This is a genomic window from Acidovorax sp. FG42, from assembly GCF_057809195.1.
This window is the reverse complement of the sequence record NZ_JBMDJM010000019.1, coordinates 1-113,529: the sequence shown is the minus strand read 5'-3', so window position 1 is coordinate 113,529 and position 113,529 is coordinate 1. Positions and strand designations below refer to the sequence as shown.

General features: G+C 65.4%; 99 protein-coding genes and 1 other RNA gene (1 of these 100 only partly in view). 58 read left to right on the top strand and 42 right to left on the bottom strand.

Features of this window, described 5'->3' with window-relative positions; translation table 11 throughout:
- Positions 1 to 461, top strand: the 3' portion of a protein-coding gene (locus ACODSM_RS18555; RefSeq protein WP_488806489.1) for a helix-turn-helix transcriptional regulator. The gene continues 289 nt to the left of window position 1, outside the view; only the last 461 of its 750 coding nucleotides appear in the window; its start codon lies beyond the left edge, outside the window; its stop codon occupies positions 459 to 461.
- Between the two features lie 6 nt (positions 462 to 467).
- Here the strand turns inward: ACODSM_RS18555 and ACODSM_RS18550 are convergent, their stop codons facing one another.
- The 3 genes from ACODSM_RS18550 to ACODSM_RS18540 form a co-directional block, all read right to left on the bottom strand.
- Entirely contained in the window at positions 468 to 1,985 is a 1,518-nt protein-coding gene (locus ACODSM_RS18550) for an NAD(P)H-hydrate dehydratase (RefSeq protein WP_488806488.1), read from the bottom strand.
- A gap of 84 nt (positions 1,986 to 2,069) precedes the next feature.
- Positions 2,070 to 3,302: an FAD-dependent oxidoreductase gene (locus tag ACODSM_RS18545; RefSeq protein ID WP_488806487.1), complete on the bottom strand. Its 1,233-nt coding sequence runs from the start codon at positions 3,300 to 3,302 to the stop codon at positions 2,070 to 2,072.
- 52 nt (positions 3,303 to 3,354) lie between these two features.
- Positions 3,355 to 4,710 (bottom strand): amidase, encoded by a 1,356-nt coding sequence (locus ACODSM_RS18540; RefSeq protein WP_488806486.1) that lies wholly within the window; start codon positions 4,708 to 4,710, stop codon positions 3,355 to 3,357.
- Between the two features lie 187 nt (positions 4,711 to 4,897).
- Here ACODSM_RS18540 and rpsB point away from each other — a divergent pair, with 187 nt between their 5' ends.
- From rpsB to ACODSM_RS18440, 20 genes are all read left to right on the top strand, one after another.
- A complete protein-coding gene (gene rpsB / locus ACODSM_RS18535) occupies positions 4,898 to 5,650 on the top strand; it encodes a 30S ribosomal protein S2 (protein ID WP_488806485.1) in 753 nt (250 codons plus the stop codon).
- A gap of 106 nt (positions 5,651 to 5,756) precedes the next feature.
- Positions 5,757 to 6,683 (top strand): translation elongation factor Ts, encoded by a 927-nt coding sequence (tsf, locus tag ACODSM_RS18530; protein WP_015013552.1) that lies wholly within the window; start codon positions 5,757 to 5,759, stop codon positions 6,681 to 6,683.
- Positions 6,684 to 6,742: 59 nt separating this feature from the next.
- A complete protein-coding gene (gene pyrH / locus ACODSM_RS18525) occupies positions 6,743 to 7,465 on the top strand; it encodes a UMP kinase (protein WP_015013553.1) in 723 nt (240 codons plus the stop codon).
- Between the two features lie 49 nt (positions 7,466 to 7,514).
- The gene (frr, locus tag ACODSM_RS18520) at positions 7,515 to 8,075 is read left to right on the top strand and encodes a ribosome recycling factor (RefSeq protein ID WP_015013554.1); all 561 of its coding nucleotides are present in this window, start codon (positions 7,515 to 7,517) and stop codon (positions 8,073 to 8,075) included.
- A 23-nt stretch (positions 8,076 to 8,098) separates the two neighbouring features.
- Entirely contained in the window at positions 8,099 to 8,830 is a 732-nt protein-coding gene (gene uppS / locus ACODSM_RS18515) for a polyprenyl diphosphate synthase (protein WP_488806484.1), read from the top strand.
- 27 nt (positions 8,831 to 8,857) lie between these two features.
- Positions 8,858 to 9,712, top strand: coding sequence for a phosphatidate cytidylyltransferase (locus tag ACODSM_RS18510; protein WP_488806483.1), 855 nt, complete (start codon positions 8,858 to 8,860; stop codon positions 9,710 to 9,712).
- Positions 9,709 to 10,890 carry a 1-deoxy-D-xylulose-5-phosphate reductoisomerase gene (gene ispC, locus ACODSM_RS18505; protein WP_488806482.1) on the top strand — a complete coding sequence of 394 codons (1,182 nt, stop codon included), beginning with the start codon at positions 9,709 to 9,711 and terminating at the stop codon, positions 10,888 to 10,890. Before ACODSM_RS18510 ends, ispC begins: the two co-directional genes overlap by 4 nt.
- A gap of 29 nt (positions 10,891 to 10,919) precedes the next feature.
- Positions 10,920 to 12,284 carry an RIP metalloprotease RseP gene (gene rseP, locus ACODSM_RS18500; protein ID WP_488806481.1) on the top strand — a complete coding sequence of 455 codons (1,365 nt, stop codon included), beginning with the start codon at positions 10,920 to 10,922 and terminating at the stop codon, positions 12,282 to 12,284.
- 45 nt (positions 12,285 to 12,329) lie between these two features.
- Entirely contained in the window at positions 12,330 to 14,627 is a 2,298-nt protein-coding gene (gene bamA, locus ACODSM_RS18495) for an outer membrane protein assembly factor BamA (RefSeq protein ID WP_015013559.1), read from the top strand.
- Positions 14,627 to 15,148: an OmpH/Skp family outer membrane protein gene (locus tag ACODSM_RS18490; RefSeq protein ID WP_015013560.1), complete on the top strand. Its 522-nt coding sequence runs from the start codon at positions 14,627 to 14,629 to the stop codon at positions 15,146 to 15,148. The genes bamA and ACODSM_RS18490 overlap by 1 nt, the downstream gene beginning before the upstream one ends.
- Positions 15,149 to 15,172: 24 nt before the next feature.
- Positions 15,173 to 16,156, top strand: a complete 984-nt coding sequence (gene lpxD, locus ACODSM_RS18485) for a UDP-3-O-(3-hydroxymyristoyl)glucosamine N-acyltransferase (protein WP_488806480.1) — start codon at positions 15,173 to 15,175, stop codon at positions 16,154 to 16,156.
- Between the two features lie 16 nt (positions 16,157 to 16,172).
- Positions 16,173 to 16,613 carry a 3-hydroxyacyl-ACP dehydratase FabZ gene (gene fabZ, locus ACODSM_RS18480; RefSeq protein ID WP_015013562.1) on the top strand — a complete coding sequence of 147 codons (441 nt, stop codon included), beginning with the start codon at positions 16,173 to 16,175 and terminating at the stop codon, positions 16,611 to 16,613.
- Between the two features lie 21 nt (positions 16,614 to 16,634).
- On the top strand, positions 16,635 to 17,423 hold the full coding sequence (lpxA, locus tag ACODSM_RS18475; RefSeq protein ID WP_488806479.1) for an acyl-ACP--UDP-N-acetylglucosamine O-acyltransferase: 789 nt from the start codon (positions 16,635 to 16,637) through the stop codon (positions 17,421 to 17,423).
- Between the two features lie 9 nt (positions 17,424 to 17,432).
- Positions 17,433 to 18,596 (top strand): lipid-A-disaccharide synthase, encoded by a 1,164-nt coding sequence (gene lpxB, locus ACODSM_RS18470; protein ID WP_488806478.1) that lies wholly within the window; start codon positions 17,433 to 17,435, stop codon positions 18,594 to 18,596.
- The gene (gene rnhB / locus ACODSM_RS18465) at positions 18,562 to 19,194 is read left to right on the top strand and encodes a ribonuclease HII (RefSeq protein WP_295943471.1); all 633 of its coding nucleotides are present in this window, start codon (positions 18,562 to 18,564) and stop codon (positions 19,192 to 19,194) included. The genes lpxB and rnhB overlap by 35 nt, the downstream gene beginning before the upstream one ends.
- Before the next feature lie 20 nt (positions 19,195 to 19,214).
- Entirely contained in the window at positions 19,215 to 19,988 is a 774-nt protein-coding gene (locus tag ACODSM_RS18460; protein ID WP_291445748.1) for a TrmH family RNA methyltransferase, read from the top strand.
- Positions 19,989 to 20,253: 265 nt separating this feature from the next.
- Entirely contained in the window at positions 20,254 to 21,417 is a 1,164-nt protein-coding gene (gene carA / locus ACODSM_RS18455) for a glutamine-hydrolyzing carbamoyl-phosphate synthase small subunit (RefSeq protein WP_056067215.1), read from the top strand.
- The gene (carB, locus tag ACODSM_RS18450) at positions 21,417 to 24,662 is read left to right on the top strand and encodes a carbamoyl-phosphate synthase large subunit (protein ID WP_488806477.1); all 3,246 of its coding nucleotides are present in this window, start codon (positions 21,417 to 21,419) and stop codon (positions 24,660 to 24,662) included. The genes carA and carB overlap by 1 nt, the downstream gene beginning before the upstream one ends.
- 201 nt (positions 24,663 to 24,863) lie before the next feature.
- Complete coding sequence (greA, locus tag ACODSM_RS18445) at positions 24,864 to 25,340, top strand: transcription elongation factor GreA (RefSeq protein ID WP_209820385.1); 477 nt, start codon at positions 24,864 to 24,866, stop codon at positions 25,338 to 25,340.
- 11 nt (positions 25,341 to 25,351) lie between these two features.
- Positions 25,352 to 25,798, top strand: coding sequence for a DUF4149 domain-containing protein (locus ACODSM_RS18440; protein WP_488806476.1), 447 nt, complete (start codon positions 25,352 to 25,354; stop codon positions 25,796 to 25,798).
- Between the two features lie 76 nt (positions 25,799 to 25,874).
- On the opposite strand, the gene ACODSM_RS18435 is transcribed toward ACODSM_RS18440, so the two are convergent.
- The gene (locus tag ACODSM_RS18435) at positions 25,875 to 26,660 is read right to left on the bottom strand and encodes a glycosyltransferase (RefSeq protein ID WP_209820387.1); all 786 of its coding nucleotides are present in this window, start codon (positions 26,658 to 26,660) and stop codon (positions 25,875 to 25,877) included.
- Positions 26,660 to 27,133 (bottom strand): YhbY family RNA-binding protein, encoded by a 474-nt coding sequence (locus tag ACODSM_RS18430; protein ID WP_015013572.1) that lies wholly within the window; start codon positions 27,131 to 27,133, stop codon positions 26,660 to 26,662. Before ACODSM_RS18430 ends, ACODSM_RS18435 begins: the two co-directional genes overlap by 1 nt.
- A gap of 106 nt (positions 27,134 to 27,239) precedes the next feature.
- Between ACODSM_RS18430 and ACODSM_RS18425 the strand changes: the two genes are divergently transcribed.
- The 4 genes from ACODSM_RS18425 (at position 27,240) to glmM (ending at position 32,376) form a co-directional block, all read left to right on the top strand.
- A complete protein-coding gene (locus tag ACODSM_RS18425) occupies positions 27,240 to 27,896 on the top strand; it encodes an RlmE family RNA methyltransferase (RefSeq protein ID WP_488806475.1) in 657 nt (218 codons plus the stop codon).
- A 180-nt stretch (positions 27,897 to 28,076) separates the two neighbouring features.
- The gene (ftsH, locus tag ACODSM_RS18420; protein WP_488806474.1) at positions 28,077 to 29,996 is read left to right on the top strand and encodes an ATP-dependent zinc metalloprotease FtsH; all 1,920 of its coding nucleotides are present in this window, start codon (positions 28,077 to 28,079) and stop codon (positions 29,994 to 29,996) included.
- Positions 29,997 to 30,120: 124 nt separating this feature from the next.
- Positions 30,121 to 30,951, top strand: a complete 831-nt coding sequence (gene folP, locus ACODSM_RS18415) for a dihydropteroate synthase (RefSeq protein WP_488806473.1) — start codon at positions 30,121 to 30,123, stop codon at positions 30,949 to 30,951.
- Positions 30,952 to 31,041: 90 nt separating this feature from the next.
- Positions 31,042 to 32,376 (top strand): phosphoglucosamine mutase, encoded by a 1,335-nt coding sequence (glmM, locus tag ACODSM_RS18410; protein ID WP_488806472.1) that lies wholly within the window; start codon positions 31,042 to 31,044, stop codon positions 32,374 to 32,376.
- A 52-nt stretch (positions 32,377 to 32,428) separates the two neighbouring features.
- Here the strand turns inward: glmM and ACODSM_RS18405 are convergent, their stop codons facing one another.
- Entirely contained in the window at positions 32,429 to 34,660 is a 2,232-nt protein-coding gene (locus tag ACODSM_RS18405) for a sensor domain-containing protein (protein ID WP_488806471.1), read from the bottom strand.
- 199 nt (positions 34,661 to 34,859) lie between these two features.
- Positions 34,860 to 37,811, bottom strand: a complete 2,952-nt coding sequence (locus tag ACODSM_RS18400) for a bifunctional diguanylate cyclase/phosphodiesterase (RefSeq protein ID WP_488806470.1) — start codon at positions 37,809 to 37,811, stop codon at positions 34,860 to 34,862.
- A gap of 200 nt (positions 37,812 to 38,011) precedes the next feature.
- On the opposite strand from ACODSM_RS18400, the gene ACODSM_RS18395 reads away from it, so the two are divergent.
- Genes ACODSM_RS18395 through ACODSM_RS18375 form a run of 5 tightly spaced genes read left to right on the top strand, consistent with a single transcriptional unit; the run spans position 38,012 to position 43,508 of the window.
- Complete coding sequence (locus ACODSM_RS18395) at positions 38,012 to 38,851, top strand: GNAT family N-acetyltransferase (protein ID WP_488806469.1); 840 nt, start codon at positions 38,012 to 38,014, stop codon at positions 38,849 to 38,851.
- A gap of 3 nt (positions 38,852 to 38,854) precedes the next feature.
- Positions 38,855 to 39,724 carry a UDP-2,3-diacylglucosamine diphosphatase gene (locus tag ACODSM_RS18390; protein ID WP_422849264.1) on the top strand — a complete coding sequence of 290 codons (870 nt, stop codon included), beginning with the start codon at positions 38,855 to 38,857 and terminating at the stop codon, positions 39,722 to 39,724.
- Positions 39,721 to 40,812 (top strand): glycosyltransferase family 4 protein, encoded by a 1,092-nt coding sequence (locus ACODSM_RS18385; RefSeq protein WP_488806468.1) that lies wholly within the window; start codon positions 39,721 to 39,723, stop codon positions 40,810 to 40,812. Before ACODSM_RS18390 ends, ACODSM_RS18385 begins: the two co-directional genes overlap by 4 nt.
- 39 nt (positions 40,813 to 40,851) lie before the next feature.
- Positions 40,852 to 43,047: a polyphosphate kinase 1 gene (gene ppk1, locus ACODSM_RS18380; protein WP_488806467.1), complete on the top strand. Its 2,196-nt coding sequence runs from the start codon at positions 40,852 to 40,854 to the stop codon at positions 43,045 to 43,047.
- Positions 43,044 to 43,508: a SixA phosphatase family protein gene (locus tag ACODSM_RS18375; protein ID WP_295941430.1), complete on the top strand. Its 465-nt coding sequence runs from the start codon at positions 43,044 to 43,046 to the stop codon at positions 43,506 to 43,508. The genes ppk1 and ACODSM_RS18375 overlap by 4 nt, the downstream gene beginning before the upstream one ends.
- A gap of 63 nt (positions 43,509 to 43,571) precedes the next feature.
- Here the strand turns inward: ACODSM_RS18375 and ACODSM_RS18370 are convergent, their stop codons facing one another.
- Positions 43,572 to 44,099 (bottom strand): hypothetical protein, encoded by a 528-nt coding sequence (locus tag ACODSM_RS18370; protein ID WP_488806466.1) that lies wholly within the window; start codon positions 44,097 to 44,099, stop codon positions 43,572 to 43,574.
- A gap of 52 nt (positions 44,100 to 44,151) precedes the next feature.
- The gene (locus ACODSM_RS18365) at positions 44,152 to 45,630 is read right to left on the bottom strand and encodes a Ppx/GppA phosphatase family protein (protein WP_488806465.1); all 1,479 of its coding nucleotides are present in this window, start codon (positions 45,628 to 45,630) and stop codon (positions 44,152 to 44,154) included.
- A 263-nt stretch (positions 45,631 to 45,893) separates the two neighbouring features.
- Between ACODSM_RS18365 and pstS the strand changes: the two genes are divergently transcribed.
- From pstS to phoR, 7 genes are all read left to right on the top strand, one after another.
- The gene (gene pstS, locus ACODSM_RS18360; protein ID WP_488806464.1) at positions 45,894 to 46,916 is read left to right on the top strand and encodes a phosphate ABC transporter substrate-binding protein PstS; all 1,023 of its coding nucleotides are present in this window, start codon (positions 45,894 to 45,896) and stop codon (positions 46,914 to 46,916) included.
- Between the two features lie 80 nt (positions 46,917 to 46,996).
- Positions 46,997 to 48,016 carry a phosphate ABC transporter permease subunit PstC gene (gene pstC, locus ACODSM_RS18355; RefSeq protein WP_015013587.1) on the top strand — a complete coding sequence of 340 codons (1,020 nt, stop codon included), beginning with the start codon at positions 46,997 to 46,999 and terminating at the stop codon, positions 48,014 to 48,016.
- Between the two features lie 41 nt (positions 48,017 to 48,057).
- Complete coding sequence (pstA, locus tag ACODSM_RS18350) at positions 48,058 to 48,912, top strand: phosphate ABC transporter permease PstA (protein ID WP_015013588.1); 855 nt, start codon at positions 48,058 to 48,060, stop codon at positions 48,910 to 48,912.
- A gap of 67 nt (positions 48,913 to 48,979) precedes the next feature.
- A complete protein-coding gene (gene pstB / locus ACODSM_RS18345; RefSeq protein ID WP_015013589.1) occupies positions 48,980 to 49,762 on the top strand; it encodes a phosphate ABC transporter ATP-binding protein PstB in 783 nt (260 codons plus the stop codon).
- An 11-nt stretch (positions 49,763 to 49,773) separates the two neighbouring features.
- Positions 49,774 to 50,475, top strand: coding sequence for a phosphate signaling complex protein PhoU (gene phoU / locus ACODSM_RS18340; RefSeq protein ID WP_488806463.1), 702 nt, complete (start codon positions 49,774 to 49,776; stop codon positions 50,473 to 50,475).
- A 20-nt stretch (positions 50,476 to 50,495) separates the two neighbouring features.
- Entirely contained in the window at positions 50,496 to 51,203 is a 708-nt protein-coding gene (phoB, locus tag ACODSM_RS18335) for a phosphate regulon transcriptional regulator PhoB (RefSeq protein ID WP_015013590.1), read from the top strand.
- Positions 51,204 to 51,369: 166 nt separating this feature from the next.
- On the top strand, positions 51,370 to 52,713 hold the full coding sequence (gene phoR, locus ACODSM_RS18330) for a phosphate regulon sensor histidine kinase PhoR (RefSeq protein ID WP_015013591.1): 1,344 nt from the start codon (positions 51,370 to 51,372) through the stop codon (positions 52,711 to 52,713).
- On the opposite strand, the gene ACODSM_RS18325 is transcribed toward phoR, so the two are convergent.
- From ACODSM_RS18325 to trxA, 5 genes are all read right to left on the bottom strand, one after another.
- Positions 52,667 to 54,034, bottom strand: coding sequence for an MATE family efflux transporter (locus ACODSM_RS18325; RefSeq protein ID WP_488806462.1), 1,368 nt, complete (start codon positions 54,032 to 54,034; stop codon positions 52,667 to 52,669). The genes phoR and ACODSM_RS18325 overlap by 47 nt on opposite strands.
- Positions 54,034 to 55,734: a hypothetical protein gene (locus ACODSM_RS18320; RefSeq protein ID WP_488806461.1), complete on the bottom strand. Its 1,701-nt coding sequence runs from the start codon at positions 55,732 to 55,734 to the stop codon at positions 54,034 to 54,036. The genes ACODSM_RS18325 and ACODSM_RS18320 overlap by 1 nt, the downstream gene beginning before the upstream one ends.
- Positions 55,735 to 55,843: 109 nt before the next feature.
- Complete coding sequence (locus ACODSM_RS18315) at positions 55,844 to 56,098, bottom strand: type B 50S ribosomal protein L31 (RefSeq protein ID WP_015013594.1); 255 nt, start codon at positions 56,096 to 56,098, stop codon at positions 55,844 to 55,846.
- A 174-nt stretch (positions 56,099 to 56,272) separates the two neighbouring features.
- On the bottom strand, positions 56,273 to 57,535 hold the full coding sequence (gene rho / locus ACODSM_RS18310) for a transcription termination factor Rho (RefSeq protein WP_060987513.1): 1,263 nt from the start codon (positions 57,533 to 57,535) through the stop codon (positions 56,273 to 56,275).
- 277 nt (positions 57,536 to 57,812) lie between these two features.
- The gene (gene trxA, locus ACODSM_RS18305; RefSeq protein WP_295941403.1) at positions 57,813 to 58,145 is read right to left on the bottom strand and encodes a thioredoxin TrxA; all 333 of its coding nucleotides are present in this window, start codon (positions 58,143 to 58,145) and stop codon (positions 57,813 to 57,815) included.
- A 109-nt stretch (positions 58,146 to 58,254) separates the two neighbouring features.
- Between trxA and ACODSM_RS18300 the strand changes: the two genes are divergently transcribed.
- The 3 genes from ACODSM_RS18300 to ACODSM_RS18290 are packed head-to-tail and all read left to right on the top strand — an operon-like array spanning position 58,255 to position 65,800.
- Positions 58,255 to 60,852 (top strand): PD-(D/E)XK nuclease family protein, encoded by a 2,598-nt coding sequence (locus ACODSM_RS18300; RefSeq protein ID WP_488806460.1) that lies wholly within the window; start codon positions 58,255 to 58,257, stop codon positions 60,850 to 60,852.
- On the top strand, positions 60,849 to 64,376 hold the full coding sequence (locus ACODSM_RS18295) for a UvrD-helicase domain-containing protein (protein ID WP_488806459.1): 3,528 nt from the start codon (positions 60,849 to 60,851) through the stop codon (positions 64,374 to 64,376). The genes ACODSM_RS18300 and ACODSM_RS18295 overlap by 4 nt, the downstream gene beginning before the upstream one ends.
- Before the next feature lie 56 nt (positions 64,377 to 64,432).
- On the top strand, positions 64,433 to 65,800 hold the full coding sequence (locus ACODSM_RS18290) for a TIGR03862 family flavoprotein (RefSeq protein ID WP_488806458.1): 1,368 nt from the start codon (positions 64,433 to 64,435) through the stop codon (positions 65,798 to 65,800).
- A 115-nt stretch (positions 65,801 to 65,915) separates the two neighbouring features.
- Here the strand turns inward: ACODSM_RS18290 and ffs are convergent.
- Positions 65,916 to 66,012, bottom strand: an RNA gene (gene ffs / locus ACODSM_RS18285) — signal recognition particle sRNA small type.
- 102 nt (positions 66,013 to 66,114) lie between these two features.
- Here ffs and dnaX point away from each other — a divergent pair.
- The 6 genes from dnaX to ACODSM_RS18255 all read left to right on the top strand — a co-directional run bounded on the left by dnaX (position 66,115) and on the right by ACODSM_RS18255 (position 71,440).
- Entirely contained in the window at positions 66,115 to 68,121 is a 2,007-nt protein-coding gene (dnaX, locus tag ACODSM_RS18280) for a DNA polymerase III subunit gamma/tau (RefSeq protein WP_488806457.1), read from the top strand.
- Positions 68,122 to 68,190: 69 nt separating this feature from the next.
- The gene (locus tag ACODSM_RS18275; RefSeq protein ID WP_015013601.1) at positions 68,191 to 68,523 is read left to right on the top strand and encodes a YbaB/EbfC family nucleoid-associated protein; all 333 of its coding nucleotides are present in this window, start codon (positions 68,191 to 68,193) and stop codon (positions 68,521 to 68,523) included.
- A 242-nt stretch (positions 68,524 to 68,765) separates the two neighbouring features.
- A complete protein-coding gene (gene recR, locus ACODSM_RS18270) occupies positions 68,766 to 69,356 on the top strand; it encodes a recombination mediator RecR (RefSeq protein WP_209820408.1) in 591 nt (196 codons plus the stop codon).
- 126 nt (positions 69,357 to 69,482) lie between these two features.
- Complete coding sequence (locus ACODSM_RS18265; RefSeq protein WP_488806456.1) at positions 69,483 to 69,908, top strand: MAPEG family protein; 426 nt, start codon at positions 69,483 to 69,485, stop codon at positions 69,906 to 69,908.
- 154 nt (positions 69,909 to 70,062) lie between these two features.
- A complete protein-coding gene (locus ACODSM_RS18260) occupies positions 70,063 to 71,118 on the top strand; it encodes an ABC transporter substrate-binding protein (protein WP_488806455.1) in 1,056 nt (351 codons plus the stop codon).
- A 169-nt stretch (positions 71,119 to 71,287) separates the two neighbouring features.
- Positions 71,288 to 71,440, top strand: coding sequence for a DUF3096 domain-containing protein (locus tag ACODSM_RS18255; RefSeq protein ID WP_015013605.1), 153 nt, complete (start codon positions 71,288 to 71,290; stop codon positions 71,438 to 71,440).
- Between the two features lie 64 nt (positions 71,441 to 71,504).
- Here ACODSM_RS18255 and ACODSM_RS18250 read toward each other — a convergent pair whose 3' ends face one another.
- A complete protein-coding gene (locus tag ACODSM_RS18250; RefSeq protein WP_488806454.1) occupies positions 71,505 to 73,031 on the bottom strand; it encodes a transglycosylase SLT domain-containing protein in 1,527 nt (508 codons plus the stop codon).
- Complete coding sequence (gene gloB, locus ACODSM_RS18245; RefSeq protein ID WP_488806453.1) at positions 73,028 to 73,804, bottom strand: hydroxyacylglutathione hydrolase; 777 nt, start codon at positions 73,802 to 73,804, stop codon at positions 73,028 to 73,030. Before gloB ends, ACODSM_RS18250 begins: the two co-directional genes overlap by 4 nt.
- On the opposite strand from gloB, the gene ACODSM_RS18240 reads away from it, so the two are divergent.
- From ACODSM_RS18240 to ACODSM_RS18225, 4 genes are all read left to right on the top strand, one after another.
- Complete coding sequence (locus tag ACODSM_RS18240) at positions 73,803 to 74,657, top strand: class I SAM-dependent methyltransferase (RefSeq protein WP_488806452.1); 855 nt, start codon at positions 73,803 to 73,805, stop codon at positions 74,655 to 74,657. The genes gloB and ACODSM_RS18240 overlap by 2 nt on opposite strands.
- A 75-nt stretch (positions 74,658 to 74,732) precedes the next feature.
- A complete protein-coding gene (rnhA, locus tag ACODSM_RS18235; RefSeq protein WP_015013609.1) occupies positions 74,733 to 75,182 on the top strand; it encodes a ribonuclease HI in 450 nt (149 codons plus the stop codon).
- A 176-nt stretch (positions 75,183 to 75,358) separates the two neighbouring features.
- Positions 75,359 to 76,765, top strand: a complete 1,407-nt coding sequence (locus ACODSM_RS18230; protein WP_488806451.1) for an efflux RND transporter periplasmic adaptor subunit — start codon at positions 75,359 to 75,361, stop codon at positions 76,763 to 76,765.
- Positions 76,766 to 76,805: 40 nt separating this feature from the next.
- Positions 76,806 to 79,961 (top strand): efflux RND transporter permease subunit, encoded by a 3,156-nt coding sequence (locus ACODSM_RS18225; protein ID WP_488806450.1) that lies wholly within the window; start codon positions 76,806 to 76,808, stop codon positions 79,959 to 79,961.
- Between the two features lie 141 nt (positions 79,962 to 80,102).
- Here the strand turns inward: ACODSM_RS18225 and ACODSM_RS18220 are convergent, their stop codons facing one another.
- The 6 genes from ACODSM_RS18220 to ACODSM_RS18195 all read right to left on the bottom strand — a co-directional run bounded on the left by ACODSM_RS18220 (position 80,103) and on the right by ACODSM_RS18195 (position 84,907).
- A complete protein-coding gene (locus ACODSM_RS18220; RefSeq protein ID WP_488806449.1) occupies positions 80,103 to 80,429 on the bottom strand; it encodes a thioredoxin family protein in 327 nt (108 codons plus the stop codon).
- Positions 80,430 to 80,522: 93 nt separating this feature from the next.
- Positions 80,523 to 81,878 (bottom strand): molybdopterin molybdotransferase MoeA, encoded by a 1,356-nt coding sequence (gene moeA, locus ACODSM_RS18215; RefSeq protein WP_488806448.1) that lies wholly within the window; start codon positions 81,876 to 81,878, stop codon positions 80,523 to 80,525.
- Between the two features lie 19 nt (positions 81,879 to 81,897).
- On the bottom strand, positions 81,898 to 82,470 hold the full coding sequence (locus ACODSM_RS18210; RefSeq protein WP_488806447.1) for a GNAT family N-acetyltransferase: 573 nt from the start codon (positions 82,468 to 82,470) through the stop codon (positions 81,898 to 81,900).
- 16 nt (positions 82,471 to 82,486) lie between these two features.
- Positions 82,487 to 83,125 (bottom strand): molybdenum cofactor guanylyltransferase MobA, encoded by a 639-nt coding sequence (gene mobA, locus ACODSM_RS18205; RefSeq protein WP_291445673.1) that lies wholly within the window; start codon positions 83,123 to 83,125, stop codon positions 82,487 to 82,489.
- A gap of 178 nt (positions 83,126 to 83,303) precedes the next feature.
- Positions 83,304 to 84,440 (bottom strand): GTP 3',8-cyclase MoaA, encoded by a 1,137-nt coding sequence (gene moaA, locus ACODSM_RS18200; RefSeq protein WP_488806446.1) that lies wholly within the window; start codon positions 84,438 to 84,440, stop codon positions 83,304 to 83,306.
- 47 nt (positions 84,441 to 84,487) lie between these two features.
- The gene (locus tag ACODSM_RS18195; protein ID WP_488806445.1) at positions 84,488 to 84,907 is read right to left on the bottom strand and encodes a BLUF domain-containing protein; all 420 of its coding nucleotides are present in this window, start codon (positions 84,905 to 84,907) and stop codon (positions 84,488 to 84,490) included.
- Between the two features lie 190 nt (positions 84,908 to 85,097).
- Here ACODSM_RS18195 and ACODSM_RS18190 point away from each other — a divergent pair, with 190 nt between their 5' ends.
- Positions 85,098 to 85,961, top strand: a complete 864-nt coding sequence (locus ACODSM_RS18190) for a type IV pili methyl-accepting chemotaxis transducer N-terminal domain-containing protein (RefSeq protein ID WP_488806444.1) — start codon at positions 85,098 to 85,100, stop codon at positions 85,959 to 85,961.
- A 28-nt stretch (positions 85,962 to 85,989) separates the two neighbouring features.
- Here the strand turns inward: ACODSM_RS18190 and ACODSM_RS18185 are convergent, their stop codons facing one another.
- The 6 genes from ACODSM_RS18185 to ACODSM_RS18160 all read right to left on the bottom strand — a co-directional run bounded on the left by ACODSM_RS18185 (position 85,990) and on the right by ACODSM_RS18160 (position 91,778).
- Positions 85,990 to 86,673, bottom strand: coding sequence for a hypothetical protein (locus tag ACODSM_RS18185; protein WP_488806443.1), 684 nt, complete (start codon positions 86,671 to 86,673; stop codon positions 85,990 to 85,992).
- Complete coding sequence (locus tag ACODSM_RS18180) at positions 86,670 to 87,668, bottom strand: hypothetical protein (protein ID WP_488806442.1); 999 nt, start codon at positions 87,666 to 87,668, stop codon at positions 86,670 to 86,672. Before ACODSM_RS18180 ends, ACODSM_RS18185 begins: the two co-directional genes overlap by 4 nt.
- Before the next feature lie 332 nt (positions 87,669 to 88,000).
- Positions 88,001 to 88,762, bottom strand: a complete 762-nt coding sequence (locus ACODSM_RS18175) for an SDR family oxidoreductase (RefSeq protein ID WP_015013621.1) — start codon at positions 88,760 to 88,762, stop codon at positions 88,001 to 88,003.
- A 56-nt stretch (positions 88,763 to 88,818) separates the two neighbouring features.
- Positions 88,819 to 89,445 (bottom strand): DUF2889 domain-containing protein, encoded by a 627-nt coding sequence (locus ACODSM_RS18170; RefSeq protein ID WP_488806441.1) that lies wholly within the window; start codon positions 89,443 to 89,445, stop codon positions 88,819 to 88,821.
- A 91-nt stretch (positions 89,446 to 89,536) separates the two neighbouring features.
- Positions 89,537 to 90,970 carry an aldehyde dehydrogenase family protein gene (locus ACODSM_RS18165; protein WP_488806440.1) on the bottom strand — a complete coding sequence of 478 codons (1,434 nt, stop codon included), beginning with the start codon at positions 90,968 to 90,970 and terminating at the stop codon, positions 89,537 to 89,539.
- A 103-nt stretch (positions 90,971 to 91,073) separates the two neighbouring features.
- On the bottom strand, positions 91,074 to 91,778 hold the full coding sequence (locus ACODSM_RS18160) for a Crp/Fnr family transcriptional regulator (protein ID WP_488806439.1): 705 nt from the start codon (positions 91,776 to 91,778) through the stop codon (positions 91,074 to 91,076).
- A 116-nt stretch (positions 91,779 to 91,894) separates the two neighbouring features.
- Between ACODSM_RS18160 and ACODSM_RS18155 the strand changes: the two genes are divergently transcribed.
- On the top strand, positions 91,895 to 92,431 hold the full coding sequence (locus ACODSM_RS18155) for an Mpo1 family 2-hydroxy fatty acid dioxygenase (protein ID WP_209820425.1): 537 nt from the start codon (positions 91,895 to 91,897) through the stop codon (positions 92,429 to 92,431).
- Here ACODSM_RS18155 and ACODSM_RS18150 read toward each other — a convergent pair.
- From ACODSM_RS18150 to ACODSM_RS18130, 5 genes are all read right to left on the bottom strand, one after another.
- On the bottom strand, positions 92,425 to 93,633 hold the full coding sequence (locus tag ACODSM_RS18150) for an ABC transporter permease (protein WP_488806438.1): 1,209 nt from the start codon (positions 93,631 to 93,633) through the stop codon (positions 92,425 to 92,427). The genes ACODSM_RS18155 and ACODSM_RS18150 overlap by 7 nt on opposite strands.
- On the bottom strand, positions 93,633 to 94,805 hold the full coding sequence (locus ACODSM_RS18145; RefSeq protein ID WP_488806437.1) for an ABC transporter permease: 1,173 nt from the start codon (positions 94,803 to 94,805) through the stop codon (positions 93,633 to 93,635). The genes ACODSM_RS18150 and ACODSM_RS18145 overlap by 1 nt, the downstream gene beginning before the upstream one ends.
- A 69-nt stretch (positions 94,806 to 94,874) precedes the next feature.
- The gene (locus tag ACODSM_RS18140; RefSeq protein ID WP_015013628.1) at positions 94,875 to 95,849 is read right to left on the bottom strand and encodes an HlyD family secretion protein; all 975 of its coding nucleotides are present in this window, start codon (positions 95,847 to 95,849) and stop codon (positions 94,875 to 94,877) included.
- Positions 95,850 to 95,854: 5 nt separating this feature from the next.
- Positions 95,855 to 97,279 (bottom strand): TolC family protein, encoded by a 1,425-nt coding sequence (locus ACODSM_RS18135; RefSeq protein ID WP_488806436.1) that lies wholly within the window; start codon positions 97,277 to 97,279, stop codon positions 95,855 to 95,857.
- Between the two features lie 18 nt (positions 97,280 to 97,297).
- The gene (locus tag ACODSM_RS18130) at positions 97,298 to 98,119 is read right to left on the bottom strand and encodes a metal-dependent hydrolase (protein WP_209820429.1); all 822 of its coding nucleotides are present in this window, start codon (positions 98,117 to 98,119) and stop codon (positions 97,298 to 97,300) included.
- A gap of 142 nt (positions 98,120 to 98,261) precedes the next feature.
- On the opposite strand from ACODSM_RS18130, the gene ACODSM_RS18125 reads away from it, so the two are divergent.
- Positions 98,262 to 98,885, top strand: a complete 624-nt coding sequence (locus ACODSM_RS18125; protein ID WP_209820430.1) for a TetR/AcrR family transcriptional regulator — start codon at positions 98,262 to 98,264, stop codon at positions 98,883 to 98,885.
- Positions 98,886 to 98,928: 43 nt separating this feature from the next.
- On the opposite strand, the gene ACODSM_RS18120 is transcribed toward ACODSM_RS18125, so the two are convergent.
- The 6 genes from ACODSM_RS18120 to ACODSM_RS18095 form a co-directional block, all read right to left on the bottom strand.
- On the bottom strand, positions 98,929 to 99,315 hold the full coding sequence (locus ACODSM_RS18120; RefSeq protein ID WP_488806435.1) for a VOC family protein: 387 nt from the start codon (positions 99,313 to 99,315) through the stop codon (positions 98,929 to 98,931).
- A gap of 14 nt (positions 99,316 to 99,329) precedes the next feature.
- Positions 99,330 to 101,861 carry a cation-translocating P-type ATPase gene (locus ACODSM_RS18115; protein ID WP_488806434.1) on the bottom strand — a complete coding sequence of 844 codons (2,532 nt, stop codon included), beginning with the start codon at positions 101,859 to 101,861 and terminating at the stop codon, positions 99,330 to 99,332.
- Between the two features lie 112 nt (positions 101,862 to 101,973).
- The gene (locus ACODSM_RS18110) at positions 101,974 to 102,138 is read right to left on the bottom strand and encodes a rubredoxin (protein WP_291445642.1); all 165 of its coding nucleotides are present in this window, start codon (positions 102,136 to 102,138) and stop codon (positions 101,974 to 101,976) included.
- Positions 102,139 to 102,168: 30 nt separating this feature from the next.
- Complete coding sequence (locus ACODSM_RS18105) at positions 102,169 to 102,936, bottom strand: cytochrome b/b6 domain-containing protein (protein WP_488806433.1); 768 nt, start codon at positions 102,934 to 102,936, stop codon at positions 102,169 to 102,171.
- Between the two features lie 40 nt (positions 102,937 to 102,976).
- Positions 102,977 to 103,501 carry a diheme cytochrome c gene (locus ACODSM_RS18100; RefSeq protein WP_488806432.1) on the bottom strand — a complete coding sequence of 175 codons (525 nt, stop codon included), beginning with the start codon at positions 103,499 to 103,501 and terminating at the stop codon, positions 102,977 to 102,979.
- Between the two features lie 278 nt (positions 103,502 to 103,779).
- Positions 103,780 to 104,184, bottom strand: a complete 405-nt coding sequence (locus ACODSM_RS18095) for a DUF1924 domain-containing protein (protein WP_488806431.1) — start codon at positions 104,182 to 104,184, stop codon at positions 103,780 to 103,782.
- A 113-nt stretch (positions 104,185 to 104,297) separates the two neighbouring features.
- Here ACODSM_RS18095 and ACODSM_RS18090 point away from each other — a divergent pair, with 113 nt between their 5' ends.
- From ACODSM_RS18090 to ACODSM_RS18080, 3 genes are read left to right on the top strand one after another with little or no spacing between them, the layout of a single operon-like run.
- Positions 104,298 to 104,684 (top strand): PepSY domain-containing protein, encoded by a 387-nt coding sequence (locus ACODSM_RS18090; protein ID WP_488806430.1) that lies wholly within the window; start codon positions 104,298 to 104,300, stop codon positions 104,682 to 104,684.
- A gap of 24 nt (positions 104,685 to 104,708) precedes the next feature.
- Positions 104,709 to 105,401: a response regulator gene (locus ACODSM_RS18085; protein ID WP_488806429.1), complete on the top strand. Its 693-nt coding sequence runs from the start codon at positions 104,709 to 104,711 to the stop codon at positions 105,399 to 105,401.
- A complete protein-coding gene (locus ACODSM_RS18080) occupies positions 105,398 to 106,840 on the top strand; it encodes a sensor histidine kinase (RefSeq protein ID WP_488806428.1) in 1,443 nt (480 codons plus the stop codon). The genes ACODSM_RS18085 and ACODSM_RS18080 overlap by 4 nt, the downstream gene beginning before the upstream one ends.
- Positions 106,841 to 107,050: 210 nt before the next feature.
- Here the strand turns inward: ACODSM_RS18080 and ACODSM_RS18075 are convergent, their stop codons facing one another.
- Both ACODSM_RS18075 and ACODSM_RS18070 read right to left on the bottom strand, forming a co-directional pair.
- Entirely contained in the window at positions 107,051 to 109,432 is a 2,382-nt protein-coding gene (locus ACODSM_RS18075; RefSeq protein WP_488806427.1) for a DUF1631 family protein, read from the bottom strand.
- A 97-nt stretch (positions 109,433 to 109,529) separates the two neighbouring features.
- Complete coding sequence (locus tag ACODSM_RS18070; protein WP_343734832.1) at positions 109,530 to 111,611, bottom strand: sodium-translocating pyrophosphatase; 2,082 nt, start codon at positions 111,609 to 111,611, stop codon at positions 109,530 to 109,532.
- Positions 111,612 to 111,867: 256 nt separating this feature from the next.
- Between ACODSM_RS18070 and ppa the strand changes: the two genes are divergently transcribed.
- Together ppa and ACODSM_RS18060 are read left to right on the top strand one after the other, a co-directional pair.
- On the top strand, positions 111,868 to 112,404 hold the full coding sequence (gene ppa, locus ACODSM_RS18065; RefSeq protein ID WP_015013642.1) for an inorganic diphosphatase: 537 nt from the start codon (positions 111,868 to 111,870) through the stop codon (positions 112,402 to 112,404).
- Between the two features lie 221 nt (positions 112,405 to 112,625).
- Positions 112,626 to 113,529 (top strand): MCP four helix bundle domain-containing protein (locus ACODSM_RS18060; RefSeq protein ID WP_488806426.1); only part of this gene is annotated, 904 nt, incomplete at its 3' end.

Below are 113,529 nucleotides of genomic sequence, written 5' to 3'. Positions count from 1 at the left end.
GTGGTGTGCTGCTGGATGTGGCAACGCCGGTGGGTGCGCGTGCGGCCATCGAGGGCTATCTGCGCGCCTTTGATCTACCGACCCTGCTTCAGCGCCACCTGCTGCAAGTGGCGCCTCCGCTGGACCTGCGCGTAGCCCGCAGCCTGCATGCCCTGCGCCGTCCGCAGCAGGAGCAGGGGCGCCTGGCGCGGGCGGGGCTCGCGTCCGAGGCACAGCTGTCGGCCTCGCGCTTCAACCATTTGTTCCGCGCCGAAATGGGTGTGAGCCTGCGCAGCTACCGCGTATGGTCGCAGGTGCGGCTGGCCATGGCCGGGTTGGCGGTCAGCCCGCGCCTCACGGACGCGGCGCTGGACGGCGACTTTGCGGACTCGGCACATTTCAGCCGCACGTTCCGCCAGACCTTTGGCATGACGCCGTCGAGCGTGCTCAAGCCGCTCAAGCAGGTCACGCTGTTGGATTGACCCCTGTCACCCGCCCACGCGCCGCGCCAGTGCGCTGGCGGTGAGGGCCAGGCCTGCGGGCCACACATCTGCGGCCTGTCCGTGCTGGTACACCGCTTCGCTCGCTGCACGCAATGCGCTGGCGCCAGCGGCCAGGTGCGCGCCCGCCATGCCCGCCAGCACATCGCCCGTGCCCGCCGTGGCCAGCCGCGCGTTGCCTGTGGGGTTGATGGCGGGGATGCGGTCGGGCGCGGCAATCACGGTGCCCGAACCCTTGAGCACGGCCACGCAGTTGAATTGGTCCGCAAGTTGTTGCGCGGCATCCAGCCGGTTGGCCTGAACTTCGGCGGTGGTCAGGCCCAGCAGGCGGGCGGCTTCCAGCGGGTGGGGGGTGATGACCGTGGGCTGCCCGTGCTGCCCACGTGCCACCACCAGCGCATGCAATGCGGCCTGGGAGGCGATGGCGTTGAGTGCGTCGGCGTCTAGCACCAGGCGCGCGGCGCGGGCAATGACCTCGGGCAGCACGCGAGCGATGGCCTGACCGCCGCCACAGCCGCAGACCACGGTGAGCTGCTCTAGCGCCAGCGCGTCAAAGCGGCGCAACATCAGCTCGGACTGCTGCAAGTCCAGTTGCAGATGCCCGTCGTCCAGCAAGGCCACCAGCACCCGGCCTGCACCGCTGTGCAGGGCGGCCGATGCTGCCAGCAGTGCGGCGCCCGCCATGCCCATACCGCGTGCCGCCAAACCCTCGCCACCCACCACGGCGACATCGCCATAGCTGCCCTTGTGGCTGGCGTGGGCGCGTGGGGTGGGCAGGGCGGGGCCGGAGAGCCAGGCGTTGGGCGGCTCATGTCCGGGAGCCACGCCCAGGTCGTCCAGCCACACCTGGCCTGCTGCGTCCCGCCCGGTGGCGGTGAACAGGCCGGGCTTGAGGTTGAGCAGACTCAGCGTGTGGCGTGGCGGGGGCGGGCGGTGGTGCGGGGTATCGGGCGCGAGGCCCGCAGCAAACTGGCCGGTGTCTGCGTCCAGCCCGCTGGGCAGGTCCACGGCCAGCACGGGGGCCAGATTGTGGTGCAGGGCTTGCAGACAGGCCTGGAGTCGGGCATCGGGCGTGCGCGAGGGGGCTTGGGGTGAAGACGAGACGCCAATGCCCAGTAGCGCATCGATGCACAGGTCGTTGGCATCCAGGTCGTCGGGTGCGGCATCGGCCCAGGCCACGCCTGCATCACTTGCGCGCTGCCAGGAAGCTCTGGCGTCGGCCGGGGCCGTGTCGGGTTGGCCCAGCCAGGTCACGACCACTTTGCGGCCACTGCGTTGCAGGTGCATCGCAGCCTCCAGCCCGTCACCACCGTTGTTGCCGGGGCCGCAGGCAATCCACACGGTGCGTGCGTGCGGAGCCAATGCCTGGGCCAGTTGCGCCACGGCCAGGCCAGCGCGTTGCATGAGGGTATGTGGGGGCAGGGCGGCCGCGGCCGCTTTTTCCAGGCGGCGTGTGGCGGCTGTGTTGAACAGTGGGTGAGGCTGGTGGGAGGTGATGCGGTGCATGGGGCGAGGGCAGGGGCGCTGCAAACGGCAGGCGCCTGCCATTGTGCGCCGCCGCTTCCCGCTTTGAAAATATCCCAGGTGGGGTCAGAACCGCCGCATGCCCAGCCCGTCCAGCGACACCTCGGGTTCACGCTGCGCGATCAGGTCGGCCAGTGCCCGGGCACTGCCGCAAGCCAGGGCCCAGCCGCCAGCGCCGTGGCCGGTGTTGAGCCACAGACCCGGCACGCCGCTGGCGCCCAGAACCGGCGCCCCATCTGGCAGCATGGTGCGCGCGCCGCGCCAGATCTGCAGGTTGGATGACAGCTGGGCGCCACCGGGGAACCAGTCGTTCAGCGTGCGGTACAGACGCTGCAACGTGGGGGTGTGGTGCTCGGCCTCGGCCCCCGCCAGTTCGGCGCCGCCGGCAATGCGCACGCGCTGGCCCAGGCGGGTGATGGAGATTTGCTGGCCCGCATCGACCACGCTGGCGCGCGGGGCGTGGGTGGATTCGCGCAGCGGGGCGCTCACGGAGTAGCCATAGACGGCTGCCATGGGCAGGCCCAGGCCCAGTGCGGGCAGCAGCGTGGCCGATGCCATGCCCGCGCACAGCACCACGGCATCAAAGCGGCGCAGGTCTGTTTCGCCCTGCAGCACCACGCCGGTGGGGCTGGTGCCGACGCGGTCCACCCGGGTGTTGAACACAAACTGCACGCCCGCACCCTGGATGCCCTGGCGCAGCAGCTGCGCGAACAGGCGGCAGTTGCCCGTGCGCGCATCGGGCAGGTGGATGGCGCCCGCCAGCGGCGCCTCGGGCGACAGGCCGGGTTCGATCTGGCGCGCCGCATCGGCGTCGATCTCGCGCAGGGCCACGCCACTGTCGCGCAGCACTTGCAGCGCGGGCTGCAGGCGGGCGCGGTCTTCTTCGGTGCGCAGCAGCACCAGGCGGCCGTCGCTGGCTTCAAAGTCCAGCTCGTGCTGGCTGGCAATGGCCTGCAGGCGCGCCTGACTGTATTGCGCCAGGCGCTCGACAGCGGCGGTCGGGGCGCTGTTGCTGCGCGCCGTGCTGCGCCAGCGCCGCAGCCAGGCCCAGTTGGCACGGGTCAGGCCGCCTGCCACGCGCAGGGTGGCCTGTGCGCCCATCAGCCGCAGCGGCTGGCCGAAGCCCGGCAGCGCCCAGGGGCTGAGCAGGTGGGGCGCCAGGAGCCCGGCGGTGGCAAAGCTGGCCTCCTCGGCGGCCGCGCTGCGCTGTTCAAACACCGAGACTTCATGGCCGTCGCTGGCCAGTTCGTACGCGGTGGTGACGCCGACAATGCCGGCGCCCACGATGGCAATCTTCATGAATTTGGGTGTTTTTGGCTTCAAGCGCCAGTGGATCATGCGCTAGTAGCTATTATTTTTGTAGTGTTTGCTCGATCTGCAGGCTGATGTTGAGCACCGTGTCATCCCTGAGCGCCCCGTGCCAGACCATCAGCCCGACCGGGAGTTCCCCTTGCACATGGCAGGGCAGCGACAGCGCGCAGCCATCCAGCAGGTTGACCACGCTGGTGTTGCGCAGCAGCAGGTTGTTGACGCGGAAGAACTCGGCATCGCGGGCTGCGTCCTGGGCCTTGTCCACGCCATCTGCGGGGGCGACATTGGCCAGCAGTGGCGCCACGATGGGCACGGTGGGGGAGAGCAGGGCGTCGTAGGGCTCCATGTCGGCGAGCATGCGCGCAATCCATTGCTGGCGCGCCTGCAGCAGGTCGATGTATTCCCAGGCCATCAGCGCGGCGCCTTTATCGATGCGCATGCGCACCCGGGGGTCGTAGCGGTCGCCTGCGCGCTGCAGCAGCTCGCGGTGCCATGCGTAGGCTTCGGGGGCGGAAAAGCCGTAGGCGGGCTGCTTCAGCACGGCGGGCAGGGCGATGGTGTCGATCCGGGCGCCCGCCTGGCGCAAGGCTTCCACACTGCGTTCAAAGGCGCGGGCCACGGGGGCGTCCAGCCCGTCCAGGAAGAGTGTTGATGGCATGGCCAGCCGGTATTGCGACAGCGGTGCCAGACTGCGCGTCACGCGCCGGGCGGCCAGCACCTCGTGCGCCACGATGGCGTCGCGCACGGTGCGCGTCATGGCGCAGGCGGTGTCCAGGGTGGTGGACAGCGGCACGGCGCCAGCGGTAGGCACCAGCCGGGCGGTGTTCTTGAAGCCCACGATGCCGTTGAGCGCCGCAGGAATGCGGATGGAGCCGCCGGTGTCCGACCCCAGCCCGATGAACGCCGCGCCGGTGGCCACCGACACCCCAGCGCCGGACGAAGACCCGCCGGGCACCCGGGGCGCGCCGGGCAGGGCGCCAAACCGGTTATCCCAGGCAGCGGGCGTGCCATAGTGGGGGTTGACGCCTACGCCGGAGAAGGCGAATTCCACCATGTTGGTGCGGCCTATCAGGCTGGCGCCCGCTGCGCGCAGTCGGGCTACAGCCGGGCAGTCCTCGGCGGCTGCAGGAGCGTCTGCGAGCGCGGTAGAACCCGCCGGAGTCGGTTGCCCGGCGATGTCAAACAAGTCCTTCACCGACACGGCCAGTCCGGCAAGAGGCAACTGAGTCACACCCGGCTGCACCGCCGTGGTGCGCGCTTCGTCAAACAGCGTGCGGACAAAGCTGTGGGCGTTGGAGGCAGCCTGGGCGGCGTCGATGCAGCGCTCCAGCTCGGCGGGCGCGGTGGTGGTGCCGTCCCGCAGTTGCTCACGGGTGGCGATCAGGTCAGGGAGCATGGGTGTGCTAGAATCTTTGGGTTTTGCTGGGAGCAGTAGCGCAGTGGTGCAAAGTTTGCACAACCCGCGTGGCCGCTGCGGCAAGACCAATCGCAAAGCAGCCCTGTCAAGGTGTTGCGGTGTTCGTGAGGATCACGGCACTGCAAATATTGGGGCTGATTTTAGACCTAACCTTTGGAGTATTTTTATGTCCGTTACCATGCGCGAAATGCTGGAAGCCGGTGTCCACTTCGGTCACCAAACCCGCTTCTGGAACCCCAAGATGGCCCCCTACATCTTCGGCCATCGCAACAAGATTCACATCATCAACCTGGAAAAGTCGCTGCCACTGTTCCAGGAAGCCCAAAAGTTCGCCAAGCAACTGGCTGCCAACCGCGGCACGATCCTGATGGTCGGCACGAAGCGCCAAGCCCGTGAAATCCTGGCCACCGAAGCGCAACGCGCTGGCGTGCCTTTCGTGGATCAGCGCTGGCTGGGCGGCATGCTGACGAACTTCAAGACCGTGAAGACCTCGATCAAGCGCCTGAAGGACATGAAGGCCCAGCAAGAAGCTGGCCTTGAAAACCTGAGCAAGAAGGAGCAACTGACGTTCTCCCGCGAAATCGAAAAGCTCGAAAAGGACATCGGCGGCATCCAGGACATGGCTGCTCTGCCCGACGCCATATTCATCATCGACGTGGGCTTCCACAAGATCGCCGTGGCTGAAGCCAAGAAGCTGGGCATTCCGCTGATCGGTGTGGTGGATACCAACCACTCGCCCGAAGGCATCGACTACGTGATCCCCGGCAACGACGACTCGGCCAAGGCCGTGACGCTGTACGCCCGTGGCATCGCTGACGCGATCATCGAAGGCCGCGCCAACGCCGTGAACGAAGTCGTGAAGGCCGCCGCTGGCGAGAGCTCCGACGAATTCGTGGAAGTGCAAGAAGCCGCTGCCTGATAGCCCGGCTGCGCGATCCGTCGCGAACAAAAGCGGGGCCCCTGGTGAGCCCCCTTTTTTTTAGCCCGAATCTGAACTGACTGAACTGAACACTGAAGGAATAAAGATGGCTGCAATTACCGCAAGCATGGTGGCTGAACTGCGTGGCAAGACCGATGCCCCCATGATGGAATGCAAGAAGGCGCTGACCGAAGCCGACGGCGACATGGCCAAGGCGGAAGAGCTGCTGCGCGTCAAGCTGGGCACCAAGGCTGGCAAGGCCGCATCGCGCGTCACGGCGGAAGGCGTGGTCGCCAGCTACATCGACGGCACCACGGGTGCTCTGGTTGAAGTCAACAGCGAAACCGACTTCGTTTCCAAGAACGACAGCTTCATTGCTATGGCCAACGCCGCTGCCAAGCTGGTGGCACTGCACAACCCCGCCACGGTGGAAGCCCTGGGTGCACTGCCCTACGAGCAAGACAGCTTCGGCCCCACGCTGGAAGATGTGCGCAAGGGCCTGATCGGCAAGATCGGCGAAAACATGTCGTTCCGCCGCTTCAAGCGCTTCAGCGGCTCCAACCTGGCTGCCTACCTGCACGGTTCGCGCATCGGTGTGGTCGTCGAGTTCGACGGTGACGCCACCGCCGCCAAGGACGTCGCCATGCACGTGGCCGCCATGAAGCCCGTGGCCCTGACCAGCGCCGACGTGCCTGCCGACCTGATCGCCAAGGAGCGCTCGGTGGCTGAAGGCAAGGCTGACGAAGCCAACAAGGAACTCGTGGCCGCTGGCAAGCCCGCACAAAGCGCCGAAATCACGGCCAAGCGCATCGACGGCGCTGTGCAGAAGTACCTCAAGGAAGTCTCGCTGGCCGACCAGGTCTTCGTGAAGGCTGCCGACGGCAAGCAAACCGTGGCCCAGATGCTCAAGGCCGCCAACACCAACGTGAAGGGCTTCACCCTGTACGTGGTGGGCGAAGGCATTGAGAAGAAGGTCGACGACTTCGCTGCTGAAGTGGCTGCCCAGGTGGCTGCCGCCAAGGCCGCTGCCTGATCGTTCCCTGCAGTAACCACCCCACCCAAGCCTCGCACCACTTACCGGAGAAATTTCCCATGTCCCACGCCGCACCAGCCCACAAGCGCATTCTGCTCAAGCTGTCTGGTGAGGCGCTGATGGGGGATGACTCCTTCGGTATCAACCGCGCCACCATCGTGCGCATGGTCGAGGAGATAGCCGAAGTGACCCGCCTGGGTGTCCAGGTGGCCGTGGTGATCGGTGGGGGCAATATCTTCCGTGGCGTCGCCGGGGGCTCGGTCGGTATGGACCGTGCCACTGCCGACTACATGGGCATGCTGGCCACCGTGATGAACGCCCTGGCCTTGGCCGATGCCATGGACAAGCAGGGCCTGGTGGCCCGCGTGATGTCCGCCATCGCCATCGAGCAGGTGGTTGAGCCCTATGTGCGCCCCAAGGCCTTGCAATACCTCGAAGAGGGCAAGGTCGTTGTGTTTGCCGCAGGCACGGGCAATCCCTTTTTCACCACGGACACCGCCGCAGCGTTGCGCGGTGCGGAGATCGGGGCCGAGCTGGTGCTCAAGGCCACCAAGGTGGACGGCGTTTATACTGCCGACCCCCAGAAGGATCCCACCGCCACGCGCTACACCAAGCTGAGTTTTGACGAGGCCATGTCCCGCAACCTGGGCATCATGGATGCGACCGCTTTTGCCTTGTGCCGCGACCAGAAGCTGCCGGTGAAGGTGTTCTCGATCATCAAGCATGGCGCCCTGAAGCGCGTGGTGATGGGCGAGGACGAGGGTACGCTGGTTTACGCTTGATCACGATGGATGGACCTGCACGGGATGCAGGTCGGCCCCAGGAGAAAACATGACGATTGCCGACATCAAGAAAACCGCTGAAACCAAGATGGACCAGTCCATCACAGCGTTCAAGAACAACCTGCAGAAGATCCGCACGGGCCGTGCCAACCCCGCACTGCTCGATACGGTGCAAGTGGAGTACTACGGCTCCATGGTGCCTCTGAGCCAGGTGGCCAACGTGGCACTGATCGACTCGCGCACCATCAGTGTGCAGCCCTGGGAAAAGGGCATGGGCGCCAAGATTGAAAAGGCCATCCGCGAAAGCGACCTGGGTTTGAACCCGGCCTCCATGGGCGACCTGATCCGCGTGCCCATGCCCCCGATGAGCGAAGAGCGCCGCAAGGAAATGACCAAGCTCGCTCGCAACGAGGGCGAGAGCGCCAAGATCGCCGTGCGCAACCTGCGCCGCGATGCCAACGAGTCCGTCAAGAAACTGGTCAAGGACAAGCTCGCGTCCGAAGATGATCAGAAGCGCGCCGAGACCGACGTGCAAAAGTTCACCGACAAGCACATCGCTGAGATCGATGCGCTGGTGGCCGCCAAAGAGCAGGAAATCATGGCGGTTTGAGCCCCCAGGGCTTGAACATTTCCATGTCTGCATCTCCGGTGGTGCCACACCACATTGCCATCGTCATGGATGGCAACGGCCGCTGGGCCACGCGCCGTTTTTTGCCGCGCCTGGCGGGCCATAAGCAAGGGGTTGACTCACTGCGCCGCTGCGCACGCGCTTGCGTGCAGCGCGGCGTGCGTGTGCTCACCGTTTTTGCGTTCTCCTCTGAAAACTGGAATCGCCCTGCCGATGAGGTCTCCGGCCTCATGGAGCTGCTGGCGACTGCCTTGGCGCGCGAGGTGCCCCAGCTCAAGAAGGACGGTGTGCGCCTTCATTTTGTGGGCGAGCGGGACAGCCTTTCGCCCAAGGTGCGAGACGGTCTGGGTCAGGCCGAAGCGGCCACGGCGGACAACACACGCCTGGTGCTCAACGTCTGCTTCAACTACGGAGGCCGTTGGGACATCGCCCAGGCGGCTGCGTCGCTGGCTGCGCGGGGTGAGCCCATCACCGAGGCCAGTCTGCACAGCGCGATGGGCCTCGCCCATGTGCCAGATCCCGATCTGGTGATCCGTACGGGGGGAGAAATGCGGATCAGCAACTTTTTGCTCTGGCAGTCGGCATACTCCGAGTTCTTCTTCAGCGACCGGTTGTGGCCCGATTTTGATGAGTCCGCCCTGGACGAAGCCATCGACGCCTTCAGCCGCCGCGAGCGCCGTTTTGGCAAAACCTCTGAACAGATTCTGTCCGCGCATCCTGATCCGATGCCGGGTTGAGAACCTGAACAGGTTCTGAAAGCCCCCATGCTTCAACAGCGCGTCATCACCGCCTTGGTTCTGCTGGCCATTTTGCTGCCGGCGCTTTTCTACGCCAACACCATCCCGTTCACGCTGGTGGTGTTGGTTTTGATGGCTGCCGGTGCCTGGGAATGGGGGCGTCTGAGCGGTTTTGGCCAGGCGGGCTCCGTGGCCGTGGGTGTGGCCTGTGTGGCCTTGTGCGCCGGGTCGTGGGCGCTGGGCTGGGTGGATCGTCCGTTGACAGCCCTCTGGGTGGTGGGCGGCGGGCTGTGGGTTCTGGCGGCTGCCTGGCTGCTCAAGGCCGGAGTGCCTGGCTGGCCCCGCATACCAGCCGGTGTGCGTCTGGTGGCTGGCGTGCTCGCCTTGTGGCTCGCGTGGCTGGCTGTGGTGCAGGCCCGCAATGTGGGCATCAACTTTTTGCTGTCGGTGCTGTTGCTGGTGTGGGTGGCCGACATCTTTGCCTACTTTGCGGGGCGTGCATTTGGGTTGCGGTTTACCAAGGGCAAGCTGGCGCCCTCGATCAGTCCCGGCAAGAGCTGGGAAGGTGTGTGGGGCGGCCTGGCAGGGGTGATGGTGATGGCCTTCGTCTGGGTGGCGGCGGATGCCCACTGGCAGGCGGCGGTGCCCAGTTTTTACAGCCGCATGGCGCAGCAGGGCTGGTGGTTGCTGGTGATTGCGGCGTTGTTCATGGTGGCCATGAGCGTGTCGGGTGACCTGGTGGAGTCGCTCATCAAGCGCAGCGCCGGAGTCAAGGACAGCAGTGGCCTGTTGCCTGGGCACGGCGGCGTGCTCGACCGCGTGGATGCCTTGTTGCCCACACTGCCCCTGGCCATGATGCTCACAAGCCTGACAACCCTATGAAGAAACAACGACTCACCGTTCTCGGTTCCACCGGCTCCATCGGGACCAGCACACTGGATGTGGTGGCGCGCCACCCTGAGCGCTTCGAGGTGTTTGCCCTGAGTGCGGCGACGCAAGTGGACCTTTTGCTGGCGCAGTGCGCGCAGTTTCGCCCGCGTTATGCGGTGATGGCCAGCGCCCCGCATGCGGCTGCCTTGGCTGAAAAATTGCAGGCAAATGGCCTTCCAACGCAAGTCATTCAATCGCAAGATGCTCTTGAAATAGTAGCGTCACACGACGATGTGGATGCTGTGATGGCTGCCATCGTGGGGGCGGCCGGTCTTGCTCCCTGTCTGGCTGCGGCGCGTGCGGGCAAGCGATTGTTGCTGGCCAACAAGGAGGCCCTGGTGGTGGGGGGCGGGCTGTTCATGCAGACTGTGCGCGACGGTGGCGCCACGTTGCTGCCCATTGACAGCGAACACTCCGCCATCTTTCAGTGCCTGCCAGAAGACCCTGCCACCTGGTCTGACCGCGTGGACAGCATCCTGCTCACGGCTTCGGGTGGTCCGTTTCGCCAGCGGGATCCGTCCACACTGTCGCAGATCACCCCTGATCAAGCCTGTGCGCATCCCAACTTCTCGATGGGACGCAAGATTTCCGTGGATTCGGCCACGATGATGAACAAGGCGCTGGAGGTTATCGAGGCCCGCTGGCTGTTTGACCTGCACCCAGACCAAATCAAGGTGGTCATCCACCCGCAGCAGATCATCCACTCCATGGTGCAGTTCAAGGATGCCTCCATCCTGGCGCAGCTGGGGACCCCTGACATGCGTGTGCCGATTGCCTGCGGCCTGTCCTGGCCCGAGCGCATCACCAGCGGCGCCAGCAAGCTGGATTTCTCGACCCTGAGCGCCCTCGCGTTTGAAGACGCGGACGCCGTTCGCTTTCCTGGCCTGCATCTGTCCTGGCAGGCGCTGAAGGCGGCCGAGGGAACAACGGCCGTGCTGAATGCGGCCAACGAGGTGGCTGTGGGCGCGTTTTTGTCCGGACGGCTGCGTTTTGACCATATTCACGCGGTCAACCTTGCAACTTTGGACGCCGTTTCGCCCTCCAAGCCCGATTCGCTGGCTGCATTGCTGGATCTGGACACTCAGGCCCGCCATGCGGCAGAACATGTGGCGGGCCGTCTGGCTGCCTGATTGCCGTCCCGTTCAGGAACTCTCCATCCATGCTGCTCACCATCGCTGCCTTCATTGTGGCCCTCGGTCTGTTGATTGCGGTGCACGAATATGGGCACTACCGCGTGGCGGTGGCCTGTGGGGTCAAGGTGCTGCGGTTTTCGGTAGGCTTTGGCAAGCCGTTGCTGCGCTGGCAGCCGCAAGGGTCTCCCACGGAGTTCGTGATCGGTGCGTTTCCCCTGGGGGGCTATGTGCGCATGCTGGACGAGCGGGAAGCGCCTGTCGCCGCAGAGGAGCGACATCTGGCCTTCAACACCCAGCCCCTGCGCTCGCGTGCAGCCATCGTTGCCGCGGGGCCCATCGCCAATTTGTTGCTGGCCGTGCTGCTGTATTCGGTGGTGAACTGGAACGGGGTGGAAGAACCCCGGGCCATTCTGGCAAGCCCGGTCGCGGGTTCGGTGGCGCAAAGTGCCGGCTTGCGGGGCGGTGAACTGGTAGAGCGCGCCGCATTGGGGGCAGAAGACCTGGAGCCGGTGCGTTCGTTTGAAGACCTGCGGTGGCTGCTGACCCGTGGTGCACTCGAGGGACTGAATGTTCGCCTTGACGTGCAGTCCGCCCAGGGCACGGGCCACCGCGAGGTGGTCCTCGACATGTCCCGCATCGACAGCCGTGAGGCCGATGCCCAGCTGTTCCGCAAGGTCGGCATCCTGGGGCCCTGGACGCGCCCCGTGCTCGGCGAGGTCATGGCGCAAAGCGCTGCCGAGCGTTCTGGCCTGCGCTCCGGCGATCTGGTACTCAAGGTGGGCCAGACCGATGTGGTGGACGGCCAGCAGCTGCGCGAGCTGATCCGGCAGTCGGTGCGCGGCAATGAGCCGGTAGCGCAGCCGTGGCGCGTGGAGCGCGGCGGTCAGGTGATCATGCTGGATGTGTTGCCTGATGCCGTGATCGAACCCGGCAATACGGTAGGGCGTATTGGTGCCTACGTAGGGGCTGCCCCGGAGTTCGTGACGGTGGACTACGGTTTGGTCGATGGCCTGTGGGGCGGAGTGGTGAAGACCTGGGATGTATCGTTGCTCACCTTGCGCATGATGGGGCGCATGGTGATCGGCGAGGCGTCCCTCAAGAACCTGAGTGGCCCCTTGACCATCGCTGACTATGCAGGCCGCTCAGCCAGCATGGGGCTGACGCAATACCTCATTTTTCTAGCCCTGATCAGTGTGAGTCTGGGGGTGCTGAACCTGCTGCCGCTGCCTGTCTTGGACGGTGGGCACCTGATGTATTATCTTTGGGAGGGTGTCACGGGCAGGGGCGTGTCGGACGCATGGATGGAGCGGCTGCAGCGTGGAGGCGTTGCAGTCCTGCTGGTCATGATGTCCATAGCCCTGTTCAACGATATCACCCGGCTCTTTGGCTAACACTTTTGCCGCGCTTGCCCTGCAACTGCGGCTCCCGCTTCATTCATGAAAAAACACATCAATCGCCTGGGCGTGCGTACTGCATCGGCCGTTGCAGCCATGATTTTTGTCGCCAATGCGGCATGGGCTCTGGAGCCATTCAAGGTGCAGGACATTCGCGTGGAAGGCTTGCAGCGTGTGGAGCCCGGCACCGTGTTTGCATCCATGCCCCTGCGCGTCGGTGACGACTACAACGACGAAAAAGGCGCTGCGGCGATCCGTGCGTTGTTCGGTCTGGGACTCTTCAAGGATGTGCGCCTGGAGGCCAGCGGCAATGTGCTGGTGGTGGTGGTCGAAGAGCGCCCCACCGTCGCTGACGTGGACTTTGCCGGTGCCCGCGAATTCGACAAAGATGCCCTCAAAAAGGCCATGCGTGAAGTGGGCCTGACAGAAGGCCGCCCGTATGACAAGGCGCTCACCGACCGCGCTGAACAAGAGCTCAAGCGCCAGTACATCAACAAAAGCCTGTATGGCGCCGAGGTGGTGACCACGGTCACGCCCATCGAGCGCAACCGGGTGAACCTGACCTTCACGATCACGGAAGGCGAGCCTGCACGCATCAAGGAAGTGCGCATCGTCGGCAACAAGGCGTTCAGCGAATCCACGCTCAAGGGCCTGTTCGACCAGGACACGGGGGGCTGGCTGAGCTGGTACACCAAGTCTGATCGCTACTCCCGCACCAAGCTCAATGCCGACCTTGAAACCCTGCGCTCGTATTACCTGCAACGCGGCTACCTGGAGTTCCGTGTGGACTCGACGCAAGTCGCCATCTCGCCGGACAAGCAGGACATCTCCATCACCGTCAACGTGACGGAGGGTGAGCGGTATGTGGTATCGGGTGTCAAACTCGAAGGCAACTACCTGGACCGTGAGGACGAGTTCAAGTCACTGGTGACCATTCGCCCCGGTGAGCCCTACAACGCGGACCAGGTGACCGAAACCACCAAGGCGTTTTCCGAGTACTTTGCTCGCTTTGGTTTTGCATTTGCCCGCGTAGAGGCTGTGCCCGAAATTGATCGTGAGAACAATCGCGTCAATTTTGTGCTGCAAGCCGAACCAGCACGCCGCGCCTATGTGCGCCGTATCAACGTCAGTGGCAACAACCGCACGCGTGACGAAGTCATTCGCCGTGAGTTCCGCCAATACGAGGCCTCCTGGTACGACGGCGACAAGATCCGCCTGTCCCGAGACCGCGTGGATCGTCTGGGCTTCTTCACGGAAGTGAACGTGGAAACCCAGGAAGTGCCCGGCTCGCCCGACCAGGTCGATCTGGTGATCAACGTGGCTGAAAAGCCCACCGGCTCGCTGCAACTGGGCGTGGGTTTCTCCAGTGCCGAAAAGGCGTCGCTCTCGTTCGGTATCAAGCAGGAAAACATCTTTGGCTCGGGCAACTACCTGGGCATCGACGTCAATACCAGCAAGTACCGCCGCACGCTGGTGTTTAGCACCACCAACCCGTACTTCACGCCAGAAGGCATCTCGCGCACGCTCGATGTGTACTACCGCACTGACAAGCCTTACGAAGACCAAGGCGGCAACTACCAGCTGGTTACCACTGGGACCTCGGTGCGTTTTGGCGTGCCTTTCAGCGAGACCGACACGGTGTTCTTTGGCGGCGGGCTGGAGCAGACCCGCATCAAGCCCGGCACGAACATTCCGGCCACCTACCTGTTCTATGCCGACAAGTTTGGCTACAGCAGCACGTCGATTCCATTGACCGTGGGCTGGTCCCGCGACGATCGGGACAGCGCTCTGGCGCCCAACTCCGGCCGCTACCAGCGCCTCAATTCCGAATGGTCTGTGGCGGGCGATGCACGCTATGTGCGGGCCAACTACCAGTACCAACAGTACATCCCGCTCAACAAGCGCTTCACCATTGCCTTCAATGGCGAGGCCGGTTACGGCAAGGGCTTGAACGGCCGCCCATTCCCTGTCTTCAAGAACTTCTACTCGGGCGGTCTGGGCTCGGTGCGTGGTTTCGACCAGGGCACCCTCGGCCCGCGTGATGTGACTGGTGCTTCCCTGGGCGGTCCCAAGAAGATCACACTGAACACCGAGCTGATTGCTCCGTTCCCGGGTGCTGGCAATGACCGGACCCTGCGTGTGTTCACGTTCCTGGACGTGGGCAATGTGTACGGCGAAAACGACAAAGTTACCTTCAGTGACATGCGTGCCTCCGTGGGCTTGGGTCTGAGCTGGATTTCGCCACTTGGCCCCTTGCGTTTGGCGTTTGCGCAGCCGGTGCGCAAGTTCGCCGGCGATAGAATCCAGAAACTGCAATTCCAGATTGGAACGTCTTTCTAATGAAATCCTTTTCTCGCCATCTCTCCGTGGCCTTGCTGCTGGGCGCCGTCGCCATCGCAGCCCCTGCACAAGCGCAAGAGTTCAAAGCCGGTTTCGTCAACACCGATCGCATCTTCCGGGAAGCCACCACAGCCAAGGCTGCGCAGGCCAAGCTGGAGCAGGAGTTCTCCCGCCGCGAGAAAGAACTGGTGGACATGGGCAATACCCTGAAGACCGCCAGCGACAAGTTTGAACGTGAAGCGCCCACCATGGCCGAGAGCCAGCGTACCGCGCGCCAACGCCAACTGGTGGATCAGGACCGCGACTTCCAGCGCAAGCGCCGTGAATTCCAGGAAGACCTGAGCGCCCGCAAGAACGAAGAGCTGTCGCAAGTGCTGGAGCGCGCCAACAAGGTGGTCAAGCAGGTGGCTGAGGCCGAGAAGTACGATGTGATCCTGCAAGAGGCCGTCTATATCAATCCCAAGCACGACATCACCGACAAGGTGATCAAGGCCCTGAATGCCGCTGCTGCAACCAAGTAAGCCGCTGCGCAGGACAGGTGGCGCGTGAGCAGCTTGCTTCTCGGGCACATCGTTGATGCGCTCGGTGGTTCGCTGGAAGGGGGAGCGCGGGAAACCGCCATCGCCCGCATCGCGCCACTGGAGGTTGCAGGCCCGGGAGACCTCAGTTTTCTGAGCAACCCGCGCTACCAACAGCAACTGGCCGCCTCCCGGGCGGCCTGTGTCATTGTGGCGCCTGCCATGCGTGATGCCGCACTGGCGCGCGGCGCATGCATCGTGGCCGACAACCCGTATGTGTACTTTGCCCGCGCCACCCAGTTGTGGCGCCAGTGCAATGCGCCCGCGCGGCCATCGGGTGTTCACCCCAGTGCAGTGGTCGATCCCACGGCGCAGGTGCACCCCTCGGCCACCATCGGCCCGCTGTGCGTGGTCGAGCGCGGGGCAAGCATCGGTGCGGACACTGTGCTCAAGTCCCGCGTCACCGTGGGCGAGGACTGTCATGTCGGTGCGCGTTGTATCGTCCACGCGGGCGTGGTCATCGGGGCCGATGGTTTTGGTTTTGCGCCGGAGAACGGGCAATGGGTCAAGATCGAGCAACTCGGTGCCGTGCGCATCGGAGACGATGTCGAGATCGGGGCCAATACCTGCATTGACCGGGGTGCGCTGCAAGACACGGTGATCGAAGACGGCGTGAAGCTCGACAACCTGATCCAGATCGGCCACAACGTACGCATCGGCAAGCACTCGGCCATGGCCGGGTGCGTGGGTGTCGCGGGCAGTGCCACCATCGGGGCACATTGCACTGTGGGCGGTGGCGCCATCGTGTTGGGGCACCTGGAACTGGCCGACAACGTGCACATCTCGGCCGCGACGGTGGTCACCCGCTCTCTCACCCGGCCTGGCCAGTACACCGGCATGTTCCCCATCGACGACAATGCGCGCTGGGAAAAAAACGCTGCCACACTCAAACAATTGCACAGCCTGCGCGAGCGCATCAAGGCGCTGGAGCTGGCCCTCAAGGCAGCATGAACGGAAGAACAACTCGATGATGGATATTCACGCAATTCTCAAACAACTGCCCCACCGCTACCCGTTTTTGCTGGTGGACAAGGTGATCGAGTTGGAGAGCAACACCCGCATCAAGGCCATCAAGAACGTCACGTTCAACGAGCCCTACTTCATGGGGCATTTCCCCGGCCGTCCGGTGATGCCGGGTGTGTTGATCCTGGAGGCATTGGCCCAGGCCGCCGGTTTGCTGGCCTTTGACGCCATGGGCAAGGTGCCCGATGAGAACAACATCTACTACTTTGTCGGTATCGATGGCGCGCGTTTCAAGCGCCCCGTGGAGCCCGGCGACCAGCTGGTCCTGACCATCACCATCGACCGCGTGCGCGGCGGCATCTGGAAGTTCAAGGGCGTGGCCAGCGTGGGCGAAGAGGTGGCTTGCGAGGCCGAACTCATGTGCACCATGCGCGCTGTGGGTTGACCGGTTCAGACCTGTTGGATCGTGAGCAATATCCACCCCACCGCCCTTGTTGCGGACGGTGCCCGCCTGGACCCTACGGTCACGGTTGGGCCATACACAGTCATTGGCGAACACGTGACCATTGGTGCGGGCACCAAGGTCGGCGCGCACTGCGTGATCGATGGGCACACCACGATTGGTGCTGACAACCGCATCTTCCAGTTCAACTCCATCGGCGCCATCCCGCAGGACAAGAAGTACGCGGGCGAGCCTACCGAACTGGTCATCGGCGACCGCAACACCATCCGCGAGTTCTGCACACTGAACCTGGGAGTGCCCCAGGCTGGTGGCATCACCACCGTGGGCCATGACAACTGGATCATGGCGTACACCCACATCGCCCACGATTGCCATGTGGGCAACCACACCACACTGGCCAACAACACCACGTTGGCAGGTCATGTGCACCTGGGCGATTGGGTGACGGTGGGCGGGCTCACCGGCATTCACCAGTTCGTCAAGATTGGTGCCCACGCGATGGTGGGCTTTGCCAGCGCCGTGTCGCAAGACGTGCCACCTTTCATGCTGGTGGATGGCAACCCCTTGGCCGTGCGCGGCTACAACGTGGTGGGGCTGCGCCGCCGTGGCTTTTCGGCCGAGCGCATTGCGGCAGTCAAGCAGATGCACAAGCTGATTTACCGCCAGGGCCTCACGCTGGAGGCCGCTCGCGCCGCGATTGCAGAGTTGGCGCAGTCCGCGCCGCAGGCCAGCGAGGATGCCGCGATGATGGAGCGGTTCCTGGCCGACGCCACGCGCGGCATCGCACGCTGAGGGCTGGCGATGGCAGATTTCCCCCGCGTCGCCATGGTGGCGGGCGAGACGTCGGGCGACTTGCTGGCGGGCTTGCTGATCGACGGCATGCAGGCGCATTGGCCGGGGCTGCAATCCAGCGGCATCGGTGGGCCGCAGATGGCGCGCCGTGGCTTTGCTGCCTGGTGGCCCAGCGACAAACTGGCGGTACACGGCTACAGCATGGAGGTGCTGCGTCGGCTGCGCGAGTTGCTGCGCATCCGCAAGCAACTGCGCGAACGCCTGCTCAAAGATCGCCCCGATGTATTCATCGGCGTGGATGCGCCGGATTTCAACCTGGGCCTGGAGGCCGATTTGCGCGCTGCCGGCATCAAGACCGTGCATTTCGTGTGTCCGTCCATCTGGGCCTGGCGTGCAGACCGCATTGAAAAGATCCGCCGCAGCGCGGACCATGTGCTCTGCATCTTCCCGTTCGAGCCAGAACTGCTCGCGCAGCACGGCATAGCCGCCACCTACGTGGGCCACCCGCTGGCGGGCGTGATTCCCATGGTGCCGGACCGTACGGCCGCGCGCGCTCAGCTGGGCCTGAGGGATGAGGACGAAGTTCTGGCCATCCTGCCGGGGAGCCGCTCCTCCGAGATCCAGTACATCGCGCGGCCCTTCTTTGAGGCGGCAGCGCTGGTGCTTAAAGCGCGACCAGCTATTAAATTGATAGTTCCTGCAGTGCCTGCACTGCGTGACCGCATCGAGCAGGTGGCGCGCGCCTGTGGTCTGGGTGATGCCCTGCAGATCACCACAGGCCAGTCGCACACGGTGCTTGCAGCCTGTGATGCCACCTTGATCGCCAGCGGCACCGCGACGCTGGAGGCCGCGCTGTTCAAGCGGCCCATGGTCATCGGTTACCACATGCACCCCCTGAGCTGGTGGCTCATGCGCCGCAAGCAGCTGCAGCCCTGGGTGGGCCTGCCCAACATCTTGTGCCGCGAGTTTGTGGTGCCCGAGCTGATCCAGGACGCCGCCACGCCCCATGCCCTCTGCGCAGCCACGTTGGACTGGCTGGATGCAAAGCGCCAAGATCCCCCAAAAATTGCGGCCCTGGAGCAGCGCTTTACGGCGCTGCACGAGAGCCTGCTGCGCAACACTCCCCAACTGGCTGCCGATGCGATCCAGAAAATCCTCGCTCCCGCAGCCTGAGCAGGCCTGCCTGCCCTGGCATCCGCCCGGCCTGGTGGCTGGCGTGGACGAGGCCGGCCGTGGTCCCCTGGCCGGGCCCGTGGTGGCAGCGGCTGTGATCCTGGACGACCTGCACCCGATTGCGGGCTTGGCCGACTCCAAGAAACTCACGGCCGCGCGGCGTGAAAAGCTTTACGACGAGATCCGCGCCAAGGCCCTGTGCTGCAGCATTGCCGAGGCCAGTGTCGAAGAGATCGACCAGCTCAACATCCTGCAGGCCACGCTGCTGGCCATGCGCCGTGCCGTCATGGGGCTGCGGCTCAAACCGGCGATGGTGCTGGTGGACGGCAACCGGCTGCCCGTGCTGGATGTTCCGGCGGAGGCCATCGTCAAGGGCGATGCGCTGGTGCCGGCTATCTCGGCGGCCTCCATCCTCGCCAAGGTCCACCGCGACCGCTGGTGTGCGCAGGTGCATGACGAGTTTCCCCAATACGGCTTTGCCGGACACAAGGGATACGGCACCGCCGTGCACATGGCTGCCTTGCGCGAGCACGGTGCCTGCATTCACCACCGGCGCTCGTTTGCACCAGTGGCCCAAAACCTGCGCGCCGGATCCTGACCGGGCGCTGAAAACTAGCCATGACCTCCTCGTCCGTCACCGCCATCCATTCCCGCGATAACGCCTTCGTCAAGGATTTGCGCCGTTTGGCGCAGGACACGACGGCGTACCGCAAGCAGGGCCGTGTCTGGCTGGAGGGAGACCATCTGTGCCGCGCCGCGCTGGCGCGGGGGCTGCGGGCATCGGTGGCAGTGTTTTCTGAGTCTTTTTGGCTGCAGGCGCAGGTGGAATATGCCCAGGCTGCTACAAAATTCATAGTTCTTGCGGATGCACTGTTTGCAGACGTGAGCGGGCTGGAGTCGCCCGCCGCGATGGGCTTCATCCTGGATCTGCCTGCACCGGCGTCACTCCGGCCCGATGCCGCCACCGTGGTGCTGGACAGGGTGCAGGACGCGGGCAATGTGGGTTCCATCCTGCGCAGCGCCTCGGCGTTCGGGTTCCGCCAGGTGGCCGCCATCAAGGGAAGTGCCGCGCTGTGGTCGCCCAAGGTCTTGCGGGCTGGCATGGGGGCGCATTTCGCGCTGGACCTGATCGAGGGGCTGGCGCTGGATGATCTTGCCGCGCTGCAGGTGCCGCTGCTGGTCACCAGCTCGCATGCGGGTGACTTCCTGCACCGCGCCGCCTTGCCCTGGCCCTGCGCCTGGGTGATGGGCCACGAAGGGCAGGGCGTCAGCCCGGCTCTGGAAGGTAGGGCTTCTTTGCGCATCCGCATCGCCCAGCCCGGCGGCGAGGAGTCGCTGAACGTGGCGGCGGCTGCGGCCATCTGCCTGCACGCGAGCGGAGCAGGGCGCTGACGCTGTCTGCGCCCGCATCGGTGCTGTGGGCGTCCAAGGCGAGCTTGGGGCTCGCAGGTCATAGACGCTGGTATCAGGGTTATGCAAGGCGTGCATTGCGGAGGTGTCAGCGACGGAGGGTATAATCGGGAGCTTTTCTCGCAACAGCGTCGCCCGACCGCACCCAAAGCAACAACCCATCTGAGAGCAGCCATTGGCACCATCGCGCTTCGAGTGTGCGAGTGGTCTGCAGGCGCCGGGCGACCGTAACCATCCGGAGAACCCAGTGCTTTTGTCTCTCAAGGGAAACTTCCCGCCCGCCATCCTGGCGCTCGCAGACGGCACGGTCTTTATCGGTAACTCGATCGGTGCCACTGGCACCACGGTCGGTGAAGTGGTGTTCAACACCGCCATCACCGGCTACCAGGAAATCCTCACCGACCCCAGCTACTGCCAGCAGATCGTCACCCTGACGTATCCGCACATCGGCAATTACGGCGTCAATGCGGAAGACATCGAAGCCGACAAGGTCCATGCTGCAGGCCTGATCATCAAAGACCTGCCCCTTCTGGCCAGCAACTTCCGATCCACCGAAACGCTTTCGCAGTACCTCGTGCGCGAAAAGACGGTGGCCATTGCCAACATCGACACCCGCAAACTCACCCGCCTGCTGCGCGACAAGGGTGCGCAGAACGGCGCCATCCTGGGCCTGGCGGCTGGTGAGGCTGTGACGCAGGCGCGCATCGACGAAGCCCTGGCGGCTGCCAAGGCCGCGCCCAGCATGAAGGGCCTGGACCTCGCCCAGGTGGTGACCACCCCTGCGACCTACACCTGGGACCAGACCGAGTGGAAGCTGGGCGAAGGCTATGGCACACAGGCTGCGCCGCGCTTCCATGTCGTGGCGTACGACTTTGGCGTCAAGAAAAACATCCTGCGCATGCTGGCCGAGCGTGGCTGCAAGCTCACCGTGGTGCCCGCCAAGACGCCCGCGGCCGACGTGCTGGCCATGAAGCCGGATGGTGTGTTCCTGTCCAACGGCCCTGGTGACCCAGAGCCCTGCGACTACGCCATCGAAGCCACCCGCCAGATCGTTGACGCAGGTGTGCCCACCTTCGGCATCTGTCTGGGCCACCAGATCATGGCACTGGCCAGCGGCGCCAAGACCTTCAAGATGGACAACAGCCACCATGGTGCCAACCACCCGGTGAAGGACCTGGACAACGGCCGCGTGAGCATCACCAGCCAGAACCACGGCTTTGCCGTGGACATGGCCTCGCTGCCCGCCACGCTGCGCCCCACGCACATCAGCCTGTTCGACGGCACGCTGCAAGGGCTGGAGCGCACCGACAAGCCTGCGTTCTGCTTCCAGGGCCACCCCGAGGCATCGCCCGGCCCGCACGACATCGCCTACCTGTTTGACCGCTTCACCGCGCTGATGGAGAAGAAATAATGCCAAAGCGCACAGACCTCAAATCGATCCTCATCATTGGCGCCGGCCCGATCATCATCGGCCAGGCCTGCGAGTTCGACTACTCCGGCGTGCAAGCCTGCAAGGCCCTGCGTGAAGAAGGCTACAAGGTCATCCTGATCAACAGCAACCCTGCGACGATCATGACCGACCCGGCCACCGCCGACGTCACCTACATCGAGCCCATCACCTGGCAGACGGTCGAGAAGATCATTGCCAAGGAACGCCCCGACGCCATCCTGCCCACCATGGGCGGCCAGACTGCGCTGAACTGCGCGCTGGACCTGTGGCGCAACGGCGTGCTCGACAAGTACAAGGTCGAGCTGATCGGCGCCACGCCCGAAGCCATCGACAAGGCCGAAGACCGCCTGAAGTTCAAGGACGCCATGACCAAGATCGGTCTGGGCTCCGCGCGCTCGGGCATCGCCCACAGCATGGACGAAGCCTGGGCGGTGCAAAAGAGCGTGGGCTTCCCCACGGTGATCCGTCCTAGCTTCACGCTGGGCGGCACGGGCGGCGGCATTGCCTACAACCCCGAAGAGTTCGAGACCATCTGCAAGCGCGGCCTGGAAGCCTCGCCCACCAACGAGCTGCTGATTGAAGAGTCGCTGCTCGGCTGGAAGGAATACGAGATGGAAGTGGTCCGCGACAAGGCGGACAACTGCATCATCATCTGCTCGATCGAGAACCTGGACCCCATGGGCGTGCACACAGGGGACTCGATCACGGTGGCCCCCGCGCAGACGCTGACCGATAAGGAATACCAGATCATGCGCAACGCGTCGCTCGCGGTGCTGCGCGAGATCGGCGTGGACACGGGCGGCTCGAACGTGCAGTTCTCGGTCAACCCGAAGGACGGCCGCATGATCGTCATCGAGATGAACCCGCGCGTGTCGCGTTCGTCGGCGCTGGCCTCCAAGGCCACGGGCTTCCCGATTGCCAAGGTCGCGGCCAAGCTGGCCGTGGGCTATACGCTCGATGAGCTCAAGAACGAAATCACCGGCGGCGCCACGCCTGCCTCGTTCGAGCCTTCGATCGACTACGTGGTCACCAAGATCCCACGTTTTGCGTTCGAGAAATTCCCGACGGCCGACAGCCGCCTGACCACCCAGATGAAGTCTGTGGGCGAGGTCATGGCCATGGGGCGCACCTTCCAGGAGTCCTTCCAGAAAGCCCTGCGCGGTCTGGAAGTGGGCGTGGACGGCATGAACGAAAAGACCCAGGACCGCGAAGTGCTCGAAAAGGAACTGGGCGAGCCCGGTCCCGAGCGCATCTGGTACGTGGGCGACGCGTTTGCCATGGGCCTGTCGGTGGACGAGGTGTACGACCTTACCAAGATCGACAAGTGGTTCCTGGTGCAGATCGAAGAGATCGTGAAAATCGAACTCGAACTCGACCAGCTCGCCGCCGACAAGGGTGATGCGGCATTGGCTACGCTGGATGCCGACACGCTGCGCACGCTCAAGAAGAAGGGCTTCTCCGACCGCCGCCTGGCCAAGCTGCTCAAGACCACCGAGAAATCGGTGCGCGAGGCACGCCGCGCGCTGAATGTTCGCCCCGTGTACAAGCGCGTGGACACCTGCGCTGCCGAGTTCGCCACCAACACGGCCTACATGTATTCGACCTACGAGGAAGAGTGCGAAGCTGCGCCGACGGACAAGAAAAAGATCATGGTGCTGGGCGGTGGCCCGAACCGCATCGGCCAGGGCATCGAGTTCGACTACTGCTGCGTGCATGCCGCACTCGCCATGCGCGAGGATGGCTACGAAACCATCATGGTCAACTGCAACCCTGAAACGGTTTCTACCGACTATGACACGTCCGACCGCCTGTACTTCGAGCCGCTGACGCTCGAAGATGTGCTCGAGATCGTGGACAAGGAAAAGCCACACGGTGTGATCGTGCAGTACGGCGGCCAGACGCCGCTCAAGCTTGCACTGGGCCTGGAAGCCGAGGGCGTGCCGATCATCGGCACCAGCCCCGACATGATCGACGCGGCCGAAGACCGCGAGCGTTTCCAGAAGCTGCTGGGCGATCTGGGCCTGCGCCAGCCGCCCAATGCCACCGCACGTACCGAAGCCGAGGCCCTGGAAAAGGCCGCCACGCTGGGTTACCCCCTGGTGGTGCGCCCCAGCTACGTGTTGGGCGGCCGTGCGATGGAAATCGTCCACGAACAGCGTGACCTGGAGCGCTACATGCGCGAGGCCGTCAAGGTGAGCAACGACTCGCCCGTGCTGCTGGACCGCTTCCTGAACGACGCCATCGAGTGCGATGTGGACTGTCTGCGCGACCCCGAGGGCAAGACCTTCATCGGTGGCGTGATGGAACATATCGAGCAAGCCGGTGTGCATTCGGGTGACTCGGCCTGCTCGCTGCCGCCTTACTACCTCAAGCAAGCCACGGTGGACGAGCTCAAGCGCCAGTCGGCTGCCATGGCTGAAGGCCTGAACGTGGTGGGCCTGATGAACGTGCAGTTTGCCATTCAGGAAGTGGATGGCAAGGACGTGATCTACGTGCTGGAAGTGAACCCCCGCGCCTCGCGCACGGTGCCGTTTGTCTCCAAGGCCACCGGCATCCAGCTGGCCAAGGTCGCAGCGCGCTGCATGGCGGGTCAGTCGCTTGCTTCGCAGGGCATCACCAAGGAAGTGACACCGCCTTACTTCAGCGTGAAGGAAGCCGTGTTCCCCTTCGTCAAGTTCCCCGGCGTGGACACCATCCTCGGCCCCGAGATGAAGTCCACCGGCGAGGTGATGGGCGTGGGCAAGACCTTTGGGGAAGCGTTCGTGAAGAGCCAGCTGGGCGCGGGCACCAAGCTGCCGACGTCGGGCAAGGTGTTCCTCACCGTGAAGAACAACGACAAGCCCCGTGCGGTGGACATTGCCCGCCAGCTGGTGGCGCTCGGCTTCGACCTGGTGGCGACCAAGGGCACCGCTGCGGCCATCGCCGAGGCGGGCGTCCCTGTGGTGGTAGTTAACAAGGTCACGGAAGGCCGTCCGCACATCGTGGACATGATCAAGAACAACGAGATTGTCATGGTCATCAACACGGTGGAAGAACGCCGTAACGCGATTGCCGATTCGCGTGCGATTCGTACCTCGTCGCTGCTGGCCCGCGTGACCACTTTCACCACCATCTTTGGTGCGGAGGCGGCCGTGGAAGGCATGAAGTACCTGGACAAGCTCGACGTGTATTCCGTGCAGGAACTGCACGCTCAGCTGGCGGCCTGACCGGGTTTTTGCGGTGGCTTTGGCCGCCGCAAACACGGCATAATCGCCACTGAACCAACACCGCCGCGCGGCAACGTGCGGCGGTTTCCTTTTGTAGATGTGCCACGTGCACCCCCCGATGTTTTGCGGGGAGCAGCGTGGCGAAAGATCGGTGGAAGTGCCTTGCACTTTCACCGTTTTGACTTGTGGAGACTCAATCGCATGGCCACCATTCCCATTACCAAACGCGGCGCTGAAATGCTCAAGGAAGAGCTGCACCGCCTCAAGACCGTGGAGCGTCCTGCGGTGATCGCTGCCATTGCCGAAGCGCGCGCGCAGGGTGACCTGAGCGAAAACGCCGATTACGACGCAGCCAAGGACCGCCAGGGTTTCATCGAAGGCCGCATTCAGGAGATCGAGGGCAAGCTCTCGGTAGCCCAGGTCATTGACCCCAGTGCGGTCGACGGTGGCGGCAAGGTGGTGTTTGGTGCCACGGTCGAACTGGAGGACGAAGACTCTGGTGACACGGTGAAGTACCAGATCGTGGGCGAAGACGAGGCTGACCTCAAGCGAGGCTTGATCAATATTTCCAGCCCCATCGCGCGTGCGCTGATTGGCAAGGAAGAGGGCGACACCGCCGAAGTGCAGGCCCCTGGCGGCATTCGCCGCTACGAAGTGGTGGCGGTCAGCTACCAGTGAACGTGCACGGCATGTCCCACCGCCTTCCTGCCCTGGTCGCTGCACTTTGGTGGGGCAGTTTGACCACCATCGGGTTTCTGGTCGTGCCCATGCTGTTTGCCCATCTGCCTTCGCCCACGATGGCGGGCAACATGGCGGCCAAGCTGTTTGCGGCGCAGACCTGGGTGGCGGTGGTGTGTTGTGTGGTGCTGCTGCTCTTGTCCAGGCCTCGGCATGGACTGGCCCAATATCCTTGGGCACGCGCTGCCATGCTGTTCGTTCTCGGTGGCCTGCTGCTGGCGTTGCTCAACCAGTTTGGCGTTGCGCCCCGCATTGTGGCCCGGCAGGACTTGCGTCTGTGGCACAGCGTGGGGACGGTGATGTATGCAGCGCAATGGGGCTGCGCCTTGGCAGTGTTGTGGCAAACGCTGCGGCCGGGAGCGCACGCGGCAGAGGAAGAGCGGTCCGCCAGCGATTGACGGTCAAGCAAGCGATTCGCTGACAAATCTACTGCGGCATAGACTTTTTTTAGAACAAGTCGGCCCGCCGCCGCGCCTATTCGTGCCAGTGTTCCGCCACCCAGGTGGCTGGGCGGATGTAGCGAAACCGCCGGTTGCGCCGGCCCGCCAGGGCATCCGGGGGGTTGCATTCCCCATGAAAAATTACGATGCGTGCACCTTCCGGCACAAACGGCGCGCGCCAGTAGTTGGTAGGCCAGGGGGGGATTCCGTGGTACTTGAAACTGGGGCACCACGCGGCGGGCCAGTATTGCAGCTTGCCCTGCTTGTGCAAGAAGTCTGACAGGTAGGCCTGCTCGTTGCGGAACTGTGCCCGGATTTCAGCGAAGTGCTCGCGAAAATACGCCAGCACATCGGGGTGCGCACCCAGTTCAAAGCGGTACACGGACGAGTTGCCGGTGATGCGCCACGGACGCTTGTAGTCGTGAATGATCAGAAATTCGCCGGGTTGGGTGAAAAAATCATCCAGGCTGCCGGTGATGACCACATCCACGTCCAGAAACAGGGCCGTGCCGCGCAGCCCGTGCAAATCTGCGCTGAAGGTGGCCAGCTTGGTCCAGCCCCGCTCGGGAATGCCGGGCGGCAGATCCAGTGCGGGAATGGGCAGGCATTGCACTTCGCTGCGGATGCCGGTGCTGTCATCGGTAAGGCAGACAAAACGGAAATCGCCGCTCAGATGCCGACGCACCATGGCATACAGCCGGTTGACGTATTCGGGGCCGTATTTCGTGCCCCATTTCATGCAGAGGATGTGGCGCGTGGGCGCCTTGCCGGCAGGTGCTGCAACGGTTGCAGGTACTGCCGAGCCTGCATCGTGGCTCATCAGTCGGCCTGACGCTTCTTGATGGATTTTTGCTTGGGCTTCGCCCGCTTGATCTGGCCGCCCGAGGTGAGGCGCTGGTTACCGAGCACGCGCAACTGCTTGATCTCGGGGCGTTGGCCACCCCGCTTGCTGTACTTGAGCACCTTGACGTCGCGGGGGCCGGGCATCCGGTCTTCATCGACAGCGCGTTCCTTGACGGGCTGAGGCCGCCACAGCACCAGCAGCTTGCCGATGTGCTGGATAGGCGCGGCGTTGAGTTCAGCGGTCAGCTCCTGGTACATCAGCTCGCGCGCGGTGCGGTCATCGTTGAAAACACGCACCTTGATCAGGCCATGGGCGTTGAGGGCGGCGTCAATTTCCTTCTTGACGGCGGGGGTGAGGCCATCGCCGCCAATCAGGACCACGGGGTCCAGGTGGTGGGCAGCGGCGCGTTGTTCCCGGCGCTCGGCAGGAGTCAGTTGAATTTGGGGCATCCCCGTATTATGTCTGCGGCCCGGCTGGACGTAATTCCGGCTGCCGTGCGCAGCGCTGGGGGGCAGGTCCGCCACTGGAGAGATTGTCGAGAGACAATACCGCCATATGAAAGTCAAAACCCAGAGCAAAAAGGTGAACAAGGCGTGGCTCAACGACCACGTGAACGACACCTATGTCAAATTGGCACAGAAGGAGGGTTACCGCGCCCGTGCCGCCTACAAGCTCAAGGAGATTGACGAGCAACTGGGCCTCATCAAGCCGGGTTATACGGTCGTCGATCTGGGCTCTACCCCGGGGGCATGGAGCCAGTATCTGCGCCGGCGCCTGTCACCCTCGGGTGCTGCAGCGGGGCAGCTCAACGGAGCGATCATTGCGTTGGACATCTTGCCCATGGAGCCGATTGAAGGTGTCACCTACCTGAACGGCGATTTTCGGGAGCCCGAAGTGCTGGAGCGCCTAGAGCAGGCGCTCGACGGCCGGGTGGTGGATGTGGTGGTGTCGGACATGGCGCCCAACCTGTCGGGTATCGAGTCGGCCGATGCAGCGCGGATTGCGCACCTGGTGGAGTTGGCTGTGGATTTCGCTTGCAACCATTTGAAACCGGAGGGCGTCCTGGTGGTCAAGTTGTTCCATGGCAGTGGATACAGTGATCTGGTCACCTTGTTCAAGCAGACCTTCAAGGTCGTCAAGCCCCTGAAACCCAAGGCTTCGCGCGACAAGTCTTCCGAAACGTTCCTGGTGGGGATGGGGCTTAAAAAGTAGCCTGTTCAGGCTTGCCTCAGGTCAAGAATCCGTGAACTTTGGCGCCAAAGCCCGCGCTGATTCCATGGGCGTGAGGGGGAATAGGGCTGGCCCCGTGGCTTGAAAGACCTAAAATGGGCCGCACATGCGTGCCATGACGGCAGTATGTCCGTTTTCTGTTCCCCGCAACTGGAGCCCCGCTTGAACAATCAGTGGTTTTCAAAAATTGCCGTATGGCTGGTCATCGCCATGGTGCTGTTCACGGTGTTCAAACAGTTTGACACCCGCAGCGGCGCTAGTGCGGGCCACGTCGGGTATTCCGAGTTTCTGGACGAAGTCCGCAACAACCGCATCAAAAGCGCCACCATTCCTGAAGGGCTGAGCGGCGGCGAGATTGTGGCGGTCACGACCGATGACCGCAAGATCCGCACGAATGCCTCGGTGCTGGACCGTGGCTTGGTGGGCGACCTCCTGAACCACAACGTCAAGTTCGACGTGAAGCCCCGTGAGGAAGGTTCCCTGCTCATGACCTTGCTGGTTAGCTGGGGCCCCATGCTGCTGCTGATTGGCGTATGGGTGTACTTCATGCGCCAGATGCAGGGCGGCGGCAAGGGCGGCGCCTTCAGCTTCGGCAAGAGCAAGGCGCGTATGCTGGACGAGAACAACAACCAGGTCACGTTTGCGGACGTCGCCGGCTGTGACGAGGCCAAGGAAGAAGTCAAGGAAGTGGTGGACTTCCTGAAGGACCCGCAGAAGTTCCAGAAGCTGGGTGGCCGCATTCCCCGTGGCCTGCTGCTGGTCGGCCCTCCCGGTACTGGTAAGACTTTGCTGGCCAAGTCCATTGCGGGCGAAGCCAAGGTGCCGTTCTTCAGCATCTCGGGCTCGGATTTTGTGGAAATGTTCGTTGGCGTGGGTGCGGCCCGCGTGCGCGACATGTTCGACAACGCCAAGAAGAACGCCCCCTGCATCATCTTCATCGATGAAATCGACGCCGTGGGCCGCCAGCGTGGCGCTGGCCTGGGTGGTGGCAACGACGAGCGTGAACAGACCCTGAACCAGATGCTGGTCGAGATGGATGGCTTTGAAACCAACCTGGGCGTCATCGTGGTGGCTGCCACCAACCGCCCTGACATTCTGGACGCCGCCCTGCTGCGTCCTGGCCGTTTTGACCGCCAAGTCTACGTGACGCTGCCCGACATCCGCGGCCGCGAGCAGATTCTGAATGTGCACATGCGCAAGATTCCGATTGGTCAGGATGTGGCCCCTGCGATCATCGCCCGTGGCACACCAGGCATGAGCGGTGCCGATCTGGCCAACCTGTGTAATGAAGCCGCACTGATGGCTGCGCGCCGCAATGCGCGCACCGTGGAGATGCAGGACTTTGAGAAGGCCAAGGACAAGATCCTCATGGGCCCCGAGCGCAAGAGCATGGTCATGCCCGAGGAAGAACGCCGCAACACGGCTTACCACGAGTCAGGCCATGCGCTGATCGGCAAGCTGCTGCCCAAGTGCGACCCTGTGCACAAGGTCACCATCATTCCCCGTGGCCGTGCTCTGGGCGTGACGATGAGCCTGCCCGCACAGGATCGTTACAGCTATGACCGCGAATACATGCTCAACCAGATCAGCATGCTGTTCGGTGGCCGCATTGCGGAAGAAGTGTTCATGAACCAGATGACCACCGGCGCCAGCAACGACTTCGAGCGCGCGACCCACATCGCCCGCGACATGGTCACGCGCTACGGCATGACCGATGCCCTGGGGCCGATGGTTTACGCCGAGAACGAAGGCGAAGTGTTCCTGGGCCGCTCGGTCACCAAGACCACCACCATGAGCGAACAGACCATGGAAAAGGTGGACATGGAAGTGCGCCGCATCATCGACGAGCAGTACAACCTCGCCCGCCGCCTGATCGAAGAGAACAGTGACAAGATGCACGCCATGGCCAAGGCCTTGCTCGAATGGGAAACCATCGATACCGAGCAGCTGGATGACATCATGGCGGGCAAGGAGCCCCGTCCTCCCAAGGACTGGACGCCACGCACCCCTCCCTCTGGTGGTGATAACTCCAGTGGCGGCACTCCAGCTGTAGCCACGGATACTGCACCGACGGCGGCCTGACCAGGCTCGCGGTACAGTCGTTCAGACGGGGCCTTGTGCCCCGTTTTTCGTGGTGTTTCATTTTTCACTGCGAATTTGTTGGCTTGGCCTCTCTTTCGCAAATTTGCACGGGTTCGATCGACACATGATCTGGCAAACCTCTCGCTTCACCATTGATCTGGCCCGTCCCCAGGTCATGGGTATCGTCAACGTGACGCCCGACTCTTTCTCTGATGGGGGGCGCCATGGCTCCACGGCTGCTGCGCTGCGGCATTGCGAGCAGCTGCTGAAGGAGGGGGCTGATATCCTGGATATCGGTGGCGAGTCCACCCGGCCGGGCAGCCCTGCGGTAACCCTGGACGAGGAGCTGTCTCGTGTGGTGCCTCTGGTGCGTGAGGCGGTCACCTTGGGTGTGCCGATCTCGGTGGATACCTACAAGCCCGAGGTCATGCGCGCGGTGCTGGACTTGGGGGCCGACATCATCAACGACATTTGGGCCCTGCGGCAGCCAGGCGCTGCGGCGGCGGTGGCTGCGCACCCGCAGTGCGGCGTGTGCCTGATGCACATGCACCGCGACCCGCAGACCATGCAGCAGGCGCCCATGGACGGGGATGTGGTGCCCCAGGTGCTATCATTTTTGCAGCTGCAGGCGCATAATCTACTAGCGCTTGGGGTCGAAAAGACTCGTATTCTGCTGGATGCGGGCATTGGCTTTGGCAAAACGGTGGAACAAAACTTTGCCTTGCTGGCGCGGCATTCCGAACTGCTGGCTGCTGGCTATCCGCTGCTGGCAGGGTGGTCACGCAAGTCGTCGCTGGGCGCGGTGACCGGGCTGGAGGTGGACCAGCGCATGGTGCCCAGCGTGGCCGCCGCCGTGCTGGCGGTCGAACGGGGCGCTGCGGTAGTGCGTGTGCACGACGTGCGCGAGACGGTGGCGGCACTGGCCGTGTGGTCTGCGATGCAGCGATCTGGCTGAGGGGCCAGTGATTTGAGAGCAGGTTGTGGGACGCCAAGCCCTCGCCTGTGAGAACAACATACAGAGATCCGTACGAGGAGACGCCAGAACATGACACGCCAATACTTTGGAACCGACGGCATCCGTGGCACCGTCGGACAGCCGCCCATTACGCCGGATTTTGTGCTGCGCCTGGCCCATGCTGTGGGCCATGTGTTGCGCCGCACGGAAGAGCGCCCTACGGTGCTCATTGGCAAGGACACGCGCATCTCGGGCTACATGCTTGAAAGCGCGCTGGAGTCTGGCTTCAACTCGGCAGGGGTGGATGTGGTGCTGCTGGGGCCGTTGCCTACGCCTGGCGTGGCGTATCTGACCCGTGCCCAGCGCGCCAGTCTGGGTGTGGTCATCAGCGCCAGTCACAACGCCTATCCCGACAACGGCATCAAGTTTTTCAGTGCGCAAGGCACCAAGCTGTCGGACGCCTGGGAGCTGGCGGTAGAGGCCGCGTTGGCCGAGCCACCGGTCTGGGTGGACTCTGCTAGCCTGGGCAAGGCGCGACGCCTAGATGATGCCGCCGGGCGCTACATCGAGTTCTGCAAAAGCACCTTTCCCCAGGACCTGACGCTCAAGGGCCTGAAGATCGTGGTGGATGCTGCCCACGGTGCCGCTTACCAAGTGGCGCCCAAGGTCTTCCACGAGCTGGGTGCAGAAGTGCTGTCGATTGGCTGCGCGCCCGACGGCCTCAACATCAACCACGAAGTGGGCGCCACACATCCCGACGCCTTGGTCCGCGCCGTGCGCGCGAACCGTGCCGACTATGGCGTTGCGTTGGATGGCGACGCTGACCGGCTGCAGATCGTGGACGCCACCGGGCGGCTGTACAACGGCGACGAGTTGCTGTACCTGATGGCCGCAGATCGCATGGGCCGTGACGAGCATGTGCCGGGCGTGGTGGGCACGCTGATGACCAACATGGCCGTGGAGGTGGCATTGCAAGCCAAAGGCGTGAAATTTGTGCGCGCCAAGGTCGGTGACCGGTATGTACTGGAAGAACTGGAGCGCCACCACTGGGTGCTGGGCGGGGAGGGCTCGGGCCACCTGCTGGCCCTGGACCGGCACACCACCGGCGATGGTTTGGTGAGTGCGCTGCAGGTGCTGCAGGCCTGTGTGCGCAGCGGCCGCACGCTGGCACAGTTGCTGGCAGACATCACGCTCTACCCGCAGGTGTTGCTCAATGTTCGCCTGGCGCCCGGGCAGGACTGGAAGGCCAACCGCCTCCTGGCTGAGACCACGCAGGCGGTGGAGCAGCAACTGGGCTCCTCGGGCCGGGTCTTGATCCGTGCCAGTGGCACCGAGCCTTTGCTGCGTGTGATGGTGGAGGCGCGCGACGCGCAAGTGGCCAGCTCCTGTGCGCAGCGGCTGGCAGATGCCGCTCGCGCGGGCTGAGTTCCTGGTCTCTCAGCGGCGTCCGTTGCGTCCTGAGTGGTATTGGGTCGGCTCAGTGCGCGGCGGTGTGCTGCCGCATGAAGCGCTCCAACTGCTCTGCGGGCAGCGGTGTGCTGAAGTGGTAGCCCTGTGCCTCGTCGCAACCCTGTTCGTGCAGAAAGGCCAGTTGGCTTTCGGTTTCCACGCCCTCGGCGGTGGTGCGCATCCCCAGCGCCTGCGCCATGCGGATGATGGCGCTGACGATGGCGCGGTCGTTGCTGTCGTTGCCCAGGTCGCGCACAAAGGATTGATCGATCTTCAGCTTGAAGATCTGGAACCGCTTGAGCTGGCTGAGTGACGAGTAGCCTGTGCCAAAGTCATCCATCGACATCCGCACCCCGCGCGCGTGTAACTGGTCCATGGTCGCCACTGCCGCATGGGGATCGTCCACGGCCACACCTTCCGTGAGCTCCAGTTCCAGCGAATCGGGGGGGAGGTCAAACTCCACGAGCACGCGGCTCACCAGCTCGGGCAGCTGTGGCTGGCGAAATTGGATCGCCGACAGGTTCACAGCCATCGTGAGTTCGGGAAACCCGCAGCTGCGCCATGCCTTGAGCTGGGCCAGCGCCGTGCGCAGCACCCACTCGCCAATCTGCAGAATCTGTCCGCTGTCTTCAGCAATCGGGATGAACTCTCCAGGAGAGATGGGGCCGAGCTGGGGGTGTTGCCACCGCAGCAGGGCTTCCACACTGCGCACGGTGCCCGTGGCCAGGTTCATTTGCGGCTGGTAGTGCAGGTGGAACTGCTCCCGTTCCAGGGCGCGGCGCAATGCGTTTTCGAGCTGCAAGGCACGTACCGACTGGGCCTGCATCTCGGGGGTGAAGAAGCGGAAGGTATTGCGCCCATCCAGCTTGGCGCGGTACATGGCCACGTCGGCCGACTGGGTCAGCGTGTCGAAGTCGTGTCCGTCTTGCGGAAACAGCGCAATGCCCATCGACGGGGCCATCGTGAGCTCGTGGTGGTCGATCTGGTACGGCTGGCGCGACGCCTCCTGCAATTTGCTAGCGACCCGGGCTGCGCCCCGCGCATCTGCTCCGGGCAGAAGCAGGATGAACTCATCACCGCCCAGGCGAGAGACCGTGTCCTTGTCGCGCACCACGGCGCGCAGCCTTTTGGCAATTTCGACCAGCAGTACATCGCCCACCCGGTGGCCCAGAGAGTCGTTCACATGCTTGAAGTGATCCAGGTCCAGGAAGATGACGGCCAGGGGCGTCTGGTTGTCTTGCGCCAGCCGAATGGCCTGCTGCGCGCGTTCTGCCAGCAGGGCCCGGTTGGGCAGACCCGTCAGCGCATCGTAGTGAGCCAGCCAGTAAATGCGCTCCTGGTCAGCCTTGCGATCATTGATTTCACGGTGCAGGTTGGCCACAGTTTCGCGCAGCTCGCGCGTGCGGTCTTGCACCTGTCGCTCCAGCTCCTCATGGGCCTGGGCCAGCATCGCCTGTGCGCGTTTGCGGTCGGTGATGTCCATGGTGATCCAGATGGTGCCCTGGGCAGGGTCCGCCGGATCGATGCATTTGCTGCGGACTTCACAGATGACCGGGGTGCCGTCCTTGCGGCACAGCTCCACTTCGCCCTCGTATGACTGCCCTGCCACCAGCGTGGGGTAGCAGCGGTCACCCACTTCTTGCCACGCGGCATCGCTGGCATACCAGCGGCGGGACGAACAGCCCATGAGTTCGCCCGGCTCAAAGCCTAGCATCTGCTCAAAGTGGTGGTTGCAGCGGGTCAAGTGCCGGTCGCGCAAAAAAACGATGCCCACCATTGCGCTGTCAAACAGCAACTGCTTTTCGCGCACTGCGGCATTCAGCGCGGCCTGGGCACGCTTTTGCTCGTCAATGTCGTCCACGATCCAGATCGAGCCCTCGCCGGTGTCGTGCGGATTGATCAGGCGCCCAGTGAGGCTGCCCCAGAACAGCGTGCCGTCCTGGCGACGCAGCTGGCGTTCAATCCGGAAGGATTGCCCCTGGGCCAGCGCAGGATAGGCAGTGCGCCCAAGGTCTCGGGACGCATCCCGGTCTGGATAAAAGGCTTCGGTATTGAGCCCTACCAGGTGGGCTGGGCTGGCGTAGCCAAAAATTTCGGCATACCGCTGGTTGCAGCGCACCACACTGCGCTGGCGAAGAAACACGATGCCCACGCCCGCGCTATCCAACAGGATTTGTTGTTCGCGCAGAGTGCGTTGCAGTGGGGTGTCGGTAGGCACTCCGGCGCGCTGCGAGGGCGGAGTGCTGAACAGCGAATACATAAGACCAGTACAGGCGGCAGGGCCAGACGGCCTCAAAAATTGTACCAAAGTGTAGCAGTGGCAGCTTACAAGCCGTTTTAGGGTATGCCTCAGGTAAAGCGTTGCAGGTTCTGCCGTACGGCGGAGGCCTGCGACGTTATCTTGAGCCTTGGCCCGAGAAGGGGCTGAGACACGTCGCCCGGTTGCTTTGGACAGGTTCCTAGCGTCCCAGGTGTTCCCGCAGATAGGCCTCAAACGCATCGGCCGCCAGGGGGCGACTGAACAGGTAACCCTGCCCCTCATCGCAGCCCTGCGCGCGCAGAAACTCCAGCTGGCCATCCGTCTCCACCCCTTCGGCAGTCGTCTGCATGCCCAAGGCCTGCGCCATGCGGATGATGGCGCTGACGATGGCCCGGTCGTTGGCGTCATCGTCGAGGTCGCGCACAAACGACTGGTCGATCTTGAGCTTGTAGATCTGAAAGCGCTTGAGATAGCTCAACGACGAATATCCGGTGCCAAAGTCATCCATCGACAGCCGTACTCCCCGGTCGTGCAATTGGTCCATCATGGCCAGGGCAGCCGCAGGGTCGTCTACCGCAGCCCCCTCGGTCAGCTCCAGCTCCAGCCGGCGCGCGGGCAGTCTGGCCTGTTGCAGGCAGTGCGTCACCATCTCTGGCAGCTGAGGGTGGCGGAACTGCACCGCCGACAGGTTGACCGACACTGCCCGCAGGGGCAGCTGCAGGTCCAGCCAGCGCTTGGCGTCGTGCACGGCGGTGTTCAGCACCCACTCGCCAATCGCCACGATCATGCCGCTGCTCTCTGCGACGGGGATGAACTCCGCCGGAGACACCATGCCCAGTTCGGGATGCTTCCAGCGCAGCAGCGCCTCGGCCCCGACGACCTGACGCGTGGCGAGTGACACCTGGGGTTGGTAGTGCAGCTCGAACTGGTTGCGTTCCAACGCGCGGCGCAGTGCGTTCTCGATCTGCAAGGCCCGGGCGGTGCGCGCCTCCAGATCGGCTGTGAAAAAGCCGAAGCGGTTGCGCCCGCTTTGCTTGGCGCGGTACATGGCGGCATCGGCGCGCTGGTACAGTGTGTCGAACGAGTCTCCGTCCGCCGGATACATGGCAATGCCCACAGACAGGGTGGTGGTGAGTTCGTAAGGCTCGACCTGAAAAGGCTGGGCCACCGCGATCAGCAGGCGCTGTGCTAAGTCGGCCGCCTGCATCGCGGAGGCGGCGGGTAACAGCAGAAGGAATTCATCGCCCCCCAGGCGCGACACAGTGTCTTGCGTGCCCAGCAGCGACTCGAGCCGCCGCGCCACGGCCACCAGCAGGATGTCACCGATGCGGTGTCCCAGCGAGTCGTTGACGTTCTTGAAATGGTCCAGGTCCAGGAACAGCATGGCCAGCGTCCCACCCCGCGCTTGCTCTTGTTCAATGTGGCGCTGGGCGCGCTCCGCCAGGAGCGCACGATTGGGCAGATCGGTGAGGGGGTCGAAATGCGCGAGTCGCTGGATGCGGTCCTGCGCCTCGCGCTGGAGCGTGATGTCGCGGAACAGCGTGATGGAGTGGGTGGTACTGCCGTTGCCGTCGCGCACACGGCTGACGGACAGCCACTGCGGGTAGGTCGATCCGTCCTTTCGCCGGCCCCAGGCTTCACCTTCCCAGTGTCCGTCCTTGGAGAGGTGGGTGTACACCAGGTCGGCGTCGAAGTCCCGGGTGGACTCCGCCACGGTCAGCAGGCGCATTGACTGCCCCACCGCCTCTGCTTCGGAGTAGCCGGTGATGCGGCTGAATGCCCGGTTGATGCGCACGATGGTTTGGGCTGCATCGGCAATCACGATGGCCTCGCCGCTCTGGTCAAACACCTGGGCTGTCAGCTGCAACTGTTCCTGGGACCGCTTGCGTTCGGAGATGTCGCGGGACAGCACAATGAATCGGGGTTTTCCTCCTGCGGATCCTGCCTTGCGGGCTGCAGAAAGCTCGAACCAGGTGGGCCCCAGGCCGGGTAGGTCCAACATGATCTGGCGCCCTGTGGACCACCCCTGGGACTGTGCTTCGTTGAGCACGTCCATCACGGTCAGTGCAGCCAGTGCAGGCAGCACGTCTGTGACATTGCGGCCGATCAATTGCTCCGCAGGGCCCATGAGCAACTCGGCGCGCGGGCTGTGTACGCTGCAATAGCGGCCGTCCTGATCGATTTCAAACAGCGGATCGGGAATCGCGTCGATGGTGGCACGCAACTGTTGCTGTGTGGCCTGGATCTCGGACGTGCGCTGTGCCACTTGCGTCGCGAGACCGCGTTCATGCGCCTTCAGTTCGACCAGCAAGCGCGCGAGATAGCCCATCAGCAATGCAAACAGCAAGCCCAAGGCGCAGCGCAGGGCCAGCACGCCGGGTGCACCCCATCCTTGGGCAGGGGTCAGGCTGAGCGTCCACTGGCCATTGGGCAGGGTGAGTGAGCGACCCACAGCGTCGTCAGCGGGCGGCGGGTCAGACGCCGCGATGGTCTGCTCTTGCTGGTTGTCCGGGCGAACACGCCACAGTCGGTAGTGGAAGCCCCGCTCGGTGAGCTTAGGTAGGCGCGCAGTCGCCAGCACCTCTGGAAGGCGGATGGTGATGTACGTGAACCCCCAGAAGTTGCGCCGTCCCAGGTCATCTTCCAGATACACCGGTTGGCGCCCCACAACGCCCAGGCCGCCCTGCACCAACTCCATGGGCCCTGCCAGCGTCAGCAGACCGGATTCGCGGGCGCGGGCGGCTTCCACCCCTTGGCGGGGGTCGTTGAGTTGGTCAAAACCAATCGAATTTTCGTTGCCTGCTCGGGGAACGACCTGCTGCACCACCCCTCCTGGGGACAGACCCATGGCCGCGATGCCCGGGTAGAACGGCAGCATCTGCATGCCGATTTCTTCGAACTGGGGGACGTTGCCATGGCCCTGCCGCACCAGGGCCACCAGGGTGTTGTTGGCCGACAAGGCCAACTCGATGGCGCGCTGCAGGGCCTGTACGTGGTCGCCCGCCACATCTGCCGCCTGGGTGCGCTGCTGCGCCCGTTCCTGCCGCTCCAAGGTCCAGACCAGCGCGCCAGCGCAGGCCGCTGCCAGCAAAAACACAGCGGCAAAGGCGGCGAGGGGGCTGCGGTTGGAGGGCGGGGCGGCTGAAGACACGACGAAGTTCCTCAATCCATTATGCAGGCCCTCGGTGGGTGGGAGGGGCCCAAGGGCGAGGGAAAAGCATGTCACGACGTTGACATGCGGCGGACATGGGCATGTCACGCGGGGCTTTCACACTCCCGGCCAGGGAAGCGGATTCCCGCCTCGGCTGGAGATGCCAGTCGAGCCCGTTTTAACCGAAGGAGACGTTGTCCATGAACGACCTGCCCACTCTGATGCAGTTGTCCACATCACCCGAGGCGGCCGGCACCGGTATGGTTCAACGCCCTGCCGTTGTACCGGGCGCGGCGCAGGTTGCACCGGCGCGTGGCGCTATTGAGGTGACCTGGGCCAGGCATCTGGACGAAGTCCGCGAGGCACAGCGCCTGCGCTTTGAGGTGTTTGCGGCAGAGATGGGCGCTCGATTGACGACCCCCGTTGCTGGCCACGACGTGGACCTCTTTGACGACTACTGCGAGCACCTTCTGGTGCGCGACGCCCAAAGCCTGCAAGTCATTGGGACTTACCGGGTGCTGACGCCTGCGCAGGCCAAACGGGTGGGTGGAACCTACAGCGATACCGAATTTGACTTGACGCGCCTGCGCACCTTGCGCCCCCGGATGGTGGAGCTGGGCCGTAGCTGCGTGCACCCCGATCACCGCCACGGCGGCGTGATCATGGCGCTGTGGAGCGCGCTGGCAGACTTTATGGTGCGCAACGAACTCGACACGATGATCGGCTGCGCCAGCATTCCCATGCTTCACAACGGCGTGGTCAGCGGCGATGCGGCCGCCAGCATCTGGCAGCAAGTGCGCAAGACCCATCTGGCGCCCATCGACTACCACGTGCTGCCGCGCTTGCCACTGCCTGTGGAGCATCTGGACGGCTCGATTGCCGTGGAGCCGCCGGCCCTGATCAAAGGCTATCTGCGACTGGGCGCCCGTGTGCTGGGCGCGCCGGCCTGGGATCCAGACTTCAATACCGCCGACCTGCCGATGCTGATGCGGCTGGCCGACCTACATCCCCGCTACCGCAAGCATTTTCTGGGGGCTTGACCGGTGCGTGCCGCGTTCGACGCTCTGGGCCCTTGGTTGAACGAGTCTCCGGTGGCTCAGGATGCCGAGCCTGACGCACCTGCAGCACTCGCGGGTCAGCGGCGGTTTCGTGCGGTGTTCATTTCGGACTTGCACCTTGGCACGCCGGGGTGCCAGGCTGACGCGCTGCTGGATTTTCTGAAACACCATCCCAGCGACCATCTGTACCTGGTGGGGGACATCGTGGACGGATGGCAGTTGCGCCGCCGCTGGTTTTGGCCACAGGCCCACAACGACGTGGTGCAAAAGTTGCTGCGCCGCGCGCGCAAGGGGTGCCGCGTGGTGTTTGTTCCTGGCAACCACGACGAGTTTGCCAGGGCGTTTGTGGGGCATTCCTTTGGGGGCATCGAGGTGGTGTCCGATGCGGTGCACACCACTGCCGATGGGCGCAGCCTCTGGGTCACCCACGGCGACCACTTTGACGGCGTGATCCAGTGCGCCAAATGGCTGGCCTATGTGGGTGACAACCTGTATGAATTCACGCTCAAGCTCAATCGCCATCTGAACACCTGGCGAGCCCGCATGGGGCTGCCGTACTGGTCGCTGTCTGCCTACCTCAAGGGCAAGGTGAAAAAAGCGCTCAACTATGTCACCGACTTCGAGGTGGCAGTGGCTGCAGAGGCCCGCCGCCGTGGGCACGACGGAGTGGTTTGCGGACATATCCACCGCGCGGAGATGCGCGAGATCAACGGGACCTTATATTGCAACGATGGCGACTGGGTGGAGAGCCACACAGCGCTGGTCGAACACCTGGATGGCCGACTGGAGCTGTTGTACTGGCCCGCCACTCCTGCGACCCATGTCTCCCACCAGACCGAACAGGTGCCCGCATGAGGATCGCGTTGCTGACCGATGCATGGCTGCCCCAGGTCAATGGCGTAGTGACCACGCTGGTGGAGTTGGTCCGCGAGCTGGAAGATGCCGGGCATGATGTTCACGTGCTCCACCCCGAACAGTTTGCGACCCGTCCATGTCCCGGTTACGCGGGCATTGACCTGGCCGTGCGGCCCTACAAGGTGCTTGCCCATAAGCTGGATGCCTTGCAGCCAGATGCCATTCATCTGGCGACGGAAGGGCCTCTGGGCTGGGCGGGCCGTCGCTATTGCCTCAAGCGTGGCCTAGCTTTCACCACCGCCTTTCACACGCGCTTTCCTGAGATCATGCAGGCTGCCCTGCGCATCCCGCTGCGTTGGGGGTATGCGCTTTTCAGGCATTTTCATCGTCCCTCGTCCGGGGTCATGGTGCCCACACAGGGTGTCTTGCAAATGCTGCAGCAGCGGGGCTTCAGCCACCTGCGCTTGTGGACGCATGGCGTGGATACCCAGGCGTTTCGATTCCATGGCGAGGTCTGCCAGAGCCCGCTCGCGGGCGTCCTGGCCCATCCGGTGGCACTGTATGTGGGCCGTATCTCGTATGAAAAGAACATTGACGCCTTTTTGCAGTTGGACATGCCAGGCACCAAGGTCGTGTGTGGTGTGGGGCCGCTCGAAGCACGGCTGAAAGCCAAGTACCCGCAAGTACGGTGGCTTGGCATCCTGGACCGGGATTCGCTGGCACAGGTCTATGCCTCGGCCGATGTCTTTGTATTTCCAAGTCGCTCCGAAACCTTTGGGCTGGTCATGCTGGAGGCCATGGCTTGCGGCACGCCGGTGGCGGCATTTCCTGAAGATGGGCCGCGGGAAGTGTTGGGGGCTGGGGAGGGTGGGGCGCCCCTGGGCGGCGTGTTGCATGACAGCCTTTTGGCGGCCACGCAGCAAGCGTTGTCTATACCGAGGTCCGAGGCACGAACCCGGGCACTGGAATTCACTTGGGCACATGCAGCCCGGCTGTTTCAACAGTATTTGGTGCCTGCCCGCTCCAGCTCACAGGGAGCTCCTGTGTCTGTCACAAAGTCTGTCACGCAGTTGTCATCTGGGCGTTAAATACTGCAGCGATTCCGCAATTGCTGCACCCGCGTATCCATGCCGCCCCTGCCTACCGCCGATTCCATCCCTTTGCAGCGCGAGCACCCCGATGCCGCCGGAAACTCCTTGCACTCCGTGTCACATGACAGCGATCCTGGGGTGGCAGAGCCTGTCACAGGCGGTGCTCCCCATATGTTTCTGGACCGTGACCACAGCATTCTCGCGTTCAATGAACGCGTGTTCGACTGGGCGGTCCGTACGGATGTGCCGCTGCTGGAGCGGCTGCGCTATCTGTGCATCGTCTCGTCCAATCTCGACGAATTCTTCGAGGTGCGTGCGGCGGCGCACATCACGGCGGCGAAGAAAGGCGAGACCAAGGGCATCTACACCGCAGTGTCTTTTGAGGCGCTGTCCGCCCAGGTTCATGACTTGGTCGAGCGTCAATATGCTCTGTACAACGAAGTGCTGGTCCCTGCGTTTGCGCAGCATGGCATCCATATCGTGGCGCATGGTGACCGGTCCGCAGAGCAGAGGCGCTGGGTTCATGAATATTTTGCCCGCGAGGTCCGCCCCCTGTTGATCCCGGTGGGGCTCGATCCGGCCCACCCGTTTCCGCAGGTGGCCAATAAATCGTTGAACTTCATTGTTCGTCTCAAGGGACATGATGCCTTTGGCCGCGAGAATGAAATCGCCATCGTCAAGGTGCCGCGTGCCTTGCCCCGTCTGATCCGCATGCCGAAGAAGGTGGCGCCCGACGGGATGTTGTTCGTCAGCTTGTCCAGCATCGTGCGTGCGCATCTGGAGGACCTGTTTCCTGGCCGGGAGGTGACGGAGTTCTCGCAGTTCCGGGTGACGCGCCACTCTGACCTGGCCCTGGACGAGGAGGATGTGCGGAATCTGCGCACCGCCTTGCGGCAAGGCCTTCAGCAACGCCATTACGGACAGGCGGTGCGCCTGGAAGTCTCAGCAGGCTGCTCCCGCTTTCTGTCGGACTTCCTGCTGCAGCAATTCGATCTGCCCAACGCGGCCTTGTACCGTGTGCATGGGCCTGTGAACCTGGTGCGCCTGAATCAGCTGGTGGATTTGGTGAACGATCCCGCGTTGCTCTTTCCGCCGTGGAGTTCCGCCTGGCCGCGTCAGCTCCAGCCAGGGGTGTCGATCATGGGGCAGCTGCGCGAGCGCGACGTGTTGATCCATCAGCCCTTCGAGAGCTTTGATGGGTTGCTGGCCTTTTTACGGGAGGCCGTGAACGACCCGCAGGTGCTGGTCATCAAGCAGACCATCTACCGCACCGGCTCCGACTCGGAGCTCATGGACCTGCTCAGCGAGGCAGTGCGCCGGGGTAAGGAGGTGATGGCCGTGGTGGAGCTGAAGGCGCGTTTTGACGAGGAGGCCAACATCAACTGGGCCGAGGCGCTGGAGTCGATTGGGGCGCAGGTGGTTTATGGCGTGGTGGGCCTCAAGACCCACGCCAAGATGCTGCTCGTCACGCGACGCGAGGGGCGGCAGTTGCGACGTTATGGCCATCTGTCCACCGGCAACTACAACGTGCGTACAGCCAAGCTGTATACCGACCTGAGCTACCTCACGGCCGACGAAGAGACCACGGCCGACATGGATGGTGTGTTCAATCATCTGGCCAGCCAGAACCGGCCTCCCAAGCTGCGTAAGCTCATGCTGGCGCCGTTCCATCTGCACCGCCGCATGATCGAAAAAATCGAGCGCGTGGGTCTGGCGGCAAGCCGTGGCGAAGAAGCGCGGATCGTGGCCAAGATGAACGCCCTGACAGATGAGGGACTCATGCGCGCGTTGATCCTCGCCGGGCAGCGCGGTGCGCGCATCGATCTGATTGTGCGGGGGGCCTGCATGCTGGCCCCTCAGGTGCCGGGAGTGACTGACAACATCCGCGTGCGCTCGGTGATTGGGCGGTTTCTGGAGCACACGCGCGTTTTCTACTTCTGCGCGGGGGATGAAGAAGACCTGTACCTGTCGAGCGCCGACTGGATGAACCGCAACATGATGCGTCGCGTGGAGCTGGCGTGGCCCGTCACGGACGCCAAGCTGCGTCAGCAGATCATTGACGAATGTTTGGTGGCGTACCTGTGTGATGACCGGGATGCCTGGACGTTGAACGCAGCCGGCACTTACGACCGCGCAGCACATCCTGTGGACGGTCATGGCGCACAGAACGCCTTGATGGTGCGCTACGGGCCGCGCCCAGCCCTTGGCCGCAAGGAGCCAGGGGCCGCATGATGGACTTGATTCTCTGGCGTCACGCCGAGGCGGAGGAAGCCCAGGACGGCGGGGATGACCTGGCCCGCCCGCTCACGCCCCGGGGCGAGAAGCAGGCAGCGCGGATGGCCGCTTGGTTGGATCGGCAGTTGCCGGAGGGCCTGAGGGTGGTGGCGAGTCCCGCGCGGCGAACTGAGCAGACGGCCCATGCCCTGGGACGAAAATTCAAGATGCGCGCTGAGCTGTTGCCTGGAGGAACGCCCCAGGATTTGCTGGAGCTGGTGCAGTGGCCTCGTGCCAAAGGGGCGGTGCTGGTGGTGGGCCACCAGCCCATGCTAGGCCAGACCATTGCCCACTTGCTGCAACTCCAGGCACCTGAATGCCCCGTGCGCAAGGGCTCTGTATGGTGGTTGCGCCAGCGCCAGCGCTGGGATCACAGCCAGACCGTCCTGATGGCGGTGCAGTCCCCCGAATTTCTGTAACTTGCCCGGCGATGTCCGAGTGCGAAAGCGCTCGCTCTGGACACGCCGTGTCTTGGGACAGACTTACTTGCGACCGGCTTTGCCGCCGGCCTTGGTCGCTGGCTTGGCCGGGGTTGTTGGCGCGGCTTCTGCTGCATCGGCCTTGGGGCGCCCGGTCTTGATCGACGGCACAGCTTGCAAGGCGCTGCGCAACGCGCTGTCTGACAGACCCGCGAGCACCTTGAGCCCTGCGCGCAGCAGCTCGCTTTTTTTGACAGGGTGGGCCAGTGCTGTGGCGCGGTCTTTCAGGGTGTCGAGTACCGTGTACTCGTCTTTGGGGATGGTGAAGCTGTCACGGACCAGCTTGGGCTTTTTGCCCTTGGGCTCCGTGGCCTTTGTGGGCTTCACTGCAGCCACTGCCTTGGCAGGCTTGGTCGCGGTGGCTGGCTTGGAGGCTGGCGCCTTTTCTGCCGCAGCCTTTTTGGCGGGCTTTGCAGCCTTGGATGCCTTTGGAACCTTGGGTGCCGTTACCGGCTTGGTTGGCTTGGCAGCTTTGACTGGCTCAGCGGCGGGGGGGACGATGGGGCTGGGGGTTGTGGTGGCAGTGGTCATGGCAGAAGATTGATAAACGGTATAAACAGTTTATACCGTTTGTTGTTTCCCCTCAAGGCATGTCCACAGCCAGCTCCCAGGGGGTTTTTTGCCAGGCTTGAACTTCTTCGCGCAGAAGGTGGGCCGACTGGGGGTATGCGATGGCCCATCCCGGGCGCGCGCTGACCCGAAATCGCTGTCCGTCCGCCTGCAATGACAGCCCTTTGCTATCAGGCTCCCGGCGTGCGTGGCACAGGGCCACGGCCAAGCGCAAGCACAGCAGTTGCAGCACAAAAATCGGATCGTCCAGTTCCACCCCCAGCTTGCGCACCTTCCCCCGCTGCCCTTGCACCAGCACTCCCAGACGGTGCAGTTCGGGCACCGCAAAACCAGCGGCATCCGTGTTGTCCAAGATGTAGGCACCGTGACGGTGGTAGTCACTGTGTGAAATGCGGCAGCCAATCTCGTGCAGGCGGGCGGCCCAGTCCAGCTTGCGGCTGGCGCGTTCGCTACCGGGCGGGGCAGCCTGGTCAAACAATGCGCAGGCAGTGCGCGCAACACGGTCTGCATGCTCCATGTCCACGCCAAACCGCTGCATCAACCCTTGGACGGTCGCGGTGCGCAGGTCGGTGCCGGGTTGTTCGCGATCCAGGAGGTCATACAAAGCCCCTTGGCGCAGGGCCCCTTGTGCAACCTGCATTTCGTGGATATCCAGCAGATCAAACACGGCACGCAGCACGCTGATGCCACCCCCGATGACTGCTCGGCGCTCCTCCTTGAGCCCGTCCAGGCGCAGACGGTCGGCACTTTGGGCGCGGAGCAAACGCTCCCGCAGCCAGTTGAGTCCATCTCGGGTGATCAGGCCCGGCGATCCTCCAGCGGCGGACAGAATGTCACCCACCGCGCCTGCTGTGCCCGACGACCCATAGGCAATGTCCCATGCATCGGGGCGAAAGGTCGCGAGCGCCTCGTCCAGCACCGCCTTGGCCGCAATCTCTGCCGCCAAAAAGGCCTGGAGAGAGAACTCACCATTGGAAAAATAGCGTTGTGACCAGGCCACGCTGCCTACCCGGAAAGAGGCCACCGCATGCGGCGTGAACTGCTCGCCAAGGATGAGTTCGGTGGACCGTCCTCCGATGTCCACGACCAAGCGGCGCTCGTCGGATTGGGGCAGCAGTCGCGCCACGCCCTGGTAGATCAAACGGGCCTCTTCGGGCCCGGACACCACATCAATCGGATATCCCAGCACCTCACTGCCGCGTGACAGGAACTCCTCGCGGTTGCGCGCTTCGCGCAGCGTCTGTGTGGCCACAGCGCGCACCTGGGCGCGGGGAAAACCTGCCAGACGCTCCCCAAAACGGGCCAGACAGGCCCAACCCCGCTCCATCGCGTCGCGGGTCAGGTTGCGGTCCTCGTCCAGCCCATTGCCCTGGCGCACCGTTTCCTTCAGGTATTCCACCCGCTGGATGTGTCCGAACTCATAGCGCCCGATTTCCAGGCGAAAACTGTTGGAGCCGAGGTCGACTGCGGCGAGGCGTGTGCCGTTCTGCATGTGTGTTGGGTGGGAGCTGCGTGCGGCATCGTACCGCGATGCGCGTGGCCCGATCCGTAGCGTGGGCCGCTAATGCCTGGGCAGGCACGGATCGGGCTGTAGCGGGAGTGTGATGGGGTTGTGTGACATATCCATGACGTCGGGTACACGGCGTCATGGCGGTTGTCGCAATGTTCCGGGGGTGGTCTTTTGTGTCACTGAATTGTCACGATAGGCCTCTAGAGTTCGCTGTGTTCCTGTTAACCCCTGCCGAAAGGTACCTCATGAAACGCGTATTTCTCAAAACCGTCGCAGTAGCACTGGCCGCCCTGGTAGTGGGCAACGCCTTTGCGGCAGACATCACCGGCGCTGGCGCCACGTTCCCTTTCCCGATGTATGCCAAGTGGGCGGAAGCCTACAAGAAGGAAACCGGCGTGGGCCTGAACTACCAGTCCATCGGTTCCTCGGGCGGTATTCGCCAGATCCGCGCCAAGACCGTGGCTTTTGGCGCGACCGATGCTCCACTGTCGGGCGCTGAGCTGGAAAAAGACGGCATGGTGCAGTTTCCTGCCATCATCGGCGGCACTGTGCCTGTGGTGAATCTGGACGGCTTCAAGCCCGGCGAACTGCGCGTGACTGGCCCCGTGCTGGCCGAAATGTACCTGGGCAAGATCACCAAGTGGAATGATGCCAAGCTGGCAGCTCTGAACCCCGGCAAGACACTGCCCGACCAGAACATCACCATCGTGCACCGCGCCGATGGCTCTGGCACCACTTTCAACTGGACCGACTATCTGAGCTCCGTCAGCAAGGAGTGGGCTGATACGGTGGGCAAGGGCGCTGCGGTGAAGTGGCCTGCTCAGTCTTCCGTGGGCGGCAAGGGCAACGAAGGCGTTGCAGCGAACGTGACCCGTGTGAAGGGTGCCCTGGGCTACGTGGAGTACGCCTACGTCAAGAAGAACAACATGACGTTCCTCCAGCTGCAGAACGCCGATGGCAAGTATGTGTCGCCTGACGATGCCACCTTTGCTGCGGCAGCCGCCAGCGCTGACTGGTTCAGCGTGCCTGGCATGGGGATTTCGATGGTGAACGCCAAGGGTGCCAACAGCTGGCCCGTGAGCACGGCGTCCTTCATCCTGATGTACGCCGACCCTGCAGACAAGGCCCAGTCGGCCGAAGTTCTGAAGTTCTTTGACTGGGCCTTCAAGAACGGCAAGACCATGGCAGCAGACTTGGACTACGTGCCACTGCCTGACACCCTGACGGCACAGATCCGCTCCAAGGTCTGGTCGCAAATCAAGAAGTAAAGCGGTTTGCCCCAGAATAGTGCCCATCGGCCGGCAGGTCTGGCCGGTGGGCGCTGGTTTGTGGGGTCTCCAGAAGCCAGATGGGAGTCAACATGAGCGTGGGAACCACCATGAGTTCGCAACCCGTGTCCGTCAAGACGACGGACGCCCCCACACCGTCCATGGTGTCGATTGCCAAGCGGCAGCGGCTGCAGGATATCGTTTTCCATCGGCTGACCCAGAGCCTGTCGCTGCTGGTGCTGGTGGCGCTGCTGGGCATCATCGTCTCGCTGTTCATTTACGCGTGGCCAGCTTTCCACAAGTTTGGCATCCAGTTCATTTGGCGCGCTGAGTGGGACATCATCAATGAAGAATTTGGTGCGGCGATCGCCATCGTCGGCACCCTCGCCAGTGCGGGGATTGCACTGCTGATTGCCGTGCCGCTGGCATTTGGCATTGCACTCTTCCTGACAGAAACCTGCCCCGTGTGGCTGCGCCGTCCGCTCGGCACAGCGGTGGAGTTGCTGGCGGCCGTGCCGTCCATCATCTACGGCATGTTCGGTCTGTTTGTGTTTGCGCCGTTGTTCGCAGACCATTTCCAGGTACCGGTGCAAAAGCTGCTCGGGTCCATGCCGTTGATCGGCTTCCTGTTTGGCGGCAGTACCAACGGCTTTGGCATCCTGGCTGCTGGCATCGTGCTGGCCTTCATGGTGCTGCCCTTTGTGGCGGCCGTGATGCGCGATGTGTTCGAGATCGTTCCCCCCATCCTGCGCGAGTCCGCCTACGGCCTGGGCTGCACGACCTGGGAGGTGGTGCGCCGGGTGGTGCTGCCCTACACGCAAAAGGGCGTGATTGGCGGTGTGATGCTGGGCCTGGGTCGGGCCTTGGGCGAGACCATGGCCGTCACTTTCGTGATCGGCAACGCCAACCGCATGCCCACCTCGCTGTTCTCGCCCGGCACGTCCATCGCATCCACGTTGGCCAATGAGTTCGGCGAAGCGGCGGACTTCCACTTGTCCACACTGTTCGCCCTGGGCTTCCTGCTGTTCGTGATCACGTTTGTGGTGCTGTCGGCCGCCAAGATCATGCTGCTGCGCGCCGAGAAGGCCAAGGGCCTGTAAGCCCTGCAGCCCGCTCCCGACCCTCTTCAGAGACAAGCTCCATGGAATTCAATCAACAACTCTACGCAAAGCGCCGCCGCTCCAACGCCATTGGCCTGACCCTGTCACTGGGCGCCATGGCACTGGGCCTGTTCGTGCTGCTCTGGATTCTGAGCGTGCTGCTGTCCAACGGCTTTGCTGCCTTGGACTGGAACATGTTCACGCAGTCCACTCCGGCGCCCGGTTCCGATGGCGGCGGCTTGGCCAACGCCATCGTGGGCAGCCTGCTGATGGTGGGCTTCACGGTGCTGGTGTCCACACCCATCGGCGTGCTGGCGGGCGTGTACTTGGCCGAGTACGGCGACCAGAGCAAAACCGCCGAACTGACCCGCTTTGTGACGGACATCATGCTGTCGGCCCCTTCCATCGTGCTGGGCCTGTTCGTATATGCCATTGCGGTCGCTACCGTGGGCAACTTCTCGGGCTGGGCGGGCAGCCTGGCGCTCTCGCTCATCGCCGTGCCGGTGGTGGTGCGCACCACCGAGAACATGCTGCGCCTGGTGCCCGGCAGCCTGCGCGAAGCGGCCTTTGCCCTCGGTGCACCGCGCTGGAAGGTATCGACCATGGTCACCCTGCGCGCTGCTCGCAGCGGCGTGATGACCGGCTTGCTGCTGGCTGTGGCCCGCATCAGTGGCGAGACAGCACCCCTGCTGTTCACCGCGCTCAACAACCAGTTCTTTAGCACCAACATGAATGCGCCCATGGCCAACCTGCCGGTCGTGATCTTCCAGTTTGCGCTGAGCCCGTACGAGAACTGGGTTCGCCTGGCCTGGGGCGGTGCGCTGCTCATCACGCTGTCGGTGCTGATCCTCAACGTCGTGGCGCGGGTGTTCCTGCGCGAAAAGAACCGCGTGTGATTCCCTTTGCTGATCCGGCCAACGCCAACGCCATCGACAAGACTGCCTCCATTTTCAGGAATTGACAATGAACGCCACTGCTACCGCCACTGCCAGCAAGAACGCGCTGGAGCTGCGTAACCTGAGTTTTTTCTACGGCAAGTTCCAGGGCCTGCGCAACGTGAGCCTGGACATCGCCGAGCACAAGGTCACCGCCTTCATCGGCCCCTCGGGCTGCGGCAAGTCCACGCTGCTGCGCACGCTCAACCGCATGTACAGCCTGTATCCCGGCCAGCGTGCCGAGGGCTCCATCAGCTTCTACGGCCAGGACATCCTGGACCCCAAGCAGGACATCAACCTGCTGCGCGCCCGCATCGGCATGGTGTTTCAGAAGCCCACGCCGTTCCCCATGTCTATCTACGACAACATCGCGTTTGGTGTGAAGCTGTACGAGACGCTGAGCAAGAGCGAGATGGACGACCGCGTGGAGTGGGCACTGTCCAAGGCCGCACTGTGGACCGAGGTGAAAGACAAGTTGCACCAGAGCGGCCTGTCGCTCTCCGGGGGGCAGCAGCAGCGCCTGTGCATTGCACGCAGCGTGGCGGTGAAGCCTTCGGTGCTGTTGCTGGACGAGCCCACCTCGGCGCTGGACCCGCTGTCCACCGCCAAGATCGAAGAGCTGATCGACGAACTCAAGCACGACTACACCATTGCCATTGTGACCCACAACATGCAGCAGGCCGCGCGCTGCAGCGACTACACCGCCTACATGTACCTGGGCGAGATGATCGAGTTCGGTGCCACCGAGCAGATCTTCTTCAAACCCGAGCGCAAAGAAACCGAAGACTACATCACCGGCCGTTTCGGCTAAGGAGACAGCAGATGCCCGATAAACATCTTTCGTCCCAGTTCGACAGCGAACTCAACAGCGTCTCTGCCCGCGTCATGGAAATGGGCGGTCTGGTGGAGTCTCAGATTCGCCAGGCGGTGTACGCGCTGTCGCAATTCAGCCTGGAGGCCGTGGAGACGGTGGCCTCGATGGAGACCCGCATCAATGCGATGGAGGTCGAGATCGACCAGGAGCTGTCCTCCATCATCGCCCGCCGCCAGCCCACCGCGCGCGACCTGCGCCTGCTGCTGGCCTTCTCCAAGGCCACGGCCAATCTGGAGCGCATGGGCGACGAGGCCAACAAGATGGCGCGCATGGTGCGCTCCATCATCGAAGGCGGTGCGCCGCGTTCGTTGCCATCGAGCGACCTGCGTGTGGCAGCCGAGCTGGCCTCGGGCCAGCTGCGCAAGACGCTGGATGCATTTGCGCGGCTTGACGTGAAGGCGGCGGTGGCCATCCTCAAGGAGGACGACCTCATCGACAAGGAGTTCGACGGCTTCGTGCGCAAGCTCATCACCTACATGATGGAAGACCCTCGCACCATCTCGCCCAGCCTGGACCTGCTGTTCCTCGCCAAGGCCATCGAGCGCATTGGCGACCATTCCAAGAACGTGGCCGAACTCATCATCTATCTGGTCAAGGGCAAGGACGTGCGCCACACGGCCCTCGACGAGATCGAGTCCACAGTGCTGTAAGTACGGGGCGCTGATTCACCATGAGAAAGCTTCCCCGTGTCCTCATCGTGGAGGACGAACCCGCGATTGCCGAGCTGATTGCGGTCAACCTGCGCCACAACGGTTTCCAGCCCTTCTGGGCGGAAGACGGCGACAGCGCGCAGCGCGAGCTCGATGCCGTGCTGCCCGACGTGATCCTGCTGGACTGGATGTTGCCCGGGCAAAGTGGTCTGTCGCTGGCGCGCAAGTGGCGTGCCGACAGCCGCACCAAGCCTATCCCTATCCTCATGCTCACCGCCCGAGGCGACGAGCCTGACAAGGTGGCCGGGCTGGACGCCGGTGCCGACGACTACATCACCAAGCCTTTTTCCACGCAGGAGCTGCTGGCCCGCATCCGTGCGGTGCTGCGCCGCCGCGCACCCGAGCAGGTGAGCGACAGCGTGAGCATTGGCGAGCTGGTGCTGGACGCCGCGACCTACCGGGTCACCTTCCAGGGCCAGCCCCTGAAGGTGGGGCCCACCGAGTTCAAGCTGCTGCATTTCCTGATGAAGCATGCCGAGCGCGTGCACAGCCGCTCACAGCTGCTCGACAAGGTGTGGGGCGACCATGTCTTCATCGAGGAGCGCACGGTGGACGTGCACGTCAAGCGCCTGCGCGAGGCCTTGGGTGCGGCGTCGGTGATGGTGGAAACGGTGCGCGGCGCGGGCTACCGTCTCACTGCGCAACCTCAGGTGCCGCTGTCGGCCTGATGGGGCAGGCGGGCAGCCGCCTGTGAGTGATGAGACGAGCGCGATGGCTGCTGTGCAGCGGGCCACTGCGGCCGGCATGCATCGGCAGTGGCGATGGATGGATGTGATGGATCAATGGGCGCGCGTGTCGCGCCCCTGGTGTTTCTGAGAAGGCTTTGCAATCCGCATGCTGTGGCGTATTTCGTTTTTCCTGCTGTGGCAGTTGGCGGGTGGTGGCCTGGGGTGGTGGCAAGGCGGGCCCTGGGGCGCCGCGCTGGGGGCCGCCATTGCTGCCTGGGCGTGGTTCGTCTGGGACCTGCTGCGGGGCGTGCGGGTGCTGCGCTGGTTGCGCACCGGCGACCTGGCATCGGTGCCGTCCATGCGCGGCATCTGGGGCGAGGCTGCGGACCGTGCGCGGCGGCTGCTGCGCAAGCAGGAGGCGCAGATTCGGGACAGCCAGGACCGGTTGCAGGAGATCCTGGCCGCCCTGCAGGCCTCCCCCAACGGCGTGGTGCTGCTGGATGCACAGGGCCGCATCGAATGGTGCAACCAGATGGCGGCCAACCAGTTTGGCTTTGACGCGCAGCGCGACGTCATGCAGTCCATCGGCAACTTGCTGCGCAACCCGGAATTCACCGCCTACTTCGCCGCCAAGGACTTCACCAGCGACGTGGTGCTGGAAGGGCGACTGAGCACGCCGTCCCGGCCGGTGCGCATCTCGGTGCACCTGCACCCTTACGGCGACGGGCGCACGCTGCTGCTGTCGCGTGATGTGACGGCATTGGAGCAGGCCGATGCAATGCGGCGCGACTTTGTGGCCAATGTGTCGCACGAAATCCGCACACCGCTCACAGTGCTGACCGGTTTTGTTGAAACCTTGCAGACCCTGCCACTGAGCGCCGACGAGCGCTCGCGCTACCTGGGCATGATGGCGCAGCAGGCACAGCGCATGCAAAGCGTGGTGCAGGACCTGCTCACGCTGTCGCGGCTGGAGGGCAGCCCGCTGCCCGGCATGGCCGAATGGACGCCGGTGCAGTCACTGATGCAGCGCTGCGAGGAGGAGGGGCGCGCCCTGTCGGCACTGCTCACGCAGAACCAGCAGCGCCCGCATGCGATGCGCTTTCCGGCGGCTGACCTGTTGCGGGCCGAAGGCGAGATTGCGGGTGTGCCTGCCGAACTGCAAAGCGCCTTGTCCAACCTCGTCAACAACGCGGTGCGCTACACGCCCGGCGGTGGTTCCATCGAGGTGCAGTGGCTGCGCAAGGAGGACGGCAGTGCCGTGTTCTCCGTGCACGACACCGGTCCCGGCATTGCGCCCGAGCACATCCCGCGCCTGACGGAGCGCTTTTACCGGGTGGACCGCAGCCGTTCGCGCGAGACCGGGGGTACCGGGCTGGGCCTGGCCATCGTCAAGCATGTGCTGCAGCGCCACGGCGCCACGCTGGACATTGCGAGCACGCTGGGCAAGGGCTCGGTGTTTTCGGTCACCTTCCCGGCCAACCGCTTGCGGGGTTTTGCCCTGCCGGGCTGATGGCTCGCCAGAGCATGGCGACGAACAGCAGTGCGGTGACTGCAAGTGCCGCAGCGCTGGCCGCCCAGAAGGGGGTGGGCGAAGCCATATCCGACCAAGGCCCGCTGCCTCCATAAGCCAACCAGTAGCCGCCGGCCAGGCCCGCGCCCCACAGCAGCGCGCAGTACACCACCAGTGGCGCCAGCGTGATGCGGTAGCAGCGCAGCACGAACACGCACAGCGTCTGCACCGCATCGGCAGCGTGGTACGCCGCCACCCAGACCAGCACCGCGCCGGACACGGCTGCCACGCTGGCGTTGTCGGTGTAAATCTGGCTGATCGAGTATCTTGCTATTAATAAGATAGCTGCCAGGGCAACACCCACTAGCGCAGCCAGCGAAAAACCCATCAAAACCACTTGGCGGGCGCGCTGCGGCTGCTGTGCGCCCAGCCAGTAGCTCACCCGCGCACTGGTGGCGATGGACAGCGACAGCGGCACCATGTACAGCACGGCGGCCATGTTGGCAGCGATCTGGTGAGCGGCCGCCGACGTGGTGCCCTGGCGCGCGATGAACAAGGCCATCAGGGTGAAGGAGGTTACTTCCACCATCACGGCCAGGCCTGCCGGAATGCCGAGCTTGGCAAAGCCTGCAATGGTGGGCCAGTGCGGGGGCTCCATGCAGCGCCACAGCCCCAGAGGGGTATAGATGTCCTGCGTGCGCAGCAGCCACACCGCCAGGGCCAGCATGCTGCAGTTGACGACCAGCGTGGCCCAGGCGCAGCCCACTACCCCCTGCGCGGGCAGGCCCCCGCCGCCAAAGGTAAACCACACCGACAGCGGCAGCTTGATGAACAGCGAGCCCACCTGCAGCCACGTGACCAGGCGCGGATGGCCCAGGGCCTGGTTGAGGGTGCTGTAGATGCGGAACAGCAGTGCGGGCGGGAGTGCCAGTGCGAGCACGGCCAGATAGGTTTCAACCTGTGGGCGGAGCGCAGGCGGCACCTCCGTCCAGCGCAGCAGCGGGCCCGGCGACAGCAGTACTGCCATGCCCAGCACAGCCGCCGCAGCGCACAGGTACAGGGCCTGCCGCAGTGACCGGCCCACGGCTTCGGGCTGTTGCGCCCCGCGCTGTTCGGCCCACACGGGGAGCAGGGCCTGCAGCACGCCCATCAGGGCAACGTACACACTGATGAAAATGGCCGACCCGACGGACAGCGCAGCCAGCGACGATTCGCTGTAGCGCCCCGCCACAATGGTGTCCGTCACCCCGAAGGCCATGACCGCCAGTTGCCCCGCCAGCACGGTCACGGCGTGCCGGGTGATGGTGGACAGCTCCGACATCAGCGAGCCGGGGCCACGCGGCGGAACAGCAGCAGGTTTTCGTTCTTGTCGGTGGGGCGGGGCAGGGTGGTCCGTGCATCCCACAGCTCAGCGCGGACCATGCGCTCGGACGCGGGCCAGGAGGCGCTGTCCACCAGCAGCCACTGGCATTCATCCTGCAGGCCCGCGCGCTGCAGCGACAACTGTCCATGGAACTGCAGCGCCGCCACCTGGGCGCGGTTCAGTCCCACGGTCTGAATGCAGCCGGGGGCTGGCCCCAGGGCTGCCACCACACTGCGCACCTGCGGACCATAGCTGCGTGCGTAGTCCAGCAGGGGCAGCCACAGGGTCATCAGCAACAGCCAGCCCAGAGCGGCACCGCCCGCGGGCAGCACCAGGCTTTTCCAGATGGGGGCCCGGTTGCGGGACGCGCGCCACCAAGCCAGGCCACACCAGCCCACGGTGGCCGCCACGGCCACCAGCAAAGCCAGCACCGAAAACTGGGGCACAAACCCGGGCGCCAGTTTGGCCACGTTGGCGGCGGGCTTGGCAGGCACCCCGGTCTGCATGGCGATCCAGATCACCCAGATCGCGAGGGCCGAGGCAGTGAAGAACAGCAGCGTGAACCAGTCAATCAAAGCCCCTACACTGCGGCGCAGCGTGGGCAGGGCAAAAGCTGCCAGCGCAGCCAGGGCGGGGAGGCCCAGCAGCAAGGCCCGGTCCGCCGGCTGGGTGGTGATGGTCGCGCCGATGGACACCAGGGTGAACCAGAGGGGCACCAGCAGGTGCCGTTGGCCCGGGCAGCTGAAGATCTGCTGGCGCCAGCGCCACAAGGTCCACAGGGCCAGTGGCCAAGCCGGCCAGCCAAACCACAGCAGCAGGCGCGCAAGACTCAGCCAGTCCTTGCCGCCCCCATCGAACCCCACAACCCGCCAGCGCCACAGGTCCAGACCCTGGGCCAGTACAGCCGCTACCAGGGTGGAAGCGGCCAATACGGCAGCCCAGCGCCAGCGGCGGTCGGTGTTGCTTGCAGGCGCAAACAACACCAGCGCCGCGCCGCCCACGCCTAGCAAGGCCGTGAGGGCGGGGGCTCCGGACAGCGTGAGTCCGGCCATGCCCAGCACCAATGCCACGGCTGGCGCTACGGTGCGGTGCGGCATGGCGGCCACCGCAAAAAACAGCAAAGCGGTGCAGCCCAGCTGCGCCAGATAGCTTGTGACTTCATGCGACAGCTGCGCCAGGCCCAGGCAGGCGATCAGCGCCAGCAAGGCGCCATCAGCAATCGCACGCGCATAGTCCAGTGGGGAAGCCTCCCCGCCAAAAGCAAACGCAACCGGTTGGGCACCCGGGCTGCGGGCCAGGTAGTACACGCCATACCAGGTGGCCATCAGGGTGATGACCAGGAGCGCGATGAACGGCATGCGGGCCGCCATTTCCGGCGACAGCCAGGACGGTGCCATCTGCACGGCCCAGGCGCCCAGCCAGTAGGGCAGCAGACCTTCGGTTTCGGGGGGCATGCCGCCGAGCAGCGGACTGAGCCAGGGAGTGCGTCCCTGGGCCAGCTCCAGCATGTAGCCAAAGGCGGTGACGTCTGCGTTTTTCCACGGATCGCGGCCCACGAAGCCAGGCACTACGTAGGCAATGCAAAGCAGCAGCAGCGCCCAGCGGGGCAGCGGGCTGACGGCGTTCTGGGTAACGATGGCGGGGGTGGGTGGAGTCACGCGGCAGTGGGCGGCTGGGCAAAGGAGCCACCGAGAATAAAGGCAAAACCCATGAAAAAAGGCAGCCCGGTTGCCCGGGCTGCCTTTTTGGGGGGATCGCAGGGGCGAATTACTTCGCTGCGGTCTTGCCGAAACGGTTGCGGAAGCGTTCCACGCGGCCACCCATGTTGTCCACCGACTTTTGCGTGCCGGTGTAGAAGGGGTGCGATTCAGAAGAAGTATCCAGCTTGAACAGCGGGTATTCCTTGCCTTCGTGGGTTTCGGTTTCCTTGGTGTTCACGCACGAGCGGGTCACGAACTTGAAACCGTTGGACAGGTCCACGAACAGAACTTCGCGGTAGTTGGGGTGAATGCCTTCTTTCATGATCTTCCTTTGAGTCAACTGCGGGAGCCGCACCGGCCAGTCCGATGTACTTTCCGCAAGAAAAAGCCCTCTATTATTGCACAGACGGCGATTTGCTCGATTTCGCTCTGGCAGCGTGCCTGGGAGGATGACCTGGCCCAGGCCAGCGCCGCCGCACAAGCGCCTCAGTGGGTGTTACCCGCCACGACGCATCATGTCGAAGAAGTCCACATTGGTCTTGGTGGCCTTCATGTTCTTGATCATGAGCTCCATCGACTCGATCTCGTCCATGTTGTACATGAACTGGCGCAGGATCCGGGTCTTCTGCAGGATCTCGGGCGCCAGCAGCAACTCTTCGCGGCGCGTGCCGCTCTTGTTGAGTTCGATGGCGGGGAATACGCGCTTTTCGTACAGGCGGCGGTTCAGGTGAATTTCGCAATTGCCCGTGCCCTTGAATTCTTCAAAGATCACTTCGTCCATGCGGCTGCCGGTATCGACCAGCGCGGTGGCGATGATGGTGAGCGAGCCGCCTTCTTCGACCTTGCGGGCTGCGCCAAAGAAGCGCTTGGGGCGTTGCAGTGCAGCAGCGTCCACACCGCCCGACAGCACCTTGCCGCTGGAAGGAACGACGTTGTTGTAGGCGCGAGCCAGGCGGGTGATGGAGTCCAGCAGTATCACTACGTCCTTCTTCAGCTCGACCAGGCGCTTGGCGCGCTCGATCACCATCTCGGCCACGTGCACGTGGCGGGCAGCGGGCTCATCGAAGGTGGATGCAATGATGTCGCCCTTGACCGTGCGCTGCATTTCGGTCACTTCTTCAGGGCGCTCGTCCACCAGCAGCACCATCAGGTGCACGTCGGGGTTGTTGGCGGTGATGGCGTGGGCGATGTGCTGCATCATCACCGTCTTGCCGCTCTTGGGCGGCGCCACGATCAGCGCGCGCTGGCCGCGACCGATGGGGGCGATGATGTCGATGATGCGGCCGGTGATGTTCTCGTCGCCCTTGATGTCGCGTTCCAGGCGCATCTGCTCCTTGGGGAACAGCGGCGTCAGGTTCTCGAACATCACCTTGTGCTTGTTCTGCTCCGGCGGGCCGCCGTTGACCGAATCCAGCTTGGTCAAGGCAAAGTAGCGCTCGCCGTCCTTGGGCGTGCGCACTTCGCCTTCGATCATGTCACCAGTGTGCAGGTTGAAGCGGCGCACCTGGCTGGGGCTGATATAGATATCGTCGGTGCTGGCCGTGAAGCTGGTATCAGGGCTGCGCAAGAACCCGAAACCGTCGGGCAGGATTTCCAGCACACCATCCGCAAACACCTGCTCACCCGCCTTGGCGCGCTTCTTGATGATCGCAAACATCAACTCCTGCTTGCGCATGCGGCCCGTGTTTTCGATTTCGAGTTCTTCGGCCTGCTTCAGGACTTCAGACACGTGCAGTGCCTTGAGTTCGTTTAAGTGCATGGATTGACTCCTTGGCGGAGCTGGTATGAATCTTGGGGGAGGTGGGCTGATGCCGAATGGGCTGCTGTTTGCAGGTCCGGCTCGCCAGGGATCTTGGTCCGGCTGCCAATGCATGCAGCCCGGTGATCTGTAGGAATTATGACAGGAAAAAATGCGGGGGCTTCAGAGGCGCAACGCCTTGCCTTGCAAGGCTGTCCGCTGGTTGTTCACCCGCAGGTCTATCGCTCAACGAAAAAAGCCCCAGCGGCGGTGTTGCCGAGGGGCTTTGGAGAGGAGGTCAGGCCAGTTGCTGGTCGATGAAAGCGGTCAATTGGGCCTTGCTCATCGCGCCGACCTTGGTGGCGGCCAGCTGGCCGTCCTTGAACAGCATCAGGGTGGGAATGCCGCGAATGCCGAACTTGGCAGGGATCTCGCGGTTCTCGTCCACGTTCATCTTCGCGATTTGCAGTTTGCCCTGGTAGGTGCCTGCGACTTCGTCGAGGATGGGGGCAATCATCTTGCAGGGGCCGCACCACTCGGCCCAGTAGTCCACCAGCACGGGGGTGCTTGTTTTCAGCACGTCGGCTTCGAAGCTGGCGTCAGAGACATGTTTGATGAGTTCGCTGGCCATGGCGGATTCCTTGTTTTTGATCAGGTTGGGACCGGTGTACGTATAAAGTCTGGGCATTGTGACAGAAACCAATCCCCCATTCACCGGTATGGCCGGGGCCTGCGACGCTATGACTGTCATAGCGAAAAGCGATGATGGCGCAGGCTGGAGCTTGCACCTGTGGCAACGCGCTCTGGCCCAAGTGGCGGCCCATGCCAGCGCCCGGGGCGCTCATCTGGCCCGCACCGTGGTGCTGGTGCCCTATGCCCAGCTCATGCCCTGGGGGCAACGCCTGTGGGGGCAGCAGTTCCCGCAGGGCTTTGCTCCGCGTTTCGAGACGACCCGCAACTGGGCGCGCCAGCTGCAGGGTTTTGAGCCGTCGGCCGATGATTTTGCGGGCGACGCTGCGCGCGACACCCTCACGGCCCGCACCCTGCTGGACCGCGTGGGGCAGGGCGCCCTGCGTGAAATGCTGGCCACCCCACTGCAAGAGGCCGCCGCCCAGTTGGCACCCGCCGTGGCGGCCGTGCCCCCGGCGCAGCGGGCGGCCTGGGGCGATGCGGCCCGCAAACTCCTGGCCACCGCGGATGAAGGCAGCAGCCTGCACTACGAGGCCCTGGTCGCGCGCCTGGCGCTGGAATGGGTGCTGGCCTCACGGCATGCCACCGATGTGTTATTCGAGCCCGGTGTGCGGGAGGCCGTGGATGCGCTGGTGGTGCTGGAGGGCTTTCAGTCAGATGCTTTGCCCCAGGCCCTGTTGGCCCATTGGGGCGAACGGGGCGCTTGCATCGTGCTGCCATCGCTGCTGGAAGACGCTTCGGCGCCACCCCAGCGTGCCTTGCACGCTGCCACCGATGCCGAAGACGAAGCCCACCGCGCAGCCGCCTGTGTCCTCCGCCACATCCGCCATGGCCGGGTGCCTGTTGCGCTGGCGGCCACCGACCGCGCGCTCATTCGCCGTGTGCTGGCCCATCTGGACAGCAGCGGTGTGCTGGTGCGTGATGAAAGCGGATGGATTCTGTCCACCACCCGTGCGGCGTCTCGCGTCATGGCCGTGCTGCAGGCTGCCGCGTGGAATGCCTCGTCCAACGATGTGCTGGACTGGATCAAACACACCCCCGCGCTGATGCCGGGAGAGATCAACCGGCTGGAGCAGTGGCTGCGCAAAGGCGTGCTGCAGCACTGGAACGCAGCCTCCGCCCAGGACCTGAGCGCACAGCCCCACCTGGCCCGCACCGTGGCCACGGTGGAGACCTGGCGCGACACCTTGCGCGCTGCGCGTCCCTTGGCGCAGTGGCTGCCCGCTCTGCGCGCCGTGCTGGAGCAAGCGGGGCAATGGCAGGGCCTGCAGGCCGACCCGGCAGGCATGCGCGTGCTGGCGGCGCTGCGCCTGCAAGACGGCCAGCAAGCGGAGCTGCAAAGCTGGGGCGACAGCGTGGGCCGCCGCATGACGCTGGCGGAGTTCACCCGGTGGGTGAAGGACGTGTTGGAGGCTGGGCGCTACGTGGCCTCGCAGGCCGCTGATGCGCCCGTGGTGGTGTTGCCGCTGCCCCAACTGCTGGGGCGTCCCTTTGCTGCCGCCGTGCTCCCCGGTTGCGATGAGAAACGCTTGCAGGCCGCTCCGGAGCCCACCGGAGACTGGTCCCAGGTCCAGCGCGAGGCCTGGGGTTTGCCCACGCGCCAGTCGTTGGAGGCCGCGCAGCGGGCCGCCTGGGCCTATGCCCTGCGCGTGCCGGTGGTGGATGTGCTGTGGCGCACGGGTGACGAAGGCGGTGAGCCCCTGCTGGCCAGTGCCTTGGTGCTGGCCCTGCAATTGGATGGCGCAGCATCAACCGGCGCCGATCACCGCACTGCACGTGATGTGGTGGCAACGCCCACGCTGCGCCCCCTGCCGGTGGGCCGGGCCCTGCCCGTGCGGCAACTCTCGTCCACCGCCTATTCAGACCTGCGCCACTGCCCCTACCGCTTCTTTGCCCAGCGCCAGCTCGGCCTGCGTGAGGCCGACGAGCTGGACGCCGCAGTGGACAAGCGCGACTTTGGCAACTGGCTGCATGCGGTGTTGCAGCGCTTTCACGAAGACCTGCGCGATCAGCCCACCGACGATGCGGGCGAGCGCATGGCCCGCATGGACGCCGCCGCCGAAGCCGTCACGCGCCAGCAGTGCCTGCACGAAGGTGACTTTTTGCCCTTTGCCGCAGGCTGGGCGCAGCTGCGCGACGGCTACCTGCACTGGCTGGCCGGACACGAACAGCAGGGCGCGACGTTCCGAGAGGCCGAGGTCAAGGCCCGCCAGCCCCTGGGCGACCTGGAGCTGATCGGCACCATCGACCGCATCGACGGTGTCTCCAGCACGGGCGAGCCTACGGTGCTGGTGATTGACTACAAAACCGAAAGTGACAGCGTCACCCGCCAGCGCATCAAGAGCGGCGCAGAAGACACGCAGCTGCCGTTCTACGCCGCGCTGTTGCACCACGACACGCTGCGCGCCGCCTACGTCAACGTGGGTGAGCGCGGCGAGACGCAACTGCACGAGCAGGACGAGGTGGTGCACCTGCGCGATGTGCTCATCGAAGGCATACAGCACGACATGGCCCGCATCGCCGCCGGGGCGCCGCTGCCCGCGCTGGGTGAGGGCTCGGTGTGCGAGTTCTGCGCCGTGCGCGGCCTGTGCCGCAAAGACTATTGGGCAGATGCCGAACAGGCACTGCCCGCGCCAGAGACGCCATGACCGAGAGCATTTCATCGCCCACCCAGGCCGCCTACGAACACAACGGCCGCCCCATCACGCGCGAGGCCTTCTATGCCATTGCCTGCGACCCCGCCCGCAGCGTGGCGGTGGAGGCCTGCGCTGGCGCGGGCAAGACCTGGATGCTGGTCTCGCGCATGCTGCGGGCGCTGCTCGACGGCTGCGCGCCGCACGAGATATTGGCCATCACCTTCACCAAAAAGGCCGCGGGCGAAATGCGGCAGCGCCTGCAGGAATGGCTGGAGCAGTTCAGCCACAAGCCGCTCGATGAACTCACTGTCGAGCTGATTGCACGCGGAATCAGCCCCCAGGGCGCACTGGACAAGCGCGAGGCGCTACAAAATTTATACCGCCAGCTGCTCGAAGCAGGCCGGCCGCCGCAAATCCGCACCTTCCACAGCTGGTTTGCCGCGCTGCTGGGCACGGCCCCGCTGGCGCTGCTGCAGCAGCAAGGCCTGCCCGCGCACTTTGAGCTGCTGGAGGACGATGCCGAGGCCGTGCGCGAGGTTTGGCCGCCTTTCCTGCAGACCGTGGCTGAGAGCGCCAGCCTGCGCGCCGACTACGAAGCTGTGGTGGCCCGCCATGGCAGATCGCAAACGCACAAGGCGCTAGCCGCCGCACTGGTCAAGCGTGTGGAGTTTGACCTGGCCGACGCGGCGGGTGTGGTCGATGCGTCAGTGCCACCGTTCCAGCAGGCGTATCCCGACCTGGCCGCTTTAGCCGAGCCTGCCGAGGCTCTGCAGACCGAAGCCGCCCTGCAACGCTGGCGCAGCCGTGCCAGCGCTCTGGGTGCTGAGTCCAACAAGACCCCGCAAAAGGCAGCGGACGCCATCATCGACGCGCTGGCCTGTCCCGACCTGAACCAGCGCCTGGACATGCTGCGTAAGGCCATGTTCGTCGCCAAGGAAGACCGCCTGTCGAAGAACCTGGAGAAGTTCCCCGCCGCGCAAGAAGCCGAGCCCGAGCTGCAGCGCCTGCTCACCGCACGCCGCCAGCACGAGGCCTGGCAGCACCAGCAGCGCATGGCCCGGCTGGCGCGTTGCCTCATCGCGCAGTTTGCTGCCGTCAAGCAGCAGCACGGCTGGGTGGACATGAACGATGTGGAGCGCACGGCCCTGGTCATGCTGGCCGACCCCGTCCTCTCAGGTTGGGTGCAAGAACGGCTTGATGCGCGCATCCGCCACCTGCTGGTGGATGAGTTCCAGGACACCAACCCGCTGCAGTGGCAGGCGCTGCACGCGTGGCTGGCGGGCTATGCGGGCTCGGGCGGCGGCTCTGCCGCGCCCAGCGTGTTCATCGTGGGCGACCCCAAGCAGAGCATCTACCGCTTTCGCCGGGCCGAGCCGCAGGTGTTCATTGCTGCACAGGCCTTTGTGCGCGACGGGCTGGGCGGTGACCTGCTGAGCTGCGACCACACGCGCCGCAACGCTCAGGGCGTGATTGCCGCCGTCAACGCCGTCATGGGCCAGGCCCAGGCGCAGCAAGAGACCAGCGGTTTTCGTGACCACACCACCGAGTCGAAGCACCAGGGCCAACTGCTGCGTCTGCCCGCCATCATCGATGCGGATGACGACAGCCCAGGTGCCGCCCGCGACCCGCTGGCCTGGCGCGACAGCCTGACCGAACCCCGCCACGAAGCCGAAGAAACCCAGCGCATGCGCGAATGCACGCAGGCCGCCGCCTGGGTGGCCGCACAGATTGCCAGCGGCACCCCGCCCAAAGAGGTGCTGGTGATGGCCCGCAAGCGCGACCGCCTGGCCAGCATGCAAGAGGCCCTGCGCGCCCTGCACCTGCCCTGCGTGCAGCCCGAAAAGTCCGACCTGTTCGACGCGCCCGAGGTGCAGGACATGGTGGCGCTGCTCGATGCGCTGGTCTCGCCCACGCACGACCTGTCGCTGGCCCGTGCGCTTAAGTCGCCCCTGTTTGGCCTGGGCGACGATGCGCTGGTGGCGCTGGCCGTGCTGCGCCGCCAGCCTGAGCATGCAGGTTGCAGTTGGTTTGATTTGCTATTGAAAAGTGAGCTGCTTGCGCCCGCTTTACAGGCGCTGGGGCCTGTTTTGGTTCAATACCAGGGCTGGGTGCAGCGCCTGCCACCGCACGATGCGCTGCACGCCATCTACGAGCATGGCGATGTGCTGGCCCGCTTTGCCGCCGCCGCGCCCGCCACCCAGCGCCAGGCCGTGCAGGCCAACTTGCGGGCGCTGCTGGCCGCCGCGTTGCAGCACGACGGGGGGCGCTACCTCACGCCCTATGCGTTTGTGCGGGCCATGAAAAAGGGCGGCGTGCGCGCCCCCGGCCGGGCCGATGCGCAGGCCATCCGCCTGCTGACAGTGCACGGTGCCAAGGGGCTGGAGGCCGATTGCGTGCTGCTGCTGGACACCGACACCCGCCCGCAAAAGGCCGAAACCATGGGCGTGCTGGTGGACTGGCCCGGCGAGCAGCCCGCGCCCTCGGCGTTCATCTTTTTGGCCAGCGAATCCAACCCGCCCCCCAGTGCCGAGGCCACGCTGACCGCCGAGCAACAGGCCCGCAGCCGCGAGGAGCTGAACATGCTCTACGTGGCCATGACGCGCGCCAAGCACTGCCTAGCGCTGTCGTCGGTGCAGCCCGGCAACTCTTCCCCCGGCAGCTGGTGGAACCGGCTGGCTCCGCTGGTCACCGAGGTAGATCTGCAAGCCCAGGCCCACGCAGAGCATGGCGCAGAGGCCGCTGCCCCCGCTGATGCACCGCAAACCTTCACCATCCCCAGCCTGCCCGCGCTGCCCGAGTCGCTGCAAACCGCGCGCGTCCACACCGCTGCCGGGCTGGAGGGCGATGCCCCCGTGGCCATGCCGGGCGATGCGGAATCGACCCCGCTCTCGCGCCAGGGCGATGCCATGCACCAGCTGCTGGAGCAGGCAGGCGTGGCCGGTGCCCCGCTGGCCGATGTGCGTGCCCATGGCTGGCCCGCTGCGCGCCTGGCCCGCCTGGCTGCGGACCACGACATCACCCCCGCCGCCGCCGAGCAGGCCGCCCGCATGGCGCAGGCCATTCTGGCAGGCGAGGGCGCCTGGGCGTGGGATGCGGCACTGATCCAGACCGCCATCAACGAAGCCCCGCTGCACTACCAGGGCCAGAGCCTGCGCATCGACCGGCTGGTGCAGCGCCGCGCCGTGCAGGCCGATGACGCCCTGGCAGGCTGGTGGGTGCTAGATTACAAAAGCGCCACCCAGCCCCAGCGCCAGCAGGCCCTGGTGGCGCAGCTGCAGCGCTACAGCGAAGCCGTGTCGGCACTGATGCCGGGCGAGGCCGTGCACGCGGCCTTCCTGACCGGCGATGGGCGTTTGGTGATGGTGGGCGATGCGCCGAATGTTGCGGGGGGATCGGTCGCCACGCCGTCTGCGGTGGGGCATACTTCGGCCCCCGTTGCGCCAGTGGCCCCCGCTGCACCGGTTGCCCCGACAAAGTCCGCACGCGTCCGCACTGCGCTCGGGCCCGAGGATTCACCGCAAGGCTCCTTGTTCTGAGCCGTTTTTCAACCCTCCGGCAGCGCAACGTTCCTCATTTTCAGCAAGGCCCTTCCGTGTCCTACTCCATTTCTCCTTCCGATACACCCACCCTGTCTGTGGAGACCTTGCAGTGCGATGTGGCCGTCATCGGCGGTGGCCCGGCGGGCCTGATGGCCGCCGAGGTGCTGGCCCAGGCGGGTGTGTCCGTGCATTTGTTCGACGCCATGCCGTCCGTGGGTCGCAAGTTCTTGCTGGCAGGCAAGGGCGGGCTCAACCTCACACACTCCGAACCGCACGAGCCCTTTGTGGGACGTTATGCGGCGCGCGAGCAGCAGATCGAGCCGCTGGTCCGCGCCTTTGGCGGCCCCGAGCTGCGCGCCTGGGCGCAGGGGCTGGGGGTGGAAACCTTTGTGGGCACATCGGGCCGGGTGTTCCCCACCGACATGAAGGCCGCGCCGCTGCTGCGCGCCTGGCTGCAGCGCTTGCGCGGGCAGGGGGTGCTGTTCCACATGCGCCACCGCTGGCTGGGTTGGGCCGACGAGGGCGCGCTGCGTTTGGCCGCTCCGGCCGGCGAGGTGCGTGTGGCCGCCAAGGCCGTGGTGCTTGCACTGGGCGGCGGCAGCTGGGCGCGCCTGGGGTCGGATGGTGCCTGGGTGCCGCTGCTGGCCCAGCGCGGGGTGGCGGTGGCGCCGCTGCGCCCGTCCAACTGCGGTTTTGACGTGCTGCGCGCTGATGCCCCGTTGGGCGAAACGCGCCGCGCCTTTCTGCAAGAGCTGCTGGGCCGCACGCCCGCCCCCACGGTGGGCTGGACGCCGCATTTTTCCGAGAAGTTTGTGGGCCAGCCATTCAAGACCGTGGCGCTGAGCTTCACCGACAGCCAAGGCCGCAGCTTCAGCCGCCGGGGCGAATTCGTGGTCACAGCCACGGGGGTGGAAGGCAGCCTGGTCTATGCCGCGTCGCACCTGCTGCGCGACGAGGTGCAAGCCCATGGGCACGCAACGTTCCATCTGGACCTGTTGCCCGACCACAGCCCTGAGCGCGTGCTGGTGGAAGTGCGCCACCCGCGCGGCTCGCGCTCGCTCTCCAGCCACCTCAAGAGCCGTTTGGGCCTGGACGGCATCAAGGCGGGCACCCTGTACGAGCACCTGGGCAAAGACGGCATGAACGACCCTGTGGCCCTGGCCCACGCGATCAAGGCCCTGCCCATCACCGTGGTTTCTGCGCGCCCGCTGGACGAAGCCATCAGCACGGCGGGTGGTGTGGCGTTTGAGGCGCTGGACGCGCACCTCATGGCCACGGCCTTGCCGGGCGTGTTCTGCGCAGGGGAAATGCTGGACTGGGAGGCGCCTACCGGCGGCTATCTGCTCACCGCCAGCATGGCCAGTGGCCGCGTGGCGGGCCAGGGGGCGCTGCAGTGGCTGGGCCGTCCTGCAGGCAAGTGAACAGAATCGAGAGGGCTCTGCCTTCGTCGGCCTTTGAGTAAGCCCTGCGAACCGGCTGCGGGGCGGGAGCTTTGAAGGAAAGAGAGCGTTTGCGCGACCGCGCAAAAAAGAAGAAGTTGACGAGCCTTACCCCCGGCACTGACTCCACGGTTAGGGCTGCTTGGTTCCCCACCTGACCCGGTTGGCCGCTTCACCATGCGAGGAGGCCCGTCACCGCTGATTGTACGTCGGATGAAGGCCCTGATTTTTCAGTGGCTGTTTTGTTTGCCCTGGCGGTGCCAGGGGCGCCTGGCCCAACCCGTAGAATCGCCCGCATGTCCTACCTCGTGCTCGCCCGCAAGTACCGCCCTCGCAATTTCACCGAGATGGTGGGGCAGGAGCATGTGGTCCAGGCCCTATCGAATGCGCTGACCCAGCAGCGCCTGCACCACGCCTACCTGTTCACTGGTACGCGCGGTGTGGGCAAGACCACGGTGTCGCGCATTCTGGCCAAGTCGCTCAACTGCCAGGGGCCGGATGGCAACGGTGGCATTACCGCCACGCCCTGCGGCGTATGCCAGGCTTGCACCGATATCGACAGTGGCCGCTTTGTGGATTACACCGAGCTGGACGCGGCCTCCAACCGGGGCGTGGACGAGGTGCAAAGCCTGCTGGAGCAGGCGGTTTACAAGCCGGTGCAGGGGCGCTTCAAGGTCTTCATGATTGACGAAGTGCACATGCTCACCAACACGGCGTTCAACGCCATGCTCAAGACGTTGGAAGAGCCGCCTGAATACCTCAAGTTCGTGCTCGCCACGACCGACCCGCAGAAGGTGCCGGTCACGGTGCTCAGTCGTTGTCTGCAATTCAACCTGCGCCCCATGGCGCCTGAAATCGTCCTCTCGCACCTCACGCAGGTACTGGCGACCGAGAACGTGCCTGCCGAGCCCCAGGCGCTGCGCCTGCTCTCACGCGCTGCGCGGGGCTCCATGCGCGATGCGCTGTCGCTGACCGACCAGGCCATCGCGTTTGGCAGCGGCCAGCTGCAAGAAGCGGGTGTGCGCCAGATGCTGGGCGCGGTGGACCGATCCTACGTGTTCCGCTTGATTGATGCGCTGGCCCAGGGGGATGGCAAGACCGTGGTCGAAACCTCGGACGCGCTGCGCATGAACGGCCTGTCGGCCGCCTCGACGCTGGAAGAAATGAGTGCCGTGCTGCAGCGCATGGCCGTGTTCCAGGCCGTGCCGCAGATGGCTGGTGCGGTGGACGCCGACGACCCTGAGGCCGCCGAAACCGCCCGCCTGTCTGCGCTGATGCCCGCCGACGAAACACAATTGCTCTACAGCCTGTGCCTGCATGGGCGCGGCGAGCTAGGCCTGGCGCCCGACGAGTACGCGGCGCTCACCATGGTGCTGCTGCGCCTGCTGGCTTTCAAGCCGACCGGCGGTGCAGGTGGCGCTGGCGAATCGGCTGAAAAAAAAACTCTGACGCGGGCTGAAACGACAGCCTCCAGCCCTGTTTTGACAGGTACCGTGGGTGCATCGGTCGCCCTGGCTGCGCCGATCGCTGCGGCTCCGCAGGCCTCGTCTGGAGCACCTGCACCCAAAGTCCCTGCGCCCGCTCCGGTGGCCGCGCCAGCGTCTGCTGCGTTGGCGCGCCCTGTCCCCGCTCCAGCGGATGACCCTGCGGCTGCATCGGTGCACGATTCCGAGCCACCCCCATGGCCAGGATCTGATGAACCGGGTGCGGTGGCTACGGCGCCAGCGCCTGCCGCAACGGCGCTGCCTGTGCGCACGCCCGAGAGGTTGGGGCAAAACCCCGGTGCAGTGCAATCCGTCAAAGCGCAAGGCGCTCCTGAATATGTAGCAATTCCGGTGCGCGAAGCGCCGGAGCCTGGCGAGCGGCTGCAGCCGCTTCCGCTGTCTGCACCTACCCCGGTCTCCGCCCGCTACACGCCCACCGAAGAGGGCGATGTCTGGCACACCACCGTGCAGCAACTGATCGCAGCCGAAGCGATCACAGCGCTGGTGCGCGAGCTAGCCCTGCAGTCGCAGCTGGTGGCCCGTGATGGGGGGCACTGGCTGCTGCGGGTGGAGCGTGAGTCGCTCAACCAGCCCACGGCGCGCGAGCGCCTGCGCGCTGCGCTGGAGGCGGCCGGCCACGCCACGCAGATCAGCGTCGAGGTGGGTGTGGTCATCGACAGCCCCGCCCGCCGCAATGCCGCTGCCGCGGCCGAGCGCCAGCGCCGCGCCGAGGAAATCGTGCACAACGACCCCTTCGTGCAATCGCTGATGCGGGACTATGGCGCGAGAATCGTGCCGGGCAGCATCAAGCCTGCATGACCGACCCTGAAGCCCTCACAAGCTCTGTTACCCATTCACTAGACTAGAAACCGAAAAGGAAACCACACCATGTTCAACAAAGGACAACTCGCCGGCCTGATGAAGCAAGCCCAGGCCATGCAGGACAACCTGAAAAAGGCCCAGGACGAACTGGCCTTCATTGAAGTCGAAGGCGAATCGGGCGCGGGCCTGGTGAAGGTGGTCATGACCTGCAAGCACGACGTCAAGCGCATCACCATCGACCCCAGCCTGCTGGCCGAAGACAAGGACATGCTGGAAGACCTGGTGGCGGCTGCGTTCAATGCGGCGGTGCGTAAGGCCGAGGAGACTTCGGCAGAGAAGATGGGCAAGCTCACAGCGGGCATGCCAGGACTCCCCGGCGGCATGAAATTCCCTTTCTGAGGCTGGCTACCGAGCGGGCGATCTGCGTCGTTGGGCGGTGCTCGCAATCCTCACGTACAGGAAGTACGTTCCGGTTGCTGTGCTCCGTCCGCCTAGCCTGGCAGGCGCTCGCTACGCCCCTGAGGGCGGGGTGTAAACGCTCCAAAGGCAGTCCTGGCGTTCTCTTCCACATCTGTTCGGGCTGATCTTGTCGAAGCCCGTCTCTGCGCGCTCTTCACATCCTTTCTGCATCGCTCGCTCCCATGTCCACCACCAACTCCCTCGATGTTCTGATCCAGGCGCTGCGCCGGCTGCCGGGGGTGGGGGTAAAGTCTGCGCAGCGCATGGCGTTTCATCTGCTGCAGCATGACCGTGAAGGGGCGCTGGCGCTGTCGCGCGCCCTGGGGGAGGCGGTGGGCACCGTGCATCACTGCGCGCGTTGCCATACGTTCACCGAGGCCGAGGTGTGCAGCACCTGCCTGGACCCCGAGCGCGATGCCACGCGGCTGTGTGTGGTCGAGACGCCAGCGGACCAGTCGGCGCTGGAGCGCACGGGCGCCTTCAAGGGGTTGTACTTTGTGCTGATGGGGCGGCTCAGTCCGCTGGATGGGGTGGGGCCGAAGGAGATAGGCCTGCACAAGCTCATGGACCGCGCCACGGACGGCACCGTGCAGGAGGTGATCCTGGCGACCAATTTCAATGCCGAGGGCGAGGCCACGGCCCATGTGATCAGCGAGGCGCTCAAGAGCCGGGGGCTCCATGTCACGCGGCTTGCGCGCGGCGTGCCAGTGGGCAGCGAGCTGGAGTATGTGGACCTGGGCACGATTGCGCATGCGCTGGTGGATCGCCGGTGACCTGGATGTGCCTACCTGCCTGTGAGCCAGTCCGCTGGCTGGCAAAGGTCTGCAGCTAAAATACTCTCAATTTAATAGCTGCCAGTGCTTGTGTTTGCTGCGCTGAGGCCTCAAAAGCATCAAAAAATGAATACCACCCTGCACGTCGCACGGTTTACCGTGGCCTATTGGTGTGTGCTGTTTGCCGCACTGCTGCCGATTGCCTGCGCCTGGCTGGCCAAAAGCGGCAACTTGGGCAGGTCCCGCAAAGAGGGCGGTTTTGACAACCACGACCCGCGCGGCTGGCTCTCGCGGCAGTCTGACTGGCGTGGTCGCGCCAACGCAGCGCAGGCGAACAGCTTTGAAGCGCTGCCTTTTTTTATCGGCGCGGTCATCATCGCCCACTTGCTTGGGGCGGGCCAGACGCTGCTGGACTTGCTGGCGCTGCTGTATGTGTTTCTGCGCATCTTCTACGTGATGATGTATGTGGCGGACATGCCAACGGCGCGCAGCGCGGTCTGGGCCGGTGGTTTTCTGGTCAATATCGCCATCCTGTTCATCGGATACCGTTGAGCGCGCCGGGGGCTTCTCGCTCCACCGGTGGTGCCCTGCAGTGGGCGCCTGCACAGGGCTGTACGTAGTAACCCGCAGGGATTCACCCTGATGCGGTTTTGCCTGCGCTGCGGCACGATTGTTGCAATGCAGCATTGTCTTTTTGCCTGATTCCATGTCTTTGCCTCCACTCACCCGCCGCGCCTTTGGCGCCGTATCTGCCTTATCGGCGGCTGCGGTGTGGGCGCCTGCCATCGGGGTGCGTGCACAGACTGATGGTGCTGCGCTGGGGCGGGTGACCGTGGCGGTTGGCGGCCAGGGCGTTCTGTACCACCTGCCGCTGGCGCTGGCCGATGCGTTGGGGTACTTCCGCCTGGAAGGCCTGGACGTGGTGGTGCGCGACTATTCGGCGGGAGCGCTGGCCTGGCAGGCGGTGCAGGACGGTGCGGCCGATGTCTGTTCCGGTGCGTTCGAGCATGTGTTGCGTGCGCAGGCGCGCGGTCATGCCTACCGTGCGCTGGTGGTGCAGGGTCGGGCGCCACAACTGGCGCTTGGTGTATCCCTGCGGTCGGTACCGGCGTACAAGGATCTGGGCGATCTCGCAGGGCGCAAGGTGGGCGTGTCGTCGGCGGGCTCCTCCACCCACTTGGCCGCCAGCCTGATGCTGATGCGCGCAGGCGTGCCCTTGCGGGAGGTTTCGTTTGTGGGCGTGGGCTCGGGCACCAATGCCATGAACGCGCTGCGTTCCGGTCAGGTGCAGGCGTTGTGCCACGCCGATCCCATCATGACCCTGCTGGAGCAAAAGGCGGACACCCGCATCGTGGGGGACCTGCGCTCGCTCAAGGCCGCGCAGGACATGTTCAGCGGCACGATGCCCGCCAGTTGCCTGTATGCGCCCCAGGCGTTCATCCAGAAGCAGCCTGCCCAGGCCCAGGCCCTGGTCAATGGCGTTGTCCATGCGCTCAAGTGGCTGCAGACGGCAGCGCCGGCCGATCTGGTGAAAGCGGTGCCGCCTGCTTATCTGATGGGCGACCGGGGGCTGTACCTGGCGGCGTTCAGCCGCGTGCGTGAGACCTACTCCACCAATGGCCTGATGCCGGACGAAGGCCCTGCCACCGCCTTGCGGGTGCTGTCGCGGGTGCTGCCCGAACTGGCCGAGGCCAAGATCGAACTGGCCCGCACCTCCACCAGCGACTTCGTGCGCAAGGCACGCCAGAAGTACAGCGTCTGAAGAATCGCAATTGAGGCGCTGGGGCCTCTGGCATCGACTACAGTGTCAGCCGCCTGCACAGATACCCGCCACTGCACCGCGATCACTCCGCGCCACAGGCATTGCGCAGGCCACGCATGCAGCGCTTGTGCTGTGCCATTCCCGAGCCATTTTTCAAGGACCCATCACCATGTCGCTGAGCCTCAGCATCGGCCCGCTCGTTTCCCTCATCGCAGGCATTCTTATCCTGGTCATGCCGCGCCTGCTCAGCACCATCGTGGCGCTCTACCTCATCATCATGGGCATTTTGGGGTTGTTGGGCATGCACACGCTCCGTTTCTGAGCACGGCCCCAGCCACTCAGCCCTGCGATGTCCTGCCAGCCTTCGCGGCCGGCAGGGGCGCGGGTCAGCGGCGCTTGACTTTGGAGGGCGTGCCTCCGCGTCGCGAGGGCGCGGGGGCCTGGCGTTTGGCCGCTGTGGCGACCGCGGCGCGGGCGCTGCTGCCGCTGCGCGCTTGGCCTTGGCGCACCGGCAGGTACACCACAACTTGCTGGCCTACCTTGAATGCGGCGTTCGCCCGCACGTCGTTCCAGTCGGCCACGCTGGCGGCTGCCAGCTTGTAGCGCCGCGCGATGCTGGCCACCGTGTCGCCCTTGCCGGCGCGCACGGTGGTGCGGCGGGTGACGATCTCGGGGGTGAGGCTCAGCTGGCCGTTGTCGGCCAAGTGGGACGACACGTCTTGCCGCGTGGTTGTGGAGCGCGGCACCATCAGGGCCGAGCCCGCCTTGATCAGCATGCGCGGCGGGATGTTGTTCATGCTGCGCAAGTCGGCTTCGCTCATGCCTGCACGCTGGGCCGCCTCGGCCACGCTCATCGTGGTGGGAACGGACCACACGGTCCAGCTGGCGTACTGGCCTTCTCGCTTGGCTTCGAGATTGCGCTGGAACACCTTGGCGTTGTCCCAGGGCAGCAAGATTTGTGGTGTGCCTGCCGCCAGGATCACAGGCCGCTTGAACGACGGGTTGAGCGCGCGGAAGTCTTCCTCCCGGATACCTGCCAGCGATGCCACCAGCGACACGTCGATGTCGTGCGTGATGTCCACGGTCTGGAAGTAGGGGTGGTTTTCGATCAACGGCAATTCAGTGTTGAACGCCTCGGGGTTGGCCACGATGTTTTTCACCGCCTGCAGCTTGGGCACATACATGCGGGTCTCTGCCGGCATGTTCAGGTCGGTGTAGCTGGTGCCCAGCCCCAGCTTCTGGTTGCGGGCAATGGCACGGCCCACGCTGCCTTCGCCCCAGTTGTAGGCAGCCAGGGCCAGGTGCCAGTCGCCAAACATCCCGTAGAGCTTTTGCAGGTAGTCCAGCGCTGCGCGGGTGGACGCCAGCACGTCGCGGCGGTCGTCGCGGAAGGCGTTCTGCTTGAGATCGAAATAGTTGCCCGTGGCAGGCATGAACTGCCACATGCCTGCGGCCTTGGCGCTCGATACGGCCTGGGGATTGAACGCGCTCTCGATGTACGGCAGCAGTGCCAGCTCGGTGGGCATGCCCCGGCGTTCCAGCTCTTCAACGATGTGGAACAGGTATTTGCTGGACCGCTCCGTCATGCGCTGCATGTAGTCAGGGCGGGTGGCATACCACTGCTCGCGGTCCTGCACCAGATCGTGCTGCAGGTCTGGCATGGCAAAGCCGCGCCGGATGCGGTCCCACAGGTCGGCCGGGGCCGACAGCGACGCCACTTCGCCACTCGCGGCTTGCGCGGCAGTGATGGGTTTGAGCGGGCCGTTGGGGATGACGGGAGTGTGGGGGGCGGCAGGGGTCTTGGTGCTGGTGGTGCTGCCGCCAGCAGCGGCCTGGTCGGGCGCTGAACCCGTGGTGGCGCAACCTGTCAGCCACAAAAGGCCGGCCAGGCAGGCGATGTGCAAAATTTTCATCGGAACTCGTTTTTCCATTGACGCAGCGCGGCCAGCACCGCTACAGCGTCGTCAAGGGACACCTGCGCGTCGTAGCCCTGGGCGGCTTGTGCCACTGGGCTCTGCCGCACGCGCAGAAAGGGGTTGATGTCTCGCTCCAGTGCCATCTGCGAGGGCAGGGTGGGCTGGTTCCGGGCCCGCAAAGCCTCGCATTGGCTGCTGTAGTGGAGCAGGGCGGCGTTGCCAGGTTCCACAGCGCGTGCGAACTTCAGGTTCGACAGGGTGTACTCGTGGGTGCAGCACACCCGGGTGTTGCCGGGCAGCGCAGCCAGCCGGTCCAGCGAGTCCAGCATCTGCGCGGGCGTGCCTTCGAACAGCCGCCCGCAGCCGCCCGAGAACAGCGTATCGCCGCAGAACAGCAGGGGCGCGCCGTCCATGTCGGGGCAGTAGTAGGCGATGTGGCCTGCCGTATGCCCCGGCACATCGATGACCTGGAACTGCAGCCCCAGCGCGTTGACGGTATCGCCCTGCGCCTGCCGCACCAGCGGCTCGGGCATGCGCTCCCGTGCAGGGCCATACACCTGTGCGCCAGTGGCGGTGCGCAGGGCGTCGACTCCACCGACATGATCGGCATGGTGGTGCGTGACTAGAATGGCCTGCAATGTCAGGCCCCAGCGGTGCAAGGCCTGCTCCACCGGCGCGGCTTCTCCCGGGTCCACCACGATGGCCTGGCGGCCGTCGTGCAGCATCCAGATGTAGTTGTCGGTAAAGGCGGGCAGCGGTAGCAAGTTCATGAGCGATCAAATTATAGGTTTGCACCACTGGTTCGACTCCCCCCCTGGCCGCTATCTGCTCGCTTGGGAGCAGGCGCGCTTCGACGAGGCGGTGGCCAATATTTTTGGCTACCACAGCCTGCAGCTCGGCATGCCGCTGCTGGACGGCCTGCGTGCCAACCGCATGCCACACCAATGGCTGGCCATGGGCCAGGAGGCGGTGGAAGGTTCCATCGCCTTTGTGGAGGCTGGGGGTGTTGATGGCCCGCTGCAGCGTCGCGCGGTGGACTTGCTCACCGAGCCCGTGGCCCTGCCTTTCCCCGCCGCCAGCCTGGACCTGCTGGTGCTGCCCCACACGCTGGAGCTGAGCATTGACCCCCATGCCGCGTTGCGCGAGGTGGAGCGGGTGCTGGTGCCCGAGGGGCGCGTGGTCATCAGCGGCCTGAACCCCACCAGCCTGTGGGGCCTGCGGCAGCGGCGTGCGCGGCTGTACCAGCGCCTGGGGCGGGGTAACCTGTACCTGCCCGATGTCGGCGAGTTCATTGGTTATCGGCGCCTGCGCGATTGGCTGCGGCTTTTGAATTTCGAAGTCGAATCGGCCCGTTTTGGCTGTTATCGTCCAGCGGTGCGCACGGCGCACTGGCTGGAGCGTTTTGGCTGGATGGACCCTCTGGGTGAAAGGTGGTGGCCCATCCTGGGCGCTGCGTATTTCCTGGTGGCCGTCAAACGGGTGCATGGCATGCGTTTGCTGGAGCCTGCCTGGCGCACCCATCGTCAGCGTGCGGCCGGCACCGTGCCCATCGCCAACCGGGCGTCACGACGCGGGGTGAGTTCCTCGCGGGCCGCCCCGCCGGCAGCCCGGCACGAGCCTTGAGCCTATTCGTATCCGGTTGCTCGGCAGATCCATCCCCGGTGCTGCAACCATCCATCACATTGTCAGGAACAGAGTTTGAACCAGGTAGAGATTTACACCGATGGCGCCTGCAAGGGCAACCCCGGACCCGGCGGATGGGGCGTGTTGCTGCGCTCGGGCGCGACCGAAAAAGAGCTGTTCGGCGGCGAACTGGGCACCACCAACAACCGCATGGAGCTGATGGCGGTGATCGAAGCGCTCTCGGCCCTCAAGCGCCCCTGCGCCGTGACGCTGTATCTGGACAGCGAGTACGTGCGCAAGGGCATCACCGAGTGGATCCATGGCTGGAAGGCCAAGGGCTGGCGCACCGCCTCCAAGCAGCCCGTCAAGAACGTGGAGCTGTGGCAGCGGCTGGATGCGCTGGTCAGCACCGGCGGTCACCGCATTGAGTGGCGCTGGGTGAAAGGGCACTCGGGCGACCCGGGCAACGAGCGCGCGGACGCGCTGGCCAACCGGGGCGTGGACCAGGCCCTGGGCCGCAGATAGCCTGAACGTTGACACAGCGTTTCGCACAAGCCTCTTCGGAGGCTTTTTTCATGCCTGCGCCGGAGACTGCCGCTTGCGGCCAATGCCCTGGGATATTGCCGCGCATGGCTGCGGCTGCATACACCCACTGTTACATTGTGTGACTGCGCTTCCCACCTCAACGGATTGACTGACCCATGGCGTCCAAGAACAAGTACCTCGTTTTCGCTGTCATCGGCATCGCGGCTGCATCGGGCGCTGCCTGGTGGTTGCAGAAACCAGCCCAGCCACCGCAGCGTCCCGAGGCCGGGGCGAGCGGGACGGGTACACCTGCGGGCGGTGGCGCCGCTGCGGGTGCCGGCCGCCCCGTGGCCGTGGAGGCCGTGACCGTGCGGAAGATGGCGCTGCGCGACGATGCCGAAGCCGTGGGTAGCCTCAAGTCGCGCCAGAGCGTCATGCTGCGCCCCGAGGTGGGCGGGCGCATCACCCAGCTCAACTTTCACGATGGCCAGCGCGTGCGGCGTGGGCAGGTGCTGGTGCAGCTGGACGACCAGTTGCCCCGTGCACAAATCCAGCAAAGCCAGGCCGAGTTGTCGATTGCGCAGGCCAACCACAAGCGAAACCAGGAGCTGGTGGCTCAGGGTTTTATCAGCCAACGCTCCGTGGACGAGAGTGCAGCCAACCTCGAAGTGGCCCAGGCCAAGCTGGCGCTGGCCCAGGCCACCGCCCAGCGCCTCAAGATCGTGGCCCCGTTCGATGGTATTGCGGGCATTCGGGGCGTCAACGTGGGCGACTACCTCAAGGACGGGGCCGACATCGTCAACATTGAAGACCTCGATGCGGTCTACGTGGACTTCCGTCTGCCCGAGCGGTTGCAGAGCAAGGTGCGCCCGGGCCAGACCGCGCAAGTCACGTTTGACGCACTGCCGGGCGTGCGCTACGCCGCCCGGGTGCAGGCCATCAGCCCGCAGATCGATGCGGATGGGCGGGCCATTGCGGTGCGCGGCTGCATCGACAACCGCCGGCTGCAATTGCGCCCCGGCATGTTCGCGCGGGTGACGACCGTGTTCTCCGAACGCAGCGATGCGCGCGTGGTGCCCGAAGAAGCCATCGTGCCCGACGGCTCCAGCCCCTATGTGCTCAAGGTGGTGGAGGGCAAGGAGCCCGGCAGCAAGGTGACGCGCCGCACCCCGGTGCAGCTGGGCGTGCGCTCACCCGGATGGGTGGAGGTGCTGGACGGCCTGAGCGCTGGTGACCTGGTGGTCACGGCGGGCCAGCAGCGCATCCGCAAGGACGGCACCGAGGTGCGCGTGGTGGAACTGGGCAAGCAGGGCAACGGTGGCGCGGCGGCCGCACCCGCGCGCCCGGCGTCGGGCGCTTCAGGGGCTGCGACTGGGGTGGGCCCAAAGCCTGCAGCAGTGGCCGATGCGCCTGCGCCGAACGCTCCTGCAGCTTCGGCCGCTCCCTCTTCCGTGACAGCCCCACCGGTGCCGAGCGCAGTGGCAGTTCGCAGTGAGGCTCAACCCCTGCCAGGTCCCAACCCTTGTCAGCTGGCTGGAAGCTCGACCCGACCTACGCCCCCGGGCCACCGTGCGCCTGTCTGACGGGCTGCCTGTCGTCACCCTCTGATGCCTACGGACTGCCATGCAACTCGCTGAAATATCGATCCGCCGGCCGGTGTTTGCCACCGTGCTGTCGCTGCTAGTGCTGCTGATTGGTGCGGTGAGCTTCACGCGCCTGTCGGTGCGCGAATACCCCAAGATCGACGAACCCGTGGTCACCGTCAGCGTGCGCTACGCGGGCGCGTCGGCCGAAGTGATTGAATCGCAGGTCACCAAGCCGCTCGAAGACTCCATCGCCGGGATCGATGCGGTGGACGTGATCACCTCCATCAGCCGGGCCGAACAAAGCCAGATCAGCGTGCGCTTTCGGCTGGAGAAGGATGCCGACAACGCGGCAGCCGAAGTGCGCGACCGCACGGCCCGTGTGCGCAACCGCCTGCCCCTCGCGGTGGATGAGCCCGTGATTGCCAAGGTCGAGGCCGACGCCTCGCCCGTGATGTGGCTGGCCTTTAGCAGCGACACGCGCACCCCGCTGGAGGTCAACGACCTCATCAACCGCATCGTCAAGCCCCGCCTGCAGACCGTGACCGGTGTGGCTGACGTGCCGATTTACGGCGAGCGCAAATACGCCATGCGGGTGTGGCTGGACCCCGAACGCATGGCCGGTTACCGCCTGACCACGCAGGACGTGGAAGACGCCATCCGCCGCAACAACCTGGAGCTGCCCGCGGGCCGCATCGAGTCGCAACAGCGCGAGTTCAGCGTGACCTCGCAGACCGACCTGAAAACCCCGGCGCAGTTTTCCGACATCGTGATCCGCACGGTCAACGGGTTTTCGGTGCGGGTGCGCGATGTCGCCCGGGTGGAAGAAGGCCCCGCCAGCGACCGCAGCCGCGTGCGGCTCAATGGCCGCGATGCGATCTCGGTGGGCGTGATCCGCCAGGCCACGGCCAACCCGCTGGAGCTGTCCAAGGGCGTGCGCGCCATGATCCCCCTGCTCAAGGCCGACCTGCCGCCAGACATCGGCATCGACATTGCCAACGACAACTCGCTGTTCATCGACCGCTCCATCAAGAGCGTGTACTCCACCATCATCGAGGCCGTGGTGCTGGTCGCCCTGGTGATCTTTGTGTTCTTGCGCACGTTCCGTGCGTCCATCATTCCCATCATCACCATCCCGGTCAGCCTGGTGGGCAGTTTTGCGCTGATGGCACTGGCGGGCTTTTCGATCAACACGCTCACGCTGCTGGCGCTGGTGCTGGCCATTGGCCTGGTGGTGGACGACGCCATCGTGATGCTGGAGAACATCTACCGCCACATCGAAGAGGGGCTCGACCCGTTTTCTGCAGCCATCAAGGGCGCCCGTGAAATTGGCTTTGCCATAGTGGCCATGACGCTCACGCTGGTGGCGGTGTATGCGCCACTCGCATTCACACCCGGCCGCACGGGGCGCTTGTTCGTGGAGTTTGCGCTGGCGCTGGCCGGGGCCGTGGTGGTGTCGGGCTTTGTGGCGTTGACGCTCTCGCCCATGATGTGTTCGCTGCTGCTCAAGCACAACCCGAATCCCAACTGGTTCGACCGCTCCATGGAGCGCTGGCTCACGGCCCTGTCGGACGCTTATGGCCGTTTGCTGCGCTGGATCGTAACGGCCCGCTGGGGCGGCACGGGTTCGGGGCGCGGTGGTGTGCGGGGTGCGCTGTTCCAGGCCCGCTGGATTGTGCTGGGCGTCATGGCCCTGAGCGGTGCGGCGCTGGTGCTGGTGTTCCCCACCATGCGGCAGGAGCTGTCGCCGCTGGAAGACCGAGGCACCATTTTGGCCAGCGTGACCGCACCCGACGGCGCCACGCTGGACTACACCAACCGCTATGCGCTGGAGCTGGAAAAGATCGGCAACACCTACCCCGAATTCGACCGCGTGTTTGCCAACATCGGCAACCCCACGGTGGCACAGGGCAGTGTCATCTATCGCACCGTGGACTGGGAAAAGCGCGACCGCACCACGCTGGCCCTGGCCAAGGAGCTGCAGCCCAAGGTGGCGGGCCTGCCCGGCGTGAATGCTTTTCTGATCACACCGCCGTCGCTGGGCCAGGGCTTTCGCTCGCGACCCCTCACCTACGTGATCCAGACCTCAGACAGCTACGAGAACCTGAGCAAGGTGGTGGCCGCATTCATGGCCGAGATCGCGCAGAACCCCGGCATCGTGTCCCCCGACGTGGACTTGCGCCTGAACAAGCCCGAGCTGCGCATCGAAGTCAACCGTGAACGCGCCGCCGACCTGGGCGTGAGCGTGGAAGTGGTGGCCAAGGCCATCGAGACCATGCTGGGCGGCCGCACCGTCACACGTTACAAACGCGATGCCGAGCAGTACGACGTGATCGTGCAGACCGAGGCCCGGGGCCGCACCACGCCCGAAAACATCGACACCATCTATGTGCGCGGCCGCAACGACGCGATGATCCCGCTGACCAGCCTGGTCAACGTGCGCGAAAGCGTGAGCCCTCGCGAGCTGAACCACTTTGGCCAGCGCCGCTCGGCCACCATCACGGCCAACCTGTCGTCCGACTACTCGCTGGGCGAGGCCATCACCTTCATGAACGAGACGGCGGCCAGGGTGCTCAAGCCCGGCTACACCACCGACCTGAACGACACCTCGCGGGAATTCAAGAACTCGCAGGGTGCCCTGGGCGTGGTGTTTGTGCTGGCGCTGGTGTTCATCTTCCTGGTGCTGGCGGCGCAGTTCGAGAGCTTCATCGACCCGCTGGTCATCATGGTGTCGGTGCCGCTGTCGATGATCGGTGCGCTGCTGGCGCTCAAGTGGAGCGGCGGCTCGCTCAACGTCTATTCGCAGATCGGGCTGATCACGCTGGTGGGCCTGATCACCAAACACGGCATCCTGATCGTGGAGTTCACCAACCAGCTGCGCGAAGAGGGCATGGAGATGGTGGACGCGCTGGTCAAGGCCTCGGCCCAGCGCCTGCGCCCCATCCTGATGACCACGGGTGCCATGGTGCTCGGAGCCATCCCCCTGGCACTGGCCACGGGTGCTGGCGCCGAAACGCGCACACAGATCGGCTGGGTGATTGTGGGCGGCATGTCGCTGGGCACGCTGCTCACCATTTTTGTGGTGCCCACCATGTACACACTGTTCGCCCGCAAGGCGGTGCCGGGGGCCAACACGGCGGTGGCGGTGGATGCGCCGGCACACCCGCTGCACCCGCACGACTATGTGGCCAAGTAGTCTTCAGTGCGGCTCGGGCTGACAAGCCCGGCAGTTAAAACCACACAGACCATACAAGGCAGGAAAGGGTCCCGTCGGGCCCTTTCTGCTTTTCAGTACATGCCTGAACGATGTGTGGGTCGATTTGGCGGCGCGGGCGACTCAGGCCAGCACCGACTGCACCGCGTCCTGCAGATCCTGCTCTCCCTGGGGGCGCACCAGGCGGGCTACCTCCTGGCCGTCTCTCAGGAATATCAGCGTGGGCCAGAGCTTCACGCCGAACGTGCGGCCCAGGCGCTGGCCAGGGCCGTCTTCCACCTTGACGTGCGCAATGTCCGCGCGGTCCTTCAGGGCGGCTTCGATCAGCGGCTGGGCGCGTTGGCAGTGGCTGCACCAGGGCGTGCCGAACTCTACCACTGTGGCGCCGGGCAGGCGGTCCACATCGTCTCGGGATGGGGGGTGTGCAAGGTGTTGGGCGGCGTAGGGCATGGCGGGATTCGCGGTTTGTGAACAGGGCGAGAGGCAGGTTTCAGGTTACCTTGGTGGCCGGTGCCATGCACCGGCTGGCGGCGCATTGCCGTGTCAGATCACGCCCTCAAACACCATCACGTCCACCGCATCGCCCACCGCGACGTTGCCCTGGCCGTGGTGCAGCACGATGAGCCCGTTGGCCTGCACCATGGAGCTGAGCACGCCCGAGCCCTGGTTGCCGGTGGTGCGTACCTGCAGCGTGCCGTCGGCGGCGGTGGTGACCAGGCCGCGCTGGTATTCGGTGCGGCCGGGCTTCTTGCGCATGGGCTCGGTGCTGATGGCGCGCAGCATCGGGGGCGCCGCGCGGGTGCACCCCATCATGCGCAGCAGGGCGGGGCGCACAAAGGCCAGAAAGGTCACCATCACCGCCACCGGGTTGCCGGGCAGCCCGAACAGCACGGCGCCACCGCTGGGTGCGCTGATATCGTTTTGATAGCTGCCAGCGCTTGATCCACTAGCGCTTGAGGCGGAAATGGCTTGATTTTCTGCTTTGTTGATGCGCCCCACGGCCATGGGGCGGCCGGGGCGCATGGCGATGCGCCAGAAGGCCACGTCGCCCAGCTTTTTCATCATGGTGCGGGTGTGGTCGGCCTCGCCCACGCTCACGCCGCCGCTGGTGATGATGGCGTCGGCCTGCTGGGCTGCCTGGCGGAAGGCGGCTTCGAGCAGCGCGGGCTCGTCGCGCACCACGCCCAGGTCGATCACCTCCACCCCCAAGCGCGTGAGCAGGCCGAACACGGTATAGCGGTTGCTGTCGTACACCGCGCCTTCGCGCGGCACCTCGCCCAGGCTCAGGATCTCGTCGCCGGTGGAGAAGTACGCCACGCGCAGGCGGCGGACCACCGTGACGGTGGGCAGGCCGAGGCTGGCCACCAGGCCCAGGGCGGCAGGCGTCAGCAGCTCGCCACGGGCCAGGGCCACGCGGCCTTCCATGATGTCCTCGCCCTTGAAGCGGCGGTTGTCTCCGGCGCGCAGCACATCGGCGGCGATGGTGATGTGGCCGTCGGCAGTGGCGGTGGTGAACTCTTGCGGCACCACGGTGTCCAGCCCGGCGGGCATGATGGCGCCGGTCATGATCTTCACGCATTCGCCCGCAGCCACCGTGCCCGCCCAGGCCTTGCCCGCCAGGGCGGTGCCCACCACGCGCAGCGTGAGCGGCTGCCCGGCCACCAGTTGCGCACCCGCAAAGGCGTAGCCGTCCATGGCCGAGTTGTCGTGGGGCGGCACGCTGACGGGCGAGATCACATCCTGCGCTAACACGCGGCCCAGCGCGCTGAACAGCGGCAGCACTTCGGTGGCGGTGACGGGCTCGACCAGCCGGTCCAGAAACTGGTTCACATCGGCAGCGCTCAGGGCCTGCGGGTCGTAGCCTTGCAGCTCGGCGGCTATCTGGGCAATGGTTTTCATGGGTGGGATTGGCTTGAATTCAGTGGGAGAGCAGCCGCACCATGTGCAGCTTGTCGTAGCCCACGCCATCCACCACGATGGCGTTGGGCAGCAGGCCCCAGGCGCGGAACCCGGCCTGCTCGTACAGGCGCACCACGTGCTGGTTGGACGCGGTGACGGTGAGCACCAGCTGGGTCAGCCCTGGCACCCGGCTGGCGGCTTGCACGCAGGCCTCCACCAGCTGCCGGCCAATGCCCCGGCGCTGCGCAGCGGGCGACACCATCATGCCGACCACCACCGCGCAGTGGCGCTGCTTGGCGCGCTGTTCGCGCTCGCAACCCAGACAGCCGAGCAACTGGCCTGCAGCATCGAAGGCGCCCAGAAAGAACTGGCCGGACTCCAGCGCGCCAAACCGCGCCACGTACTCGCTGGCATCGCGGCCCACGGAGGATTCGTAGTCCGAGGTGAAAGCATCCGGCGCCGTGCGCAGTGCCTCGTCGCGCAGGGCCTTGTAGGCCACCGCATCGGCGGCGACCAGGGGGCGGATGTGTACCGCGCCAGCATCCGTTGGTTCCACTCGGTCCACTGCGTCCACGGGAGGGCGATGGTTCATGGGATCGGTGGGGAGCTCAGGCCTGGGGCGCGCTGCTGCTTTCCAGCGCGTGCAGCTCGGCCAGCGTGTTGGCGTTAAAGAAAGCCTGGGGGTCGTCGCCCGGCTGGTCGAAGGGCACGATGGCGCAGCGGTGCTGGCCCGTCCATGCGTCGATCTTGCGGCCACCGGCCTGGGTGAAGGCGACCAGGCTTTCCAGCAGGTCCACGCGCAGCAGGCAGAACACCGGCTGCGGGCGCACGGTGATGTGGCCCTGGCCGTCGTCTTCGGGCGCTGCGGCCATGGCAATGTCGGCGCCCTCGGCGTCTGCCGCAGCCGCCAGGCGCTGGGCGAGGTCCAGCGGAAACAGCGGCGTGTCGCAGGGCACCGTCAGCAGCCAGGGCGTTTCGCAGCGCTCCAGTCCGGTCAGAAAGCCCGCCAGGGGCCCTGCGTAGTCGCTCAGCACGTCGGGCCACACTGGCGTGCCAAACGCTTCATACGCGGCCAGATTGCGGTTGGCGTTGACCATCACGTTGCCCGTCTGCATCTGCAGCCGCATCAGCGTGTGCAGGGCCAGTGGCAGGCCGCGAAAGTTCTGCAGGCCTTTGTCCACCCCGCCCATGCGGGAGCCTCGGCCCCCTGCGAGGACCAGGCCGGTGATGTCTTGGGTTTGAATCATGGATGCTCTTCAAAAGAATGCAGGCCGGAATTTCCCGTGGCCTTTGAGGCTGCGCTCTGCAGGTCAGGGCAGCCGAGCAAGGGCCGCCCCGCAGCGAGGGCTGCGTCCCCCTTCCCGCATCGCGCAGCGGTGCGAGAGAAGGGGGAAGCGACGCAGTCGCTCAGGGGGTTGTCCGAGGTCATCCGCCGATGTAGCTCATCTCAACGCGGCGCGCGCCCTGGCCGGTGTCGGCGGGCAGGCTGCTGCGCAGCTCCGAATAGCGGTCGTTGCGCTGCTGCCAGATGGGGGCGATGGCCGAGGCAATGTCAGCATCGCTTGCGCCGCCGCGCAGCAGGCTGCGCAGGTCGTAGCCCTGGCTGGCAAACAGGCACAGGTAGAGCTTGCCTTCGGTGGACAGGCGCGCGCGGTTGCAGTCGTGGCAGAAGGCCTGGGTCACGCTGCTGATCACGCCCACCTCGCCCAGTGCCGGGTCGTGCTGGCCCTGCGCATCGGCATAGCCCCAGCGCTCGGCGGTTTCTCCGGGGCTGCTCGGGTCCAGCGGCACCAGCGGCAGTTCAGCACGCAGGCGTTCGATGAGTTCGGCCGATGGCAGCACCTCGTCCATGCGCCAGCCGTTGGTGGCGCCCACGTCCATGTATTCGATGAAGCGCAGGGTGGTGCCTGTGCCGCGAAAGTGCCGCGCCATGGGCAAGATCTCGTGGTCGTTGGTGCCGCGCTTGACCACCATGTTGACTTTGATATGCGACAGGCCTGCTGCATGCGCGGCCTCGATGCCGGCCAGCACATCGGCCACCGGAAAGTCCACATCGTTCATGCGGCGAAAGATGGTGTCGTCCAGGCCGTCCAGGCTCACCGTCACGCGGTTCAGGCCCGCGTCCTTCAGGGCCTGGGCCTTGCGCGCGAGCAGTGATCCGTTGGTGGTGAGGGTGAGGTCGGGCGCTACGCCGTCCACGGTGCGCAGCTGGGCCAGTTGCGCCACCAGGTCTTCGAGGTTCTTGCGCAGCAGGGGTTCGCCGCCCGTCAGGCGGATCTTGCGCACGCCATGCGCCAGAAAAAGCCGCGCCAGCCGTGTGATTTCCTCAAAGCTCAGCAAAGCCCCGTGCGGCAGGTAGGGATAGTCCTTGTCGAACACTTCCTTGGGCATGCAGTAGTTGCAGCGGAAGTTGCAGCGGTCCGTCACGCTGATGCGCAGGTCGCGCAGCGGGCGGCCCCGGGCATCGGTGAGTAGCCCTGTGGGGCTGACCAGCTGCGCTGGCACTTTGGCCGCCAGCGAGGCCAGCCGCTCATCGACCAGCGGGATCACGCGTTCAGACATGGGTGGGCTCGTTCAGCAGGGCGGGAGGGCACATGGCCCGCATTTTCTCACTCCAGCCAGCGCACGTTCTGCAGTATCTCGTCGAAGAAGCTGCGCAGCATCAAGGTGCTCATGCTGAAAGGGTCGAAATCCGGGGTGCTCGAGTATTTGAGGAACAGCTGCCGGTTGGCGTCCACCGAGCCCAGAAGCCCCATCGACCAGCTGGTGAAGCGGCGGTGCGGGATCTCGCCAAAGTCCAGCACAGCCGTGTCCTTGTGGCGCGTGTCTTTGAGCAGGCGGTGGTACAGCGCGTTGACGGCAGTGCGGTCGCCTTCGAGCTGCTGCAGGAAGATGCCGTTGTTCAGGCACAGCGCGCCGGTGATGCCCGCGCGGGCATTGTTGCGCTGCGAGGCGCTCAAGATGTCCTTGATGTCCGCAGGGCCGAGCACGCGGGACGTGCGGCTGGCATAGGTCAGTTGTATCAACATGTTTGTCTCCTGAGCGGCGCAGTGTGTCAGGTTTGGCGGGGAGGTGTAGGCCCTGCTGCGAATGACCTTGAAGGCGGATTTGTTGCGGCAGCGCAAACGATTGTGGCGGATGGCGGGGCGCTTTGATCTGGCGCAGGGCATGGAAATGCTGCATTGCAACAATGCAGGCATCCTATTTCAAAGGGTTCCCATGCCAGTTCGCGAGGTATTGAACAGCTTCTCCGCCGACGCCATGCCCTGCCAGCGCCGTGTGGCGGTTCAGTGGGTGGCGGCAGGCATCCTGCTGCCCACCTGGGCGAGTGGGGCCGGTGGGGCCCAGGCACAGATGGGGTTGTCCGGCGCCATCAACTATGCGGGTTGGTTCCGTGCGTTGTCGCAACGCATGGCCAAGGCCTATTGCCAGCAGTACCTGCAGGTGCTGCCCGGCGCGGCAGTGGATGTGATGGGGCTGGCCCGCAAGATGGTGCAGTCGGGCAGCAACGAGCTGGCCCGGGGCATGCAGACCGGGCGCTGGCCCGCCGATGTGGGGCGCCAACTGGAAGATGTACAAAAGCAGTTTGCGCTGCTCAACCAGCTGACTGCAGCGCCGGCCACCCAGACCGCCCTGGTCGTTGCGGCCTCCGAGCAGGCTGACCGCACGCTGCTGGTGGCCCAGGCTGTGACCGAGTCCATCGAGAAGATGGCGCAGGCGCCCAGCGCCCGCCTGGTCAACCTGGCGGGCCGCCAGCGCATGCTGTCGCAGCGCCTGGCCAAAAACTATTTCTTGAGTGCTGCCAAGGTGGAGTCGAAGGTTGTGCATGCGCAGCTGGCGGCCGATGCGGCCGACTTCCGGCAGGCGCTGCAGACGCTCAAGGCCGCCCCCGTGTCCACGCCCGCCATCCGCAGCGAGCTGGAGCTGGCCGACTCGCAATGGCTGTTCTTCGACGCGGCCCTGCGCCGCCCGGCCGATGATGCCGGGCTCAACGCGGTGGCAACGACCAGCGAGCGCCTGCTGGGTGTGATGGACAAGCTCACCAGCCTGTACGAGGCCGCCCTGCGCGAGGTGCTGGGCTGATCGGCTCCGCGCGGCTCGGCCCATCGGGTCACTGGCCGTTGCAGGCAGCGGGCTGCGTGAAGTCCGCCAAGCGGCAATCGCGCCCCACCAGTACCAGCCGCGTGTCCAGCGCGTCAAAAAATCCTGGCGGTGGGGGCATTTGCAACTGCTGCACACGCTTGTTTGCATCGATGCGCACGGCGGCCAACTCGTAGTCGCGCGCCAGGGCCATCCACAGGCCGTGGGCACCGGCAGACTGGCGTGCCCCCGTCATGAGGCAACGGCCCGAGTCCAGCCACCAGCGGTAGATGGCCGTGGCAATGCCCATGCGACGGTAGCCGTGCGCCACCTTGGTGTGGGGCGCGCGCAGGTGGCGGTCGGTGCGGCGGTCCACCTCCACCAGCCGGTTGAACACGGTGTAAGCCACGATGCGGTTGCGCAGCGGGTCGATGGCATACACAAAATATTCGCCATCGGCCTCGCGCAGGCGAAACACCAGCCCGCGCAGGTGCAGGGGCAGCGGCCGTATCGCATCGCGCGTGCGGTGGTTGGTGCGGATGCGGTCATACAGCGCATCGAACTCGCGCTGGATGTCGCGGCCCGACAGGTCCACGTCGATGCGCAGCTCGGTCAGCCACTGGGCCCAGCGGCCCCGCAGGCCTGGGCTGGCCTGTGCCTTGGTGGTGGCGATGGCAGGGCCCGGCAGGTGCAGGCAGAAGGTGCTTGCCGTCATTGCGTGCTCCCCGGGCCGCCAGCCCAGCAGCCGCTTAGCAGGCGCGCGGGTTGTTCGCGGGCGCTGACCTGGGCGCTGTGGGGCCAGTCGGGCAAGGGCACATCCAGGCCCGCATACACGCCATAGGCTTCGCCCGCGGCAATCGTGTCGCCCGCCCACAGGCTCTCTCCCGCGCGGATGGTGCCACCGGCGTGGATATGCCCACCGGCCCGCACCCCCCAGCCCACCTGCAGGTGGCCCTTGCAGTCCACATCGCCCATCACCCACAGGCCCCGGGCCGCCTGCAGGGCCGCGCCGGCATGCAGGTGGCCGCCCACCTTGAGGCCGCCTTCGCAGCCCAGGTCGTCCGCCACGCGCAGATCCTGGGCCACCCGGCAGTGGCCGCCGATCTGGACGGCGGCGCCGCAGTCCAGCTCGCCGCCCACGCGCAGGCTGCCCGTGCATTGCAGCCGCTGCGCTACGGTCAGCGACCAGCCCGCGCGCACATCGCCCTGCAGCCGCGCGCTGCCCTCGCAGCGCACCGCGCCTGCCACGCGCAGGTCTTCGCCCACGCGCAGCGCACCGCCCACCCGCAGGCCGCCCTGCACACTTAGGCTGCGGCCGGTGCGCAGCACACCGTCCACGTCCGCGCTGCCCCGGCAGTGCACGCTGCCGGCAAACACCAGCGCGTCGGCCTCCAGGTGGTCCACCTCCAGCACATCGTTGGTGGGGCCGAACTGGTCCAGCATCCAGCACGCATCTTCCACGCGGCCCTCGCGCACCAGGTCGTCGAGCAACGCCTGGTAGTTGCTGGCGCCTTCCTGGCGGCGCAGGTACCAGCGGTACCCGTCGGTGCAGGGCTGCTTGGCACGGATGAACTGGCGGGTGATGTCGGCGGCGGCTGCGTGGGCCACGGCCTGATCGACAGCACCGTCGCGCGCGAGCGCAGGGGCAGCAAGTGGGTGCGCGGGCGCGCACGGGGCGAGCGAAATCTCGCCCGAAGGAAACGAGGGCATGGACACTCCTGACGTCCGCGCCCCGGCCGTGGCCAAGGCGCAAGCTGGCGCTGGGTGTGGGGCCCGGCGACAGGAGGTGCGCGAAAAGAATGCGGAGGGGAGGGGGTGTCGCCGGGCTCAGGAATCTGCAGCGAGGGTGCAGAGAGCGCGGTCACCGGCCTGGAGCGTGGCCTGCGAGCGCACGCCACGGCGCAGCGGCGCGGTGGCGCTGGCGGCTGTGGCGGGAGAGTGGCTCGCAAACATCGGCGGCACTATAGGCAGCAGCGACAAGACCGTCAAATCAATCCGCACTGGCTTGGTGCGGATTGGAAGGCACTTGGACGATCGCCCGCTTACACGCAGCGCCCGCCATCCACCTCGATGCACACGCCGCTGATGAACGATGCCTCCTCGCTCGCCAGGTACAGCGCCGCATTGGCCACGTCGAGCGCGGTGGAGAAGCGGCCCAGCGGAATGGTGGCCAGGAACTTGGCGCGGCGCGCATCGTCCACCGGGCCGCCTGCAAACTCGGCAGCCAGGCCCGTGTCGGGGTTGAACACGGGGTTGATGCAGTTCACGCGGATGTTGTCCGGGCCCAGCTCGGCGGCCATGGACTTACTGGTGATGATCACGGCGCCCTTGGAGCCGTTGTACCAAGTGAGGCCCGGGCGGGGGCGCAGCCCGGCGGTGGAGGCGATGTTGATGATGCTGCCGCCGCCCGCCTGACGCAGTGCGGGCACGGCGTGGATGGCCGAGAGGTAGATGCTCTTCATGTTGATGGCATAGACCTTGTCGAACTCTTCCTCGCTCACTTCGAGCATGGGGCGGTTGCGGTGCGTCCAGCCCGCGTTGTTCACCACCACGTCCAGGCGGCCGTACAGGCGCACGGCTTCGTCGACCATGGCCTTCACTTCGGCGGACTTCGTCACGTCGGCCTTGAAGAACGCGGCCGTGCCGCCCGCGGCCGTGATCTCGGCCACCACGCGCTGGCCGCCCGCTTCGTTGATGTCATTGACGATGACCTTGCCGCCCTCGGCCGCCAGGCGTTTGGCAATGCCTTCGCCAATGCCATTGCCGGCGCCGGTGACGATGATGGATTTGTTCTGCACACGCATGGGTGTCTCCGATGGGTTGGGGTGATATATCAAAATTGATAGCTACCAGCGCATATTCAACCAGCGCTAGCGCCCGATGGGGCTGAAATTTCAGTGGCCGAAACCGTATCGGCCGTAGAGGGAGCCGGGGCGGGTGCCTTGGGCTGCCGGCCATAGAACTGGGGGAAAAACTCTTTCACGCCTTGGCCATTGAAGTCCCATCCCGTGCACTGGCCCAGGTGGCGCGGCGGCTCGGCAGGATCGCTGGACGAAAACACCGCAGGCACTGACTGGAACGCTGCCGTGGCGAGGTTGAACAGCAGCTCGCGCAGGTGCGTGCAGCTTTCCACGCCGCCCAGGTGCTTCTGGATGGCCTGGCGCCAGCCGCGCGCCATGCTGCAGCCCACCATGCGCTGCAGCGCGGCCTGGGCCTCGGTGCAGCCCTTGAGCGGGTGCGAGTCCATCGCCACGTCCACCGCCTGCACCACCAGCTGGCGGTTCACGGTCACGCGCAGCCACATGTGGTGGATGGCCTCGCCTGCCAGGCGTTGCTTGGTGGGATCGCGAAAGGAGGTGGCGTCATAGGCCTTGCTGTCGTGCAGCTCGCCTTCGATGTCCCACAGGCCATCGTCGCGTTCAAAGCCCTGGTAGTTCACCCGGCGGACATGTTTCAGGGTGCGGGGGGCGGGGGGACTCAGGGGCATGGAAAAAGAAAAATCGTCGTGCAGAAGCGGCCAAGGTTACTGGGGCCTCCCTGCGCTGTCGTGCGCAGGCGAGACACCCTGCAATGCCTCTTCAACCGTACTTGATGGCCACCGTCTTCAAGGTGGTGAAGCCGTACAGCGCCTCAAAGCCCTTTTCGCGCCCATAGCCGCTGGATTTGACGCCGCCAAACGGCAGCTCCACACCGCCGGCCGCGCCGTAGTTGTTGATGAACACCTGGCCGCTGTGCACGCGCTTGGCCATGCGGAACTGGCGCGCGCCGTCGCGCGTCCAGATGCCCGCGACCAAGCCGAACTGCGTGGCGTTGGCCAGTTCCACGGCGTGGTCTTCGTCCTGGAAGGCCATGGCCGACAGCACGGGGCCGAAGACTTCTTCCTGCGCCAGGCGATGGCCCACGGGCACATCGCGCAGCAAGGTGGGAGCCTGGTAGTAGCCGGTCTCGGGGGCTTCGTCCACCACCACGCCCTGGGCCACCATGGGGATGCCAGCCACTTGCGCGTCGGAGAGGAAGTCCCACACGCGCTGCTGCTGCGTCTGGCGGATCAGCGGGCCCACGTCCAGGTCCATGGCGGCGGGGCCGACGCGCAGCTTTTCAAACGCCTTGCCCAGGCGCTCCAGCAGGGGTTCGTAGATCAGCGAGTCGATCAACACGCGCGAGCCGGCCGAGCAGGTCTGCCCGGCGTTCTGCACGATGGCGTTGATGACCACGGGGATGGCGGCGTCCAGGTCGGCATCCGCAAAGATGATCTGCGGGCTCTTGCCACCCAGCTCCAGCGTGACGGGGCAGTGGCGCTCTGCCGCCACCTGCTGGATCAGCGTGCCGATCTTGGGGCTGCCGGTGAAGCTGATGTGGTCGATGCCGGGGTGGCGCGCCAGCGCGTCGCCCACTTCATGGCCGTAGCCGGTGACGATGTTGAGCGCGCCGGCGGGGAAGCCCACCTCGGCCGCGAGTTGCGCCACGCGGATCAGCGAGAGGCAAGCGTCTTCGGCCGGCTTGACCACGCACACATTGCCCGCAGCCAGGGCACCGCCTACGCTGCGGCCAAAGATCTGCATCGGGTAGTTCCAGGGGATCACATGGCCCGTGACGCCATGGGGCTCGCGCCAAGTCAGCACGCTGTAGCCATCGGGGTAGGGGATGGTCTCGCCGTGGAACTTGTCGCATGCACCGGCGTAGAACTCGAAGTAGCGCGCCAGCGCAATCGCGTCGGCGCGTGCCTGCTTGGTGGGCTTGCCGCAGTCGCGCTGCTCCAGCGCCGTCAGCTCGTCCGCATGTTCCAGGATCTTGGCCGAGAGCTTTTGCAGCAGGCGGCCGCGTTCCACCGGAGCCAGCTTCTGCCACACCGCGTTGTAGCACTGGCGGGCTGCATGCACCGCCGCGTCGATGTCGTCGGCGTTGCTGCGCTGGATCTCGTCGAAGGGCTGGCCGTCGGACGGGTCGATCACAGGGACCGTGCGGCCCGAGGACGAGGGCACCGAGGCGTTGGCGATGTAGTTGAGTTGCATGGCCGCCATTTTGCCCGGAAATGGAATGTGTGCTTAGTATTTGTATAAAAACCGGCTCATGCGCTAGCGCATCATGCCTTGGATGCTATTGATTCGATAGTAATCAGGCGCAAACGCCCCGCAGGCCGGCCAGGTCCAAAATCTCCACCTCGCCGCGCTGCACGCGCACCAGCTGGCGCGACTCCAGGTCTTTAAGGATCTGGTTGGTGGTCTGGCGCGAGATCGCCAGCATCAGCGACAGCTGCTCCTGCGAGATCTCGATCACCCGGCGCGACTGCCCTTCGGCCGTCCACTGCCCGTAGCCCTCGGCCATCATCACCAGGCGCCGTGCCAGGCGCTGCGGGGCGGGCAACAGCGCCAGCTCTTCCATGGCCACAAAGGCCGAGCGCAGCTTGTCGGTCATCAGCAAGGCCAGCGCGTGCCAGTGCTGCGGGTGGGCCTGCAGCCAGTGCTGCACTCGCTCGTGCGGGATGTGCACCAGGGTCGTGGGTTCGGTGGCCTGCGCATCGTGCGTGCGGGCCGAGTTGTCAAACACCGAGATCTCGCCAAACCAGTGCGCCGGCTCCAGGCGGATCAGCAGTGCCGCACGCGCCTCGTCGGCCCGCCCCCGGGTGCCCGAGATGCTGACCGCGCCGCGCACCACCGCATACAGGCCACAGGGCGCATCACCTCGCCGGAACAGCACCTCACCCGTCGCCAGATGGCGCAACTGCGCCATGGCAATCAGCGGCTGGGCAAAGTCGGGCGGCAGGTGGGCAAACCAGCGGCCTGTCTGGAGGACGGGTAAATAGGCAGAAGGGGGGGACATGGGATGCGAGTGAACGGGGCAGGAGGGCGGCGGGGTTTTTGTCGTCTGCACGACAGACGCTGGCACAGCCCCAGAGCGAGTATTGATGCTGCGCAAAACACATGCTGGAGACACCCATGAAAACCCTGATCGACCACCTCTCCCAATACGCCGACTACCACCGCGACCCGCGCAACATCCACACCCATTTTGTGGGCGTGCCCATGATCATGTTTGCCGTCGTCATCCTGCTGTCGCGCCCGACCTGGATGGTGGGTGCGGTGCCCGTGAGCCCGGCCCTGCTGGCTGCGTTGGCGGCCAGCGTCTTCTACTTCCGCCTGGACATGCGTTTTGGCCTGGCCATGGCCGCGCTGCTGGCCGCCATGCTGGTGGGCGGGCAATGGGTGGCCGCACAGACCCTGGCCGTCTGGCTGGCCACGGGCATCGGCCTGTTTGCGGTGGGCTGGGTGATCCAGTTCGTGGGCCACTATTACGAAGGCCGCAAGCCCGCTTTTGTGGACGACCTGGTTGGCCTGATTGTGGGCCCGCTGTTTGTGGTGGCCGAATGGGCGTTTGCACTTGGCCTGCGCAAGGAGGTGCAGGCGGCAGTGGAAGAGCGCAGCGGCCCGGTGCGCTTGCGTACCGGGCAACAGGCTGCTGCCCACCCTCAGTAAGCTCTGCGCTCGCGCTCCGCCGCGTTTACTGCTTGAGCGCCAGGGTTTGACGGCCTCGCAAGGGCCAGCACGGCCCCTGCGCACACCGCACCCAGCGCCACCAGCGCACACAGGTAAGGCAGCGCGGCGGACAGCGGCGCGCCCAGCTGGTTAAGCCGCAGCGACGCCTGCACGCCCGAGGTGCTGGGCAGCAGCCAGCGCAGCCACTGCAGCGGCTCGGGCAGGGCCTCCACCGGCCACGAGAAGCCCGCGACGAACGCGATGGGCAGCGTGGTGAACAGCAGCACCTGCAGCGCGCGTTCGCGGTTGCCAAACCACAGGCCCAGCAACGCGCCCAGCGCCGCGATGGCCGGGATATAGCAGGCCAGCAGCGCCAGCGCCCCCAGCAGGTTGCCGCCGCGCGGGTAGTCGTGCAGCACAAAGATCCACCCAAAGTAGAAGAGGCCACTGGCCCAGCCCAGTGTGCACAACGCTAGCAGGCGGCCCAGCCAGGTGGTGGCGCGGGCGCGGTGCTGGCCGCTTTCGACCCAGGTGCCGGTGAGCATTGCCGCACCCATCAGCAGGGTTTGCTGCAGGATGAGCAGCGCCACCGCGGGCACCACAAAGCTGCCGTAGCCCTCGGTGGGGTTGAACAGCGCCACCATCTGCAGCTGCACGGGCGCGCGGCTGGCGCGGGCCTGCGGGGCACTCTGGCCGCTGGCCTGCAGCTTGCGGATCTCGACCCCGGCCGATACCGTGCCGACCGCTTCTGCAAAGCCGTATTGCACCGCCTTGTTCAGCAGCGCGTAGGCGCCGTTGGCCTCGATGCTGACCACGGCGTTTTCGCCGCGCACCACGTTGCGCTTGAGCCCGGCTGGGATCACCGCATAGCCCTCGATCTCGCCGCGCCACAGGGCCTCCTGCGCCTCGCGCTCGCTACCGGTGACCAGATGCACCTCGATGCGCGGGTCGGCGTCGGCAAAGCGGGTGATCTGGCGCGACAGGCTGGTGTGGTCCAAGTCCACGACGGCTACGGGGACTCGGGTCAGCACCTCGTCGGCATAGAACCAGGGATAGAAAAAGCCGTAGAGCACCGGCGCGCCCACCAACAGCAGCAGCACGCCCTTGTCGCGCACCACGGTGGCCAGGGCGTGCAGCCAGGCGCCCAGCAGGCCTTGCTGCGAGGGGGTTGCGACGGGCACGGGTTGTGTTGTCGTGTTCATCAGCGGCCTCCCCACGTGTCGGGGCGCTGGTGCGCCAGCGCGAGTGCGGTGGCGCCCAGCAGCCACAGCACGGCGGTGGCGAGGATCAGCGCCACGACGGTCGATACGCTGGTGGCCACCGGTGCCCCCATTTGCAGCTGCTCGATCTGCAGGCGGATGTAGTGTGTGAACGGCATGGCCTCGGCCCAGGCGCGGGCGCTGCCGGGCATGCCCGCGAGTGGGAAGGCCACGCCGCTGAACGCAAATGCCGGTGCTGCAAAAAAGCCCGCCCCCGACAGCGCAGTGCGCAGCGACCGCGTGATGCCCGCCAGCGCAGCGCCAGCGGTGATCGACACGGCTATCAGCAGTGCGAGCGCCGCAGCCACCCACCACAGGTTGCCCGGCGGGTGCCAGCCTCGACCCCAGGTGATGCCCACCAGCGCCAGCAGGCCCACCAGCGTGAGAGATATCCAGGGCAGGGCCAGCTTGCCCGCCAGCGCGCCTGCAGTGCGCACCCAGCCCCCCGCGCCCAGCCATTCGCCCAGCGTGCGGTCGCGCAACTCGCGGCCCACGGTCCAGGCGCCGGCTGTCATGGCCAGGATGTGCAGCAGGGCGGGGATCAGCGCCGCGCCCAGAAACTGCTCGTAATTGCTGGACACGTTGAACAGCGCCACCATCTGCGTGTGGATGGGCTCCATGCTCACGTGCACGGCCTGGGCGCTTTCGCCGCGCTTGTTGCGCGCGGCCATCTCGATACCCGCCGACAAGGTGCCCACGGCCGTGCGCACATCGCGCTGCAGCAGGCCCGAGTGGGTGGACATCTGCGCGTTGTGCAGCAGCGTGACCTGCGCAGCGCGGCCTTCCTTCACGGTGCGCGCAAAGTCGCGCGGAATGGAGACCACGGCGTACACGTCCACCGCCCGCAGCGCGCGTTCGGCCTCGGCCGCGTTGGTGAAGTGCTGGGTGATCTGCACGCCGGGTGTGGCGTCCAGCATGCGCACCAGCTGGCGCGACAGGCTGGAGTGGTCGTCGTCCACCACGCCCACCGCCAAGTGGCGCGGCAGGCCGGCCGAAAAGATCCACCACAAGAGCGCCACGCCCAGCAGCGGCACCCAGGTGACCATGGCCAGGTCCCACGGGTCGGCCGCCAGGCGGCGGGCCTCGCGGCGGAAGCTGTTTGCTATTGAATTCATAGCTGTTTGTGCATGTTGCACTGGCGCTACCGGCACATTTGACTCAAATTTCTGTGCATCAGGCGCATGTCACTGCACCAGCACCGTCATGCCAGGGCGTGCGCCTTCGATCGGGGCAGCCGGGCGCGCGCGCACTTCAAACGTGCGGGCGTCAAAGCCCTGGCCTGCGCGCGTGGCGCGCCAGGTGGCAAAGTCGGGCAGCGCAGCCGTGTGGTAAACCTTGAACTTCACGGTCTTGCCGCCCAGCGCGGGCAGGGTGGCGTCGAACTCGTTGCCGATGGCAAAGCGCTGCAGGCGGTCTTCGCGCACGTTCAGCACCACCCACTGGTCCTTCAGGTCCACCACCGTGACCACGGCCACGCCCTGCGGCGACAGTTCGCCCGTGCGGGCCAGCACCTTGGCCACTTCGCCAGCCACGGGGCTCTTGAGTTCGGTCTCGGCCTGGGCGGCCTGCACCTCGGCGACCACGCCCGCCACCTGGCGCGCCTGGGCGCTGGCGGCGGACCGGTCTTCGCTGCGCGCACCGGCGCGGGCCAAGTCGTACTGGGCCTTGGCCGCCAGCGCCTGGTCGCGCGAGGCCTTGAAGTTGGCCTCGGCCTCGTCGCGTTTTTGTGCCGCCACCAGGCCCTCGCGGGCCAGACCATCGACCCGTTTGAAGGACGACTCGGCCAGGTCGGCAGCGGCCACGGCGCGTTGCCAGTTCAGGCGGGCCATCTCCACCTCTTGCGGGCGGGCACCGCTTTCAGCCTTGGCGGCCACGGCCTGGGCAGCCTCCTGGGCGGCGGTGGCCTGTGCCAGCTTGGCCTTGACCTCGGGGCTGTCCATGCGGATCAGCGGGGCGCCCACAGCGATCTGGTCGCCTTCCTTCACCAGGATCTGCGCAATGCGCGCGGTGACCTTGGGGGCGATGTCGGCCTCTTGCGCTTCGATCTGGCCCTGAAAGACCTCGGGCGCGGGCTGCGAGGCCTTCCACAGGCCAAAGCCCACAAAGCCTGCCACGGCCACAAAGGCCACTGCGCCGACGGCTGCTGTTTTCTTGCTCATGCTCTTCACTCCACTTTCAGCGCATCAGCGCGCGCCATGTATTTGCCAAAGTCTTCCGACAGGCCGCAGGCCTCCAACAGGTCGGCCAGCGCCTTCACGTAGTCGTGGGCGGCCTGGGCGCGTTCGGTCTGGGCCTTGGCCTGGTTGACCTGCGCGTCGATCAGGTCCAGCGTGGTGCTGGTGCCCGCCTTCAGGCCCGAGATACGCAGGCGCAGCACTTCGTCGGCCAGCTCCAGCCCTGGCTGCAGCGCAAAGTAGGCGCGGCGCGCCTGCTCCAGGGCCAGCCAGCGTTTCTCTACCAGCAGGGCAATGTCGTTCTGCGCCTGCGCGCCAGTGCGCTCAGCCTGCTCGATCTGGCGGTTGGACGACTCGGCCAGCGCATTGCGGTCGATGGAGTCCCACAGCGTCCAGCGCACGCCCACACCGGCCACCCAGTCGGCGTCGCGACCGGTCTTGAGCTGGCGCTGGCCAAACGCAAACACCTGGGGCTTGCGCAGTGCCTCCTGGGCGGCGTGCAGTTGCGTGGCTTGTTCTCTCTTGGCGGCCACCTTGTCCAAGCCGGGGTGGTGGGCCAAAGCGGTGTCGATGAAGTGGGGCAGGGGTTCGACCGGCTGGCTCAGCACAAACAGGGGGCTGGTGGGCGTGACAAGGTCGGACGCCTTCAGGGTGCGGGTCAGCGCCGTGGCGGCCAGCTCGGCATCGTCGCGGGCCTTGCGGGCATTGCGTCGGGCCTCTTCCAGTGCGGAGCGGGCCTGCAGGCGTTCGACGCGCGCGATCACGCCGGCGTCCAGCATCTTCTGCGCGGCAGCGTCGTGCTGTTCGATGGTGGCCAGGGCCGATTCGCGCAGCACGGCAGCGCGCTGCGCTAGCTGGGCGCCAAAGTAGCGCTGCACCAGCAAGGTGGTGGCCTCGTGGCTGGTTTTGGTAGCGTCGGCCTGGGCCTCTTGCGCCTGTGCATCCAGTAGACCCCGGGCCGCATTGCTGGCGCCGCCCATGTAGATGGGCCAGATGGCGGAGACCGAGGCCGTGGTGTCGCTCTTGCTGCGGTTGAGCGTGTAGCTGGACGGCAGGTGGGGCAACTGGGCCAGCGAGCCCGCCAGCTGGGGCGGCAGCTGCGACAGCACGCCGGGCAGGGCGCGGTTCAGCGGGTTCAGGTCCACGTCCAGGTTGGCGTTGTAGGTGTAGGCGGCGCCGCTCAGGTTGACCACCGGGCCGCCCAGGCGCTGCATGGCGTCGCGGCGCAGCTGGGCGCTTTCGACAGCGTTGCGCGATGCGGCCAGCTGGTCGGAGCGCTGCTGCAGCTGCTGCAGAGCGGCGTCAAATGCCAAGGGACCAGCGTAGGCCTGCAGGGGCAGGACGGTCGATGCAAGCAGGCAGAGCAAAGCCGCGCCTGCCCGGCCTGTGTGCCGGGGCGTGGTGGGATAGGTCATGGTGTCAGGTCGTGGTTGTCAGCGCGCACCCACGGGGGTGTAGGCGTTGCTGTGCTCTGCCAGCCAGCGTGCCGACAGGTCGGTGCCGTGCTGGCTGGGGTGAAAGTCGGGGCGCAGGTACTCGCGCCAGGGGCGCCAGGTCTCGCGCACCAGGCCGCCCTTGCCGAATAGCGTGCGTACGGCGCTGGTCCACGTGCTCCATTTCCACAGCGCGCCATCGCGGCGCAGGTTCAGCACCGTCTGGCGCAGCACATCGCCGAGGAACACCACCGTGATGCGGCGGAACCAGGTGATGCGCCACTCGTGGTTGCCGCCCAGTGCCTGGTAAAGGTCGAAGGCCGTGTTCTTGTGCTCGGACTCTTCGGCGCAGTGCCATTGCCACATGGTGGCCAGGCGTGGCTCGGCGCCCTGCAGCACCTCGGGGTGGGCCAGCAGCCATTCGGCCAGCAGCGCGGTGAAGTGCTCGTTGGCAGCGGTCACGGCCAGCGGATGGCGTGGGTCGGCGCCTGCAAACAGCTTCATGCGCTCTTGCGCACGCGGCGCCCATTCGTTGGCGAGGCCCTGCTGGTCGAGGTGGCCGTTGAACAGTGCATGGATGCGGCGGTGGGTGGCCTCTTGCCCGATAAAGCCGCGCACCTCTTCGGCAAACTGCGCTTGTTGGTCGGGGGGCAGGGCCTTGTGGCCGTCACGCACGGCGTCGATGAAGAACTGCTCGCCCACCGGAAAGCTCATCGACAGCGCATTGAACAGCGCCGAGCGAAACGCATCGCCCCCACACCAGTGGCGCGCAAACGGCGTCTCCAGGTCGATCAGCAGGCGGCGGACAACGAGTTCGGTCATAAAGAAGGCTCCTGGCGCAAAGGGGGCCGCACGGTGGTGCACAGGTTTGGTACTTTACAGTACCGATTGGGTTTGTATGATGCAGATCAACTATGGTACTGTCAAGTACCTTGTTGAATTTTCTGCCTTGCGATCTGCCTCCATGAGTGAAGTCACCGCCCCAACTGCTGCGCCCGCTGCACCCGCTGCGGGCACCGAACACCGCGCCCGCCTGCTGGAAGGCATGGCGCGCGCCGTGGCCGCCAAGGGTTATGCCGACACCACCATTGCCGACATCGTGCGCGAAGCCAGCGTGTCGCGCCGCACCTTTTATGAAAACTTTGCCGACAAGGCCGAATGCCTGACCGCACTGTACGAGGCGGCCAGCGGCAACGCCATTGCGGTGCTGCGCGCAGCCATTGACCCGCACAGCGACTGGGAGGCCCAGGTGGAGCAGGCCATGGCGGCCTACTTTGGCGTGCTGGCGCGCAACCCCGTGTTGCTGCGCACCTTGTTCATCGACATCTTGGGCCTGGGCCCCACGGGCCTTGCCGCGCGCCGCCGCGCCAACCAGCAACTGGCCGACCTGATGCTGGACGTGGTGAACAACCGCCCGGGCGAGCGCAAACGCAAAGCCCCGCTGCAACCCATGATGGCCATGGCCGTGGTGGGGGGCATCAATGAAATGGTGCTGCACTCCATCGAGCAGGACCGGGCCGGGCAGCTGCAAGAGCTGGTGGAGCCCGCTTCCACGTTGTTGCGGGCGGCAATCTCTGCGGAGTTTTGAATCTGTTGGGGTAATGCTTACCGCTGCCCGCGCAGCGAGCGCCTCACACCTCGTTGGCAATCTCGATCAGGTTGTCGTCCGGGTCGTAGATGTAGACCGAGCGCAGCCGGTGGCGTGCGCCCGTTGCGCCCACCGGGCCTTGCACGATGGCGACGCCTTCGGCCTGCAGGTGGGCGATGACGTCTTCGAGCGGCATCCGGGTGAGAAAGCACAGGTCGCCCGAGCCCGCCGTGGCGTGGCGCACATTGGGGTCCACCACCGTGCCCACTTCGTGCAGGTTGATCTTTTGCGCGCCGAAGTGCAGCGCGTACCGCTGGGGCTTGAACTCCCGCGCGGTCATGCCCAGCACGCGCTCATAAAACGCAATGGTTTTGTCGATGCTGGCGACGGTGAGCACGACGTGGTCGAGTGAATCCAGGACGATGGGCATGGTGTGGGGCAGAGTCAGGCGGGTGAAGGACGGAGCGCTGGTGCCTTGGGTCGCAGCCACCGCTTGTTGGCAGCAAACACCACCGTGAGCAGCAGCCCGGCCAGCAAAGCCATGAACCAATGCAGGGGCGACAGCGGCACAAACCGGAAAGCATTGGCCAGCCAGGGCACGGTGGTGATGGCCGCCAGCGCGGCCAGCGTGCCGCCTGCCACCCACAGGCTGACCGGGGTGAGGCCTGCCCACAGGCTGCGCCAGCTTGTCTGGCTGCTGCGGCTGGGCAGGATGAGTGCGGCGTTGGCGGCCACCAGCACCACAAACGCGGCCGTGCTGGCGGTGGCGGCATGGGCGGGCTGGCCCAGCAGCCAGGCATACAGGCCCACCACGGCGGCCGTCACGACGCTGCCCTGCAGCACGCTCAGCAGGATGTGGCGGGCGGACAGCAGTGGCTCGTTGGCCGCGCGGGGCGGCTGCTGCATGAGGTCGGCCGCGCCTTCTTCGGCCTCGAACACGATGGAGCAGGCCGGGTCGATGACCAGTTCCAGAAACGCGATGTGCAGCGGCGCCAGCACCAGCGGCAGCCCGAACAGCACCGGCAGCAGCGCCAGCCCAATGATGGGCACATGCACCGCCAGCGTGTAGACCATGGCCTGGCGCAGGTTGGCAAAGGTCTGCCGCCCCCGGTGAATCGCCAGCACGATGGCGGCGAAGTCATCGTGCAGCAGCACCAGGGCCGCAGCCTCGCGGGCTACGTCGGTGCCGCGTTGGCCCATGGCGATGCCGATGTGTGCGGCCTTGAGGGCCGGGGCGTCGTTCACGCCGTCACCGGTCATGGCCACCACCTCGCCCTGGGCCTTGAGGGCTTCGACCAGCGCGAGCTTCTGGTGCGGCTTGATGCGCGCAAACACGTTGACCTGCCGGACCTGGTCGGCCAGCGCCTGGGGCGGCATCTGTGCCAGCTCGTCGCCGGTGATCACACGGTCGTTGGCGATGCCCGCCTGGGCGGCAATGGCGCGCGCGGTGCGGGGGTGGTCGCCGGTGATCATCACCACGCGAATGCCCGCCTGACGGCACTGCGCAACGGCCTGGGGCACCTCCGGGCGCAGCGGGTCGGCCAGGGCCACCAAGCCCAGCCACTCAAAGTCAAAGTCGTGCTGGGCGTCGGGCCAGGTGTCTTGCGTGCGGTGCTGGGCCTTGGCCACGCCCAGCACCCGCAGGCCCCGGTCGGCCAGGCGTGCGGCCTGGGCGCTGACGGCGGCGCGCTCGGCGTCGGGCAGGTGGCAAAGGTCGGCCACGGCTTCGGGCGCGCCCTTGGTGGCCACCGTGTCGTGCGCCGAGGTGCCGTCACGCCACAGGTGGCTCATGGCCAGCAGCTGGGGTGATAGCTCGTACTCGCGCGCCAGTGACCATGCGGGGTGCAGGTGCTCGGTGTCCACCAGGTGGTCTGCCGCCATGCGGTGAAAGGCCTGCTCCATGGGGTCGTGCGGCTCGATCTCGCTGGCCAGCACGGCGTATTCGAGCAGCTCGTGGAAGGCATCGGGCAGCGCGCTGCCGTCCGCTGCGGCGGGCAGGTTCTGCACATCCAGTTCCTGGCCTGCAATGCAGAGCGCCGCCACTGCCATGCGGTTCTGCGTCAGGGTGCCTGTCTTGTCCACGCACAGCACGGTGGTTTGCCCCAGCGTCTCGATGGCGTTGAGCCGCCGCGTGAGCACCTGTTGCGCCGCCAGCCGCCGCGCGGCCAGGGCCAGGAAGATGATCATGATCACGGGCAACTCTTGCGGCAACACCCCCATGGCCAGCGTGATGCCCGCCAGCACGGCCTGCAGCCAGTCGCCCCGCAGCGCCCAGAACAGGGCCACCAGCAGCGCGCACAGCGACAGGCCGATGACCACCAGCTTGCGTGTGAGCCGCGCCATTTCCTCGCGCAGCGGCGAGGCCTGCAGGGCAATGGTGTCGAGTGACTGGCCAATCCGGCCCAGCTCCGTGTGGCGGCCCACGGCGGACACCTGCAGCAGGCCCTGGCCGCTGACCACCAGCGTGCCTGCAAACACCTTGTCCGCCGGTTGTTTGGCCACGGGCTCAGATTCGCCGGTCAGCATCGACTCGTTGGCGGCCAGCTCGTGGGCCTGCAGCAGCGTGCCGTCGGCGGGGATGCGGTCGCCCTCGGCAATCATCAGCAGGTCTTCGCGCACCACGTCGCGGCCTGCAATGCGCACCAGGGTGCCGCCGCGCAGCGCCAGCGCGCGGGGGCTGGAGAGGTCGCGCAGGGCGTTCAGCGCGTTGTCGGTGCGGCGCTCCTGCAGCACCGTGATCGCCATGATGATCACCACAAAGCCCAGCAGGATCAGCGCCTCGTGCGCGTCGCCCATGGCGAGGTAGATGGCACCTGCGCCCAGCAACAGCAGGAACATGGGCTCGGTGACCACGTCCCAGGCCATGTCGCGCAGCGTGCGGCGTTGGCTGATGTCCAGTTCGTTGGGGCCTTCTTCACGCAGGCGCTGGGCGGCTAGGGCCGGGTCGAGGCCAGTGGAGGAGTCAGTAGTGGGCATGTGGGGCGTGACGCTGCGTTGCAAGGAGGGTCGCAGCGGTGTCACAGTTATACCGCGCGCTGGTGTCAGCCGCCCTGACGGAGCGCAGTGCGCCGCATCTCACCTGCCTTCTTCACACCTCACACATCACAAAGTCTGCCTTGCCAACATTGCATTCGGGGCAGCGCCAGTCGTTGGGCACGTCGGCCCAGCGGGTGCCGGGCGCGATCCCATGGTCAGGCAGGCCTGCAGCCTCGTCGTAGATCCAGCCGCAAACGGCACACATGTAGATTTTCATGGCGTGGTTCCTTCGTCATGGGGTTGGGCGTCAGTCGTCATCGTGGTGCCGCTGGCGTTCGGTCGATGTGCCGTTGGCCACCCATCCGCTGGGCGACTGCTGCCACTGCCAGGCGCCAAAGGTCAGGGTTGCGATCAGCAGCAGGGCGGCGAGCCAGGTGCGGTTCTTGGGGACCAGGTCGGGCCCCTTGCCCTCCACCCGGCCGGTGAGCATGGGCAGGGCCTGGTTCTTGCGGCGCAGCACGCTCAAGCCAGCAATCAGCGCGATATGGGCCAACACCACAAACAGAAGAGCGTTGCCGAAGAACTCATGCACTTCTTCCATCGCTTCGCCCATCCAGTTGCCACCCAGCGCAGCGCCCCAGTCGTTGTACGTGGCGTAGCCACTGAGGGTGAGGGGCACCACCAGCGCCAGCAGCAGCACGATGGCCAGCGCCATCAGCAGGTTCTGGCCCTGGCGCCAGTTGATTTGCGTGACCGATGTGGCCTGGGGCAGGGCGCGCAGCCATGCGGGCGCCCCCGCCAGCTTGCGCCCCAGCAGGCCCAGGCCCGAGGTGCGTGGCCCGAAGATGCCATACATCAGGCGAAAGCCCAGCAGCCCCGCCATGGTGTAGCCCAGTGTGACGTGCAGCAGCCGCCAGTGCTCGCCATCGGCCGTGGCGTAGGCCCCGGCAAAGCACAGTGCAAACAGCCAGTGGAACATGCGCGTGGGCGCATCGGTCACCCGGCGGCTGGGGGCCTTGGCGGGTGCGGGTTGCGCCGAGGCGTCGGCGCGGTGGAGGGTAGGTGTGTTGTTCATCGTGTTTTCCTTGATGGGACGCAGGTCAGATTTACCGCTCTCAGTCGTTCCAGGCGCGGCGTGAGCGGGCATCCAGCCCTACAGGCATGCGCAGGTTGTGTTCGTCAAACTGCCCCTGGTCTGCGCCTGTGTGGCAGGCCGCGCAGTTGGCGGCGCTTTTCACGCTGGCGAGCTTCCAGGTGGCGGGTTCGATCTTGCGGTGCTTGCGTTCAAACCAGGCCGAGCGGGTGATGCGGTCCTCGGGTGGCTCTTCGTTCACGCGCTTATAGGTGCCGGCGTGGGCCTGCAACCACTGGTTGAGCTGGCGCACGGTGGCCGCGTCCAGCGATGCGTCGGTGCCGTAGTGGTTGCCCAGGCCCGTCATCACGCGGTTCCACGACGCTGCGGGCAGCAGGCCGGGCGGGTAGGCGGTGTGGCAGGCGGCGCATTCCTGCGTGTAGGCGTTGGGCACATTGCGGGGCATGGCACGCCCGCTGTCCGCGTTGGCGCTGGAGAGGGACAGCAGGGTCAGCGCGCACGCAGCGGCGGCCAGGGCTGCAGGGCGTAATGGGACTGGTTTTTTCATGGTGTTTTTAGAGTCTGTTCACGATCTCCCAGGGGTCGCGCAGCGGTCTTTGCGGGGTGGGATGCAAGGCGCGGTGCGCTGCCAATAGCCTGTGCTATTGGCAAGCGCCGCAACGCCGCAGACCGTCCGCAAAGACCACTGCCCGAAGGGTTGGAGCGAAATCGGGCGATTGGACGCCCCGGCTGCTTGCATGGGCATGAGCCCATGCGGCGCATCCGAAGCACCCGCTCATCCCGATTGCGCTCCAACGCGGCCCCTGGGAGGTCGTGAACAGGCTCTTAGGGCTTGAGGGCGTTGAGGTAGACCAGCACGTCGGCCTTTTCCACTGCCGTGCATTCACGGCTCAGCACGTCGTTGCAGTTGCGGCGGAACCACTTGTCCACCTTGGCGGTGTCGGTAAAGGCCTTGGGGTTGAAGGCTGGGGCCAGGGGCGCAATCGGCTTGCCGGTGCTGGCATGTTTGCCCTGCGCGGTGGGCGGTGTGCCGTGGCAGGATGCGCAAGACCACTCGCCGCCATGGCGCGTGTTGAAGAACACTTTGCCCTTGTCGGCGTTGCCGGGGCTGCCGGCCTGCTCGCTCCAGTGGGCAAGCTGTTGGGCGGCTGTGGTGTCGGCGGCTTGGCTCGTGCCAGCGGCCGCCAGTGCGCATAGCGCGGCCAAGGTCAGTGTGCGAAGGGAAGTCATGCCAGGGTCCTCGTGGGTTTTTTCTTGTGGGGCCATTGTTGAAATCCCTGTCTGAACGGCGCGTGAAAGGTCTGTTCATCGGCTGTTCAGATTTCGCGCGGGACAATGCGGCCATGTTTTTCTCCTTCCTTCCTGTTCCAGCGGGCCACCCAGACTGGCGCTCGCGTCTGGCAGCCTGTGTGCTGTGCGCTGCCGCACTGGCCATGCCACCCGCCGTGGCCAGCGGCAAGGACGACCATGACCGCGCCCGTGAGGCTGTGCAGGCGGGCCAGGTACTGCCGCTGCCCACGGTGCTGGAGCGCCTGCAGCGCGAGGTGCCCGGCCAGGTGCTGGAAGTGGAGCTGGAGCAGGAGCGCGAGCGATGGATTTACGAGATCAAGCTGCTGACGCCTGCCGGGCAGTTGACCAAGGTCAAGCTCGATGCGCGCACGGCCGAGGTGCTGCGTGTGCGGTCGCGAGAATCGCGCGAAGATCGGCTGCGAAGCCGGGACAATCGCTGACACCCTTCCGACCCTAACACCTCCATGCGCATCCTGCTGGTAGAAGACGACACCCTGCTGCGATCCCAGCTGCGCACGGCGCTGCAAGGCGCGGGCTACACCGTGGACGAGGCCGACAACGGCCGCGATGCGCAGTTTCTGGGAGAGACCGAGGCGGTGGATGCCGTGGTGCTGGACCTGGGCCTGCCGGTGGTGGACGGGCTCACAGTGCTCAAGCGCTGGCGGGCTGCGGGGCGCAACATGCCGGTGCTGATCCTCACCGCGCGCGACAACTGGCACGAAAAAGTCGCAGGCATCGACGCCGGTGCCGATGATTACCTGACCAAGCCCTTTCACCTCGAAGAACTGCTGGCGCGCCTGCGCGCACTCATCCGCCGCGCCAGCGGGCAGGCGTCGGCCGTGCTGCAGTGCGGAGACTGGTCGCTGGACACCCGCAGCGGCCGCGTGACTTGCGCGGGCCAGCCGGTGACGCTGACAGCCCATGAATACAAGGTGCTTGACTACCTGATGCACCGGCCCGGCGTGCTGGTCTCGCGCGCCGAGCTGACCGAACACATCTACGCGCAGGACTTTGACCGGGACTCGAACACCATCGAGGTGTTTGTGGGGCGCCTGCGCAAAAAGATGTCGCCCTCTGCCGGTTCGTCGGCGGATCCGGCGGCTTCGGCCCGCATCGAGACCGTGCGTGGCATGGGCTACCGCTTGGTGCCGCCATGAGCGTGCGTGGTACGTCACCTGCGCCGCCTGTGCACTGGTCCCGGTCGTTGCGGGTGCGGCTGCTGGCCGTCACGCTGGCGGGGGTGGCCGTGGCCATGGTGCTGGCCGGGCTGGTACTGAGCGGGTTGTTCCGCGAGCATGTGCAGCAGCAGTTTCAAGCCGCGCTGCAGCTGCAGCTGGACCAGATCACGGCGCGGCTGGAGTTTGATGCCCAGGGGCAGCCGGTGATTGCGGCCGAGGCGCTGTCGGACCCGCGCTGGCTCAAGCCCTACTCTGGCCTGTATTGGCAGGTGGATGCCATGGCGCCCGACGGGCGGGAGCGGGCAGGGGTGTTGCGCTCGCGCTCACTGTGGGACACCAGCCTGGCGCTGCAGGTGGATGCGTTGGCCGATGGCGCCGTGCATGTGCACGAGATGACCGGACCGCAGGGCGCGCCTTTGCTGGTGCTGGAGCGCACGGTGCGCGCAGAGGGCGTGCATGCAGCGCGCTGGCGCTTGATGGTGGCCGCCGACCTGCACGCCACGCAGGCGGCCACCGCCCGGTTCACGGGCGTGCTGGCGCTGTCGCTGGCGGTGCTGCTGGTGCTGCTGGCCGCCGCCGCCTGGGCGCAGGTGGCCTTGGGGCTCAAACCCCTGCAGGCGCTGCAGCGTGCGGTGCAAGACGTGCAAGAGGCTCGCGCTTCGCAATTGCAAGGCAGCTTCCCTGCCGAAGTGCAGCCACTGGTCGATGATTTCAATGCCGTGCTGCGCCGCCATGGCGAGGTGGTGGAGCGCGCACGCACCCAGGCGGGCAACCTGGCCCATGCGCTCAAGACGCCCCTCACGGTGCTGGACAACGCGGCCCGTGCGCAAATACCCACCCATGGCCCGGAGCTGGCGGCGCTGGTGCGCGAGCAGGTGGTGGTGGCACGCAGGCACATCGACTGGCACCTGGCGCGGTCGCGGGTGGCGGCGTCGGCGCACTTGCCCGGGCAGCGCACCGCGCTGCAGCCGGTGGTGGAGGGCCTGGTGCGCGTGATGAACAAGGTGCATGCGGACCGAGCGCTGGACATTACCGTTGCGCCGCCTCCGGTGCCGTTGTTCTTCGCGGGCGAGGCGCAGGACCTGCAGGAAATGCTGGGCAACCTGCTGGACAACGCCTGCAAGTGGGCTCGGTCCGCAGTGCGCTTGCAGGCGCAGCTGCTGCCCGCAGGATCTGAACCTGCGCAGCCCCAACTGGTGGTTGCGGTGGAGGACGACGGCCCTGGCATTGATGCCGCGCAGCGTGCACAAGCGCTGGAACGCGGTGTGCGCCTGGACGAAACCGTGCCCGGAACGGGGCTGGGTCTGGCCATCGTGCAGGACCTGGCGGCGTTGTACGGCGGGCGGCTGGATCTGGAGCCTGCAGGCCTTGGCGGTTTGCGGGCGACGCTCACCCTGCCGGCTGCAAACGCTCATTGAGCCGCAGCGACCCTCGCTGCGAAGTGCCCCAAAAAACTGCCAAAGTGGGATGCACAGAAAAAGCCCGCCAAAGCGGAAATCCATGAAAAAAGCCCGCCAAAGCGGGCTAAGGCCCTGACAAATTCCCCTGAATTCTGCAAAGCCTTGGAGTAATGAAAACAGGTTATCACCGTCTGCGGTGTTTGACCACTCCTGTTGTGCAAGCGGCGTTCAGTGCCTGCTTTCCACGCTGTTTTGCATGGCGGTCTGGGCCACAGCGTTCAGGGCGTTGTCCACCACGGTCTGCTCGGCCAGAACCTGCAGGTAGCCTTGTTGCAGCAACCGGTCCAGCAGCCGCAGGGTCATCGACTGGGTGCGGCCCGAGGCGCTGGTGAACAGGAACAGGTTGCCGTGCGAGCCGATCCAGGAGAGCTGCGTGCGCTCCCACTGGCCCGCCACCTGCAGGTTGACCCATGTGCCCACGGTGATGGTGGACGCGGGCAGCTGCAGGGGCGCAGCGTTGCTGGGTGCAGCCTCGGGTGCAGAGTCTGCGCCTTCGCTCTCGGGGGATTGCGAGATATCGATATAGCCGGACTCCCGGGCCTCGGAGGGGGCCACCCAGGGATCGTCGTCGTCGAGAGGGGCGGGTTGTGCTGGCTCTGCAGCGGGCGTTGCCATCGGTGCTGCAGTGACCGGTGCAGCAGGGGCTGGCGCCGCGACCCTGGGCCCGGGGGTGAAGGCCTGCTGGTGCAGCTGCATCAGCAACTCGAAGACAGCCTCTGTGCGGTCGGCAGGGTAGTCGATGGATGCCAGGCCCTCGCGCAATTTGGGCAGCAGTTTGGGCAGCAGGCGGGCGAGCTGGCCGGTGTTGGCGCGCGTCAGCTCGGGTTGCACGCTCCAGATCAGCGCGTCCACCAGCTCCTGATAGCGGCCCGGGTCTGTTGTGCCGGGTTTGGCTGACAGGCGTGCCTCGGCCATGACCTGGGCCCAGGGGCCCAGCAGAAAGCGGGAGATCGCATCGGGCACTTTGCCCATGCTGGGCAACAACCACAGCTCGCGGGATATCTGTGCGGCCAGCAGGTGGCGCTGCTCGGCATGCTGCAGGGCCTCGATCGCGCGCTGGCGCTCCTGCTTGAGCGCCTGGTCTTTCTCGGCCCATTTGGCGTGCAGCTGCTGCAGCACCTGCTCAAAGTCATCAGCGCTTTCAATGGTGGCGGTGGCCAGCGGCCCCGCAATGTGCATGAGCGACCGCATGAAGCTCTGGAAACCCGGGGCTTCGGGGCTGTTGAAGGCCTGGCTGCGGTCGGCGATGTCTTGCAGCAGGCGGCGGGCGGCGTGCTCCTTGTGGCTGAAGAAGCGCGGGTCGGACAGCGCCAGCTGCATCAGCGCCGGCTCCAGCGCGCGGATGAACTGTTGCACCGGCCACAGCAGCCGCGTGTCGCGCGCAATGTTGTCCACCATCAGCGCCACCACCTCCATGCTCAAGGCCTGGCCCAGGCCCTGCACCTGCGCCCGCTGCGCGGTAGCAGGGTGGCCGTCTGCGCCAGGGGCTGCTGGCGTGCGTGGCGTGCCCAGGCGCTCCATCATCTGGCCCACCTGGTTCATCTCTTGCAGCGCCTCAAACGCTGCAGGCACCGTCATCGCAAAGTCAGTGGCTGGTGGGTCGATGTGCGGCAAGCCTTGTGCCGGGTCTTCAAACTCCCGCGCAAACCGCTCTGCAAACGATTCCTGGCTGTCGTTGGCCGGGGCATGTGTTTCTGCAGGTGCGGCTGCGTCATTGAACTCGCCCAGCAGCAGGCGGCGCAGGCGGTCCAGCGTCAGCAGCGGGTCGCCCGCGCTGGTGGACGACGCCACGTACAAATCGTTATCGGCGGCGAAGCCGGGGGACACCCCGGCCTCGGCCGGCGCCACATAGACCACCTCGCCCGTGGCCTGCCGCATGGCATAGCCCACCGGCTTCACGCCGCTTTGCTTGAGCTGGTCGATCTGCGCCAGGTACAGGCTGCGCAGCTCGGTACCCAGTGCCTGGGCCATCAGCCCCATCCAGTCGTGGCGCACCTGGGGCGTGACCTGCATCTGCGACACCACGGACTGCAGGGCCTGCAAGAAGACGTCGGGGCGCAGCGGGTTGTGTTCTGGCTGCACCCGGGGCAGGCCTTGTGCGGCGCAGACCAGTGCGTCCAGGTCAGCCAGGGGACCTTCCACGGCCGTGACGAGCACCTGCCGTGCGCGGGCTCGCTCCACGCTGTCGTTGATCTGCGCCTCGTCCATCAGTTCGAGGTCGTCAAAGTTCACGGTGAACAGGGAGCGCGTGGGCTTGACGTCGCCTTGCGCGGTGTCCTCGTCCAGGGCCTTGCGCATTGCGTCGGGATAACGCTCGGCCATCACCGAGGCCAGTCGCACCAGTTGCTGGCGGGCCTCCTGCATGGCGTTGTGCTCGCCGGGGGTGCGTGCACTGTCTAGGCGCGCTTGCAGGGACATGCGTGTGGTCTCTATCACGCGTTCCACCACAGGCCGGGCCTGGGTCAACGCGATCTGGACGATGCGCTGCTGGGGGGCAACGATGCTGCCGGTCGGGACGGTGGCGGACGTGTTGTTGTGTGTCAAGGCCATCTTCAGTGGGGCGGCGGACCGGTGGCTACTGCAATGGATGCAATGTTACGCGTCAAAAAGGGGCCAGAGGCCCCTTTTTGACGATGGTGGGGCGGTTTTACCCGCCGTGGAACTTGACCACCAGCGGCACGATGAGCAGTGCCACGATGTTGATGATCTTGATCAGCGGGTTGATGGCCGGGCCAGCCGTGTCCTTGTAGGGATCGCCCACGGTGTCACCGGTCACGGCGGCCTTGTGCGCCTCAGAGCCCTTACCGCCGTGGTGGCCGTCTTCGATGTACTTCTTGGCGTTGTCCCACGCGCCACCGCCGGTGCACATGCTGATGGCCACAAACAGCCCGGTGACGATGGTCCCCATCAGCAGGCCCCCCAGCGCCTTCGGGCCCAGCAGCAAGCCCACCCCAATCGGCACCACCACGGGCAGCAGGCTGGGGATCACCATTTCCTTAATGGCAGCGGTGGTCAGCATGTCCACGGCCTTGCCGTATTCGGGCTTGCCCGTGCCGTCCATGATCCCCTTGATGGTGCTGAACTGGCGGCGCACCTCCACCACCACGGCGCCTGCGGCGCGGCCCACCGCTTCCATGGCCATTGCGCCGAACAGGTACGGGATCAGCCCGCCAATGAACAGGCCCACGATGACCATCGGGTCCGACAGGTCGAAGCTCACGGCCCGGCCATAGGTTTCCAGCTTGTGGGTGTAGTCGGCAAACAGCACCAGTGCGGCCAGGCCGGCGGAGCCGATGGCGTAGCCCTTGGTCACGGCCTTGGTGGTGTTGCCCACGGCGTCCAGCGGGTCGGTGATGTCGCGCACGCTGCTGGGCAGCTCGGCCATTTCGGCAATGCCGCCCGCGTTGTCGGTGATGGGGCCATACGCATCCAGCGCCACCACAATGCCCGCCATGCTCAGCATAGACGTGGCCGCTACCGCAATGCCATACAGGCCGGCCAGGCCGTAGGCCACGATGATGGCGGTGCACACAAACACCACGGGCCAGGCCGTGGAGCGCATCGACACGCCCAGGCCCGCAATGATGTTGGTGCCGTGGCCGGTGGTGGATGCCTGGGCGATGTGCCGCACGGGCGCGTATTGCGTACCGGTGTAAAACTCGGTGATCCAGACCAGTGCGGCCGTCAGCACCAGGCCGGTAGCGCAAGCGCCAAACAGCCGCAGCTGCGAGCCCGTGGCCGTGACGGCATTGTCCGGCATGATCCACAGCGTGACGAAGTAGAAGGCAATGAGTGACAGCACGCCCGCAATCGCCAGCCCCTTGTACAGGGCGGGCATCACGTTCTTCATGCCGGGCGAGGCCTTCACAAAGAAGCAGCCGATGATGGACGCCACGATGGACACGGCGCCCAGCGCCAGCGGGTACACCACGGCATTGACCTGGGCCGTGGCTACCATCAGGGCGCCCAGCACCATGGTGGCGATCAGCGTCACGGCATAGGTCTCGAACAGGTCGGCCGCCATGCCCGCGCAGTCACCCACGTTGTCGCCCACGTTGTCGGCAATCACGGCCGGGTTGCGCGGGTCGTCCTCGGGGATGCCGGCCTCCACCTTGCCCACCAGGTCGGCACCCACGTCAGCGCCCTTGGTGAAAATGCCGCCGCCCAGGCGCGCAAAGATCGAGATCAGCGACGAGCCGAATGCAAAGCCGATCAATGGGTTGAGCAAGGTGGCCAGGTGGGCCGTGGGCGTGTGGTTGCCGTTGCCTGCCAGGAACCAGTAAAAGCCCGTGACACCCAGCAGCCCCAGGCCCACCACCAGCATGCCCGTGATGGCGCCGCCCCGAAACGCCACGTCCAGCGCCGGGCCGATGCCGTGGGTGGCCGCCTGCGCGGTGCGCACGTTGGCGCGCACCGACACATTCATGCCGATGAAGCCGCAGGCGCCCGAGAGCACGGCGCCCACCACAAAGCCAATCGCCGTGGTGCCGTCCAGAAACACGCCGATCAGCACCGCCAGCACCACGCCGACGAGGGCAATGGTCTTGTACTGGCGGGCGAGGTAGGCGGCTGCGCCCGCCTGGATGGCGGCGGCGATCTCCTGCATGCGGGCGTTGCCCGGGTCTTTGGAAAGAATCCAGCCCCGGGCCCAGATGCCGTAGGCCACCGCGATGAGCCCGCAAACGAGGGCCAGGATGAGAGGGGATGTCAGTGCTGAACTTGCAGCCATTCAATTCTCCTTGGTGTGTTGCACGGAGGGGGACCAACGCATCGGTGGTTTCCCCGCTGCGTTGCTTCCTCGTGCTACCCATGCGTTTTGCGCAGGAGCCGATTGGCCAACGGACCCAATTTACAGGCAAACGCCGGTTTGCAAGCGGGCAGAAAGGGGCGTGCGCCTAAAATCAGGGTTAATCCCGACGCTTCGTTGCGCTGCATCAGTGCCGAAGGCCTCGCGGGTTATCGTCAACAAACCACTATCCAAAGACATGTCCCTCAACAACGTCCCCCCAGGCAAGAACGTTCCTGACAGCTTCAACGTCGTCATCGAAATCCCGATGAACGCCGACCCGATCAAGTACGAAGTGGACAAGGAATCGGGCGCCATTTTTGTGGACCGTTTCATGACCACCGCCATGCACTACCCCACCAACTACGGGTATGTGCCGCAGACGCTGTCGGGCGACGGCGACCCGGTGGATGTGCTGGTGATCACGCCTTACCCGCTGTTCCCCGGCGTGGTCGTGCCCTGCCGCCCCCTGGGCATTCTGATGATGGAAGACGAGGCTGGTGTGGATGGCAAGGTGATTGCCGTGCCCACCTCCAAGATCCTGCCCATGTACGACCACTGGAAGACCATCGATGACGTGAACGCCATGCGCCGCAACGCCATCGCCCACTTCTTCGAGCACTACAAGGACCTGGAAAAGGGCAAGTGGGTCAAGGTGCTGGGCTGGGAAGGCATCGACGCTGCCAAGAAGGAAATCACCGACGGCATCGACAACTACAAGAAGTCGCAGGCCTGATAGCCCTTTGGGCGATTTCTGCCCGTAGCGCTGGTGTGATATGCACCAGATGCTATCAAAATAAAAGCACGCCATCCACCTCGGGTGGCGTGTTTTTTTGTGGGTAGCACCCTGCCAGGGTAGGGAAAAGCCGCGCCATGTGCGGCTGGGCGCGCTGATAGACTGCATTTTGTTACATGGCTGCGGCTGTTCCGGTGTTTCGAGGTACTTTGAGGTGATTCATGAAAATTTCTGATCTGCGCATTGGCGTCAAGCTGGCGGCGGGTTTCCTGGCGGTGGTGTTGCTGACCGCCTTGCTCGGCGCCATTGCGCTGGTGCAAATGTCCCGCATCCACGCCAACGCCGAGGAGATCGCCACCAACCTGCTGCCCAGCGTCACGCAAACGGGCGAGCTGCGCGTGCTGCTCAACCGCATGCGCCGCGCAGAGGCGGGCATGGTCGGCGCGCGCAGCGCGGCCGAGGTCAAGGCGTTTGCCGAGCAAGTCGCCGCGCGCCACAAGGACCTCAGCCGCGTCGAGGCGGTCTACGAGCCGCTCATCGACATGCCCAAGGAACGCGAGGTATTCAACGCCTACAAGACCCGCAAGGCGGCCTATGTGGCTCTGCAGGACAAGCTGGCAGACATTGCCAAGGGCGTGGACTTCAGTACCGCCGAGACCATGGAGCTGACCGCTGACGCCTTGAGCATGCTGTATTCGGGCGAGTCGGAGTCAGCTTTTGTGGCCACTGCCGAAACGCTGGGCGAGCTGCAAAAGATCAACTCAGAGGCCGCCTTGCAAGCCAACGAGGAAGCGAAAACGGTGTTCAATGTGGCGCGCGCCTGGGTGCTGGGCACGCTTGCGCTGTGTGTGGCATTGGCCGCCGTGCTGGGCGTGGCCATCACCCGCGCCGTGACCCGTCCGGCCCACCATGCGGTGTTGGCTGCCCGCGCCATTGCAGATGGCGACCTGGCGACTGAAGTGCCTTCGGGCGGCAAGGATGAAATGGGCCAGCTGCTCAACGCGCTGGGCGACATGCGGGCCAATCTGGCGCGGGTGGTGTCGGGCGTGCGCCAAAACGCCGAAGGCGTAGCCTCAGCCAGCGCGCAGATTGCCTCCGGCAACAACGACCTGAGCGCGCGCACAG

Excerpts from the sequence above, each read along its gene's own strand:
- ACODSM_RS18180 (WP_488806442.1), bottom strand. The coding sequence starts at position 87,668 with ATGCCCTCGTTTCCTTCGGGCGAGATTTCGCTCGCCCCGTGCGCGCCC.
- ACODSM_RS18105 (WP_488806433.1), bottom strand. The coding sequence starts at position 102,936 with ATGAACAACACACCTACCCTCCACCGCGCCGACGCCTCGGCGCAACCC.
- greA (WP_209820385.1), top strand. The coding sequence starts at position 24,864 with ATGGCCACCATTCCCATTACCAAACGCGGCGCTGAAATGCTCAAGGAA.
- ACODSM_RS18440 (WP_488806476.1), top strand. The coding sequence starts at position 25,352 with ATGTCCCACCGCCTTCCTGCCCTGGTCGCTGCACTTTGGTGGGGCAGT.
- ACODSM_RS18230 (WP_488806451.1), top strand. The coding sequence starts at position 75,359 with ATGGCGTCCAAGAACAAGTACCTCGTTTTCGCTGTCATCGGCATCGCG.
- ACODSM_RS18375 (WP_295941430.1), top strand. The coding sequence starts at position 43,044 with ATGATGGACTTGATTCTCTGGCGTCACGCCGAGGCGGAGGAAGCCCAG.
- ACODSM_RS18260 (WP_488806455.1), top strand. The coding sequence starts at position 70,063 with ATGTCTTTGCCTCCACTCACCCGCCGCGCCTTTGGCGCCGTATCTGCC.
- phoU (WP_488806463.1), top strand. The coding sequence starts at position 49,774 with ATGCCCGATAAACATCTTTCGTCCCAGTTCGACAGCGAACTCAACAGC.
- glmM (WP_488806472.1), top strand. The coding sequence starts at position 31,042 with ATGACACGCCAATACTTTGGAACCGACGGCATCCGTGGCACCGTCGGA.
- trxA (WP_295941403.1), bottom strand. The coding sequence starts at position 58,145 with ATGGCCAGCGAACTCATCAAACATGTCTCTGACGCCAGCTTCGAAGCC.
- dnaX (WP_488806457.1), top strand. The coding sequence starts at position 66,115 with ATGTCCTACCTCGTGCTCGCCCGCAAGTACCGCCCTCGCAATTTCACC.
- ACODSM_RS18140 (WP_015013628.1), bottom strand. The coding sequence starts at position 95,849 with ATGAGCAAGAAAACAGCAGCCGTCGGCGCAGTGGCCTTTGTGGCCGTG.
- ACODSM_RS18385 (WP_488806468.1), top strand. The coding sequence starts at position 39,721 with ATGAGGATCGCGTTGCTGACCGATGCATGGCTGCCCCAGGTCAATGGC.
- ACODSM_RS18085 (WP_488806429.1), top strand. The coding sequence starts at position 104,709 with ATGCGCATCCTGCTGGTAGAAGACGACACCCTGCTGCGATCCCAGCTG.
- ACODSM_RS18490 (WP_015013560.1), top strand. The coding sequence starts at position 14,627 with ATGAAATCCTTTTCTCGCCATCTCTCCGTGGCCTTGCTGCTGGGCGCC.
- ACODSM_RS18240 (WP_488806452.1), top strand. The coding sequence starts at position 73,803 with ATGAGCGATCAAATTATAGGTTTGCACCACTGGTTCGACTCCCCCCCT.
- ACODSM_RS18185 (WP_488806443.1), bottom strand. The coding sequence starts at position 86,673 with ATGACGGCAAGCACCTTCTGCCTGCACCTGCCGGGCCCTGCCATCGCC.
- ACODSM_RS18170 (WP_488806441.1), bottom strand. The coding sequence starts at position 89,445 with ATGCCCCTGAGTCCCCCCGCCCCCCGCACCCTGAAACATGTCCGCCGG.
- ACODSM_RS18370 (WP_488806466.1), bottom strand. The coding sequence starts at position 44,099 with ATGACCACTGCCACCACAACCCCCAGCCCCATCGTCCCCCCCGCCGCT.
- ACODSM_RS18295 (WP_488806459.1), top strand. The coding sequence starts at position 60,849 with ATGACCGAGAGCATTTCATCGCCCACCCAGGCCGCCTACGAACACAAC.
- ACODSM_RS18395 (WP_488806469.1), top strand. The coding sequence starts at position 38,012 with ATGAACGACCTGCCCACTCTGATGCAGTTGTCCACATCACCCGAGGCG.
- ACODSM_RS18165 (WP_488806440.1), bottom strand. The coding sequence starts at position 90,970 with ATGCAACTCAACTACATCGCCAACGCCTCGGTGCCCTCGTCCTCGGGC.
- ACODSM_RS18255 (WP_015013605.1), top strand. The coding sequence starts at position 71,288 with ATGTCGCTGAGCCTCAGCATCGGCCCGCTCGTTTCCCTCATCGCAGGC.
- rnhB (WP_295943471.1), top strand. The coding sequence starts at position 18,562 with ATGCGATCCAGAAAATCCTCGCTCCCGCAGCCTGAGCAGGCCTGCCTG.
- pstC (WP_015013587.1), top strand. The coding sequence starts at position 46,997 with ATGGGAGTCAACATGAGCGTGGGAACCACCATGAGTTCGCAACCCGTG.
- ACODSM_RS18460 (WP_291445748.1), top strand. The coding sequence starts at position 19,215 with ATGACCTCCTCGTCCGTCACCGCCATCCATTCCCGCGATAACGCCTTC.
- ACODSM_RS18300 (WP_488806460.1), top strand. The coding sequence starts at position 58,255 with ATGACTGTCATAGCGAAAAGCGATGATGGCGCAGGCTGGAGCTTGCAC.
- ACODSM_RS18275 (WP_015013601.1), top strand. The coding sequence starts at position 68,191 with ATGTTCAACAAAGGACAACTCGCCGGCCTGATGAAGCAAGCCCAGGCC.
- ACODSM_RS18250 (WP_488806454.1), bottom strand. The coding sequence starts at position 73,031 with ATGAAAATTTTGCACATCGCCTGCCTGGCCGGCCTTTTGTGGCTGACA.
- pstB (WP_015013589.1), top strand. The coding sequence starts at position 48,980 with ATGAACGCCACTGCTACCGCCACTGCCAGCAAGAACGCGCTGGAGCTG.
- lpxB (WP_488806478.1), top strand. The coding sequence starts at position 17,433 with ATGGCAGATTTCCCCCGCGTCGCCATGGTGGCGGGCGAGACGTCGGGC.
- uppS (WP_488806484.1), top strand. The coding sequence starts at position 8,099 with ATGTCTGCATCTCCGGTGGTGCCACACCACATTGCCATCGTCATGGAT.
- moaA (WP_488806446.1), bottom strand. The coding sequence starts at position 84,440 with ATGTCTGAACGCGTGATCCCGCTGGTCGATGAGCGGCTGGCCTCGCTG.
- rho (WP_060987513.1), bottom strand. The coding sequence starts at position 57,535 with ATGCACTTAAACGAACTCAAGGCACTGCACGTGTCTGAAGTCCTGAAG.
- ACODSM_RS18110 (WP_291445642.1), bottom strand. The coding sequence starts at position 102,138 with ATGAAAATCTACATGTGTGCCGTTTGCGGCTGGATCTACGACGAGGCT.
- ppk1 (WP_488806467.1), top strand. The coding sequence starts at position 40,852 with ATGCCGCCCCTGCCTACCGCCGATTCCATCCCTTTGCAGCGCGAGCAC.
- moeA (WP_488806448.1), bottom strand. The coding sequence starts at position 81,878 with ATGAAAACCATTGCCCAGATAGCCGCCGAGCTGCAAGGCTACGACCCG.
- ACODSM_RS18430 (WP_015013572.1), bottom strand. The coding sequence starts at position 27,133 with ATGCCCCAAATTCAACTGACTCCTGCCGAGCGCCGGGAACAACGCGCC.
- phoR (WP_015013591.1), top strand. The coding sequence starts at position 51,370 with ATGCTGTGGCGTATTTCGTTTTTCCTGCTGTGGCAGTTGGCGGGTGGT.
- ACODSM_RS18540 (WP_488806486.1), bottom strand. The coding sequence starts at position 4,710 with ATGCTCCCTGACCTGATCGCCACCCGTGAGCAACTGCGGGACGGCACC.
- ACODSM_RS18315 (WP_015013594.1), bottom strand. The coding sequence starts at position 56,098 with ATGAAAGAAGGCATTCACCCCAACTACCGCGAAGTTCTGTTCGTGGAC.
- ACODSM_RS18155 (WP_209820425.1), top strand. The coding sequence starts at position 91,895 with ATGAAAACCCTGATCGACCACCTCTCCCAATACGCCGACTACCACCGC.
- ACODSM_RS18225 (WP_488806450.1), top strand. The coding sequence starts at position 76,806 with ATGCAACTCGCTGAAATATCGATCCGCCGGCCGGTGTTTGCCACCGTG.
- folP (WP_488806473.1), top strand. The coding sequence starts at position 30,121 with ATGATCTGGCAAACCTCTCGCTTCACCATTGATCTGGCCCGTCCCCAG.
- ACODSM_RS18150 (WP_488806438.1), bottom strand. The coding sequence starts at position 93,633 with ATGAACACGACAACACAACCCGTGCCCGTCGCAACCCCCTCGCAGCAA.
- mobA (WP_291445673.1), bottom strand. The coding sequence starts at position 83,125 with ATGATTCAAACCCAAGACATCACCGGCCTGGTCCTCGCAGGGGGCCGA.
- ACODSM_RS18510 (WP_488806483.1), top strand. The coding sequence starts at position 8,858 with ATGCTTCAACAGCGCGTCATCACCGCCTTGGTTCTGCTGGCCATTTTG.
- carB (WP_488806477.1), top strand. The coding sequence starts at position 21,417 with ATGCCAAAGCGCACAGACCTCAAATCGATCCTCATCATTGGCGCCGGC.
- tsf (WP_015013552.1), top strand. The coding sequence starts at position 5,757 with ATGGCTGCAATTACCGCAAGCATGGTGGCTGAACTGCGTGGCAAGACC.
- bamA (WP_015013559.1), top strand. The coding sequence starts at position 12,330 with ATGAAAAAACACATCAATCGCCTGGGCGTGCGTACTGCATCGGCCGTT.
- ACODSM_RS18075 (WP_488806427.1), bottom strand. The coding sequence starts at position 109,432 with ATGGCCTTGACACACAACAACACGTCCGCCACCGTCCCGACCGGCAGC.
- ACODSM_RS18220 (WP_488806449.1), bottom strand. The coding sequence starts at position 80,429 with ATGCCCTACGCCGCCCAACACCTTGCACACCCCCCATCCCGAGACGAT.
- ACODSM_RS18125 (WP_209820430.1), top strand. The coding sequence starts at position 98,262 with ATGAGTGAAGTCACCGCCCCAACTGCTGCGCCCGCTGCACCCGCTGCG.
- ACODSM_RS18425 (WP_488806475.1), top strand. The coding sequence starts at position 27,240 with ATGAAAGTCAAAACCCAGAGCAAAAAGGTGAACAAGGCGTGGCTCAAC.
- ACODSM_RS18550 (WP_488806488.1), bottom strand. The coding sequence starts at position 1,985 with ATGCACCGCATCACCTCCCACCAGCCTCACCCACTGTTCAACACAGCC.
- ACODSM_RS18090 (WP_488806430.1), top strand. The coding sequence starts at position 104,298 with ATGTTTTTCTCCTTCCTTCCTGTTCCAGCGGGCCACCCAGACTGGCGC.
- fabZ (WP_015013562.1), top strand. The coding sequence starts at position 16,173 with ATGATGGATATTCACGCAATTCTCAAACAACTGCCCCACCGCTACCCG.
- ACODSM_RS18130 (WP_209820429.1), bottom strand. The coding sequence starts at position 98,119 with ATGACCGAACTCGTTGTCCGCCGCCTGCTGATCGACCTGGAGACGCCG.
- ppa (WP_015013642.1), top strand. The coding sequence starts at position 111,868 with ATGTCCCTCAACAACGTCCCCCCAGGCAAGAACGTTCCTGACAGCTTC.
- ACODSM_RS18080 (WP_488806428.1), top strand. The coding sequence starts at position 105,398 with ATGAGCGTGCGTGGTACGTCACCTGCGCCGCCTGTGCACTGGTCCCGG.
- ACODSM_RS18545 (WP_488806487.1), bottom strand. The coding sequence starts at position 3,302 with ATGAAGATTGCCATCGTGGGCGCCGGCATTGTCGGCGTCACCACCGCG.
- ACODSM_RS18145 (WP_488806437.1), bottom strand. The coding sequence starts at position 94,805 with ATGAATTCAATAGCAAACAGCTTCCGCCGCGAGGCCCGCCGCCTGGCG.
- ACODSM_RS18070 (WP_343734832.1), bottom strand. The coding sequence starts at position 111,611 with ATGGCTGCAAGTTCAGCACTGACATCCCCTCTCATCCTGGCCCTCGTT.
- ACODSM_RS18365 (WP_488806465.1), bottom strand. The coding sequence starts at position 45,630 with ATGCAGAACGGCACACGCCTCGCCGCAGTCGACCTCGGCTCCAACAGT.
- ACODSM_RS18405 (WP_488806471.1), bottom strand. The coding sequence starts at position 34,660 with ATGTATTCGCTGTTCAGCACTCCGCCCTCGCAGCGCGCCGGAGTGCCT.
- frr (WP_015013554.1), top strand. The coding sequence starts at position 7,515 with ATGACGATTGCCGACATCAAGAAAACCGCTGAAACCAAGATGGACCAG.
- ACODSM_RS18435 (WP_209820387.1), bottom strand. The coding sequence starts at position 26,660 with ATGAGCCACGATGCAGGCTCGGCAGTACCTGCAACCGTTGCAGCACCT.
- ACODSM_RS18100 (WP_488806432.1), bottom strand. The coding sequence starts at position 103,501 with ATGAAAAAACCAGTCCCATTACGCCCTGCAGCCCTGGCCGCCGCTGCG.
- recR (WP_209820408.1), top strand. The coding sequence starts at position 68,766 with ATGTCCACCACCAACTCCCTCGATGTTCTGATCCAGGCGCTGCGCCGG.
- ACODSM_RS18135 (WP_488806436.1), bottom strand. The coding sequence starts at position 97,279 with ATGACCTATCCCACCACGCCCCGGCACACAGGCCGGGCAGGCGCGGCT.
- ACODSM_RS18115 (WP_488806434.1), bottom strand. The coding sequence starts at position 101,861 with ATGCCCACTACTGACTCCTCCACTGGCCTCGACCCGGCCCTAGCCGCC.
- pstS (WP_488806464.1), top strand. The coding sequence starts at position 45,894 with ATGAAACGCGTATTTCTCAAAACCGTCGCAGTAGCACTGGCCGCCCTG.
- ACODSM_RS18095 (WP_488806431.1), bottom strand. The coding sequence starts at position 104,184 with ATGACTTCCCTTCGCACACTGACCTTGGCCGCGCTATGCGCACTGGCG.
- ispC (WP_488806482.1), top strand. The coding sequence starts at position 9,709 with ATGAAGAAACAACGACTCACCGTTCTCGGTTCCACCGGCTCCATCGGG.
- ACODSM_RS18265 (WP_488806456.1), top strand. The coding sequence starts at position 69,483 with ATGAATACCACCCTGCACGTCGCACGGTTTACCGTGGCCTATTGGTGT.
- gloB (WP_488806453.1), bottom strand. The coding sequence starts at position 73,804 with ATGAACTTGCTACCGCTGCCCGCCTTTACCGACAACTACATCTGGATG.
- pstA (WP_015013588.1), top strand. The coding sequence starts at position 48,058 with ATGGAATTCAATCAACAACTCTACGCAAAGCGCCGCCGCTCCAACGCC.
- rpsB (WP_488806485.1), top strand. The coding sequence starts at position 4,898 with ATGTCCGTTACCATGCGCGAAATGCTGGAAGCCGGTGTCCACTTCGGT.
- ACODSM_RS18195 (WP_488806445.1), bottom strand. The coding sequence starts at position 84,907 with ATGTTGATACAACTGACCTATGCCAGCCGCACGTCCCGCGTGCTCGGC.
- ACODSM_RS18160 (WP_488806439.1), bottom strand. The coding sequence starts at position 91,778 with ATGTCCCCCCCTTCTGCCTATTTACCCGTCCTCCAGACAGGCCGCTGG.
- rseP (WP_488806481.1), top strand. The coding sequence starts at position 10,920 with ATGCTGCTCACCATCGCTGCCTTCATTGTGGCCCTCGGTCTGTTGATT.
- pyrH (WP_015013553.1), top strand. The coding sequence starts at position 6,743 with ATGTCCCACGCCGCACCAGCCCACAAGCGCATTCTGCTCAAGCTGTCT.
- ACODSM_RS18120 (WP_488806435.1), bottom strand. The coding sequence starts at position 99,315 with ATGCCCATCGTCCTGGATTCACTCGACCACGTCGTGCTCACCGTCGCC.
- ACODSM_RS18190 (WP_488806444.1), top strand. The coding sequence starts at position 85,098 with ATGCCAGTTCGCGAGGTATTGAACAGCTTCTCCGCCGACGCCATGCCC.
- phoB (WP_015013590.1), top strand. The coding sequence starts at position 50,496 with ATGAGAAAGCTTCCCCGTGTCCTCATCGTGGAGGACGAACCCGCGATT.
- ACODSM_RS18175 (WP_015013621.1), bottom strand. The coding sequence starts at position 88,762 with ATGCGTGTGCAGAACAAATCCATCATCGTCACCGGCGCCGGCAATGGC.
- ACODSM_RS18325 (WP_488806462.1), bottom strand. The coding sequence starts at position 54,034 with ATGTCGGAGCTGTCCACCATCACCCGGCACGCCGTGACCGTGCTGGCG.
- ACODSM_RS18210 (WP_488806447.1), bottom strand. The coding sequence starts at position 82,470 with ATGAACCATCGCCCTCCCGTGGACGCAGTGGACCGAGTGGAACCAACG.